The sequence below is a fragment of the Paenibacillus sp. GCM10027630 genome (assembly GCF_042676305.1).
Lineage (GTDB): Bacteria > Bacillota > Bacilli > Paenibacillales > NBRC-103111 > Paenibacillus_S.
The window spans coordinates 1-115343 of the sequence record NZ_JBHTGY010000033.1 but is presented as its reverse complement, the minus strand read 5'-3'; the positions used below and the strand labels follow the sequence as shown (position 1 = coordinate 115343).

The window sequence follows — 115343 nt, the reverse complement described above, 5'->3', positions numbered from 1 at the left end:
ATTTAAATTTATAAGTGTTTTTAATCATAAACCAATAATAGGCTAAAGAGTGGACTAGTTTAAGAACCTATTTTAATAATTTTTACTGTATCAATGCATCAATCTGTCATTGCCCTTCGTATAAATTGCTTTAATATCCTGCTCGTTATATCAGTGTTTTGGTCATTATACCAGACTGGGCATCATTAAAATTCACCTTTAAATACCCAGCAAGATCCCCACATCGTTTGTTTTTCTATAAACTTATTTCCCAGAATTCCGTTATATCTCTATCTCCTTTTTGTTTTGTTCCAACAGATTCTTTACTCCACTATACTGCCCGATACTTCAAATAAACAAAAGAGCAGCTGCTCAAAGCGGCCACTCTATTGTCGTTATCCGTTAGTTTAGTCTTGGAATTTTTTTATATAATTCTTTTGATCCTTTGTAAACATATAGCTTCGTCTCTCATAGAACCTGTGAGCATGTATTCGACTTGGGTGGGACAACAATTTTATTCCAGAATATCCATTGTCCTTTCCCCACTGTTCAAGGTGATCAATCAAAATACCGCCTATACCCTGATTCCTATAGCTTTCTTTAACAACAAATCCCAGAACGTTTACTAAAGAGTCGGAAAAAAGTAATTCATACGGGCTTCCATGAATATATCCGATTACCTCGGTGTTTTGTTCGTAAACAAAGATGATATCTTTAGTTTTCTTTGTAATGATTTCAATCTTCTCTCTTACTCTCTCTTCGGAAAATACATGTAAATTCGGGTTAAAGTCTTGATTTAGCAAATAAATATCATGATAATCCGTCTCTCGAATTTCCCTAACCTTGTTTTCTTTCAAATTTAAACGCCTCAATTCTTTAGATCATTACTATCATCTAAAATAAAATTTACAGGTCATTGCACATCTTGGCAAGGCAATATATCCAAAGAATTATTAGGAAGAGTACGGTTTACGCCAAAAGGCCCTAGAGGTTCAGCAGGAAGGTAATTTCATAGCAATACTGGTCCCTAGTTTTTCTTTAGTATTAATTTTTAAACCATAATTGTTGCCGTAAGCTAATCGGATCCTGTTATGTACATTCATAATTCCATTGCCTGACTTTTTATTTCTTAATGTAGAGTTAATGATGCTTTCTTTCATTTGAGTGAATATATTATTTAAAATTTCTGCAGGTATTCCAAAACCGTTATCTTTAATTTCAATGATTAGATTCGATTGCAGGATGCATGCTTTAATTTCTATGTAGCAATTCTCATCCATTCCATTTTTGAAACCATGATATATGCAATTTTCAACTAGCGGAAAAAGGCTTAACCTTAGGATTTGGATATCTTTCAGTTCTTTTGGTATTTTCAAAATTAAATTAATATTTTGATCACGATAGCTCATTAATTGCCAATATTTTTCAATATAAGTAATTTCCTCATTGATTGTCACGAATTTACGGTCGACATAAAAAATGTAACGCAGAATAAAAGAATAAGACTGTATAATGTTAGATATTTCTTCTATCTCTGCTTGAATCGCGTAGCTATCTATAGTAGTTAGTATGTTAATCATAAAATCCTGATTCATGTGTAGTTTTGGAGCTATAGCATCTGCCAAGTAATACTGTAAGAGCTTTAAGTTGGCAACTGAGAGTTTTTCAAAATCTTCACCCATTCATGCTCCCCCTTGTTTTTTAAAATACTCAATAAGAATGTTTACTACTTCAGTATATCAAGGCTATGGTATCATAGACATGTATGAAACTAATCTTTACCCGTCCATTACTAACTTTTACAGGTGAACATATGATGAATGCACAACAATCTGCTTTCTTGGCCGATCTTCTTCAAAACCTTCAGATACATGTTGCGGAAGCCCATCTTACTCAATGTACCGAATCGTGGAGACTGCATAATTTTACACCGGCGTACAATAAACTATATTGGATTCTGAACGGAGAAGGCTGGATCAAAATAGGCGATCAAGAGCTGCACCCTCGTCCAGGGCAACTTTGCTTGCTTCCTGCTCATTCGCAGCAGTCTTATTCAGTCACCAGCAATCTTCCTTATTTTAAATATTGGTGCCATTTTACAGCGCATATCGGTTCGTTTGATCTATTCCAATGGCTGGACATACCGCTCTATATGAAGGTCAGCAATGCCGAGCAGATGACAACATGGTTTAAAGAGCTTGTTGCGCTATTCCACGATTCAGCGTTAACATCTCGGCTTCGCGAAAAGGCGATTCTGCTGCAAATTATATCCTGCTATTTAGAATCTGTTCCCGTCCATATGCTGCAGCAGCGTACCGAAGAAATGGATAGACTAGACCAACTGCAGACATTCATCGAACACAATCTTCATAAAAGCATTACTGTGGAACAAATGGCAAAATCCGTCCACTTCCACCCCAATTACTTGATCAAATATTTCAAAAAGCACTTCGGCATGCCACCCGCTAAATATATGCAGCGCAAACGGATGGATAAAGCTAAGTTTCTGCTCACAACAACGTCACTGAGCATGAAAGAAGTCGCTGAGCAGACCGGTTTTGAAAATACGAATCATTTTACAAAAATCTTTCGCAAAGAAACAGGGTTTCCACCGACAGAGTATCGGAAAAATGTACGGGGTAGCACTTCAATCTCCAACACCTGAGCCGCTGAGGTAAGTCCTGAGCGGCATAAACGACAACCTAGCAGAATCTGTGCCAAGATAGTCACACCATCCAAGTGTCACTTCTTGAGCTCCAAGTAATTTCTCGTATCCAAAAAATAGATTCTCCCTGCATCTCCCCACATCTTACCTATTTCCTCTTCAGAATCAATTTGTAGGAGAAGTTTCCAGTCACTGGCTCCCTTTTCGAGTTCTCCCCGCCTCGCATCTTGGTAACCGGAAGTAATAGCTGTTGAGAGTTCTCGATTTTGGATGCCCAACCGTGATACAAAAGCACTGTTGCTCTTGGTATATCAGGCGGATTTATAATTAGTGATGGAATACCTGAAATTTTGCAATTTACGTAATTATTCATCGCAATCTCCTTAATTATCTTTACCATAAGTTTCAACAATTCAATTGAATTATCCTCCCCTGTCCCTTAATCAATAGCTGATCATTTTGAGAAGATTCCTCAATTGCGGCAAACGATAAATGGAAAAAGCCGCAGTTATGCGGCTTCTAAAACATTTATGTTCTTGTCTTTTTCCGACATTAATGGTTTTGATTCCGGCAACGGGGAAATACGGATCATCGCAAGTAAACAACAAGGCTGCTTCGAATTTGATTCAAAGCAGCCTTGTCTCTGTGTTTTTTACTTGCTCTTTTGCGCCAGCATTTTCAGCAGTACCGTTACCGCCTCTGCTCTTGTTGTTTTATCGCCTGGAGCAAATTGGTTTGGACCTTTGCCTTCGAGAATGCCCTGCTTGTACATGGCCGCAACTGCGCCTTTTGCCCATGCCGGAATATCCTTATCATCCACGAAACTGGTTGTAACAGTCGCTTGAATGGACTTTCCTAGCGCATTCGCGATCATAGCCGCCATCTCGGAGCGTGTAATTTCTGCATCCGGACGGAAGGAGCCGTCTTCATATCCATTAATAATGCCTGCTTGCACTGCTTGCGCTACTGCTTTCTGAGTCCAGGCGCCGATCTTCTCCTTATCGGTGAATGCAAGTGCTGCTCCATCCCGTTGCGGTTTCAACGCATTTATCAGCATGACAGCAAATTCAGCACGCGTTACGGTAGTATTCGGCTTGAACGAACCATTCGGATAGCCACTGACGATACCAGTGCTTACCGCTTGCTTGATATTCGTCTCCGCCCAGTGTCCGGAGATATCGCTGAAGTTGATCGTCTGCGTAGTGTTTTCCGCAGCGTCTGCCCCTTGGTCTACACCGAAGACCGCATATTTTGTAAAGTGGTTCACCTTTACGGTAATGGTATTACCATTCACCTCGCCTCCAACTTTTACCCATGTCTTCTTAGTTTCGTCATAGAAGAATACAGAAGGTGTTTGATTTCCCTTTAAACTTTTCGGATCGAAGGTAAAGATAAGAGTGATTTCCTTATCGAAGTTTTCCGAGAAGTTTTTCAGAATTTCGTATACCGGGGTGGCGAGAACATCTTTGCTTGTGAGCAGCTTTTGCGTGTCCACCACTTTTTCAATCGTTAATTTCAGATCTTTACCTGAAGCATCGGCAGGAATAACAATCTTAACCATATCGCCCAAGCTAACCTCACCCGACTTACCAACGGGAAGCGTCAGTGTACCGTCCGAAGAGGTAACTTTATCGCTGAAAGTCGTCGCTCCGCTACTGCTGCTTCTACTGGATGATGGATATGCACGCGTCACCGTAACCGTATAGGTTTTCGGAGTGCCATCCTGCGATGTCGCGATGATGGTAATCACGTTAGTGCCAGCGTTCAAAGTAATAGCGCCGCTTGCTTGGCCGATTGCAATTGCTGCTCCGTTCAAAGTCATCGTCGCGTTACTGTCATATACGCTTGCCGTAACGGTCGTGCTGGATATATTATTACCCACACTAGCACTGTACGAAGTTGTCCCAGAAGTGAATGCCGGGGTTAGCGTGATGCCGGATAGTGTCAGTCCGCTCAACTCAGCGTTGTTGCTTAAACGGTTCACTGTTAGATTATACGTATTTGATGTCTGATTCTGTGCAGTTACCTGTATTTTAATAAGGTTTGGCCCGACAATCAGGTTCGAAGCGTTGTAAATATATACATTACCCGTTACCGTGCTGTATGTTGCACCCGTAACCGATAGAGTTTCATTCGGGTCAGCTTTTGTCAAAGTAATGTTGAGACTTGAAACCGCATTAGACACGTTCAATGTATAATTCGAATTCGATGTCGTAAACGCCGGTGTTAATGTTCCTTGATCCGTGGACAAGCTGGACAACAATGTATTCGCTGATATCCACTTCGCATACAGTGTCACATCCGTTGTTCCCATAGTAATCGTAGCGCCGGTGGTATAATTCGTTCCATTTCCATCCGCTTGCGTGTTCCAGCCCGCGAACGTATAGCCTGCCTTCACCAGGTTACCCGTGTTGCCGTAAACCGACACCGTTACGCCCTGCTCATACGAGCCGCTATCGGTAGGCACGCTTCCGGAGGTAGCCCCGTTGCTATTATACCTCAAGGTGTACGTTGAGTTCATCGTCCACTTCGCATAAAGCGTCACATCCGTCGTCAGCTTGAAATAAAGGCCCGAACCCAAATAGTTCCTGACCAGATCTAATTGTGCGGGTGTTGCAACCTGATAAGGATCGCTTGCTGTACCCGTTCCGCTATAAACGTACTCTGCAGGGAACACCGTCCACTCCGCATACAACGTTACGTTTGCCGTTCCCATATTGAATGTAGCGCCTGCAGCATAAGGAGTTCCGGTTCCATCCGCTTTCGTGTTCCAGCCAGCGAAGGTAAAACCCGTTTTCACCAGATTCCCTATATTGCCCAAAACAGAAACAGCAGCTCCCACTTCATATGTATTACTGTCGGTCGACGTGCTTCCGGATGTAGCGCCATTGCTGTCATAAGTCACGTCCCCTTTGGCCACATAACACGCTTTACCTACACCATCGATGGGATCGCCGAATGTATTGTTATTACAACCCACACTTTTGGTAAAAGTACCGGAAGTATAGTATCCATTCGCACCATAATACACAACCTGCGTACCCGGAAAATTGCAACTCTCATTCTCACTGGCACACTTTATCATATTGTTGGTATTTATTGAAGCGGCTGATGCCTCTGAAGTAAACGAAAATGAAGACAACACCATCAATGCCAATAATAATAATATGAGGCCCCTCTTTAGTAGTACCTTTGTAAAGCCAGATAGGATGTGGCCCCTAACCGCTTTGTTGAAAACCTTCTTACTGTTTGTTGCAAGCATAGTTCTGTTTTCACTCCTCTTCTTTGTCAATAAATGAAGGCAGGAATTTCGATTAAAATTTTCTACAATTGTTGAAATTCCCATCCCTACTTGTCGACTTTTGACATACTGACCTACTATAAGACTATATTGGCAAAAAAAAAATCCCCCGTTCGGGGGAGAAGAAAAATATTGGATAAAAACAACCAATCAAACCAGTATCTATTAACATTTGACCAAGTTTAGTGATGTTGTACCGTGAAACCGGCTAAGCTTCATTGGAAACACGGACTATCTATTCATGCTCTTCGTCTGGGGCAGAGGCTAGCAGGGTCTCCATCTGGTGTGTTCCAAGCGACTCTGATTTGGAAGCCCTGCCCATTTAGAGCTAGGGATATTTCCCGGAATCGCTGTACCAATCATAGGACTAGGTTTATAGACCATTTTCACAAATGAAGACCTCCTCTCTGCGAAACCGAAGAAAAAGAATTCCTCAACCCTCTTCCAATAACGTTGGCGGATACTGGTTGAAATCCAATGTCTCTTACCCAGACGGACAACTGACCCATATGATGGATTTCATGAGCAATTACATGAAGCAAAATTTCACCTTTGGTGTAGCTTCCTTTCGTCCATGATACTGTCACAACTTCATGTTCAAAATCGCTATTCCATGTTTCAAAGAAAAACCGTATTTCGGTTCTCCAAGAATCTGAAAGATCTTTTACTTGCCGAATGGACTTATATTTATCATATTGCACTTGAATATCAGGTTTTCCCTGAATTCCACGAATCCAGCTATTTTCAACATCTACAATGTGGAATAGTGTTTTCTGAATACCACCTACTCCACCACTTCGATTACACGTCAAATCATCATTTGGAATTTGCTTACACAATTCAAACCATTCATCTCTGACCATCCAGTTATACAGAAATAAATTTATCAAATGCTGCACCCCCTTTCAATGAACAAAAAGAGGAGCTGCCGCGAGGCAGACCCCTTCACCATCGTACTCCGTTAGTTTCATCTTTATTGATGAAAGGTAGAAAAAAAACAGCTTTAAGAAGCTGGTTCTTCACGTTTCCGCTCATTATGACTTTCTCCCCAAGCACACATCACTTCTGCTACAGGGATCAATGTTTTGCCATATTCACTAAGGGAATATTCTACTTTTGGAGGGACGGTGGGGTATACCGTTCTTTCAATCACGCCTTCTTGTTCCAAGTCTCGAAGATGTTGCGTAAGCATCTTTTGGGAAACATCAGGTATGAGCTTTTCCAGCTCATTGAATCGCTTGGTTGATTCCATCAAATGCCATAAAATAACGGGCTTCCATTTGCCACCTAAAACATGAATAACTGTCTCGATTGGACATTCGTGCTGATGAATCATAGATTAATCATTCCCTTACTTTTAAGTAAGTGCATTACTTTAAAGTGCGTTATTAACAGAATTTTACAATCGATATACAATAAAGTCAATCAAATAGAACAGAAAAAGGAGACAGACAAATGAGTAAATATTATTGGGGACCAAAGTCAGTAACATTTTGGTTAGTGGGTGTTGTTACGTTGTTGATGTTGTATTTAGGAATAAGAGGTTTTATTCAGCCAGAAGCTGCGATTCGAGATTTTGGTATACCGCTGCATGACACAGCTGATAGATATCTTGTACATATAAAAGCAGATCGTGATCTGTTTATTGGTATCTGCCTACTAACCTTGATGGTACTTCGTATGAGAAAAGCATTACTTGTTATTATGTTAACTTCTATTTTAATGCCTATAGTAGATGCAATATTGGTATTAACGAATGCAGTAGATAAAACACCTTCTTGGATTCATATTGTTACTGCGGTATATGGACTTGTTGTAGGTTGGATGTTATATCGAGAAGAACAGCGATCCAAATAACTACTCATCGAAGCTACCCCCCTAACGAACTGAAGGATCCATTCGTTATTCCAGTAGCCGTGAGTTACTTACACTTACTTAAAGTAAGGTTCTGTTCAATCAACTGAAACAAAGAAGTGCCCCATGACGGAGGCGGCTTCTTTGTTTACCATTTCGCTTGCAAGCACTGCTTCACCTTCACCGCGACCTCAAGCTTCACCGACGGTACCATTACAATATTTCGATATACCCTTCAGTTCCATGCACGCGAATTCGTTGCCCATCTTTTATCAGCTTGGTAGCATTTTCAACTCCGACAACTGCTGGCAAACCATATTCACGAGCGATAACGGCTCCATGGGTCATCAGTCCGCCAACTTCGGTGACCAAGCCTTTAATGGATACAAACAATGATGTCCAGCCAGGGTCAGTAAAGGCGGTGACTAATATATCTCCATCTTCCAGATCAGCATCTTCCATGTTTAAGATGACACGTGCTCTTCCTTCTATAACTCCGGAAGAAACAGGCAGTCCTACAATGGCTTCGGCTGGGATATTTTCTCGTTTGTACTCACCCACAATGATTTCACCATCAGACGTGATTACACGTGGAGGAGTTAGTTTTTCGTAAAATTTGTAATCGTCTTTTCGATTACTGATGATCTGATAATCCAGTTTATTTGTGCGCACGACTTCGTGAAGTTCTTCAAAAGTAAGATAGTATATATCTTCTTTTTCATGAATAACGCTAGCTTGTACGAGTTGTTCGGCTTCTTTCAGTAAAGCCTGCTTATAAACGAAGTAGCGATTAATCATGCCGTATTTTGGATATTCACGATAACCGATGAAATTCCGGATTAAGCTGATCACTCGTTTTGTCTCTTCAGCTTTTTGTTCACCATCCGGTATTTGCTTCAATCGACCTAATAACTCTTGTTCTTTTTCTAAAGCTTCCTGTCGCCCTTGCTCGAATTTCCGATTGCCAGCATTAGGCTCAAAGTTTTTGATATTACTGAGAATCATAGGGACAAGTGTAATTGGTTTTTCACTCCAACGAGTTCTCGAAATATCAATTTCACCGGCACATCGCATTCCGTATTTGTTGAGATAAGCATAGATAGCGTCTTGGGTTTCCTGTCCACCATCAAACTTAACCAGTTCATCCAAAAAATTATCATCTTTTACCTGTTGTAAATAATCAATTACTTCCGGATAAGGACGGATTACATCTGCGACATCCAATAGCGCCAGACCCATTTCCGAAGTAATGTTGTTTGGTACAGATTGAGAAAGCGTATCTGCTGCGTTTTTTTCACCTAACCACTCATACATTTTTTCATTGATCCATGACGAAGCATTCATAGCAGTCATAAAAACCTTTGTACTTTGTGGGTCAAATAAAATCTTCTTTAATTCCTGGAGATCCTCCAGAATAAAATCAAATAAATCTGCTCCCGATTTCGTTCGGATGTTTTGTTTTAATTCTTCTATCGAGGTTTGACTGTTCTTAATCAAATCAGAAACGATTGACGGATCGTCTTCGATTTGTGCTTGAAAACCTGCAGACGACCTACCTTTACTGCTATTAACGGGACTCAGTTCTTTTCTATCATCTGATAACGATTTTATAAAATCTTGCTCAATTAGGGTCATGAGTGCGCCTTTTATGAGCGGATCGGATTCCAGGGTATTTAATAAAGCTTCCCGTCCGGCAGGTGTAGCCAGCCTAGGTGCAACATCAACAAACAACCTCCCACCGGCTTTACGCATGGGTGCAGGAGTAATTAACAGGTAAAAAGACAATCCCAATGGTTTTATGGGATCTGTCATCATTTGTTGATGACCAACAGATAGATAGACGTGATTTTCTTGATCATTCGCTTCAGGGATCGGGTATAAAGTCGTGATTGGCCGACTCTGGACAATATAAAATGTATCATCAACCAAACACCATTCGATATCTTGTGGGCAACCGAAATAAGCCTCGATCTGTCTTCCGATGCGTGCCAGTTGCAAAATTTGTTGTTCAGTAAGCGTTTGAGTCTTTTGCTGATCAGGATCGATCCGCTTTGTTTCTATTCCGCCTTCTTTTCGTCCGTAGATAGCTATTTTTTTGGTTGCTATCCTCTTATCGACAATTTCCCCTTCCTGTACTTTATAACAATCGGCAGATACCAAGCCAGAGACCAGCGCTTCTCCAAGACCAAAACTGGCATCGATTGATAGCAGCTTTCGGTTGGAAGTAATCGGATCAGCGGTAAATAAAATCCCCGAAGCCTGTGGGAAAACCATCCTTTGAACGATAACGGATAAGTAAACTTGACTGTGATCAAATCCATTGTGCATACGGTAGATTACCGCGCGATCCGTAAACAGGGAAGCCCAACATTTGCTGATATGCTGCAAGATCGCATCTTTGCCAATGATATTTAAATAGGTGTCTTGTTGACCCGCAAATGAGGCATGCGGCAAATCTTCAGCAGTCGCACTAGAACGCACTGCATAAGCATGTTCATCACCGAACTGGGAGAGATAGTGGGTAACTGCTTTCACAACATCGGAAGGAATTTCTACTTCCATAATGATTTGTCGAATCTTCCTGCTGATTTCACCAATTTGATCTCGATCTTCTACTTTTAGCATTGTTAGTCGATCCAACAAAGCTTGATACGTTTCGATTTGTTCGATGGCTTTTTGATATCCCACTGTTGTGACACAAAATCCTTCTGGTACTTGTATTCCATCAATTTTTGATAATTCCCCTAAATTCAATCCTTTTCCGCCAACGAGCAAAAGCTGCGTTTTTTCCATTTCCTGAAAACCGAGAACCAAAGAACTCATTCAAAATCTCTCCTAACCCTTAAATTTAGAAAAAACATTTGACAAGAGTTTTACCGACATGGTACACTTAAAGTGTAAGATACAATAACTATGTCCATGGAATTTTCGAAAGTCGTAACCTGATTATATCATCGTGTCTGTTTATATGCAATATAAAAGAACCTGATAAAACTACCCAGGTTCTTTTTTGATTTCCCACTATCCTTAGTCCACATTAAAAACCATGGTTCGAACCGAACACCCTCACTGCATAGTTCCCTAGCGACCTTATGCAGCTTAAGGAATTCCTGATTCAAAGCTGAGTCTCCCCGTTTCGAAAGAATATTTCGCCTTTTTCACTTCTCAGAAGTATATCATATTACTAATTCCGCATACTTATTTTTTTAAGCTGGTTGCTTTCAATAATAGGATTAGAATAACCGTTTCTTGCTACCTCAATCATGGCTTTTCCCAATTGTTCAGATGTAATGACACTATTCAATTTCAATAGTGATAAATTCAAAGGCTTCATAATATCATAAAAAAATTGGTATAATTTTGATTTTGATTTCACACCATACAATGGAATGATGACACCTGGACGAAACATATAGGCCGCCTTTAATGGAAGATGCAATAAAGCATTCTCGGTTTTTCCCTTTACTCTTGCCCACATAGAGCGCCCTTCTTCGGTACTGTCTGTCCCACTTCCTGAAACATAAATAAACGTGATTTGAGGATTCAATTTTGCTAAAGTTTTGGCAACTGATAGCGTGATATCATACGTTATTCTTGTATATTCCTCCTCCTTCTTACCCATAGAAGATACTCCAAGGCAGAAAAAGCAAGCATCAAATCCAGTTATTTTATTTTCTATTGAAGATAAATCAGTAAAATTATTAAGCACAATTTCATTTAGTTTTTTATGCTGCTGACCTGTACGATTCCGACCAATCGTAAGAATTTCCTGAACTTTTTCATCCAATAAACATTCCCGCAATGCACTTTGACCAACCATACCAGTTGCCCCAACTATAATAACCTTCATTTCAGCTCTCCCTTCTTGTAAGAACAGCCTTTTTTCCTCTACGCTAAGGTATTTCGGCTTTTCTACTTTAACTCCTAGCAAGCTGACTCGACAGTCAACCGTCACCGCCTAATCAACCACTGCGGATTCGTCAGGAGCGCCGCTCCCACGCGAGTTGGGCATGTATCGGTCTACGTTATTTCGACCTAAGATTGGTGATTGGTCTTGTACACATCCGCCATTCCCTTTCAACTGATGTTTTCATCGTAGTCGGTATTCGTGATCACGTCCAGCCAACCTTGAATTTCTTTCTGAAAAGCGTCGGTTTTTGCCTGGTATGCTGCCAGCGTATCATTCCCTAGTGGCAAATGAAAGGAATCTATTGCAACAGCTGGACTCACGCTTATCCAGGGCATTGATTCATTCGTGTAGCGAAGGGATTACCTCGTACTCCTGTCTTGTATTGAAGCCAGAGACAGGCTAATCGATCAATGGTTGAGTTGTGACATAAGGCCTTCGGAATAGCGGTTACCCGATGCAACCCCGATGGGGGCGACTTCGTCAAGCCTGGCCAAATCTTCCTTCGACAGTACGATATCCGCCGCAGCGACATTCTCTTCCAGATACGCAATCCGTCGGGTACCGGGTATAGGGACACCACCCTGTGCGATGGTCCAAGCCAACGCCAATTGAGAGGGCGTAACTCCCTTCTCTTTAGCGATGAGGCTGATCGCCTCGACGATACGCATGTTGGTCTCTAAGTTCTTTCCGCTTAGCCGAGGGTCATAGTTACGGAAGTCGGTAGGGTCGAGCTGGTCGACCTTATACTGACCGGTCAGGAACCCTCGTCCTAGCGGCGAGTAAGGAACAAAGCCAATGCCTAATTCGCGCACCGTCTCAAACACGCCGTTTGACTCGACACCGCGCTCGAACAGAGAGAATTCGGTCTGGACGGCAGTGATAGGGTGCACAGCGTGAGCACGGCGGATTGTGCTGGCTGATGCCTCGGACAGACCGATGTGGCCAATCTTACCGTCAGTGACCAGTTTGCTCATTGCTGTGATTGTTTTCTCAATCGGTACCTTTGGATCGATGCGATGAAGATATACGAGATCGATGTACTCCGTCTTCAAGCGCCGTAGTGACCCTTCGATTGCCCTGATGATGTTCTCTGGACTACCATCCACGACAACGGTGCCGTCGACGACTTTGGGCTTGCCGTCATCAGTGAAACCAATTCCGACCTTTGTCGCGATGATTACACGATCACGAATGCTTGCGAAGGCGCGTCCAAGCAGTTCCTCGTTGTGTAAAGGCCCATAAATCTCCGCTGTGTCGAAAAACGTGATACCGAGTTCGATTGCACGACGAAGCGTAGCCAAACTCTCCTCGTCATTACTTGGGCCATAAGTCGTACTCATTCCCATGCAGCCCAAACCTTCTACACTCACTTTTAAACCCTGTGTTCCCAATTCGACTTTTTTCATTTCTATTCTCCCTCCATCTCACCAAGATAATCATTATTTTATTCTATTCCCACAAGAGTCAATCCTGACTCCGAGGAATAGTTCCATGAGGAATGTGCAAAAGATCCTCACTGATCGTCCAAAGCTTTTCGGCCGACACCGAATCAATCGCCCACGAACGGACTCCACGGTGCAGTTGGCTGTCTGCCGATACGACCTTCGCGATATCGCCGTCTTCGCAATAGACGCCTCCCATGCCGTTCAGCATCGGACTGACTGCGCACCATACGGATGTAGCGGAGCCTTGCTCGGCGGTTCTGAAACCTCCGGAAGTCGCATAGGTTCCGTCTTCGTTCCGTTTTACACCCCAACCAGCTAAATCATCATCACTCAAGTGTCGGGCCAAGCCCGACATGATGGCGCCGGGATGAACCGCAAAAGCGCGCACTCCGTGCTCTCGTCCTCGTTTATCAAGCTCGATGGCAAACAACGAGCACGCGGTCTTTGACTCGCCGTAGGAGACAACCTTGTCGTAAGGCCTCCGAGTGAAATGCAGATCGTCAAAATCAATCGGTCCAGTCATATGTCCGATCGACGAGAGAGAGATAACCCGAGCATCTCCAGATCGCTTCAGCGCTTCCCATAAACCTACCGTCAGTTGAAAATGCCCCAGGTGATTCGTCGAGAAATGGGTATCGAATCCCCGCTCGTCTTTAATCATCGGAGGGAAGCAGACGCCGGCGTTCAAAAATAAAAGGTCGAGCGCACGATTGGAACTTCGGTAGATGGCGGCAAACTCGTCAATCGAGGAGAGATTCGCAAGATCGAGCCGGATCACCTCGACATTTTTCAGTGATGCGAGCATTTCTTGCGCTTTATCAACATCACGGGCTCCGACAATGACGGTTGCGCCGGCTGCGGCAAGTGCGCGCGTTGTTTCCAGCCCGATCCCTCCATGTCCGCCGGTGACGATTGCCACCTTTCCACTGAGATCTTGTCCAGCCAACACCTCTTGTGCCGTCGTTTCAGGTCCGAATCCCGTCTGTAACGGTTTTTGTTTGGTCATATGTTGTTTGCTCCTTAATATGAATTAGACATTTATCATATTTTGTTTATATGTCTATACTATACGAGTGGACAAAGTTTGTAAAGTGTATAAAATGGAGATATGGACAATAAAAAGAAACTGGATATTGTTGAAACAGCGCTAAAGGTATTCTTCAAGTACGGTTACAAGCGGGTATCGATGAACGAAATTGCGGAGTCCGCGGGCATCTCGCGCGCAGGTCTCTATTTATACTTTAAGAGTAAGGAGGAAATTTTTAACGCCACTATTGTTCACCACGGCGACATCCTCATAGAGGAGATTAAGAAAGGGTTGTTGTCCCATAAAACAACGGAAGATAAAATTTTATATGCCCTTGAAGTATGGACAATCCGTAATTTCGACGATTCGTTACACTCGCCGGAATATAAGGAAATAACGGACAGCTCCTACCAGTTTGCCCGGGAGGCGCTCGACACGAGCTATGGTAAATTGGAATCCTTGCTGGCCGACTTACTGGAAATGCACCCTACTGCCGCAAGCGATGTTCCTCCAGTGAGATTGGCCCATCTGGTAACAGGCGCATTGCGGGGATTTAAAACTGTTGCCAAAACCTCGGACGAGCTTCGCCATATGATTCAGGACTTGCTCCAAATCGTCACTGCTGGCCAATAGGGATCCACATCATTAAAGCCGCGCAGCTACCGAAAGTTTATCTATTTCAATAAATTTGGGAGAAAAAAGAATAACGGCTCTGTCGCTTTTGATGCGAGCAGAGCCGTTTTTATCATTGTTCCACGGAATCGTAATAGGCTGACGCGACTGAAAATGAGAGAGTTTCAGACTTGTCAGTTAAATATATTCGAAGAAAATACTTATCCCCACTTGCTTGCTACATTAGATTTTACTCTAATGACCTATAATCGGGATTTCTTTGTCAAAGAAAACGATAGATGCGATTTCCTTATCATTTATTACATTTCCAAACGTTTTAATTGTAATCAGTTGGTTACTTAATAAATCGCTTAGTGCCAATCCGGTAAAAATGCTGGTCGTTTCTGAGGTACCATCTTTATAGTTTATCGTGATAGGGAAGTTATCCAAATATTCGTTTACGCCAATTTCCTTTAATCCTCCGGCAGCATGGTTAATCTCCTTCAATGATTCACTATCAATCTTCAAAGTAATTGAAATTGGTGAAACGAAGATCGTTTTTAATATTGCTTTGTAACCAAATAGCGTTATGTTTTGATCGATCTGATAAAGGTTGGAGTACTCCTTGAAATCTAGCTTAATAGCAGCTTCCCAAGAACCTGGAATGACAGTTTCAAAATTGCTGGGAAACGGATCTGCAGCTTGTAAATCATAGAGTTTCAAATCAACGGTTTGACCCACTAAGGAACTGTCGGTCATTATATTCATGACCAAGCTAATTTTATTGTCATTAGGATTACCATCGTCGAGCACCTCAAATCCTGTACTATGAAAGCTTTGATTTGTTGTAATCGAGGAATAAAAACGGTATCGAGCCGCATTCAGAACAGTGCCTTCTGGAGCAGTAAAGTCCATTAAAATATAGGTTAGATTGCTGTCGCCGATCACTTGCTTTATGGTAAGCGATCCATACTCATTTTTCACTGTTTTGTTCACTACATAAGCGCCATTGGACAAATATTCCGCCTGCTCATTATTTGCCGGTTTAAGAAATTTTATAAAAGCTGCATCTAATCCCATATATGCCGCTGCAAAAGCCGTTGTCATTAAACAAACCATCAGCACGGCAGCCAGTACGGCATATCTTACAAGTTTCACAGTAACAAGTCTTCTTTGCCCTTTATGTTCAACCTGGCTTTGCATTACAATGTTGTGAAACATTTTTTCTTTTTGTTCGGTTCTTGGAGAAAGAGCTTCAAAAATCTGATTAATATTTTTGTTACTCAATATAATTCCCTCCCAAATCTATCTTGAGGCGTTTGCGGCCTCTGAATAGTTGCGTTTGGATTGTGCTTTCTTTGTGTCCTAACATCTCAGCAATTTCTTTTACCGTATATTCCTCGAAATAGTATAAATATAAAACTGTTTTGTATTTTTCGGGAAGTGAAAGCAGTTTTGCAAGCACCTTGCCGGATGGCTCAATACCATTCCAAGAAACAATTTCCGGCAAAGCGTCTAAAGCCACTCGACGGGTTGTCCACCAATTTTTAAGAATATCTTTACAGTAATTTCGCGTAGTTACCATCAGCCATGCTTTTTCATGCTCGTGGTCATTGAAAACCACTGGGGATTTAATAAGTTTTAGAAATACAGATTGAACAGCGTCTTCAACATCAACGGGATTTTTCAAGTATATAAAGCAAAGTCTGTAAACTAGATCTGCACGCCGTTGATATAGTTCGGCCAATTCTTTATCCGTACGCAATAAAGAATTGTATTCCATTTTTTCGCCTCCTACATTCAACACGATTGATGATTCTAAAATATCTCATTACATGGTTTTTATTTTTTGATTTTCATGCAAAAGAGGAGCCGCTCAAAGCAAGCCCCTCCATTATTGTTCTCCGCTAGAGCTTGATGACTCAAAGATCCTCAAACCGGCTTCCATGTATTGTTTCGAACTCAGACTTAGTCATACCAAAGTGCATCTCATCATAATACGCCCCATTAGTGTAAACCATATTTCTTAGTTGCCCTTCTTTAACAAAACCCAATTTCTCATGTAATGTAAGTGACGCTTTGTTGAAAGAGTAAACATGAGGCGTTACTTTTTGATAATTCAATTCATAAAAATAAAATCTTAGAACTAGGATGATCATTTCTTTTGCATATCCTTTAGAGCGATGTATGGGTGCGACCACTAGTCCGTATTTAAATGTTCCATTTCTTCTGTTACATTCAAAAGTATCAATAGTGCCAATCAATTCGCCTTGTAGATTTTCTGCAATAAAGCGGAAAGAGTCATCATTTCTTGGCTTTAGTTCGTTGTTCAACCATTCAACTCCTCTTTCCTCGGACTGCGGCCAATAAATTGCATCAACATTCCTAGAAACTTCATCGTCAAATGATCGAAATAAAGAAATGTCGGCAGTTTGTATCGCTCTTAAACTAAGAGAGGGACCATTCCAATAATTTAGTGCCATAATCCTAATACCTCATCTCATGGTTTTAGCTGATTCTGTAAATTGTATTGTCAGCACATATTCTCTATTCTTATCCGACTAACCTACGCGTCTAGCTCAACAACTCTTCCCTTTTGTATTCGTGTTTGAGCATAGACATCACTGAAAGTGATTCAAATTTCACTCCATTGAAGTAACTGTCCCGAAGTGTGCCTTCAAAAATAAAACCAACTGATTCATAAACATAGCGTGCCCGATGGTTAAAATCTTTCACATCCAACCATACACGATGAGTGTCGGTATTCTCGAAAGTCCACTTTACAATAAGCCTCATTGCTTCTTTTCCATATCCCTGACCTTTGATCTTGATAGCTATCCGTTTTACGCAAACAGCTTTGTTTGAATCTACGAGGCCAGTTAATATAGCATAGCCCATTGTGTCACCCTGTTTGTTCTCGATGATTAAATGAGCTACATCTGCATTGGTTAAAGTTTCTAGATGTTGTTCGAATGTCCATTGTCCAATGAATGGGGTATTATCTAAATCTGTCTCGGTTGCTAAGACAAAGGACAAATCTTTTACTTCTGTTTTACGTATTTCCAGCAGAGCAGATTGAATAACCAAAACTATTTCCCTCATTTCGTGATTTCCTATAATTAGAAGAGGCTACCGCTGATCTGCTCATTGTTCAATTGATATCTGTTAGCAGTTTTCTACCAATGATTTGCTAAAGCATAGCATAGCTTTTTAAAATGGCTAGTGTCTACCAATGATTCATCGATTTCCGTGTTATAAAATCCAGAAATTCCATGCAGAAGCAACAAAATAAAACAGACCAAGATATTTTGTTGAGTACATTTCAATACTAATCTACAAGGATTGTCGAGCATCGTTTCATAAAGAATTCGTCAAAAAGATTAAACTATCCTGCTCTTTAACTTAATTCTGACAGCCTAACGAGAGATTACCCCTCTGCAGTTTGGATTGGACGATCATGATTATTTACCTCTCACCAAAGAAGAAAGGGATCAGATCCTTTCCAATATATGGTACCCTTTAGAAACCAAGAGTAGTTTCTCATGATTTTTCTATGCGACAGGAAAATGGATAATGAATAGCGAATTTACTTCAGGCAATTTGGTTCTTAATAAATATAAAAACGCGGTCCCGTATTCATGGCCATACTCCCCATTGTTGTATTCCATATGTACCTTCAAAGCTAAAGCGGTGGCGTGTCTTCATCCCCTTTAGCGCTGCGAACTGCCAATCACTCGCTTAGAAGGAAGTGAGGTGCGCTATTTCATTGTTTTAACGTTAGTATTCGAGTGAAACGGAACTAGGATCACTTATTTGTTAAAAAACAGGGTATTTCGGTCTATTAGAGTCGGAATAGCGCTTCGTAGTTCCGCAACTTCATGAAATGGGATGAGTTTTCAAACAATAGAGCATTGACGTTCCGTTAATCAGCGGAATTCATGTTAGATGATCCAAGGACATAGCGTACGATGGATGGAAAATTTTCATCATGAATTGAAATAAGGGGTAAGCTTGTGCTCACCACTAAACATATACATCCATTTATTTTACCCACTTGCCATATAAGCGCAGGTCCTGCGACAAATGAACGAGAATAGGTGTTACTTCAGAAATGCCTGTATTTTCCCCAGCAGCCGATCCAGATCGACGGGCTTCGTATCGAAGTCATCGCATTCCGAACTGCTTCTTCACATTTAGTAATACGTCCTCGTCGTTCCAACGAGTAAGTACGAAGATATATAAAAATCCCTTTCAGCGACCGTTTGCCGTTCTGCTGAAAGGGATTTTTACATTGGCTATTCGATTTTATTTGCCACTAGCTGCAGATCAAGCTCGTTGATGACGTTATCTTTATTTACGTCCGCCGCTTTATGAGCTTCCCAGTTCGGACTGCTGGAAGTAAGGCCGAACAAGTGGGCTACAATACCAAGGTCGCCGATATCAACCTTCTGGTTACCGTCCACATCCTCAGGAATCGTTGTGTCTGGGAGCGTTTGCCCCGAGATTGTGATTGAAGCGCTGCCTTGTACGTTCGAACCGTCCTTCGCTCTGGCGACGACCTTCACCGTCCCGTTCTTGACAGCCTGCAGTAATCCACTGCCGTTGAACATTGCCTTGTCAGTCGCCGTAACTCCGTCAGCTTCAAAAACAAACCAGTCAACTGAAGCGTTCGTCGCATTGTTTGGCAGGACCGTTGCTTGAAGCTGCAAGGTTCCGCCGTCAGCAGAAATCGCTGTTCCACCTGTAACCGTAATCGAGCTGACCGGAGTACTGTTTGGAGTCCCCGAAGGCTCAGCGCTTATTGGAGTGGAATTGCCGCTTTCTCCATATGCATTACGAGATGTAATTACATAGTAATACGTTAAACCGTTGGTTACATTCGTATCTAAATAAGTAGCTGCATAGACACTGGAAGCTATCGTTGTATACGAGCCCCCGGATGACATAGCGCGTTTAACGCTGTAATACGTAGCATCGGTCACTGTGTTCCATGATAACGTTACCTGTCCGACTCCCGGAACCGCTGTCACTCCCGTCGGAGCGCTTGGAGGGGTAGCGATGGTTTGACCGGTGATGGTAACAGTCGTGCTGCCCTGTACATTCGAGTCGTCTTTCGCTCTTGCTACAACTCTTACGGTGCCGTTCTTGGATGCCTGCAGCAAACCGCTGCCTAAGATCGTCGCTTTGTCGGTTGCCGTTGTTCCGTCAAACTCATAAACATGCCAACTGACGGATGTATTCGTCGCATTGCTTGGCAGAACATTCGCCTGCATTTGCAGAGTGCCGCCCAAGGTCGATATGGTGCTGCCTCCCGAAGAGCTTACCGTGATGGAGCTCACGGGGACAACTGCCGCGTGAGGCATGGCACTCTTTTCACTTGAGTTCTCACTTTCCCCATTTGCATTTACAGCACTCACGGCGTAGTAGTAGGTCGTGCCATTACTTGTAGTTGTATCCACATGAGAGGTACCGGTAACGTTGGATACAAGCGTACTGTAAGGCCCCCCATGCCCTGTACTGCGCTTCACCGTATAGGAGGAAGCGTTTTGAACAGCCGACCAGGATAAGCTAACCTGATTATCCCCGGCTGTAGCCTGCAATCCGGTTGGAGCAGCGGGCGCTGTTTCCGGGTCCGGATTCGTGGTTGAAGACGCTGAATCGAAAATTGTCCCACTTGCATTGACAATCTTAACTTTGTCAAATTTAACTGTTGCATGTGTAATGGCTAAACCTACATTTAATGTTGCTGTAGTCATTGTGTTCGTATCTGTTTGTGTAGTATACGGACTATTGTATGTTACTCCATCCGCTGAGTAGGAAGCAGTGAAAGTAGTACCCAACTTTTGCAGCTTCATATATACCGGGGTTGATACACTGCTAACAGAACTACTACTGCTGTTATTAGCAGCAAAACGTCTGTAATATCCTAAACTTCCCGTATTTGGTGTCGAAATCGTAGGGAAATAACTAGCTGTAAACGACGCACTTGTATTGGATACACCGTTTTTAACCATCAAAGCAGCACGTGAATTTGAATTTATAACTGAATTATCTGGAGGTCCAGCTACCGAAACTAATCTTGCTGTTATAGTGAAATCGCCTTCAACCGGCATATACAAGAAATATACTGTATCTCCGTTTGCAGTTCCGCTTACACTTTGCTGTTTTCCGTCTACAGCTTCAATGTCGAATTGTCCGTTACTATAGCTTGACGCCTCTTGTTTCACTATTGTGTTGCCTGTAGACGTCCCATTCATCGTCGTCGCCGTCCAGCCGCTCGGCAGTGCGCCGGCAGCCTTTGCTGCGGGAGGAACCGCCAACTGCCACGATTGCAAAGCCATGATGATCGTGAGCAGCATAGCCATTGCTCTTTTATTGATAAAACCATTCATGATCAGCGTACCCCCTATGAGGTTGTTTAGTTAATAAACCCCGCGTATTGAAGCAGTCGTTTCAGTACAACAGCAGCCTCTGCGCGAGTCGCATTCGACGAAGGCTCGAACGTCTGCGATGTTTTACCATTCATAATGCCTGCTTCGATGGATTGGGAGATTGCTTCTTTCGCCCAACTGCTCATCGAGCTTCCATCTGTAAAGCTCTCAACACGTTTTACATTCGCGGCTTTAGGCTTGCCAGCCATTTTCATTGCGCGGCCAATCATTACAGCCATCTGCTCTCGGGTGATATTTGCGTTCGGAGCAAAGCTGCCGTTATCAAGTCCTTCCACAAGGCCGGCTTTCGCTGCCGCACCCACATATCCCGCATGCCAGTCAGTAGCGGCAACATCCTTAAATACCGTCGATTGATCCTGAGATAAACCTAGACCCTTCACTAGCAGTGTTGCAAATTCGGCTCTTGTAATTTCCCCTTGCGGAACGAACGATTGATCCATTCTGCCGTTGACGACAAGCTTGGAAGCAAGAAGCTCAACATCCGCCTTCGCCCAATGACCGTTCATATCGGCAAACGTTTTGATGTGTTCAATCACGGTATAAATACTATTGCCCGGACGTTTGATCGTCGCTACAGTTACACCGCCCACATTCTCAAATGTTGTCGGAACGAAAGTAAGCTCTCCTGTGGCCGGGTTAAACAGTACCCCTGTCGCTTTGCTGCTGTCGACTGCAGAAGTTAGTTCAATTGTACGGGTTATATAGGTACCGCCAAAATTATCAACTGAAATGGACGAACTGCCGCTCTCTACAAAAACATTGAACTTAACTGCGCCTCCGAGAAGTTTCACGCCGGATTGCTGTGCACCTGTAGATACTTGATCCGCATCCTTGCCTGAGACCTTCTCAATTTGCACAACGACCTTCAAATCTTTAACATCCGCGTTCATAGACTGAGCCAGCTTCGTGAAGTCAATAGCAGAAACAGGCAGATCATACGTTGAATTACCGTATTTGACCGATACAACCGTTTCCTTTGTTTGCTTCGATGCATCAGCCAAAGATGCTGCAGGCAGTTCTACTCGAGCTACAGGCTCATTACCTTTAACCTCGATTCCAATCCGAGTCGTGCCGCTAGCCAATTCAATCGCTTTAGTAAATGTCTCTGTGTTTACCGACACAACTACTGCTTCTTTGCCGTCCGTCGTTGTCGTTTTCACAGCCTCCAAGAATTTAATATCTGCACCGCTATTGTTCTTTTCTACAGTAGGCTGATTCGTTACCGTGCTCCCTCCCGAACGCGAGCTGCCTCCCGTATTCGAAGTGCCACTACCAGCATCGATCGATGTCGAAATCGTTCGAACTGTATCCCACTTGGACTCTTGCTGTTCGGAAGATACTGCTATTAGGTTAATCAGCTTTAATTCAGCAGAACCTGAGCTAAAGGGTATAAACGTAATTGTTGCAAGATCGGCATTCCCGCTTATTCCCGCTATCTTCCCCATCTTGGTATAAGCAAAAGTTATCTTGTTTCCGCTGGCTAAAGGGGTGATTGAAAATCCCGAGCCTGAGATAGACGATTTTGCTTCTTTAAAAGAAAGCTTGCTATTGTCATACTCAATAACCGCTTCATATCCATACAAATCCGCTAAGTTTTCGCCTTTCAAGGTAACCGTCATTTCCTCATTAACTCTTGATACCGATGTTGATACCGCTAACGAGTAAGCTGAATTGACTTCAGCTCGGGACACTTCCGGTCCTATAGACAGTGAAAGAAGCATGAACATAACGAAGCATGTAAACCATATTTTGCAATTCATTAATGTGCCTTCCTTTCTTAGAAAAACAGGGGGGAAGATCGCTTCCCCCACTGTTCTATTAACTGATTACGGGATAAGGTTAGCCAAATGCACAAGATCAACAATGTTAATGACGCCATCATTGTTAAAATCCAAATGCTTTATGTCATTCCATCCCGCTTGACCGGAGGTAAGTCCATAAGCTGCTGCAAGAATGGCAAGGTCTCCTACATTGACTACTTGATCGCCATTCAAATCGCCCGGTATCGTTTTAATTACCTTCTCTTTAAACGACTCCAGCGCCGCATTCAGTGTTGCTGCCGCTCCTTCTACCTGCTGCTGCGTCGAGGTTTCGTTCGCCAAAACAGCCTTCGCAGAATCGATTGCGGCCTGCAATGCAGCCTTTGATCCTTGAGGGTATTGGCCTATGTTCGTTCCTTCCACAGCGGAACTATGATATGTTTCAGCATTTGTAATTGCTGCCTGCAATGCAGTCAAATTCACTCCATTTGCTAGCTGAACATATACAGAGGCTGCTGAAGCCTGTGTAATATCTCCGCTGCTTCCTGCAAGCTTCACGTTTAGAGCCGTGATCGTTGCCGTTGCGCTTTGGGTAAGTAATTTTGCTTTCCAATTCAGTTGGATCAAAAGCTCATCCGTCGAAACAGCAGCTGTTTGGCCCAAACTTGCCACTATAAGACGAACTTGACCCGGCGTATCCTGCTTCACCTGAACAATGGATAATCCAGCCTTTAACGAATCCGCAGTTACAAACTCTAATTTGTCACTATCGTATTGGAACGTGATGTCTTGTGCAAAAATAGCGCTTGAAACGTTGCTCAAGCCGTACTTCGTATTAAAGGTTGTGCCGAATGCAATCGGCTGTACGCTAGGTAGCGATACACTCGGCGTGTTGCCGACAGGTGCCGCTGGCGTTGCACTTACTTGACCCGACGGCAAGCTTTCGCCATTCGCATTAACAGCTGTTACTACATAGAAGTAAGCGCTTCCGTTCGTTAAGCCTGAATCTACGTAAGATGTCAGCGTTACATTAGAAGCAATCGTTGAAAACGTACCGTTTTGGCTAGTGCTTCGCTTCACGGTATAAGACGTTGCACCTGAAGAGGCTGCCCAAGAAAGCGTAACCTTGGCATCGCCCGCTGAAGCAATGACGGAGCCTGGAGCGGATGGTGTCAGCGTTGGCGTTGGTTCAGTTGAATTGCCCCCTACAGATAAAAGTTGAGCTGTGTAAGCTTTTATTTTATTCATGAGTGCTGCATTAATGCTATACGATGCGTCATCGATCGAATTATTAAACTCCCAAGTAAAGTCTCCCTTATTTAGGCGTCCAGCTTTTGCCGTAACCATTTGTTCAACATTGCTTACGGCATCAATATTAGCTGCATTTACTCCCGTATCGATCAAGGTATCAAAGTTATTATAAGCTGTTCCACCTTTTAATGTTAGGTATGAACTTGGAACCGCTTCATTTCTTGTCGATGCCAGATATGCATCAAATGATGTTGCGTTAGCCGGAGCTGTTCCTGCATTGGAATTTGCGTAAATAAGATTTCCAGGATCAACAATAATATTATTGTAGGCTTTAATCATACCTCCAGTTTCACCGGAGAATGTGCCATTAGCAACACCATCTTTAATATCCGTACCTTGTAAAGAAATCATCATTGGATTTTTAGCATTTCTAAAATAATTGGATTCAACAAAGATGGAACTTCCTGTTGTAGCGCCAACGCCATATTTTGCGATTCCATCATAGAAGTTATTATATACATGAATAGTTCCCGTTCTTACACGTGGATGACGAGAGTCTGAATGATCAAACCAATTATGATGGAAGGTTACAAAAAATTCAGATGATTCACTCAAACCGACTAGTGAAGATTTTCCGGAATCCCAGTAGTGATTGTACGAGATTGTGATATACGTCGATGCGCCTTTAAGGTCAGTTGAACCGTCACCTTTTGCTTGGTCAGCATCTCCTCCTGCAGTTCCATAGAAAATATCATTATTATGCAGCCAAACATTAACATTACCTGTATCAAGCGAAATGCCATCGTCAGGGAATAACATCACGCCTAAGTTTCTTATTTCTACATTACCGGCATATCTAACCAGGAATCCCCATCCATACGCATAAGCATCTTCTCCGATGCCTTCAAGCGTAACATTCATTTCGTCATAATTTGATTTACCTTTTACTTCAAGATATCCACTGCTGTTAAGTTGTCCGCTCATGTCAGAAGCTGTAACTTTTCCAATGAATCGGAATGCAAGTGGCGTTTTATCATAGCCTTTTTGTCTTAGTTTTAAAATTTCACCTATACCAACGCCTTTTGTTACAGCACCTTTGCTGCTGGTTATTACATCAAGGGTAACTGTTTTTGCAGTCGCAGATGTTACATAAAGAACTTGAGCGCCATTCTTCAGTGTACCATCGTTATTATAAGCACCTGAACCCGTTTTAAATGGTGAGCTTGCTGAAAAAGCAAATCCAGATCTGTCATGCTTCGCTACGGATAGTATATCGGAAACAGCACTTGCTCTTGAACCATCTGGCAGTACCGCTTCAACTTTCATTACATAATCTCCAGCTGCAAGCCCTGTAGCGTCAGCTCTCCAATATGCAGCGTATCTGCGGATTAATTGAGTATCAATTTGTACATATTGTGAATCCGATGCACTTACAGGTTTAACGTATACATTATAGCCCTGAGCATTACTTACAGGCGCCCAATCCACATAGGCCGTTTCAAACCAGCTTCCATTCTTGGATAATGTAGGACTAAAAGCATCCAGCGGTACAGGAGCAACGGAGACAGCAGCTGAATTTACACTCTCACCGTCGATGTTGACAGCCGTTACAACGTAGTAATAAGTCGTACCATTAGTCAAGCCGGTATTCGTGTAGTTAGTCGCTGTCACGCCTGTAGCCACAGCCGTAAAGTTCTGGCCGTCCGTACTCCGCTTCACATTGTAGCTGGTCGCTCCGTTTACAGCGCTCCACGATACGTTTACCTTAGCGTCAGATGCAGTAGCTTTTACACCTGTAGGCGGCAGCGGCGGTGGCGATTGCACCGGTTTTGCCTGCACTTCTGTTACGTCTCCACTCGGACCTACTTCATTCACAGCGGAAACCGTAAAGTAATAAGTTGTATTGTTGGTTAAGCCTGTTACCGTGTGCGAGTTGGATGCAATGCCCGTTACAGAGGTGTAAGGACCTCCGCTGGTCGTTGCATATTTAACCGTGTAGCTTTGTGCTCCGGCTGCAGCATTCCAGTTCAATATAACCTGGCTGTTTTGCGCTGCGGCAGTCAGCCCCGTAGGCTTGGCTGGCGGTTGCGGCTTCAGCGGTGTAGCCGTAGCCTGCGAGGAGTCCGTACTCTCCAGACCGTTACTACTAGCGGACACCACAAAGTAATAGGTTGTGCCATTGTTTAACCCATTGTCCACATAAGAACCAGTTGTAATGCCGGACTGAACGTTCGTGTATGGGCCGCCATTTGTATTCGAACGCTTAACGGTATAGCTCATCCCATTTATTGCTGTCCAGGACAGATTAACTTTTGCATCACCTGCCACAGCCGTTAAGCCGGTCGGCGCAGCTGGACGGACGATTTTCGTAGATACTTTAATATTATCGTAGTACATGTTCGATGTTTGTTCAGTCGTTGTAAACCCCGACAACTGCGAAACTTCAGCCGCCGAATTTGCTTCCGTCTCAGATAATTCGAACTGGCCTGCTGTCACATACGCTCCAGAAGAGCCTGCCCGTGCGTACGCTTGGGCTTTTTTGGCATTGGTATCGATTTCAAGCTTAACCTGATACCAAACGTCCTTCTGATAGCCTGCAATAACCTTTTTGTTAGATTTGGCGCTGTACAAATATTGGGACAAGTTCGTCCCATTATCGCTGAGCCTCAATTCTATAAGCGCGTTACCGGCCTGATTCTCAACCCTCATTACCTTATAGCCATGGCTGTCCAAAGCGGTCTTCTCGACGCGCCAGTCGAAATCGACAGTTACAAGACCGGTAGCGGACGAAGGCAGCTTGCGGACAAACTTGGTGTCGCCCGTAGTAACAGCATCCTTCACCTGCAAAACTTTACCCGTCTTGTCATTGTTAACCGTCGGGTTTGCTATGCCGCTTGCATTAATAACTGCTATATCATTAGTAGGCGTTCCTGGATTAGGCGTAATTACATAGCCGTTGGCTTCCAGATCAGTACGACCTGTCATACTTTCATAGTCATCGTTAATGATATCGGTTATTACGTATTCATCGGCAGCTTGTACTGCCGGAACGAACAAAGGAATCCCCGACAATAGTAAATTTAAAACAAGCGCGAATGTGACAACCATACTTAATAGGCGTTTCCCGTTCATTGAGTCCTCCTGTAAGCTTTAGTTTAATTGCATGTGTGATTTACTTTTACTACATGCCACTTCCTTTGAAATCATTCTTCTGACGACTGATAATCATTCCCATGTCCCCCCATTCTTAACTTCATCGCCTTTGATTCATTGATTATATAAGCTCGTATTTATTACAACAATACTCTTTTCTTAAGCCATGACATGTCAGAGCAAATATCTGACGTAATGATTATCGTTGTTATAGAAGACGCGAATACATAAAAGCCTCACCCCGGTTAAACCGAGATGAGACTTTTCGTACATATCCAATCGTTTTCGGATCAAAACCGGACTGACCCTTTACTAGCTATGCCGTATGCCGAACTTTTAACCTGTGTATAAGTTCATTCCCTCAATGATACTTTTCACCTTGACGGGACCTAAGAGTCCGCTTGGTTCCTGCTGTGCAAAGGACGACAAGAAGTCACGCTGATCTTTCACCAACGTATTCGTAACTTCAACGGCAAGCTTGTTGCTGCCCTTCTTTATCAGACCATTGATCTCCAAACAGTAAGGAGGACAGATGCATACCCCTGCTTGTTTACCATTTAACCATACTTCTGCCGTTTCATAGACCTCACCCAAATCTAACTGAATTTGGCTCACAGACTCATTCCACTCAAATTCCGTTTCATAACGATAAGTTCCAGTATAACTTGTTAAATAGTCAGGACCACTCATATTAGTTAATGCCGTTAATTTTCCCCATTCCTTGAACTGAGGATAATCTTCAGCGTTCGCTGTGGAAACAGTCCAATCACCTTTGAGCTCTAGATCCGCTCCAATAGTTCGGTGTGGCAGTGCGGTATAATCCCCAAGGGCAGGTCCATGGAGCAGGACGATGGATTCATACGGATGCAGCACAAGCTGTACCGCCATTGCGCCGCACTCTCTATCTACATTTAAACTACTCAACCGATTAAGAAAAGCATCATACGCATATACATCTCCCTGAACAGGCAAAGCAATCTTCGTACAAATAGTTTGATTCGGGTGTTCGTTGAAGAACATAAAAACATCCAAACCATCATGAAGATAGTGATAGTTCCGAAGATACGGTTCGTATGTATCGACTCTCATATCGTAATGTCCGTCTGCAATAAGGTCTTGGGCCAGCTTGTCTAAGTCTGCAAGCTTCACGTTCCGGTGAGCGGCAAGCCAAGACAGCTCAGCAGAAACATCACTGCCTTCGCTCGATCGTAACGGCATCCCGTCAACAAAGCGAATGGCTAGTCCTTGTTCGGCAAACCGGGCCAAGCTCCGAATCATCGCCGTCGGAAGCGCTTCTGCATAGGGCACAATCAGGCACTCATAATCCTCTCGATTTACATGTAGCTTGCTATCCTTCACGCTCGCTGCTTCCAAAAGAACATCGATTGGAAGAACGTCGCAGTCGATCTGATGCTGCATCATTTCTTTAACGGGCTTATGAAAATACATCGATTCCCCTGACCATTCGGCTTCAGCATGATAAACGACGGCCGCGGTAGCCACATGTCTTCCGCCTGAAATCAGGTGACTAATCCGGTTCATATATCGATTTAAATGTTTATAATATCGGTACTGCGGGTTTTTCCCGCCCGCATACATATGCGGCGGACAATCCGCATCTGGAAAAGCTTTTTGAGTAAAGGCATGCGGGACAAAATAGTTTACCCCGCGAACGAGCATATGGTCTGTGAGCCACTTCATCAGCTTTAACCCCTCTGCCCAGCCATATGCTCCATACATTTCGCACATCGTCCGGCCTTGTTTTTTCGGATCAATATGACCTAACGACACACCAAGCTTAGCCAGGCCATAGTGGAAGAATTCACTATCCGTCTCCCCCGCTGGCCAGCGGAAACTTAATTCATCGAATCCAGGGACGATCTGCCACAGCACCACATCGAGGCCCGACATGTCTTGCCCCCATAGCGAACGGAAGAAGTGCCCGGCGCCGGATCCGAGCCTTGCATGAACGTTGTTGTCTTCGAGTACATGTCCAATGTATTCTACCCCATGGCCTCTACACCATGCCCCGATTTGGTTACAGAAGTTTTCTGCATAGAGCTTGCTGACGATATTCATATAAGTGTAGCGTACAATATTCGACTGTTCTCCTACATCCTGCCAGAGGAGATGCAGTAGCTTCCGATAGTCGGGCCCCAAGGCTTCCTCCAGCAGGGCTGGCATTTCCGAGCTCCAAGGAAGTGGCACTCCTTGCTTTCCAGGCCTCGAATTGAAATCAAAAGTTTTCTCATCATTGTAGAATCCGGGTTCATCTGAAAAGAAGCCAACAAATGTCTTTCCGAAATCCGCTTTGTAACGATCGAAAAAAGCCTCATATACCGTATCGAGCAGAATACGAACTGAATCCCGGTCTAGCGGGTTCAAATAATCTTCCTGCTCCTTACTGCCGCCACCCTTATTTTCTGAAATAATAAATACTCGCCAATACCCTTCAGGGATATCCCAGTAAAGGATACCATCTTGTACAAGTTCTGTTATGTCGACTGAGTCACAGGTTAATGTTCCATTAGATAGATTGCGGCGGACAGCAACAACTGAAATCAGTTTGTTTTTACCACTCGCGTTTTGTTGGTGCGAGGTAGTCGGTCGAAGGCCACACATCAGCAAGGTATCCAGCAGCAGAGATGTTCCTTGGGCAGGACCGATGGTATCGATATATCGTTCACCCACGAACATTCGATGAAGCCTTTCTGGAGCCTCCTTCACCTTACCTGCCGCATGACCCGTTGGAAAATGGTCGTCATCGAGCATCCATACTTTCATGCCTCGATTCCGGGCTTCCTCCATAATAATGTCCATGTCCTTCCACCATTTCGGTCCGAGAAAATCCGGATGTGGCCGAGCCTCTACGCAAAAGGCCCCGATTCCAGATTCATGAACACGGGATATCTCTTCCCGAATTACCTCCTCTTCCTCACCATGCTGCCAGAGAAAAGGAAGTATATAATTATGTTCTTGACCCTCAAGCACTTCTTTAAGACGATTACACATAATAACCCCCTGTTTCAACTTAGGTTCATTCATCCAATGCCCCAAACTTGAATTGAAATATCCGCCCGTCTTCGAATCGATGCCGGGCGGATATTTTTGTTCGGAAAAATTATTTCTTCACTTTCGCATACCATTCTCTAGCACGTTTCGTAACCTCTTCACCACCCGATTTGTTCCACTTGTCTACGAATTCATCGAATTTGCTGATCGGATATTGTCCGATGATAATCTTGGTAGCATATTCCACGTACAAAGTACGATTGTTAATGTCCGCGAAGCCTTCGTACACACTGGCTGGCATACCGTCGCCGGCAATGATCTTAGCATACTTTTGGGCTTCCTGCATATTTCGGTTAACTTGATTTATCGCCCACATTCTATCTTCCGAAGCTGTGCTCTTGTTTAGATCGATCATGAAATCCAGGGTGGATATTTTGGAATAAGGATCGAGAATCAGGTTCTCCTGCGTACTTTTATCATCCGGCAGTCTGGCTGCTTTGCCGTCCTTTACCGTATGGTGCATTCCTTCCACGCCAAGATACAGAGGGATCCAATTCTTTTTATCGTACATGTTGTTAAGCAGCTTCAGGGTAGCCATCAATTTCTTCTGATCCTTGGTATTCTTGACTACCCAGGCTGGTGGCTGAAACCTCTTCCAAGTATAGAAGCCCTTATAGCCCGAGACTTCCGGTATGGGGAGTATGGAAAAATCAGCCTTTACGCCAGTGTTCTTAGAAAGATTTTCCAAAGGCAAATAGCCAGTTTCCACCCAATGAAAATAGTTCCCTGCCTTATTCGATTCAATCTTGCCATCCCATTTGGCCTTGTCGTTAAGGAGCGTTTCCTTATCCAGCAATCCGTCCTTATACAGCTTGGCAATGTTCTCCAAGGCTGCTTTCATATTCGGGGTAATCGCGGAATAAGTCAGCTTGCCATCGTACAGGTCCCAATCCGGATAACCTTCGAACATGGCTACACCGTACATTGCGAACAGATGGTCCATCCAACGTGCCTCCTGACGGCCACCCGTCGGAAGCTCATCCTTCTGGCTATTGCCATTGGGATCCTTATCCCGGAATGCCTCCAGAACCTTTACATAATCCTCTTGCGTCTTCGGCATTGACAAGCCCAATTTATCGAGCCAATCCTTACGGATCATTCCGGCGTACCTCCCGTAATCCACCACTCCGGGGATATAAAAGATTTTCCCCTGACCAGTAGGATCGTTGGCTTTAACTACATCCCACATTTCCTTCGGAACGGCTTGCCATAGATTCGGTGCATACTTAGGCAACAGCTCAGTCAAGTCGGCAATCGCGCCGTTCTTAGCCAAACTATCTTCAATGCCCTGCTGGGGTAAGAACAAATCCGGCATTTCGTTAGCGGCGATCTTTAGGTTCAGTTGATTCAGGTAATTGGTGCCTCCGTTCCACTCCACATAGGGATGAATGACACCGACGCCAAGCTTTTCCTTATATAATTCATACAGCTTGCTGCCTTTGGTGATCGGTTTATAGCCGATGTTGGTGCCCCATACTTCAATATCGACAATTTCATCCGCATTGGAGGTCTGGTTTTGAGCAGCTTCGGATGAGTTCTTGTTACCGCTACAGCCGGTTATAGTAGTAATGGCAAGGACACCTGCTACTGATAATAATCCGATCTTTTTGAAATTCATGTGTTGTTCCCCCTCTTAATCGTAGTTATATGTTTAAGGCTGCTTGCCTTTAAAACTGAAAAGATGTCTTACCCTTTTACAGAGCCGATCATGGCTCCTTTAACGAAGTATTTCTGTAAGAAAGGATACACCAAAATGATTGGAATGATAGCAAAGATTACTGTCGCAGCTCTTAAGGTACGCTCATTATAGTTCAGATTAGCCTTTGAAGCAGCACCCGCCATAATAACGTTATCGTCGGTGATGAACTGTCGGATCTTAATCTGCAGCGGGAACAAGTCGGGATTTTGAAGGAAAAGGAGAGGATGCTGGAACTGATTCCATAACACCACCCCATAGAATAGAGCAAGTGTCGCCAGTACCGCTTTGGACAGCGGAAGCACGAATTGGAACAGCATTCGGAAATACCCGCAGCCTTCAAGAAAGGCTGCCTCCTCCAATTCCTTGGAGAACTGCTTGAAGAAGGTTCTCATGATAATTAGATTGAACGGATTCAGGATATGTGGTACTACCAGAACCAGCGGATTATTATAAAGTCCGATACCGCGAACCGTTAGAAAGTATGGCACGATAGGAGCCTTGAAGATCATCGCAATCACGACGCCGACCATAATCACAGCCCCCCAGCGGAACTCCGGCTTCGACAGCGGGTACGCCAGTAAGGCTGTCATTAGCAGAGCCAAAACCGTTCCAATTACCGTCGAGCCCAAGGTCAAGAAGAACGATTTCCACAAGTCGGGACGGTCGATAATATACCCCCAGGAGTCGAAGGTAAACTGCTTCGGCCATATGGTTACCAGATTCATATCCACGACACTTTTGGAGCTGAGTGAAGTGGAGATCACGGACAGGAGCGGTACGAGTGCTATGATAGACAACAGGATAAGGCAAACCGTAATTGCTGTAACGAATACTTTTTCCCCTCTCGATTCAAACATGTCTACCAGAGCCCCCCATCCGAAATTTTCTTCGACAGCCTATTGAATACGTACACTAGGATAAATCCAATAACTGACTGGAATAAACCGACCGCCGTAGCAAAGCTGTACTGTGCTTGCTGAATGCCTGTCCGGAATACGTACGTATCCAGGATATCTCCGACACTGTATGTCATCGGGGTGAGTAGGTTAAATACTTGATCAAAGCCCAAATCCAAGAAATTGCCAATTTCAAGCAGGAACAATACCAGTATGGTCGGTAAAAGAAGCGGAAACGTAATGTGGCGAATTTGCCTAAACTTGGATGCGCCGTCGATCATCGCCGATTCGTACAACTGAGGATCGATTGCGCTGATGGCCGCCATGTACACCACGGTTCCCCAACCGGCATCCCTCCATATGGACGCAATCACGTAAACGGGCCGAAAGTATGCGCTATCCTGCATAGCCAGCAGCGGCTCAAAACCGAACCACCCGATGACAATGTTGAACAATCCGCTTAATGAAAAGAAATCAAAGACAATACCGGCAACAATAACCCAAGACAAAAAGTGCGGAATGTACAAAGCGGTTTGAATTCCCTTCTTCAGCGCAGACTTTCGAATCTCGTTAATCATCAGCGCCAGCAAAACGGGCATCGGAAAGACCAGTACGAGTTTGAGAAATCCCAGCATTAGCGTGTTGCTGAACACCCGGAAGAAGTCAGGATGGTGAATCAGGGTCTTAAAATGCTTGAGACCTACCCAGGGACTATCGATAAACCCTTTGAAAACCGAGTAGTCCTTGAAGGCGATTACAGCACCGGCCAACGGTATGTATTTAAATACAATGAGAAAAACGATACCTGGAATCGCCATCACATACAGCGGCCAATACACCTTCATTCGATGAAATGCAACTGCTTTCAACTTATTCCCCCCAGTTTCTAGATGTTGAATTCGCTTACACAGATAACTATACAATTAAGGGAACCATCGCTCAATTGGGCATTTTTAAGTTTAAACAAGGTCTTTTTTAAGAATAAATGAAAAACCACTCCGATTTGGAGTGGCTAAGTACGTTTAAACGCTCGGCAGATTTTTGCGGTATTCCCTGGGTTTGCTACCTGTCAATTTCTCGAACAAACGCGCAAAATGCTGCGTATCCGAGTATCCTACCATCTGGCATATCTCGTATACCTTCAAATCTGTATTCTCCAGCAGCTCTTTGGCTTTGCCAATTCGGATCTGAGTCAAAAAATTCACATACGTATCCCCAGTCTTTTGTTTAAAATACTGGCTTAAATAATAGGGGTTAATGAAAAAACGAGCAGCTAGATCTGCAAGAGTGATCGGTTCATTGTAATGTGTAGACACGTATTCCTTAACCTCAGTGATAATGTCCTTCTTCTTGGGAATTTTATGAGCTAGCTTGAATGCAATAATTCTTCTGATGACTTGAACCATCCACTCCTCCAGAGACACTAGCGTCCGAAACCGTGAAATGCCCTCTAGTGACAAAATATGACGGCCCAAGAAATCGTTTTGCTGAAGCTGCTGAAAGGACATCTTTCGAACACTTGATAAAAGGATGTTCAAACAATGCAACTGGAGATCTGCCGGGCCTATACTTGGTTCGGCTTCCATCCCTCGAAAGATTTCGCGAATAATGCCTACACATTCCATCTCGTCCATATTGTCGAGACCTGCCTCCAGTTTAGCTATCATGTCTTCAGGAACTGCATGACTCCGTCCAGTCAGATTCCTGATCTCGGGAAACGGGATTACGGTGTCCCCCCCTTTGACCACTTTATAACTTAACGCATAACGGGCTTCCTCAAAAGATTGGCTGATACCTCCGGCCTGCTTCTGAATCGTACCGATGCCAACGTTCATGGACAGCTTCAATTCCCGGTATACTTTATCCTTCAGACGTTGGACCGAGCGAACCAGATCTGCATACCCGATGGAACCGCCATGGGTAACTACCACGGAAACTTGTGCACCCGAATAACGAAACCGATACACTCCACGGTACTGTCCCAAGGCTTGGTCTATTTGGTAAAATACCGGCTGAAGTCCAAATTCCTTCAAAGCATCGACGTTGCCGTCGAATTCAAGCAGGATACACGCGAAGCAGGCCCCCTCTGTTGGAATTCGCGCAATTCGAAGCAGTTCTTCCATAAGTGCATTATCGCTGCCGACATCAAGGATATCCCGTAAGGCGCTCTCCTGTATACGGCTGTGAACCTCCTGCTTCAATTCGTCTACTTCCTGCAGCTTTGCATTGTCCGCACGGATAGCCTCTATGACCTGATAAACGCAGTCGCGTAGTTCCTCTTCCTCAACCGGTTTATTGATATAGAACTGCACTCCCAGCTGCATGCCTCTTCGAGCATATTCGAAGTCGGCATATCCACTTAACAGGATGAATTTGGTCTGACAGCCCTTGTCTTTCAGCATTCTGATCATGTCAAGGCCGTCAGATTGTGGCATCCGAATATCCGTAATGACAATGTCCGGCTGCAATTTTTGAATTAATTTGAACCCTTCCAAACCATTATAGGCTGCGCCGACTACCTCGCATTCCGGGATATAGCGGCTTATCATTATTTTGAGACCATCCACAATACCTTTCTCATCATCCACCAAGATCAACCTCATCCCAAAGCACCTCTCCTTCTCTCTTACCTAAAATCCACCTAAAGCTTAGGGATTAAAATTTCGACCGTCGTTCCACGATCAACTCCAGGACGAATCGTCAGATAATACCGATCACCATAGTGGAGCTTGATGCGTTCGGCGATATTTTTGAGGCCTAACCCGTTACTCTCCGGTACATCGGTTTCTTCGAGTTTGTATTTGTCCGATTCAGCATCCTCCAGTAATGCAAGCAGTTCCTCTTGTTTCTCCGTTGGAATACCGACCCCATCGTCCGTTATCCGGATTAGGATTTCCCCTTCTTCCGTCCAGGCGCCTTCAAACTCGATATGCATGGGTCTGCTGTAATCCTCAAATCCATGGTTGATACTGTTCTCCACAATAGGCTGAAATATAAGGGGGATGATGCTGCAACGCAGCATCTCGTCGGGGATTCTAATATCCAGTCTGAACATATTATCAAACCGAATGTTTTGAAGCTCCAAGTAATTGGTCGTATAATCCAATTCATGTTTCACCGAATGATGCCTGCCTTCTTTACCTAAAGCTAGCCGAAACATGCGAGCCAGAATTTTAATCATGCCGGCTGTTTCCTCGTCATCTTTTACCAACGCCTTCATGCGGATCGATTCCAAGGTATTGTACAGCATATGGGGGTTGATCTGATTCTGAAGCGCGATGAATTTGGCTTGCCGCTGCTTTATCTCCGCGATATACACGTCTTCAATTAAGGATCGGATCGTTATAATCATTTTGTTGTAACTGTGCACCAGGCTTCCGATCTCGTCGCCGGCCTGCTCTTTCTCTATAGGTAAGTATTGGCCTGCTTCTGCCTGCTTCATGCTTCTGCGGAGCGCCTTAATAGGCCTTGTGATCGTATAGCTCAAACCAAGCGAGATGAGGGTAATGATCAGACAACTTATCAGGATAACGATGACAGTCATTCCTTTGATCTGATTGATTTTCTGCAGCAGCTTCGAACGCGGAATCTCGGTTTTGATAAATAAATTCCCTCGCGAGGTGCTTCCCGATAATATAATCAGGTCTTGGCTGCCGTCATCCTTGATGTACTTTGCTCCGGATTCAAGCACCTGCTGCCAAGATAACCGGCCGCTGGCCGCATCGGAATGGTAAACAATTTCTCTTTGACGATTGCTTATGATGACATTTATGCCATATTTATCACGAGCCAAAACGAAGTCATGATCGAGCTGCAGCAGCGTAAACGGATCCAGATCGATGAGAAGTATGCCCGCATAGGCCCCGTCATAACTAAACAGCACCCTTCCTACCGTCACTACGGCTCCAGCTCCTTTATCCTCGTAATAGGAACGGTCATGTAGCCCGGTAATAAAAAACGTATCCTCCGAATTGCGGAGCTGCTTGTACCACTCCTGGGATAACAGTGTGTTCTCATTTACTCTGCTTGTTGTAGTCGTATATTGATATACGCTGTTATCACGACCGATCAGCATTACGGTACCGATCTCCGATTTGAGTAATGCGACCCGCATCAGTAGGCGCTGGATGGCAACTCTTTGTAGAATCAACTCGTCCATAGGCAAACTTCTCTCTTCTCCGATCCTGTAGATCAATTCGTTGTCAACCAGTACCGACTTCGTGACCTTGTCATATTCTTTGATAAACTCGTTTAAAGTAGTTCTGATTTGAGACGTATACAGAGAGGCGAATTCTTGTGAGGAATCCTCGAGCCCCACTGCTGATTGATGGAAGATGACGGCGCTTACACCGAGCAGTGGAATGACACAAGCCAGAAGGTAACCTGCCAATAATTTGTTTTGGAACCTCATGTTTCTTATCATTAAAACAGCCCTTCGTATCCAACTTTTATGCTTCATACCTAGCCCTTCCTTTGTCAAACGTCCTCTAACTATTGTACATGCCATGGTGCATCGACGCTACCGAAGTATCTTAGGTGGAAGATATGAGCTTCAATTGTTCTGAGTTTTGTATTCGGTTACACGAAAATATACTCTAAGAACTATAATTAATCAAAGGGACGTTTTTAAGTTTATACAAGGGCATTTTTAAGATTCTTTGATGGCAAAACTCACACAATTTGAAGAATTAAAAAAAACAGCCCCAATTCGACTGTTTTTCACTATTGTTTATTCAACTTGCAATCAACTTTTATTTTGTGCAGATTATACACCATACCGAATATTGTTTACCGTTTTATTAGTCAATGAAAAGTTTTGAAAGATTCGGTCTCCGCCTGTGCCTATCGGTGATTGCGCTACAAGCCCTACCTTGATTGTCTTATCGACTGGCAAGCTAAAGAATCTCATCATATCAAACTTGACCCCATCTAACGAATAATGGAAAGAAAAATGGTTAGCTACTCTTGCTACTTGTAACCATACCGTATTTCCATTAATATTACATCCATTTGCGTCATCCGAAGTATGATTCGTGACAACACTTACTACAGCATGCGTATCAAAGTCTGTCTTTTCAAAGCATGCTTTAGCCCATATTTGCAAATCTTGCATAACCATAATCGTTGCCGCATCATACATGTCCTTGAATTCATGAGAAACCTGAACACGCATAACAAAATCTCCAGTAACCTCCTTATAAAAAAATGGAGCATTATTTAGATTTTCCGGAGAAATTCCTGTTTCGGAAACAGCACCATTATTACAGAAGAAATCGCTTGCTGCAGTTGCTTTAATAATTAATTTGCCTTCTTCATATTTGGCCTTGCTTTCATTAATCCACTTGAAGTTATCAAATAATGATTTTTCCATTTGAATGGCTCCTTTGATTATTTTTCCACCATCGTTACTTCAGCAATAAAACCGAAACATCCCATTAAGCTTTATTACGGCATCTTCATGGATCTCCATGGTGATCCAGAAATATACTCGGTAATAAACCAACCCTCATCTTTCTTTTTAATAAAAACTTCATCATAATAGATTTGCTCATTTCCATATCCATCTAGAGCTATAACAGCAACTGTTGCACTTCTTTTGTTAAACCCTTTCCAATTTATGCTTTTTATAGAGTGTCCTTTTATGTCTCCATACCAATGTCTATCATTATCTAGCAACCCCTGTGCCAAGTTCGCTTTACCCTCATTTGATAGGTTAGGATTTTGTGTGTATTTACTGAAATCTGTGTATTTGTACATTTTTGAATAGTCTTTATCTATAAAATTACTGTAGAAACTATTTATGACCGGAACGACAAATTTACTATCGATACTTTTAGTCCAAAAAATTAAAACAATAGAGGATACTATTAGTAAAACCAAAAATGAGCTGAGTAATTTTTTTCTCATATTTTCCAACCTCATTGTTGAATAAAATACCACTAAATTAGAGGCTCAAAACCGAAATCAGCGCTTGACGAAGTCATTCGATTTTGACCATGTCCAGCCTAGCCCTAGACAAAACTTAAGAACGATAGTGATAGCGCACACGACTTTATTCCAATTTATTCGATTCGAAACTATTGCCTTCAGCCAAAAACCTGCATCTATACAGTCTTTGGCAGGTATATCCGAATTCTTATTGAATTCATGCAAATGTGCATTTATTTTTTCATTCTCAGCTGAACCGGAGCGTTTCCCATGAAAATGGATGTACTTTTGTAGGTTTGTTCTCTCTACAGCAATTCTGATAGGAAAATAACTGTGTTTTTGCAGGATCTCCAACTTTATGAAGTGCTTCTTCTATGGTTTTCAAAATGTTTTTCGTTTGTTCGTAGGTACTCCCTACTCCAATAACTTCACCATCATTCATAGCAGTTGTACCAGCTACTTCAACACGATTTCCTACACGAATGGCTCTGCAATATCCAACAACCGGCTCCCATGGAGAACCTGTAAAAACTCTTGTTCTTTCGGTCAACTCAGAATCTCCTCTCCATAATGGATAAACTAATATTACCATATCCATGTGTAAATTTATTGCAATTCTGCCTGTTACTCAATAAACAAAAGAAGAACTTTACAGTTGCAGACTCTCAACTACCACTTAGTTTAACTAGCTCCTCTACTATAGTTCTTCTTGCAAAAAATTTTGTACTATATGCTTTTACTGGCAATAATTTGATTTACAGCTCGTAACGCAGAAGAGATCGCACCTTCAATCCAGCCGGGAAAAAGACTTGTATTATCGCCAGCAAAGTAAATTCTTCCTTGTTCGGCAGACAGTATTGGGAGCATTCGAATCATCTGATTCGGCTTATACCAAGCATACGCACCTCGGGAGTAAGGATTATGATCCCAAGAAAAGACCGTCCCACCTTCAAAATTATACGACAATTCAGGAAGCACCTGTTTAATTTCTGATACAGCTGTATTAATATTACCAGTTCTAGATATTTCCCTTGCCGATTCACCGGAGGAGTACGAACAAATTAGCCCCCTCCTTGATGTCGTTTGAGTGAATGTAGCATCAAGCAACCATCCAATTTTCAGATCCGTATTTACTGTAGTAAAGGAACTTAAGTTGTTCCAGAATCTAGTTCGGCTTTGTATGACGGTACGAGTAACGGAAGTAGAAAGTTGATTTTGAATGACATCATTTTTTTCTTTACTAAGTGGTGGAGAAAAATGAATGGTACGCAGCATTGTAGAGGGAATGGCCACAATGACCCTATCGCAGCAGATAGTGAAAGCTTCACCGGAATTATTAAATTGGATCGTTACTCCTTTATTACTTTGTTCAATATGCGTCACAGCACATCCATAACTGATATTAGAGCCTATTGTAAGGGCAAGCTTTTTCGGTAATTGATCCATTCCACCTACTATAGTCTGTGTACTTCTTTCGGAACTGGCCATTTTTAGGTCAAGCAGTCGCTGTAATGCAGATACTTTGCGAATACCATCGCCTAACATCTGCATATACCCAATTTCAAACAGCTTAATGGCACCCGAAGATGCTCCTTGACCTTTAAGATATTCTTCCATTGTCATAGAATCGAGCTGTACCGCTTGTTTTGTTGGCCAGCCAGGCAAAAAAGGATTACCCGTCGCTTTAAGCCCCGGCTTGAGATACTTTTCCAACATCCCCGCGTATCCTAAAATTCTTTCCTCAGCAGTAAGTGAAACAGGCCATAGTGCAGGTTCAGCAGGAGAATCTATTATTAATCTCCCATCGATATATGACAAACTTCTGTTGGGGACTGGTAAATTTATTAATTGAACCCCGGCTTGCTGGGCATAACTCAATGTGAGAAAATGATGCGCTCCAATGAAGGCAGCCCCCATTTCACAAAACATTCCGTCGGCAAATTGATCCCGCATCGTGTATATGCGACCACCCGGTTGACTATTTGCCTCTAATAAACGCACATTGTATCCTTGTTTCATAAGCTCCAAAGTACATACCAAACCCGCCATCCCTGCCCCAATAACTACAATACGCTCAGGAAAACGACCTATTGCCATAAAATCCGATTCCTCCAAATATTACTTTTATATACATCATGCTTGTTTATTATTTTTAGTTCCTAGGCTCTTCTTATTATTCTATGCTGTCCGTTACTTCAATAAAACAATAGAGGAGCTGCCTGAAGCAAGCTCCTCCACTATCGTGTCCCGGGCACCGTCCCGAGTCATATAACCCGGGCTCACGCTCGCCTATCAGTTATATGACAAATTTAGCTAAGAAGGCTCGTTGCAAACCGAGTCGAAATAGCCTGCTCCCACATGTCTTTGACACCCAAAGCTGCTTTCAGGACTAAATCCAAAGAGTCTGCGACCGTAGGATCCCGATCATCCACAGGTTCAGCGAATAAGGGCGTTGGCAGTCGCACCCGTGCGTGATACGATAAAAGGGAACAAAGAAATCAAGAGACGATGGAGGTTAAGCGTCATGCAAACGATTCGCAGTTTGTTCGTACACATGGATTGGGCGAACCGCCGCCTACTGGAGGCGCTGCAAGCCTTGCCGGCGGACGAAGCCGGCAAGGCAACGACTCTGTTTCAACACGTGCTCCAAGCGGAGCGCATCTGGCTGACCCGGCTGCGTGGCGAGAGCAGTGAGGGGCTCGTGTTATGGGCGGATGACGCGGATCCGACAAAATGCGCCGCGTTAATCGAGGACAACGAAAGCGGCTTCCGTGAGTGGCTCGATGCCCTACCCGAAGATCGATTGGACAATCCGATCGCTTATCGTAGCCAGGCCGGAGCACCGTTCGAGACGTCCGCGCGGGACATTTTGATGCATGTCGCCTTGCATGTCCAGTACCATCGTGGTCAGATCAACGCTGCACTCCGCGCGGGCGGGTTCGAGCCAGCAGTCATTGATTACATCCTATATGCGCGACTTGGTGGAACAGCAATTCTCGAAAATAAGTTGTAAACAGATACTTTTTAGCTGCAGTCCCGGACATGAAATAAGTCTTAGACTGCGCTGTTTTTATTGAACTAACGTTCTCCGTTTTGCTGTTCCCCGCTAGCGCAACGATGAAAAACCAATATCTCCATTGTCAATCTTTTCGACGAGCGACATGGAGAACAGCACCCCAGTGGCGGCGAACCGATTTTTCTGGACGACTATTAAGGCGAACTCGGATTTCGTTGAAGAGTTTGTCACGTTTCCATTCCTCCATGAGTATGTGCCCAGAGAAGGTTTCGAGGAGTTTAATGTACTCGTCAACATGATAAATGCGCTCCCAATCAAAATGTCGTATGTGAACAACCTCAAACAGGCCGCTTTTCTCTATCTCATCTTTTTGCTCGTGAAGTTGCCCTGGTCGCGGCCAATCGTTGTTTTCTACCGATTTACCTTCGCCGATTTCATAGTAAACGCTTTGAATTTCTCGGAAGAATGGGTCTCCATCGTCTGGAAAAACGTGATCTGCGTTCCAAAATGCCAGGTGTCCGCCGGGACGAAGGACCTGTCCTGCCTTAATATACCGAACTTCTGGATTAACCCATTTCCAAGCGGTTGCAGCGAATACCAGATCAAACCCATTCTCTGCCTCCGGCTGCCATTCTTCGAAGCTCCCGTTGATTAGTCAATGTCCATTCCGACAAGGTTTTGACGGGCAATTGTAGCGAGCTCAGCGCCAAGTTCTACGCACGTGATTTTAAATCCGCGCTTGGCTAACGGTAGAGTAGCCTTTCCTGTAGCACAACCCACTTCCAACAAATGATCACCTGGATTCAAATTTGCTGTATGGATTAAATCATCGAACATTTGCTCAGGGTAATCCGGACGCGCCTGCTGATAAATATTCGCGGCTTGTTCAAATGACTCGCGCAATTTTTTATTATCATTCTTCGAGTTCATAATACCTCCTTATACTCAACCTCATTTTGGAAAACATTGTTTTTCCAGATGCTCTCTTGATTATTATTTGCAGATCTCCCCTCCAAAATAAATTGTGCTGCAAAAGTCAAAGAATTTTCAAATTGAAAAAAGGAGGAGACAAAATCACTGAGGAAGCCAGAATCACTCTGTTAATGTAAATTTCTCGCCGAAGTAACAGCTAAATTGCTAAACTCTTGTAAAAAATCGTTGTGGTCGCGCTCGTTATCTGCGTAATTTCCTTTTTCCTGATTTGACATACGTACTACTACTAGATCTAAATCTGGAACAACTAAAACCAGAGGACCGTATGAACCCACAATTTCATATGAATTTTGTGGTACATTTTTCCCCATTGAACATTGTGATGATTCACCATCCTTAACAAACCACAGGCAGCCGTTTCGTGGAAGCCCCTCTGATAATTCAATTGGCGATTGTACGGCAATGGCGTTTCTAATAACGATTTCAGGAACAATGGATTTGCCGTTGATGTTACCTAATTTCAAATGCAGATATCCCCAATAAGCTAGTTCCCTTGCTGAAACAAATAAATTCCCTTGACTCCCGTCAGTGTTAGAACGAACACGTAAATAAGCGCTTTCGCCACTAATAACAGGTACGAGCTGTTCTGAAACAGCACTACGATAACCTGTTTCTGTCCATCCTAATGGTTCGAATATCTTTTCATGCAGTAAATTAATATATGGTTTTCCTAAAGCATTACTGATTATTGTTTGCAGTAATCTAATGCCCACACTGTTATAATCCCAATCCGTACCTGGTTTAAAGATTCTCGTTATATGACCCTCTTTTTCTGATAGCCCGTGGGTATAAGTTAATAGGTTTCTAATAGTGACGCCTTCTAAAGCAGCCCTTTCACTGTCACTAACCTGTAAATATTTCAATACATAATCGTCAAAAGAATGGATTTTCCCCTGATAGAATGCCCACGACGCTGCAAGTCCAAGATAACTTTTTCGAACAGAGGCAACGTTAAATTGCGAATCCGCTCCAGTTTTGCGTGCTGCCTCGTCAAAGGAATGAGTACCGCTGTAAATTTCAGCAACGATATGGTCATTTTGAATGGCAAAAAGCGCACATGCCGAGGCAGCATTCAATTTACTAATTTGCTCAACATAAAACATCAGATTGTCAAAGCTAGAATTTATCTTTCTCTTCAGCATCGCATAAACGCCCCTCTAGAATAAAATAAAAATGACCCATTTTCTCTAGAGTATACCACTTATAAAATTAGATTTTGATATATCTCTTCAAAACATGCTAAACATGCTTAATAAGCAGAGATGACTGGGCTGCCTCATTCATGGTGGAACCGCAACCTCTCAGGATTTACTGATCGTTCTAACAATGACTTCAGGAATGACCAATAGAAGCACTATGGAGCCGTAAACGCCAATTGTATAGCTGGTAACATAAATGAGACCGAATCCATGATGAAAAAGGGAGGTGATGAGATGTATCAGCAAGTTCGTAAAACAAAAGGCGTAACTTCGGATCATCCAGTTCCTGTGCCGTATAATCCGTTTCTTTTTAATTTGGACGAGCGCCATAATGGTTATAAGCAGCCATACCATATTTAGCGTATTGAACCCCATACTGCTTATTTTTCCTCCTGTCGCGTAAGGCGCCATGTATCCGGAAGTCAGTACGACAAGAAGTACGGACCCTATATAAACGTAGCCATTTATGCGTTGGAGCTTGCGGCTTTTTTCAAAGATTCGATTTGACAAGTTGAGCATCCCCACCGCCATGGCGATGCAGGCAAACGCAACGTGAACATGCATAACGTTTAACAAGATCGGGCGATTAAGCTCGCGTTTAAGTCCGGTTTTCTCACTCAAAAATTCCTCAGCTCCGGGATCGATAATATAATTGACCACCAAGGCGTAAAGGATAAATAGAATACTGACGCAGGCTAATAGTCCGTATAATGTTTTCCCTTTCTTCATGGGCTCAAAACCGCCGTTTGCCCGTTAATTTAGATGCCGGTAGCACGCCGGCCTTGGCGATTCCGTTCATGTGATCTCCATCGGCGCCAACTTCGAACTTCAGATTTAAGCGCATTGGTTTCGTGATTCGCAGCGACCAGGTAAGCTTGTTGTCCTGAAGTTGGGGATTCATAAACTCGATCGTTTCATCCCCTTGTCTTGCCCTGCCTTGGAGAATCCCATTACTTGTTGATATTGAGAGCTTGACTTGCAGTTTCCCAACCGGCGTAGCGATTGTCGTATCCCAATCCCCGTCGAAGACATGTGCTTGTGTGATTTTGTTATGAAGGGTACCATAAGTCATCGACACTTTGTTCGTTTCGGCGCCCGTCAAAGACTTATAAGTGCAAGGCGCAATTCCTGTTTCTCGCCAAACTGTTCCCCACCTTTCAAATTCAAATAACTGCTCTACCGCGTGTGCGATACGCGGTCCAAGCTCACGTTCCACCAGATAAAGTGCTACATCGAGTCCCGAAGTTACACCGCCGCCGGTAACCAGGTTGCCGTCGTCCACTAAACGTGCTGTGACGGGAATGGTCCCAGTTGCTCCAAGTAAATCCATGCCCAATAGATTAGTTACCGCAGGTCTGCCTTCCAGCAACCCTCCCATGGCCAGCAACAAGGAACCGCCGCAAACCGTCGCGACGACGATGTCTTTTTTCCCAAGTGCCTGCTCAATCATACCTGTCAATTCTGTATTCATTGCGCGGGACAGAATAACTGGAATCGAATCGGGGCCATCTCCTTCGACGTCACCCGACGCGCCAGGCACGAGAATGATATCCGCACGTTCCGGATTCAATCTGCCGCTCGCTTCGATTTTTAATCCGTTGATACCGCTAGTCACAGACCTCGGTCCTTCGGCGGTGACGAATTCTACGCATAACGAGTTTTCAGCTTTCATTGCAGCGGCGCAAAAAACCTCATAAGGTGCAATGGCATCCAGAAGGTCGAAGCCATCAAAAAGCACGATTTGAACCGTTAACATAAATAAATCCTCCTCTAAAGTCAGTTCGTCAGTTTAACTTGGTCGGTCTCTGTAACAATTACGAATGGCATACATCCGCAGCGCCACTAAACAAATGTGAGACAAAATATAGCTCCGAATGGAAAACGAGAAACGGTTGTTTTCCAAGCCCATTTGAAAACCTTCTTTACAATAGAAGCATAACAAATGTATATCTCATACCAAGTTGTAAAAAGGTCACAAAACAATAAACAATTCATCACAAAACATATGATTTCGTTTGCTCTTGCGGAAAAAATGATAAAATAGGATGCAAAGGAGGGGGATTCGTGAGTGTATTAAATACAATCCTTGTTGTAGACGATGACCAAAGTATCGTCGAACTATTGAGGGACTTTTTGGAAAACGAAAATTTTCACGTTTTAACTGCTTGTGACACCTCCCAAGCATTGGCCGTGTTCCAACAGAGCTCCATTCATTGTATTGTCCTTGACATCATGATGCCGGGACAAAATGGATTTGAGTTATGTCGCCGGATTCGGGCTGAGAGCAACGTTCCAATCCTTTTCTTGAGCGCTCGCAGTGATGATGTGGACAAGATTCGAGGGCTGACTCTCGGCGGCGATGATTATATCGTCAAAACCGCTTCACCCGGAGAAATTGTTGCCCGTGTCAAGGCTGTTCTACGTCGCATCGGCACGCAGCAAACAAGCACGGTCAAGATATTGGACTATGACCACATCAAGCTAGATTTGTCTTCAAGAGAAGTGTTCGTAGATAGAAAGACCGTCTCTCTTACGCCGAAGGAATATGAGTTACTGCGATTGTTTGCGGAGCACCCGAGACAAGTATTTACCTATGACCAATTGCTCACGAAGTTCTGGGATGGCGTTGGCGATAAGCATACGATACGTGTCCATCTCAGCCGTCTTCGCGAGAAAATCGAGCACGATCCGGCTCAACCACAATATTTGACCAACGTTTGGGGTGTTGGTTATCGTTTCGAGGGCGTTTAACATGAGGAAGCTTCGTATTCGTACCTATGCTTTGCTCAGCTTGGTACTCCTTCTACTGCTCCCATGGGTTTTCTTTGTGTCGGCACACTTCATCGCGACCCAATCGTTGCATATTGGAGAGGGCGGGCAGAATTCGTACACGGTTCCCACGGTTGCTGCATTCGCAGGACTGCTCCTCGCTTTCTTTATTGTAGGCGTTCGCATTCGCAGCCTCCTTCTCACGCCCCTCGAGATGATGAGCCAGGCAGCTCGGCAAGTCGCTGCAGGCGATTGGGACATTCATTTGCCCCAAGCGACTATAAGAGAGATCGCCGAGGTTTGCGATGGGTTTGAAGTTATGGTGAATGGACTGGAAAACTCGTACCGGAAGCAAGCGGAGTTGGAGGAAGAACGACGATTCGTTATAGCTGCCGTTGCGCATGACTTGCGGACACCTTTATTTGCCTTGCGAGGTTATTTGGACGGGCTCGAGCAAGGCATTGCACGAACACCGGATCAAATCGCAAAGTATGTAGCCGTTTGTAAGGAGAAATCGTCTCAATTGGACCGGCTGGTTGAGGATCTCTTCACCTTTACGAAGATGGAATATTTAGAAACAGAGCTAAGCGAGAATACCGCTGACTTTAACGATATTATTCAGAAATCGATCGACAGCCTGGAGCAGTAAGCGCAGCAGAAGCACATCTCAATTGTCGCCCGTTACGTACCGGATGGTTGTTGGATTAGAGCGGATTTGCACTTATTAGAGCGCGCTTTGAGCAATCTGTTGGATAATGCTGTAAGGCACACACCTGCTCATGGCCGAATTCTCGTTCAATGCCGCCGGGAAGGTGATCGAGCATTGTTCACGATACAGGATTCAGGGCCAGGCTTTATGCCGGAGGAGCTCAAGCGTATCTTTGAACCTCTATTTCGGGGAGAGCAGTCGAGAAATCGTGCCACGGGAGGAGCCGGATTAGGGCTGACCATATCACAGCGAATCATCCGCCAGCATGGAGGCGAGCTTACTGCAGGTAACCACCCAAGCGAAGGCGCAATCCTCTCAGGCTGGATTCCTGCCGCTAACCAATATGAAGACTGAAGCGAAAATAATCTAAAAAAAAGGCTGCCAACATTGGCAGCCTTCAATCTTTGTGTTCAGGCACACAACGGTGATAGTGGTCGCCGTTGCTTCAAGCTGCCCTTCCCTCATTTGGATCATTGAGGAGCTGCCGCGAGGCAGGCTCCTACACTATCGTTTTCCGTTAGCTTAGCAACAGACCACAACGACATCCTTATTGGGTGAAACTCAATCAAGCCAGAACTTCGACCATAAATCCACCCGGGGCTTGAACATAGAATGTCCAACCATGTGACCTTTGTGGTGGATTCACATCAAACCCATCATCTTTCAGACGTTGATTGATCTCGTTCACCCGCTCTTCGCTCTCCTGAATGAAGCCAATATGAAAGGTCTTAGGATAACTGACTTGAGCACCGCTCATCAAGGTAAGCACTAATCCGTGGTTGTCAGATAGTACAGCGAAAGAATTACCTCGCGTGTTCCCGGTTTTTAGTTCGAAATATTTCTCCAAGAACTCTCGAGTCGCTTTAACGTCGTTGACCGTGAGATTAAGATGGTTTAATTTCATAAGTTACAACTCCTTCATATGATACTAGATACTTCAAAAATTAGTTCCAGCATCCATATTTTAACACAATCATCACGTTGTCTATAATATATTCGCTTGCTCGATTTACTCAAAACTATTTTTTGATCCCTATAGGAATAGATATTGTCTTGTCGTAGGTTTTAATATAGTGATATCCGTTCAGCAGCAAGTATTCCGGTGCGTCAAATGTATTAAAAGAATACGTCTGCTCCCACAAAATGTTACCGTTCATAAGATCCCACGGGCGTGAAGAGGAAATGGATGATACGGGCACTGCGATACCACCCGCTTGTACAGATAAATTTCCCGTCTCCAGGATTGTAAATTGTTGTCTGGCGATTATGATATCATAGCCTGTATCGGTTTTTGTGACGCTTCGAATCCATACCTTTTCACTTCCAATTTTTATGGATTGATCCGATGGTGAGGCTAGTGAGATAGGTTCTTCAACTTTCTGATAGCCGGCAAAGTTTTCAAGTACAAGTTCAACAGTCTCAATCTTGTCTGTCGGAAGCACATCATATTCAAGTTCAAATCCCGGGAAGCCTTTTTCGCCGAGACGATCCGAACTCATTCCCCATGATTTCAATTCTGTTCCATTCACATAAAGCTTTGTTTCAGCTGAAAATCTCGGGAACTTCTCATAATCCATTTCATAGTGTCCCTTCACGATGGTTGAAGTTGGTGAAGCCGTAATGGAGTCATAGTGCACAGTTCCCTGATCGACAGGAATGGATTTTGAAATGTCCTTTTTAAGCATACTGTTCATCGCTTTATTCGCTTCAAACTTGAAAGAGATCGGATATGACGCCTGTTCCCCGTTATCTAACCGCTCACTGAATGTGACGGTTAATGTTCTGGAGAATGGACTAACAGGCTTGAATTTATATACTCCCTCGTAGTGTGTCTCGTCTTTGCTATAATTTCCATTTCCTTCTTTCGGATCTGAATCAGTCAAGAAGCCTTGCATTTTACCCACGCCGTAACGAGATGTACCATTATCTCTAAATACGGAGCCTGCGAGTCGATCTATGGTGTAATACATTAACAATGCGTTATCGTCCGCGATAACCCCATTGATGGTAATGACAGTGCCGTCATCAAGTGTTTTGCTTTTGTTGATCGTTTGTCCGTATCCTTGCTCCGCCACTTCAGGAAAGCTCAGAGAGCTCAGCTCGATTTTATTAAACAACTTACCTCCGTAATAAGCAAATGCAGGAAATTGATAGGTACCTACAATCAGAAGGAATGCTGCAACTGATGATGTAACCCATTTCATTGCTCTATTAGTGTTTCTTTTCCTAGTGGGGACATGTTCAAGTGCAATTCGAAGTATGCCTTCAAGTTCTGACGGAGCCTGTACGATATTCATGGTCTGTTTGTGCCCCTGTAATCTCTCCTCCACCGTTTTCATAACGATCACCTCCGATCATGGCTTTCAGTTTTTGTATGCCTTTCGATATCCTTGATTTAATTGTGCCAACCGGTGCACCGGTCATGTCCGCAATCGTCTGATACGGGAGATCATGTACGAAACGAAGTTCGATCGCTTCCCGCTGCCGTGTATTCAGATTAGAGAGCAGCACCTGCATATCCATCTCGGACTCCGTATAGCGATATGGATTATTGGCAGTTAATTCAGCATGTGATGCTTCTCGCTCGTCTCCTAGTGGAAGAAATCGTTCCTTTTTCTTGAGGATGGATTTGCAACGATTGACGAGAATGGTTTTGTTCCAGCTGTAAAAGACTTCACTCTTTTGCAATTGATCCAACTTTTCATAAAGCGTAACAATCATATCAGCCATAGCATCCATCGCGTCATGCTCATTTCTCATGTAGCTGTAGGCAAGACGATAATAAGCGTCCTGATCGGCTATGATTAGTTGTAATAAAGCTTCCTTGTTGCCTTTTTGGGCTTGTTTGACAAGACGGCTTACATCCATATTCTCACCCCTTTTCATAGATAAGAGATCGCAGAGGTTATAAAAGTTCATTTTGCGCAAAAAAATCTCCGCAACCAAGTCATAGGGAAGTTATCCGATCCCTATGACTTGGTTGCGGAGGTATATGAATCAAGAATACTGTACCCATACTCTGAGTCGAAGGAATAACCTCTCCCCACGCTTCTAGTTTGATTAGGGAAATCTGCTCACCTGTCTCGGCGTCATAGGCTCGTATTCCGTCAATTCTACGATGGACTGACTTTGTAGAGTGTGTGCCTTTTGCCCAGATAATCGGTATATTCAACACACTCTATTTCTCTAGATGCTGCATAATGAAACACAAGCTGTTCATTAATCATTTCAGTTATAAAAGTTGTCTTGGGACAGTTAGATACAGCTCGTTATTTTTTAATGATATGTCTAACACTTTATTCGTCCCATTTTCAATCATGTACTTGCCTACTTTGGAATCTTTATTGTTCAATTTGATCGGCTCAGCTGGTAGTGGCAATGAAACGTTACCCTCAAAAATAGTCTTGGCAATTTCTCTGCTTAAATGAGTTACAGGAACAACACTCTTTGACCAAAAACTTCAAGCGATTGTATCAGCAATCTTCCTACTCCCTGACCTTGAACTGAAGATAAAACGATTACATTCTCTATCAACATAAAGGGAATGCAATCCCCAACCAAGTCGTAACAAATAAGCCCGATTGAAGTACCAATAACTTTATTCCTCTCACAGGCTATTGCAACGTAATAGTTAGAAGTTCTAATAACAATATTACCACAATATGGGTCATAGGCTGAACAATCTGTCCGTTTCAGGAGGTTTATAGAGTTCTTGTCGAAGTAATCCGGAAATAAAAGAAGAAGAGCTTCTGTCGTGCAAAGCTCCTCAACTATAGTTTACTCTTTAGTCAACTGATTTAAGACTGCCTACAGTCTTCCCAAAAAGCCGCTCGCATTACTTTGCCGTTTTATTCATGAAGTCGACGTATTCTTTCTCCGCATCAGCGGTTGCCGGATACCATTCCTTCTCCAGGAAATCTTTAAATTGCTGCTGTGTAACCCCGCCCGTAATGTATTTCATCTCCTGCTCATCCTTCTTCTTAACGATATCGGGAATGCTGCTGTTCAAGTTCAAAATCTTAGGAGATCTTACCGCAGGGACGTTCACCGTCTTCATTCCTTTTAAGGCAGCTTCCGTTTGTTCCTTGAATTTATTCACTTTCTCCGCAGTATCGGCTCCCTCAATAATCGCGCCATTGCCATCAATTGCGTTAGCAATGGTCATGTAAGTGCTTGTCAGAGTAGCTAGCTTAGCGGCTTCCTCCGGTGTTCTCGTAATATTTTTCGTAGCCGGATCATAGCTGTCGAACGTGACCCCTTTTACCCCAAGCTGGAATAGGGTGTTGGCTTCCACTGTATTGCCCCAATCCAGGAATTTCAGTACGGCATCCGCGTTTTTGGACGATTTGGAAATCATCCATCCGCCCCACGTAGCAGGAGTCACCCAATCCGAAGCAACACCGGCGCTGTCCTTTAATACGCCGTGGTACGTATATTTTTTATCCGATTCCTTCTCCTTCGACAGGTTGGCCATCACCGCGTATTGATGCGCGTAGATCATACCAACTTTGTTCTGATTCAGCTTATCCTGGTCGACATAAATTTTGTTGATCAAAAATTCTGGATCGATCAGCTTTTCATCGTTCAATTGCTTCAGATAGGTGAGGTACGGGAGGTAGCCGGACATTTTCTCCCGGATTTTGTATGCTCCATCCGTATCCTTCACTCCATTCACCACCGGAAGGCCAAAGGCCGAGGCAAGGAAATTGGATGCGTTCCAGATCGTATTAGCGCCTAAGGACGGATTGGAGAAGCTCAAGCAATAGGTATCCGCCTTCCCATTGCCGTCCGGATCGTTCTTCGCGAACGCTTGACATACTTTCGTAAACTCGTCCAAGGTTGTAGGCGCTTTCAAATTCAGCTTGTCGAGCCACTGCTGATTGATCATATAGCCCCAATGATTGACGATATTCGGCCGTGGAATCAAATAAGTTTTACCGTCGTTGACGGATTTAACGCTGTCCCACATTTCCTTCGTAATGTTCTTGGTCAGATTCGGGTATTTGGAAATTTTATCGTCGAGCGGCATAAGCAGGCCGTTCTTCGCCCACGTTTCCATATTGGCGTCCGCGCCGCCCCAGTTATAGATGAGGTCCGGCAAATCACCCGAAGCCATCAGCACCTGCAGCTTATCAACGTAGTTGTTAATCGGCGGAGCTTCAATGGATAGCTTCACATTGGCCAATTTCTCCGCTTGTGCGATAACAGGGTTGTTCTCGAATACAATCCCTGCGTTCACCCTGTTGAACATTTTAATGGTGACCGGTGCGCTTGTGCTTGTACCCGAGCCGCTTCCGCTTGCCTGTTCATTCTTGGGGCTTTCGCCTCCTTGACTGCAGCCTACCAGAGCAGAGCCCAACAGCGACAGACTGAGGAGCGAACCTGCCATATTTTTACCCGCCTTTTTCATGTACAACACTCCCTGAATTATGAATGTATATTACAACTGCAATGACGCAGCTATAAACGTAAGTCAATCAGCCTTTGATGGAGCCGATAAGCATGCCCTTCATGAAGAACTTCTGCAGGAACGGATATACCAGAATAATCGGCAGCGAGGCAAAGATGATAATCGCCATCTTGATCGTAAAGACTGTCACCCCGGTGCTGTTCATATCCATTGCATCCTTTGCAAGGCCCCCGTCGTCGACCACCAGATCGCGCAGAATGAGCATGAGCGGCCATAGATCTCTTTTGGACGTATAAATGATGGCGGAGAAAAACGTATTCCATTGCGTCACAGCATGAAAAATAACGAAAGTTGCAATCGCCGGCTTGGAGAGCGGAATGATGATCCGGCTGAGTACCGTAATTTCATTGGCGCCATCGATGAAGGCCGACTCCTCCAGACTCGGAGGAATGGCGCTGACAAAGTTTTTCATCAGGATCAGGTTGTAAGCGCTAAGCACCCCCGGCAGGATCATGCTCCACAATGTATTGTAAAGGTGCAGAGATTTAATCAAATAGAAGTTTGGAATTAATCCGCCATTGAAGAACATCGTAAAGGTAATGAGAATCAGAATGACATTACGTCCCTTAAGATCCGTTTTGGATAGCGGGTACGCCGAGATGAGCAGCAGAGAGATGTTAAGCGCCACACCGATCACGGTGATCAGGATCGTATTTCTATACCCGGTCCACATGACTTTCATTTGAAAAATTTGCTTGTACGCTCCAAACTCCAGTTGGCTCGGGATCAGCTTCAGCGGGTTGGCCAAATATTCGGAATAAGGCGTTACCGAGAAGGATGCAACGTAAAAGAACGGGAATAAGCAAACCAGGGCGAATATCGAGATGGTGAAGTAATTAAGCCAATCGAATGATTTATCGGCGAAAGATCTAATTTTCATGCGATTACCAAATCCCTTCTTCTTTCATTAGCTTGGCTATTTGATTGCTTATCAGCAGGAAGATTAAGCCAATCACAGAGGTAAACAGTCCGACCGTCGTACCGAAGGAAAATCGTCCGCCAAGAATACCGACTCTGTACGCATAGGTCTCAAATACTTCGGACACCTCCAGGTTCATTGGGTTTTGCAGGACGAAGATTTGCTCAAAGCCGTTACCCATGATGTGTCCGAGTCTTAGGATGAGCAGAACGACAATCGTCGATTTGATTCCCGGAAGCGTAATGTACCCTATTTTCTGAATCCGATTAGCCCCGTCGATGCTAGCTGCTTCGTACAATTCCGAGTTGATTCCAGCAATGGCGGCGAGGTAGATGATGCTTCCCCAACCGGATTCCTTCCAAATGCTGCTCAGGATAACCACGGGACGGAAATAGTCTATATCAGCCAGAAAAAAGATCGGGTCCGTGCCAAATTTACCGAGAAAAATGTTGACGATTCCCCAGGTCGGCGACAGGAAGTTCACCAGAATGCCTCCGATAACTACCCAGGAGATGAAGTGAGGAAGGTAAATCAAGGTCTGAGCGACCCGCTGGTAAACAGCACTGCGCAGCTCGTTGAGCAGAATCGCCAGGATGATTGGGAAGGGAAAACCGAATACCAATTGCAGTAGGCTAAGATATAGTGAATTCCAAAACACCTTGTAGAAATCGCTCAAGCCAAACATGTACTTGAAGTTGTCCAGGCCAATCCAGGGGCTGCCTAAGATGCCTTTGGCAAAGTTGAAATCCTTGAACGCAATCAGTACACCATACATCGGGATGTAGTTAAATACAAAGAAATATACGACACAGGGAAGAAGCAGGATATATAAGTATTTCTTCTTATTCAAATAATGAAGCGCACTTTTGGTAGACATGAATACTTTCACCTCGGTTTAACCTATATTTGTCGGAGTCGCGGGGATCTCACAGGACCATTGTATAATTTCAGCCCTCGAGCAACATCTATTAACTATGGAAAAATGGATATAATTTTTAGGTTTGCGATGATCGTTTCATCCCTAAAGCAGCATCGGCATATCCAAGCATTATTGGTGCTCGTGCCTCTCGTTATTTCAGTCGACACAAAAAAATCAGCAGCCCGGATACCTAACCGTTCTGCTGATTCCCACTCTATTTCTGCTGCTCTGCGCGCTGCTGTCTAAATATATCGTAAATATCCTTCGTCAAAATAATCTTGTCTCTGTCGTTGGCATAGAAGCTCCTGTACCAGTCATCGACCTTCTTACCTCCAGCCTTCTCCCATACTACTATCGCATCCTGCCGGGCCATCTCAGGCGAGTAGCCCGGGTTAAGAATGGACTTGATCCAGATGTCGCCTTCACCGGAACCGACATGCCTCGAAGCTTCGGTCAGAATCTGCTGCAGCTCCGTAGGCAGCTGCGGCATTTGCTCCGAATGGGTCGGACCCGCCACTTGCAGATTAAAGTCCACATACGACGAGTTGAGCTCAAACATCTGCTTCACCTGCCTTTGCAGCGGATCCTGGCTGCTCAACTTCTCTGTCCCGTAATAGCATTTACCCGAAAGAATCGGTGAAGCAAGTATGGCGAAATCCCCGGAGCCGTAGTTAAATTCCGTCTTCCATTTGTCCAGGTCCAGCATCTGCGGACATTTACCCGACTCCGTCTTGCTGTGGACCCCCTCGAATCCGTAATACATCGTTTTCATAAACGTTTCCGAAGTGGCAAAGTCGACATACTTCATCACGGACTCCAAATCTTTAGCCTGCGCGTTCACTACAGCCGTCATTTGAATCGGATTCACAAAGATCGGATTGAACTGCCCGATCGGCGTCTTCGGATAGGGTATGACCGTCAGCTCAGCAAGAGGAACGTTTCTCTTCAATGGCAAGTAAAAGTCGGTATAAAAAGTAACAGGCACATTAAATTGGTCCATATAGATGCCGATTTTGCCGTTCAGGAAATCCTGCTTCGCCTTCGAACCATTCTTATCATTCAAGTAGTTCTTATCGACCAGCCCTTCGGTATAAATTTTTTTCTTAAAGGCAGTAACCGCTTCCAAATGATCCCAGCCATGAACAAGCTCATTATCATGAACGACATAGTCCGGATACGTGACGCCGAATATTTCATCAAGAACCGCTCCGGGGTTTAAGGACATGGCTATACCGTAGGTATCGTTCTTCCCGTTGCCATCGGGATCGCGCTCTGTGAACGCTTTCGCTACCTGGTAAAGCTCCTCCGTCGTTTTCGGAATGTCGAGGTTCAGCTTTTTCAGCCAATCCGTACGAATAAACAGCCCCCGCTGCGGGATCGTTTCATTGATGCGGCCGAACTGGAACAATTCACCATTCGCCGCCCTTCCCACCTTACCCAGCACCGGATATTTTTTCAGCAGCTCCTTGTAATTCGTACTGTACTTCTCTATCATGTCATGAATCGGCAGCAGCAGCTTCTGATCCATCAGTGTATACTTCAGCGGAGCGGTATACTCCTGAATCAAATCAGGCGCTTCTCCGGCTGCAAATAATGTATTGAGCTTTTGCTCCGACTGTGAGCGGGGAACAGGTACGAACTTGATATCCACCGGTCCGGTTTCATTAATCCATTTGGTTATTTTGTTATTTTCAACTGAGCCTTGACTGGATGGAATCGTACCCCGTTCATAGATGGTAGCCGTAATATGCCCTCGCCTCTCGGACTTCTTGTCTGCATGGGTCGTATTCTCTTCCTCAGATATGCAGCCAGTTGCTGAACACATAAGAAACGTAATAACAGCTATAGGTAGGAAAACCCGCAGCCTTGAAATTACCATGATGGCTCCCCCATATTTAAATTTGACTGAGCTTGCGGAACTCCTTCGGAGAGAGACCCGTTGACTGCTTGAACAGCTTTGCAAAATAATTCGGCAAATCATATCCGATCATGCCTGATACCTCCGTCACATTCATATCGGTGTTGGACAGCAGCTGCTTCGCCCTTTCCATCCGCAGTTCGATCAAGAAATTGACGAAGCTGCAGCCGGTTTCCTTTTTGAATAGATGGCTGAAATAGGTGGTGTTTAAATGTACCTGCGAGGCGACCTGCTGCAAAGAGAGAGGTTCGGAAAAGTGCTCCTTCATGTAGCGGATCGCCTTCGATATCGCGTTAGCGCTGTGCTTACTTTGCCACTGATGATACGTATGGAGGAACCCGTCTGTCTCTGCCTTCATCCAAACATAGGCTTCATCCGTGCTGCGGCATTCGTGGAGCCTGCTGATTCGCTGAGTCAAGACTTGCGGGTCGTGCTCCGACTCGAACTGCTTGCGTGCCGTATCCTGAAGCGCGAAGCTAAGCGATAAGGCATCAATCTTCCAGCTATCCCCCTGCATGGTGCATATTTCCTTCATGAGCTGCTCCAAATACTCCTTCAGATTGTTCGTTTGGCCCCCCAATATAAAAGCCATCATCTGCGCGCTGACCAGCAGCAGCTGAGCCCTATTCAGCGGGAACAAATCTTCCATACTGCCTCCCGAAGCCACATCCGCGTGGGTCATGATCGACTCGTATAGATCAGCTAGCTGCAGTAGACTTTGAATTAAGCCTCCCTGATACGTGGTTACGGTTAGTCCTAAGAGCTGCATTACGGTGGCGCACACCTCAGTACACAGAGACTGCTCCTCCGATCCTTGGGTTATAAAGAGCGCATAACGGCCAGGTTCTACGAGCAGCAGCGTACCTGACATATCATGTACGTCGAGCAATTCGCTAATAATATTCAGGACGGCAAACTGCAGCAGCGGCACATCGCGCTTCGAATACTGCCTGTGAGCTGGGAAATAATCGGTAATCTGAAACAAAATAAGCCTACTGCCGAATAAGCTGTGCTCCAGTTGCGTAACGGATTCTATCGAATAAGGAGACCGCAAAAAGATGGAGCGCAGCGTATTCTCCAGCTGCAGCTGCCTTTCGCTAGCCTGTTTTCTAAGCCTTTTCTGCTTTTCCTGAACGATAACCTCTACCTTCTCGAGCACCGTGTCGATATCCTGCTTGCTGCAAGGCTTTACGAGCAGGTCAAGCGCACCATGCCGGAGGGCGGTCTGGGCATACTGAAAATCCTGAAACCCAGTAATCACGATAAACTCGATGTCCGGAGAAGCCGCCTTTGCGCGCTTCAGCAGCTCCAAACCATCCATCAAGGGCATCCGGATATCCGTAATTACGAGATCCGGATGCAATTCGGCTATAAGCTGCTCTGCTTCTTGCCCGTTCTCCGCTTCCCCACACACATTCCAGCTCGTCCCTGAGCCAGCAATCATTTTGGCCAGCCCTTTGCGGAATAAAGGTTCATCCTCCACCAGAAGAATTCGTGTCACTAGCAGCCGCTCCTTCCTTCGCATAATAGGCTTCATAAGGTAAAGTCAACCGTACTAATGTCCCTTGCCGCAATCTTCGGATATCCAGCCCGTACGGCTCGCCGTGGACCAGAAAAATGCGGCGAACTACATTGCGGACTCCGATGCTTTCCCTCTCTCTTCGCTCGTCATATAGGGTCTGTTCATCCAAAATTTTATGAATCATTCCAGAGTCCATCCCGCACCCGTTATCCTGAATTTCAATGCGCAGGTCGGTTTCGTGACGGTAAGCGCGAATCAACAGCCGTTTGTCAGTGGTCTGGTCCCGGAATGCATGAACAAACACATTTTCTACCAAAGGCTGCATAAGCAGCCTTTGCATCGGGCAGTCCTCAAGCTCTTCTTCCGCCTCGATACTGACATTCAGTTCATCGCCATGCCGCGCTTCCTGAATCGTAATATAGTTGCGGATTTGTGCCAGCTCATCCTTCAGCGTGCTTGGAGTAGTTACGGGAGCTAAAGAATATTTCAATAAATCGGACAAGCTGGTGACGAGGGACGCGGTTTCCACATCATCGTACAGCAGCATAATTTTCCAATAAATCGAATTCAACGCATTGTGCAGGAAGTGCGGATTAAGCTGTGCCTGCAGCGCCTTCAGCTCCGCCTCCTTCTCGCTTAGCTTACTTATGTAAACCTCTTGGATGAGTGATTGGATATTGGCGATCATAGTATTGAAGCTATCGGACAAAAAAGCAAATTCGTCACTGGATGTTTTCGGGATTATGACGCGCAAATTCCCTTCGCGGACCCGCTGCATCGCCTTGACTAGCACTTGCAGCGGCCGCAGCAGCTTAGCGCTGAAGATATAGACGCTGACCGCCATTAAAACAACGCTCACAAGGCCCGAGATTAAAGCCAGATGGTAAATGTTTCGTCCCTTCGCTTTTATATCCGTTAAGGAAATGCCGCTGACGAGCGTGAAAGACCGGGGCTCATGCACACTTTTTACGAAGAGATAATCTTCGCCGTTGTTATGCTGAATGAACGATCCCTCCCGCTTCTCCAGCTTGGGCTCAAAGGCTGCCGTGTCTTGGGGTTCCCGGCTGTAAAGCAAACGATTGTACTGATCGTAAATATAAGCCCCCGTCGTCCGGCCGGCCATAAGCGGATCAAGTGAGTTTCCTAGAAACGCCTCATCAATGACCAAGATGATCATCCCGTATGTGGTTTGCTGCTTGGTTGATTTTAACAGCCTGGCCGCTACGATACTGCTTTTATCTCCTGACGGCTCGGAGGAATCCGGGATCTTCATCCTCTGCCACACAATCTCCGCGGAGGTTGTCGGCATTCCCTTCTTTACCTGTTCGTAGAACTCAGGAAATCTCACTTGAATGGAAGCGTTCGACTGACTGTAATACATATTGTGGCCCTGCCGATCCACAATGTAGATCGCGCGAATTTGCGGCGTTTCATTTTTGAGAGGAAGGAGAATGTCCGCGAGGTTCCGCTCCAGCATAAAATCCCGGTACGCCTCACTGACACCGTCTGCCGGTTGGGCATGTGTACCTTGAACGATTTGCTCCACGAGCGGATGGAAAAAGACAAAGTCGGTAATCCGGTAAATATCTTGAATCTTAAAGCCGATCTGTTCAATCGTTTGTTCGCTGGTTTTGAGATACTGCTTACTGATTTCGCTTTCGAACATATTCAAATTAATTCGGTAAGAGGCGTAGCCGGTAACCAAAGAACAGACGATAATGATGACGGATAAGCACAAGATCAACTTCACTTTAAAGTGCTGATTAATATATTGAAGTACATGGCTGTGCATCATCTGATTATGAATTCCTCCTGAAGGACGGCAACGGGTGAGCTATAAACGTAAACAGAGAAATTGATCCCATCTGACACAGCTCCCCTGGACATAGTTTAGCAGTTTCACTAGGACTCAACAGCCAACAATGATTGAAAAACGGATAAAATCTTTAGGTCTATCTGTTGATCTAATAGGTATTAACCTGCCCGTCTAGCTCAATGAACGTTCGTATACTAGCAACCTATACCTTTTGTACATACCTTCTATGTTCCAAACAATCTAAGTTTTTGATCTAATACTGTCTTATTCTCAGCATCTCTTGTAATTTGGTGTTCAAAGGTCCCCGGCTCAAAAAACAAAGGAAATCTCCTTTTAAACCAAGACTGCATCGGTAAATCTAAAGCTTCCTTAATTGAGACCCAAACTAATTCACCTTCTGGAGGGTTCTGAAGTAGTTCTCCTTCGAAAGAGGTTGCTAAATAGTTAAAGACCATATAACGATAATTTTTTTCTGGGATAACAAATTCATACAGACCTTTATAAACAATATCGATTACACGCAGACCTGTTTCTTCCCATACTTCTCTAATTGCACCCTCACTTGTGGTTTCGGGAAAATCAACCTTTCCCCCCGGAGCAATAAATCCAGGAAAGCCTAATCTATCTGGACGATTTATTAATAATACTTTGTCCCCGTCTTGAACCATACAAATGGTATAGAGGTCAATTTTAGTAAGAGGTTCTTCTCTCATTTAATCGTCTCCCGTATAATTTCATATAATCCTTATTTTAGCATATTTTCAATTGATCAGAGACTATTTCGTGTGCATTTTCAAATGACACAAATCTCCCAACATAAAAAATAAAAAGCTTGATTCCTCAAGCTTTTTCAGCATGTCTGGCTATTTGGTTACCGAGTTAAGCCGTAATAATTCAAAGAAGGCGGAATATCAATTAGAGAGAGGTAATGGTAACATGATTTTCCCGTTTCCTGCTGAAGATTCAGCCTTCTTCGCCGCAGCCGTAAAAGCCTCCGAACAATCCGCTGCACCAAGCCAAGAAGCAAATTCAAGATTTTTCCCCGGCTTCAGACAAGGCTTCATCCGTACAAACGGCGCAGTTATAAACACGCTTGTCGGGGGCAGCGGACCTCCATTGCTATTATTGCCCGGACATCCTGAAACACATGTCGCTTGGCACAAAGTTGCAGGAACGCTTGCAAAGAGTTTTACGGTGGTGATGACGGATCTGCGGGGATACGGCGACTCCAGTAAGCCAGACGGTGGTCCGGACCATATTCATTATTCCAAAAGAGAGATGGGACTCGATCAAATCCAAGTGATGAACATGCTAGGTTTTAGGCGATTTCAAGCGGTAGGCCATGACCGCGGAGGACGGGTTCTTTTTCAGATGATGTTGGATCACCCCTATGCTGTGGAGAGAAGCGTTGTACTGGATATTGCTCCAACCACTCAAATGTACGCTCATACCAACCAGGAATTTGCCACTAAGTACTTCTGGTGGTTCTTTCAAATTCAACCGGCACCTCTGCCTGAACGCATGATTGATGCGATGCCTGAGCTCTATTTGGCGAACCATTTATCTGCTCAAAGCAGAACGCCGGGAGCGGTAACACCTGAAGCCTATGCAGAATATTTGCGTTGCTATAAGAATCCCGCCTGCATTCATTCCGTTTGTGAGGACTACCGTGCTTCGGTCACTATCGACGTCTCCATCGAGAATGAGCAAAAGGGACTCAAGGCTGCACAGCCATTCCTTGTGCTCTGGGGACAAAAGGGAACCGTTGGACAACTCTTCGACGTTCTTGGCTTATGGAGAGAACATGCAACTGATATTAGCGGTTATCCGCTACCCTGCGGTCACCTTATCCCTGAGGAGGATCCTCAGGGTCTGCTACGAGCGTTGCTTCGCTTCTTGCGTGTCTGAAGGCGTACTTATTAATAGGAATATCTGAAGAGGGGTGCTCAGAGGAATTGGCATAATCGCAAGATGGGCATGCACCCATTCTTCCTTATTCTGTGCTCGAAATGGCATTTCGTAGAAAATCATCCCCAAGGCATACAAATCGTTGCGCTTTTCAGCAGTACGGTTGATGCAAACTTGTTTTCTAACTGAATTCGAACCCCTGCCGGCTATAAATTTCCAATAATCGCATCTTGTTTGTAATAGGTATAAACTAAGTCCCTTAGTGTTGTGACTATTTGTAGAAAACATGAAGTATTAATTGAAGCCGCATTCATCAACTTCCTTAGTTCTATCCCCTCCGTTGGCCAAATGTTGTCCAATCCTCCCCCGTAACCTGTGCTGATTACTATTCCAATATTAGTATTCCATCGAATTTTTTAAAGTCTTTAAATACTCTTTCGTGATGCTTTGCAAAAAGTTCACTTGAAGCTTCTGGTAGATTATCTAACGGATAAAACTTAGCATCTACGCTTTCATTTGTCTCTTTTTCAAGTGTTCCCGTCCACTCATCCACTAGAAATAAATATTCTATTATATGATGCTCGTTTCCCCAACGGTCCGTAAATGTTTGCGTTGTTGGAGATGAATAAATAGCAATTAATGTTGCTTTAAGAACATCAAGCCCTGTTTCTTCTTTAACTTCACGCTTCATCGCTTCAAATACTGACTCGTTTAGTTCCATCGCTCCTGCAGGCATGCCCCACTTTTTATCACCACTACGCTTTATAAACAAAGCACGACCTTCATCATCAAGTAAGATTGCCCGTACTGAGTTTACGATTATCTTTTGTGAGCCAAGGACTTTGCGAAGATTACCTATATAAGAATCGTGCCACCCATTACCCATTTTTCTCACCCTCTGGATTATTTTGGATGAAATTATAATAATACTTAAATCCTATTAATTAAATAGTTTAATTTATATGAATTCGTTCTAATGGAAGCAGTTAGATTGATGAATCGAATCTGAAATAACAAAAAACGATCACATTTGTGAACGAAGTTCTAATTTTTGAGAACACCATGTATTGTGATTAAGTGAATGCCTAGGATACTTTTTTTTACCTTGTTCAAAACGAGAGTGAGTTATGGGACTGATTAAAGCGCCAGCACCAAAATGATGCAAATGCTTCAACCTTCTCAAAGTAGCACTTTGGAACAATTCTATTTCAAAAGATACCACAGGAGTCTCGATCTGATACAGTGGTTCCCAAATAATATCGCCTGTAAATGTTTGTTGTACTTGCTTCATATAAATTGTTGTCCTCCATACATGTTGAGTGGTTATAAAAACTTAAGAGCACTAATTACAGCGCACACGACTTTATTCGAATTTATTCGACTCGAAGCCATTGTCTGCTCCCAAAAACCTGCATTTATACAGTCTTTGGCCGGTATATCCGAAGTCTCGTTGAATTCATGCAAATGTACATTTATTTTTTCATTCTTAGCTGAATCGGAGCGTTTTCCATGAAAATGGATGTACTTTTGCAGGTTTGTTCTCTCTACAGCAATTCCGGTAGGAAAATAACTGCGTTTTTGCAGGATTTTGTCAGGACTTATGGTCGGAGGAGGGTCAAGTACTGATTTTGAGGTTGAGCCATATAAATCATATAATAAATTGTTTAAAATTAACTAATCTGCACATCCCCCAGAAAGACAACTATCCCGCTCCAGAATGTAACATCTGGCTTTTTCAATCCTTCAAGATGTAATACAACTACCCTCCTCCTCCTCTGTTTCTCCTATCTCTGAAATAAACTAAGATAAAATCCTGTGAATTCATGAGCTAAAGTAAGTATCACTAATCATTCGAGGGAGCGAAACGAATTCTGCTATATCTCCAACTTATACCAGCCGGCTTCTCCTAAGAAATCGGATCTCGACAACCCGTTCTCACCTAATAAGAGACGGTAGTTCGTTATAGTTCCATCATGAGCAATTATAAAGACTTTCTTTGTGCACAATGTTTTGATCCAATTAATTAATCCCAATCCAAGCGGCTCAAAAGCTGATTCAGTGAGGGTATTAATTCCAGTGTTCCATAATTCCTGGTTATCCTTTTCTAGTACGATAAAGTCACTATGATCGCTTATTATTTTATCAAGGGAATAGTTGATATCACATTTAGACACATAGGCTTCTGGGTTTTGTGGTATTGGAAACATTCGCGGTCCAACTAGTGGACTCACATATTTTTTAGTTACCAGCAGGTCACTCGTAATAATGTTTGTGGTCTCAATTGTTCTTACAGTAGGGCTAGTAATATACACACTATCCTCACTAAAAGAGAATACTGACTTCAGACTAGCCACCTGATCACGACCTCTTTCAGTCAAGCGAGGGTTTTCGGTATTTAGTCTGTTTGGGATATCTGTATTATGTACTCCTTGTCCATGGCGAATAAAAATAATCTCCAATATTGTACACCCCCACTGTTATGAATTATTTAACAGTATCACGAGATTACATTAATATCCATATTTGCCGTGGGTCTTCTCAATATCCTCTGTTCCAAAGATAAACGCCACCTTTGCAGGGAGGCTCGAATCACCGATTTAGTATCCGTTGAGCTTTCGTGTTTCGTTAGTTGAATGTGATTATTTTTTTTCAGTTTCCACAGTAAAACCCTGAATATTTCCGAGATTTACAACTTCCTGTTTCGTCATTCCTTTAGTATCGAGAATTAATTCTCCTTTTACCTGATAGTAAGCATTGGGGTTTAACAACTGGTCTACGGGGAAGACGGTATTACCCGATATTACGTGCGAGTGAAGCGAGTCAGGTAGCTTCATTTTTACAACGTTAACATAGTTTTTTTCTGTACTATCATTCCAAATAGTTGCCGTAAAAGACAGCTTTTGCTTATCAAGATTTGTTGTATTCTCATCCACTGCACCCATTACACTATTCCAACTGCTAATGACAACACCTTATGCTGAATATCAGGTGACCATTTATGGTTTTGAAGCCACAATGCCCCGACAACTACTATCAGAAACACAATAATCTTATGTGGCATAAATTGCCCCTCCTCTGTTGTTATTCAATTTCATCTAACTGAAGAAGGTGGCTGTCATTTTCCGAATCGAGCTTAACCGAAAAACCAATAGAGAGATAAAATACATCGGCAATAGGGTTATCAGTCCTTAATACAAGCATTTTATATTTTTTTCTAGCTTCTGTAATAACTGAATCCATTAATGTTCGCCCAATCCCAAGTCGACGTACTCTTGGTGAGATATAAAGCCAACGAACACGACCAACTTCTTTGCTTTTAACATAGGGGTCTCGATTCAATCCACAAACTCCTACAATTTCGTTGTTCTGATAAGCAATAAAGAGTGCTTCCCCTTCTTTATCGAATTTATTTGCTCCAGTTTCATAGTCGTTTACTAGCCGTTTGATATGACGAAATCCTTCACTTGCACTTTCTTCAACCAAAAGTATTAATTTATGGGTATCTAGATGATTAACTTTTTGGATAATAATTTCATTCACTTAAACCCATCTCCTCAAAATTTTTTCAAATTCACTTCTACAACTGGTTAAATTATCCTGCCCACTTTAATAAACAAAAAGAGAGCTGCTGCGAAGCAAGCCCCTCAACCTCGTAGCAACTCTTTGTGAAGCATAAGTGGATTATCATTTAACAAATAGTTAATTAGCTTTTTTCCGTAGATCGTCATTATTTCTGCCCAGGTAGCCTATAATCTTCTTTAACAACTACAGGCTCGAGGAAATTCCGATGTGAAATTGGTGCCTGCATATTAAATTTTGATGCTAAAAACGAGAGGATATTTCTTGTTTACTCTTTGAGATACCACCTTTATAGAGTAAGTACATTCCTTACTTATAATACAGTACATTTGTTCGCATGTAAATATTTACCTATTTAGTTAAGCTGCCCTTTACTTAAATAATAAAGAAAAGAGGAACTGCACAGCTGCAGATCCTCAACTAAAGCAAAGCCCATTTCTTAGGCTATACAGGAATGTTTAACGTGATGACAAGGGCGTAAAGATGGGGTTGATTACTTCGTCGTACTTACCCAATACTTCCGAAATCAGTTGTCGACCCATCCGTGTTTTCAATGGTTCTAAAACTTTCGTTTATGATACGGAATACCCTCCCCTTCTTCGCAATACTGTTTTAGACTATACAAAAAAATAGCCCAGTTATAATTACATATACGATAAAATGCGGACACTTCCTTCCAATTCATCTGACGAAAAATGATTGAAGTTTTCCCGTTTTTTTCCTCCAAATCAAAAGAAATAGTCGTACCTATCCATTCTGGATCTGAATCCACACACTGCCACAGGATCCTTTTATCGGTAACAAGCTCATCAATTCGCATCTTTGTTAAGCCTTTGCCGCCGAATAAGAATTCATTTATACAACCGATCTGATCATTGACTACTAGTTCATTTGTCCATACTTCTGAAAGTCCTTTTGCAGTGGTTAAAGCTTCATATACCGTTGAAGCCGGAACATTTACAGTCTGCATGTGCTCGATATTTGCCATCGTGCTCGTCTCCCTTTTTTTAAGGATTTATTTTTAATACATTAAGAATTTTCAAATCTTCTTTGATTTTATCATGCTATAGTTGATGTGATTTCTTCTCGATTGCTATGTAGTTCTTGATAAATCTATTGCCTTCGTGTAGCTTAGAGATTATATATGTTTAATAGTCATTTAAAACCGCTACCATATTTTCAGTATTTTGTGAGAAGCCATGTCTTTGATAAAAGTTAACGCTTTTATTACTTGGCCAAACAATAAGTAGCTCTAGATTTTCATCTTTTGCATTCAATTTTGCCATTTCAAGAATCTCTCCACAAATTCCTTTATTTCGATGCTCTGGAAGGGTATACACGTTTGTAACATATCCTAAAGGAGATATTTTTTTACCGGGTCGAGGAACTACATCCACTTGTTGAATAAAAACATGAGACAGTATTTCACCATCTCTTTCAGATAGCCAAATAGTCCACCGGTGGTCATCTAATGCCGATTTTAGAAACTCCCCATATACTTCTAAAAATTCCTTATACACTTGAGGTTGCACATCCTCATGTTCTAAAGTAAATTGCCAACGCATGTTGATTAATTGTGGAATGTCATCAAGACGAGCTGTACGTATATTCACCTTCTCACTCCCTTAATCATTAAAATTGTTATTAATACTTTGTTTCATTTTACCTCCTTTTTGCTGGTCATTAGGCTAACGTTTCCTATTAGTATTTAACAATTTCTATTCTGCAAATTCAATACTTGCAATATTGGTTTTAAGTTCATAGTCTTTTGTTTTCTCTCCTTCACCGATTGAAAATTTAGCTATAGCTGAAACTTCATAATAGCCAGGTTTATCAAGTTTATATTTATACTGTTCGGTGATTTCACCTTGTCCTGGCATAGTTCGACTTATTCCTACCATTGGCATAACAAATGTGTTAATACGCTTACCATTACTGTCTTTAATAGAGAAGTAAAATACACCTGCTGCATGCCGCATGTTTAAATCAACATCAATTATATTCTTTAGAGTAGCCTCAATCGTAAATTCTTCATTTGATTTTAATTGGACAGGGGCGAACATAGTAACTGAAAATGGTACATTTTTATAAAGCGGTGCGTTCATTGTAACAGCTGGGTCAGTGGGAGCAGAACGTTTTACTGTAATTGTGTTTTCAGAAGGAGAGGATTTACTACATGCAATTAATACAATTAAAACGAAAATAGAAATTGTTAATTTATTCATACAGACACCTCCAAAAAATAAACGTGAAAATGTGGAGGTTTGTTACCGAGTGAACTAAATATTGTTAAAATTATGGATAACTGCCCGTCCCTCACAACGCAGCTGCCGATCTTATCCTTACTCGAATCTTGCGAATTTCATCTGCGGAAAGCAGGGTGGATCCATTAAGTCAAGAAGCAATTGCTATGGATTGTAGACTCCGCCACTTTTCATTCTCTCCTTTAATACAAAGGCCAGTTGCAAGCATAATAGTAATGGTGGCAATATTGGTACCATTTCGTTCATATTCTTTTATTACATGTTCAAACCATGACAAAGGTGCACTCATATGCTGAAATTCTCAACCATTATAAAATAGGCTCTCTCGTCCAAAATTTACAAAGTCACCTATGTAGCAAAGATCAATGTCGCTATGATCGCTATCCTTTCCTCCCACTGAAGCTACCTCGCCCTTCCGATCATTAAAGCATGATAGTTCACGACCCTTAGACCTCTTGGAGTGGTATGCTGAAGAAATATTTCCTCAACCTGTTTCAGGCATTCCTGCCAGACAATTTTCTTCAATGCTTCCTTCTGGCCAAAGCATTTCTTGATCAGGACATCCTCAGGTCTCGACAGATATTCAATCTCTTCATATATCTGTAATTCAACTTTTTCTAGATTGCTTTCGGACAGTTGGCGTTCAAACTTGGCTTTAATATCGTCTAGGTAACTGCCCGGAAATGGATAATATAACCCTGGGAAAAGGTTTCGAAGCCCGCCGTCTGTTCCGCAGTGATACAATCCCAGCACTATGCCGCCGGGTTTAATAACCCTATGGCCTTCTTCAATTCCCTTGTGGAATAGCCACGGCCCCTTTTTCGTGTAAACGACGTCAAAAGAGTCGTCAGGAAACGGCAATCGTTTGTCGGCATCAACGACAAAAAATGTTACGGATTCGCCTGTACCCTCTATTGCTGAGGCTATGTATTCCTCATTGATGTCAATCCCCACGACTTCTTTTGCTTTGTGAGCAAACGTCTTCGTGAATTCACCGTGGCCGCAGCCAACGTCCAATACCCGTACGTTCTCCTTGAGGTAGGCCGCAATTTTGTCCGCAAAGATTACTTCGGCTCGCGGTTCATCGAACACCGAGTTCCATGGATACTTATACCTTCCGGTTTCAGACGCCAAATTCGCGTGCCACTCTGCAGTCTGAGGCGGAATCCAATCAGGATGTTTCATTGGGTCGAATAATAATTTCGGCATGCTTACAACCCTTTCCTAAAAAAAATTCTATTTTCTAATTATACTGTATATACTGTAGGTCATGTAAGCAGTTTCATTTTGCATTATTCTACCCGTGACTCCATTAAACAAAAAGAAGAGCTGCCACTAAGGCAGACTCCTCAACTATATTAGAGTAATCCATTATTTTGCTCCATGATAAAAGCTTCGGCTTGATCAACAAGTGATTTTATTTCCTCAACCGTATCCAGAATCAATTCTCCTTCAAGATGCTCCGTCTTTAAATTCTTATAATATTCTTTGAGTTCGGATAAGTTAGTAATCAACTGATTAGGCAGAGGATTTACACTTCGGTCAGCTAGTCTCTCAGACCAAATGGTCTCATTGCTACAGGTACATAGGAATGTTACTAATTCCCCGCCTCTTTCCTCAACCCAGGTCTTTAAACTCCGTACGCCATCGGTATTATTCAACCCAAAATCAAGTATAATCGTGGCATCAGAATCAAGAACCGTTTGTAAGAAACGATACAGAAATTCGAAACATATTTTGTTTCTCAAATCATGTTCGGGAACAATACCAGCAACTGAATCGTAAATATCGTCCTTATGTAATACAGGTAGTTTGAGTCTTTTACCAAGCTCGTTTGACAAGGTTGATTTACCAGTCCCAGACTTACCCCTAAATAAGATGATTTTAGACATATTGTTATTTGACATCGAAATACTCCATCAATTCATCCAACAGCAAGTTGGCTGCTTTGTACCCACCGGCGGAGTTCCAAATACCTTCATCTACCTTAATCACTTTATTGGCTTTCGTTACGTTTAAGTTTTTAAATAAAGGATCATTCAACCATTCTTTTACCACCTTTGCTGCATCCGTCTTCCCTTTCGTTTCCGAAACGAAGTAGAACAGGACATCTCCATCCATTTTAGTGATACTTTCTTTATTCAAAATTTCAATGAAAGAGTCCTTGTCTTGCGACTCGGGACGTGCGATGCCCAATTGGCCCAGCAGCACACCGGCAAATGTCTGTTTCTGGTAGACACGCACTTGCGCCGCCGAGAAACGAACCAGCGAAACTTTCGTTGCCGCCTTGCTGCCAAGCTTAGCTTTTACTTCCGCTACACGCTTGTCGAAAGCAGCCATCACTTTCTCGCCTTCATCTTTCTTATTTACCGCCTCTGAGTACAGCTTGAAATTGACTTTCCAATCCCCAACCAAGTCAGCCGCGAACACCGTAGGAGCAATTTGCTTCAGTTGATCATAAATTTTCTCCTGCCTCGCTTTGTTCCCGATAATCAAATCCGGTTTCAAGGTGGCAATCAGTTCAAGATTAGGTTGCAATTCATCTCCGACGACAGTTACATTCTGCATATCGTTCTTGATATGGTCGTACCATGGTTCGCCAATCCAGGACATAACGGCTCCCAACGGTTTAACACCGACTGCGAGCAGCGCTTCCGTCCCCTCATTGGTCAAGATAACGACTCGGGATGGCGTACCTTTGATCGTCGTTTCACCCATCGCGTGTTTAATGACTCGCGGGGCATCGGCTTCCTTATTCGCAGAGGATGGAGATACATTGATGGTAGGGACCGGCGTCACTCCATTCGTCATTGTCGGCGTTGCCGTTGACCCGGTTGAACAAGCGCTGAGCAATAATGTGAAACAGATGGCGACCATCGCAGTCATCCATGTTCTTGACTTCTTATACATCTGTGAATCTCCCTCTTCCAAGTAGTGATAATGGTTCTCATAACCATTATTACTATAGCGTCTAAGCCCACTCGCCACAATGGGATATTCCGACAGCGGGAATGGATTATTTCGACGCCATTCCCGGGCATTTAACTCTTTGAATCTTTTGGGAGAGACGCCCTCTTGCTTCTTGAAAATCCGGCTGAAATAGTAACTATCCGCGTACCCGACACTCTCAGAGATCTCTTTTAGCGTTTTATCCGTATAGACGAGAAGCGCCTTAGCCTTGTTCACCCGAAGTTGAATCAAATACACGATCGGGCTTGTATCCATTTGATTCTTAAACAAACGGAGCAGCTGTCTGGACGTACATTCCAGCGTGTCCGCCAATGCTTCCAGCGTCAACGTTTCCTGATAATGCTCCTGCATATAATAAACAGCTTGTCTGACGAGATCGGGACGAATGACGTCGACCCCTTGTTCGTGCAGCTGCTCTACCAGTTCATAAAGCAAGTGATAGAATAGTGTTTTTACTTTGAGTTTATCGAGCGGACTTGGTGCCTGCCATATTTGATACATATGCTCCAGCTTCTGCAGCCAAGATATCGGAAACTTAGGAGCTAAACTATAGCACAACTGGAACGGATTCTCGCGCTCCATCAGACTGACCAATTCATATCGGCTCGGAAACGGCAATGTTGCCTTATATAGCACCATAAAATATTCCAGTTGCTCGATAGCCGCAATATCAAGGCTAAGCCCTTTCCCCACGTGTAGAACATGGAATCGTTGCATGAGGCTTTCGATTCCATCTAGGTGCAACTGGGCACTACCTCTAGTGACATACAGGAAAGCGCTTGTCGGCACGCGATATCCGCGCATCACTTCACCAGGCTCCAGCAGCATGAGACGAACGTCCATCACTCTGATGAGAACATGATTCCACAATACGATATGGTCACTAATTCTCATAAATCGGTCATCCCTTTCTTTCCTATCTATTAAACTATCATAATTGAAAATAATTCTCATTATCATTAGGGGCTCGGATCAGGCTGCCGCGGCACTTGCTCTGGTAACTTATTCAACTATAGTTCCTATTAATTGCCTCTTGGGATTTCTGATGAATATCCTCTTTATTATTTACTTGGAGTATTTGCAATGATTTGCTTAACGAATAATACATCCGTTCCCTGTGGTGTGTCCATAGTAATGTCGTAGGTGATACCTCCGGGTTTGCTCATCACCACCTTCATTTCTTTGTCTTTCGTGCTGACCTCGGTAATGACCCTGTCCGAATCTATTACGATGTTCTTCTCGCCGATTGTAGCTTTATTTTGCAGTATATCTACTTCATCTGAACTTATCAAATTGGAACAATTGACTAATGCAACAGTCAGAGGATTGCTTAACCACGGTTAATGTCCCTCGTTATACTGTTTGAAAACGATCTCTGGCAAGGGTTCGGATTTTCCTTGGCGGTAGTAAGGAATTTCCGTAAGCGGTTAGGTCAATTGGTTTTCACCCAGTGCATACAGTATTTTTCTATCCGTCTTTGGTGTAGGCACTGTGGTTGGTTTTGCCGCTTCAAATTCCGCCTTTAAGTCGAAAGGCTGACCTTTTGTGTCCATAAAAGAATCATTATGCTCGTAAAAGAAGTAATTATAGGAAAATCTGGACGCTAGCACAATTTCACTCTTTGAGGGAATAGCGAATTGAGCAAAATTTACTAGGAAAGTGGAACCTTTTTTCAGCTTGTCTTGGAGACTGCCTGCAGTACTCAATGGTTCATCTACAATTAAATGCAGTGTTTGATCAATGTAATCGTAATCGACTGGGTTATTGACTGGATTTACGTTTTATTTCACCTTTAGGTCAATAGATTGAACATTACCATTCGAGATTTGGATATCTGTAATTGTACCAAGTATACGCTGGATTCGACTCACCTGTTCCCAATCACTAGAAAGAGAAGAACGCTTCGGGGCTGCCTCTCCGGTTTTGGGTGGCTCAGGCTGGCCTACAGATTCCTGAAAGCTAGCAGGTTGGGAGCTTACGGGTGGCGATTGAACTTCTACTTTTCGTTGCTCCGTACATGCCGATAACATCAAGGTTATGAAAACTGCAGTAAACAGATTCACGCTTTTCTTTATACTAGACTTTGAGAAAGGGTTCATGGGTTCGCATCCTAAAGATGTATTTATAGATTTAGACGAATGCTGTATTTCAGTAGTTGCTTTAGGGCGAGAGAACCTCAAAAAATATTCTGCTATAAAAACGGACCAACCTCAAAATCAGTACTTGACCCTCCACGACCACTAGTCCTCGCAAATTCCTGCAAACATGCAGTTATTTTCCTACCGGAATTGAGGTAGTGAGAACAAACCTGCAAAAGTACATCCATTTTCATGGAAAACGCTCCGCTTCAGCTAAGAATGGAAAAATAAATGCACATTTGCATGAATTCTATGAGACTTCGGAAATACTGGCTAAAGGCTGTATAAATGCAGTTTTTTGGGGAGCAGGCAGTGGCTTCAAGTCGAATAAATTCGAATAAAGTTGTGTGCGCTGTCATTATCGTTCTTAAGTTTTTCCAGGGCTAGGCTGGACAAGGAGACGGAATCGAATGACTTCGTCAAGCGCTGATTTCGGTTTTGAGCCATAAAAACTATCAATGTTTTTTCGCATAACTGCCCGTCTAGCACAAAAAGCTGCACGCGGCAGCCTCAAAGAGTCTATTCAAGTCGGTTGATTGTCTTGTTTCTATCGGATACTACACTGAACCGAATAACCCATTGCAGTCTTCAAAAACCATCAATAGCTGTTTAAGCACTTCCAAGTGTATAAGGAAGTGCTTAAACAGCTATTGATTCTTCAGCTTTCTCCATCTGCTAACTGGCATATTTATACTTTATTAAGTCTCCCATAGCCTAAAGAACGCCCATTACCATTGCTCTTATCTTCCCTTCTTCTAGCTATGCAAGCCCCCTTCCAGACGAGGGCGCTGACGATAGTGGCCAATCGGAATTTGGATAAGACTGGTTTTTCCTTGTGGAGCCAAATTATAAATTTCATCACAAATACTTGGATTAAATCCGAGCAGAGGCCGCCCTCCCATTCCGACAGCAGATGCCGCTAGCAGTAAGCGATGTACAAGCATCCCCGCTTCCATCTGTTGAATACGGTATCCTCTATACCCTATCAACGATTTGAGATGGTCCTTGTCACCAACCACATGCAAACATAGTGGTACTTGAAATAGATTAACATTATCCATGGACATTCCCTGTTGCAACCATACCCGATGATCTCCGGGAAGTACTCGGCGCAATAAATGAGCTGAGCTGTCATAGCGGTAAGCGCCGTCCGGTATACCTTCAACGTTACTCAAACAACAGTACAGGAATATACGAGACACATTTTCAAGAGGTCCCTTTAAATCATTGTGATATGAGAAGGAAGACGCAGCCTCTTGCAGCAAAGCGGCCACATTCGTTTGCGTCACCCTGTTCAATACGAAATCCGACTCAGGCGAATACCGCTTTCGGCAAATCGAAGCCAGATCATACGATAACCGCTCAACACGGGGCATATATATCGCCTGTATCCCTCTATCAACATGCTTCAATGCCCTGACGTGACGAAAAGCTCCAGTTGAATTTTGCATGGATGCTTCATTCATCTTGGTCAGCATCGGGAACTCCTTGATTTTTTGTGACCGCACATAGTGTTCATGCCGAATGACCGGTAGTTCCCTGCACAAATTATCCGCAGAAATATCCTCTTCTCCATAAATTCCATTATTATTCCAGATTGTGGGCTCCATCGAGAGCGGAATCACCGCATACACACTCTCCTCCCGATCGGATATCCCGAGCAGATGGTTGACCGCACGATCAAGAAACTGGAAATACACATCTGATTCGTAACCGAACCGTTTCGTTACTTCAAGTAACTGCCCGATCAGTACACCCGTATCTAGACCCTGCAGACGAAAAGCAAAGTTATTGTATTTATAAAAATTTTTCCAAAACATAACCGACACAAATACAATACCAAAACTTGCCGACACATCGTATCGGTTGCCGAGAGCCTGGTTCATATAGGAATCGAAATTTCCTTTGCGAAGTAATACCAAACGATGGTGCGCCGCATCATAATGGTAAACTCCGACAGGAACATCCTTTGTCTTCAAATATATATACAGTTCATTCGGGTACAACCCGCCACCTGATGGAATGAAACGCCGGTATATTTGTAACGGGCGCTCTGATTCATTTATGACATTTGCTGCTGGGTATTGGCTTAATTGAGTGAGACCATATACATGCCAGAGGAAATGACCGATTGTTGTCAGATCAGGATTGGCGGGCGACTCATGTCCAATAAGCGTTAGAGGTACTTCCGAGGACAAAGGAATGGCCGGCAAGTTGCGATAGAGCTTATAGCTAAGTGGCGCGTCCTCCCAATCAATTTCCTTAACCGGCTGACTCGACTCAGAGGTATCCGCATGGAGATTTTGCAGAAATTTTTCCAGACTCATCCTACTCCCTCCTCAGGCCGTTTCATGGGAAAGGATGCGGATGCGGATTGAGTTGTTCTAGAAGCAACGGCTGCTTCACATAACCGAGTAGAGCTGGTACTTTCAACACCCTCTCTAGTTCAGTCACACGGGTGAGATGATATCCGAACGTCATCGGCAGCATTCCTGGAATCAGTACTTTCACACAGTACAATTCGTTTCGTTTCAATTCCGGAGTTGTCTGATCTACCACAATCACATCGAGGTTCAACTGGCGGAACATCAGAAGGACGTCCTTCAAGTCATCGGTCAGGTCCGAATGCGTCGGTGTCCGGTCGAATTCCTCCTGAAATGTTCGCAGAGGGCGGTTTTCCTCCAGAAGAAATTTCAGGCGCTCCTCTGCTTGCGGCAAGCTGTACAGCATTGAATGGTCCTCCATCTCGAGCACGAGAGATGGATCGTGGAACATTTGCACATACCGCTCCCGGTTAGCCTCGAACTTTTCGTCAAGAGTTAGCATCATCCCTGATAATTCATGAATTGCACTTTTGGCCGCACGAACTGGATCCGGATGTGCTCCAGCCGCGCAAATCAGGTTTACTCCCTTAGGTTTCGTATTTTTCGCCAATGCCCAAACACTCGGGATTCCGTTCTCCATAGTCGCGTTATACAAATGCAATTCAAATCCCGCCACCGTTTGCAATCGGCTGACCATGAGTTCCAATTCTAGATCGCCTGCCGATAAAGGATCAAGCCGAGGAAGCGGCAGCTGTGCGTACCAAGTCAACAAGAATGAATCTCGCTCTACCACTTCCATAATGCCGTAGAAAATGGCCTCCTCCAAGGTTCCTCCCAAGGCGCATCCGTTGGACGTTTCATAAACAAACCCTTGTCCGCAGCTGGAACTGTAATAAGCGAGCTGTTGTGGAACCATTATTGGACTTTGACGTTCAAATGAATAGCCCCAAACCCAATCGATTGGCTCGTCAGGAGTAAATGGCTTAAAAGAAAAATTGGGTAGCTTATACTGGTCCGTCGCGTATAAGCCAACTGTGACAGGATTCAGAGCATGATCCGCTAAATTGCGGTAACTGTCTCTGATCATCGTCCTTTTGCCGCGTGGCGCCATACCACAATACCGCTCCAATCCCTCCATTATGGCAGTCAACTCGCTATCCGCATAGGAATGAGTTCGACCTGCCGTTGCCTCGTCTTGGTTAAACATCGGAAGATTTACACTCACATCAGCGAAAGGTGATAAAAGATCGATCATTTTCCCATTCAAAAAGCCGGTTTTATAGTCCAGATAATCTTCAATCAGAAATCCCTTCATGTCCTCCAACGAACGGCAGCGGTAGCTTTTCTCGTTGATCTTAGGACTTGGTTGCAGTGAGATTCTGGCTGTAGACGGTGTATCGTCAAGCAAACCACCGCAAACTGGACATAACGGATCCGGCAGAAAGAAGTGGCTTGTGCATTTCAGCGTTTTTAAGTCTATGAAATACATCCGTTCTTCCGAAAGGGGCCGATCGCCCTGAAGGATCCTCTGCGACTCCGCTACGAGCAGGAACGTCATCTGTAATAGTCCAGTGCGGGATACCCACGCATCACTCGGTATTCCTTCAGTCTCAGTCAGACGCTGCTGCAGCATCCACATCTCCTTACGGTCACGTCCCGCCAAGAGACGCCGGGTATCGGCACATTGCGAACACCCGGACAAACCTGGGCGAATCAGCGGTCCTACCACGCCCTCACCAAATGCGACAAAGCCTCGCAGCCATGGAATTCCTGCTGCCCGAAGTAGTTCCTCCGCCTCCTCATGAACGGAAGGATGCCAAGCATCGTGCAGCACCAAGGCTAAATCCGTCCTTTCTGGTATTCCTGCCTTAAAATCGTACAAATGTACAATCCGGCATAAGGCGGACATCTCTCTGCATACCAGGTCCGCCAACTCGCCTACCCCGATAATGGCCACCACTGTGTTCACCGGGACTCCTCCTCTCGCAGCAACACACCGAATACTCCTTCAGGCCCTTCTTTCAAAAAAGGTTCCACGGCCAAATCCACAACAAAAAGCTCTTTACCATTCTTTCTCAAAATTTGTAAAGCATCCTGCAAAACTTTCGGTTGTGATGCTTCTTCACTTGATGGGATCACAAGATCAACCGCTAATTCTTTTCCAAAATTCACCGATGATGATTGAAGCACTTCGGCCGCACAGACTGCGGAATTGTTCTGCACCCTATGTAATGCAGCTTTGAGCGCTTTCTGCAACGCCTTTGTACTATTCAAGCCAGTACTGCCATACAAGAAATCACCTGTACCGACCCACATTGTTGGGAATCCAAACACTTCCTCGCCGATGCCGATCACCGGCGCTCCCCTCATCGCAGTCAAAGCCTGTAAATAAAACCGGCAGCGTTCATCCTCCACCTTACTTAACTGAGTCCGAATAACAGAATGCTTCCGATCTTTCTGTTGCCTCGCTAGCTGCTCGGTCAAATTTGCTTGCAATCCGCGGATAACGCCTTCCGCAGCCGTTTCCCCTACTCCGATACCGACAATTTCTTTCGTATTTACGACCATACTGACCAATCGTGATACATACGCTTCAATTCCGGTCAACCCTGCTTCCCTCCGCGCCTCCTCATGCGTCAGTCCTGCACAGACTAGCTCCGGCTGCAGCTTGGCAGGTCCCTCTGACAACGGTTCAACCGCCTGAACACGACATTGAGAGAGCGGTAGCTGCCTTAGCGCCCCTTCTTCCCAAACATGGAGAATCCCCGTTTGTGTCGAAGTCAATTGGTTAAAGTATGTCAGCAAACGGTTCGTTGCACTTTTGTCCGGGCCTCTATCAATCGAAATATTCGATATTTGAACCCTTTGGGCTGCCGCAAAACCATGTATCATAGGGTGCGGCATAAATGGATGCCAGCTTCCTTCTAATGTTTCCAGATCAAGCAGAAAGAACGAATTTCTTAACTCCGATTCTCCGGTCACTGTTTTAAATAACTCGAACACAATCACATTTGCAAGCATCGCTCCAGCTGTAGATGAGAAGACATGCAGCGCCGGATCCTTATAAACAGCTGTCTCGTGTAAGCGACGCCATGCGGATTCCCAGCATCCCTCTGACGCTGGATGTACGACCGGGCCCGCCATTCCTGTCTGATGAAGGAACATAGCCGGCACAAAAATCTTCTTCTCCGTTTTGCAAATCGAATGGAGACGCCGTAGCTCCTCAACATCTCCCTCCTGAGAGACATACAGAATCGATTGGAACGGCTGCACGACGTCTCGCCAGCCGTCAGCTCCTTCTTTACCCAGAGTGATTTCCTCAAGAAGCACCTCAGGATCCGTTCGGCGTGCGTGCTCCGCCAATTCCATCAGCCGCTGCCGATTCGTGGGCACAGAATCCGTTATCAGCATATGGAACCTGGGCAGTCCAGACTCAATTAAGGCTGAAACCAACGCAACGAAAAACGGGCCTGACCCGATCGCTAAAACGCTAGCCTGTCGATAACATTGAAACCGGTATGCGCCAGAATCGCCGAAGCTGTCTAAAAAGGCTATTTGAGCAGCGTGCTTTTGGATAATCCCATTCGTCAATTGATGAGATCGATCTTGACTCACATCTCGAATAAATCCCTTTTGGTGTAGTACGTCCGCGATTTCATACACCCGGTCCCGGTGTGAGCTCGACAATCCGTCCGTCAAATCCTCCAATGTGTATTCCCCATTAAACATCGGAATCAGTTTTTCAATCCATCGATCGATCATCTCGCCTTCCATACGGAATGTGCCTAAGTTATTCCGGAAATATACACCTTCATTTGGAACTGGGAGAAAGAAGGTGTCTGCCTTTACTTTCAGACGTGCAGCAGGGGTCAAATTTGGCATTTTACTCCTCCTAACTGTTGCAGATAGCCAATTTGTAACATCAATCCTTCATTATCATATGTAAGCCTATTCGTCCCACATGCCTTTGTCTGTAATTATTAAATGCCCCTAACAGCCTATCGCTGTACAGGGGCATTCGCTTCTTCACGCCTATGCGGTTCTCTTAAGAAACTGGTAATGATGGGAATTAAGGGTTAACGACAGCGATGGTGACAAAATCCGCCGCAGCGCTGGTTGCAAAAACCACCACAGAATCCGCTACAGAATCCACCACAGAATCCAGCACAGAATCCGCCACAGAATCCAGCACAAAATCCTCCGCAACCGCCGAAGCCACCGCAGCGGCCACCAAACCCGCCGAAGCCAACACATAGCCTTGAAGGATCTGCCGGGTTCACGCCAATCGGAAACTGACCCGTCGGGTACTGGTTTTGTTGATTCCAAGGTGTCATCTCACCTGCTTGAAATTGGGAAACGTTCAACTGTTGAAGCTCATTTTGGAAATTATTCATTGTAAATACCTCCATTTTTTTTGTAATTGGTATCAAGTAAAGATTGATCTTTATTGAACATGATAACAGTCTATGGAGCAGCATCCGCACTTGTTACTGATTCAAATGCCTATTTTTTGGGCTTTTGTACCAAAACAACTATGACGGTTTGATATGACCGAATGAACTAGCATATTAGCCCACTTGAATTCCAGCAGTTCAATCTTACTTTGAGGATGTTGGGACCATATCTCGTATAGCAAGCGTTATTATGAAATTACAGAGGTTAGTAGGCCCTTCAAAAGCCTGATTTCTCAAGTTTTTCAAAATAACATATGTAGGCATATTTATGTCACCGGTAAATTTTTTCTATTTAATTACACATTAACTGCCGAGAAATACAAAATTTTTAATAAGGTGGGTCAATAAGTTATTATGGGAAAAAGCCCTCAATCCCGCAGGAAAGAGGGCAGTGCGTCTGTATCTGTTAGATAAATGAACGAGAAACAATAACCAACAAAATAAATAGTACGAGAATTACACCCGTAGAAGTAAAAAAACCTGCACAGCTACAACTGCCTCCTCCAACTCCCAATCCCATAGTGTCTTCCTCCTTCCTTTACAACTTCTGTATTTTATGAACGAATGAGGAATAGAGATTGGACTGTTTAACTAAATAGGCGCTTGCAACGGGGAATGTGTCGTTCCAAATTTGATAGATTTACATAAGATATTATATGGGTCATCCTCCAACTGATCCATTATTTCCCCATAGGTCCTTCTGGATAGACGGTTGCATTCATTGCGCCGTCTATTGCACTGGATTCAAGAAAGCCTCCTTAGATACTCAACCATTCTCTTTGTACCATGGGTTTAAATGGACTAATACTTCTTCAACATCGGGATGCTGATTCATGATCGTTTCTTTAATGTGTCGGGAAATATCATGTCCGTTCTGAATGGTTAAATCTGCCGGAATACCGACTCTCACATCGATGATAATGTAATGTCCGTGATCTCTTGCCCGAATTCGGTCAATTCGTTTAACTTCTGGAACCGATCGAACCAAGTTGACAAATGCATTCAATTTCTCTGAATCGACATTCTTTTCCATCAAAACGCCAACCGATGTCTTTCCCATATGAACAGCCAGCTTTAGCACAAAAAAAGCGACTACGATTCCTGCAATCGGATCTCCGTAAGACAAAAAAGTAATATTATAGTAATCTCCAACCATAGCTAAACCGATCCCGATTACTGCTGCAATCGAAGCATATACATCTGCAAGATGATCATAGGCCGTTGCGATCAAACCATTACTTTTCATTTTTTTCCCGATAGACATCGTATATACATAAAGCACTTGCTTCAAAATCAAAGAAAACGCTGCAGCCACTAAAGCTATAACGCTTGCATTATGGGGAGGTTCAAAAAGTACCTTTACGGAATGGTACCCCATATAGATTCCAGCCATCCCCAAAATAATGGCCACAATACCTGCACCCACAACTTCTGCTTTTCCGTGTCCGTAAGGATGATCTTCATCCGGAGGCTGCTTGGATACACGCATGGAGCTAAGTGCCGCACCGGTAGCAACCACATCCCCCGCATTGTGAACGCCGTCAGCAATCAATACTGGACTATTATATAATAAACCAACAGAAAATTTGATGCAGGTTAAAACGATGTTACTGATTAAACTGATCCAAATTGCAAAAGCTGACTGTTTATCTTCTCTGCTCATAATTTATTCCCCCTACCAGAATTATACCTAACATCCCATCTCAAGTTCACCGTTCACAAATTTCCCCTTACAAACGGCTGTCGATCATTACACATATCCTTTTAACCTATCGCATTCTTATGGTAGCCATGTTCATCATTATTGGATCAAATGCTCCAATCTTATACAATCGTCGAATTTTGTTGATTCATACCTTGGATCATTTACTATCTGACCCAAACTTGACTATCCTCTTCATGGTTACAAAAATAACAAGCCCACTAGAAGAATTCTCCTAGCGGGCTTGGTACTAGCAAAGTTAAAATGTCAGCCTCTAAAATAAGCAGTTTCTGAATTAATGATTTTATTTTTGTGCTTTTACAATTAGAAAATGTGGATTGGTCGAAAGACGATCAAACCATTGGTTATACCAGTCAATGGACTCGGGTTTGTCTCTCAAATCTAAATCTGGTTGCGGTTCAACGATTTGGTCAATTACGAATTGTGCTGATGTAACGTTAATGATTTCTTGAAGCGGTCTCCTATAAAACGTGACCTCCACTGGACCCGACTCCTTTTTGTTCCATATTTCCATCAGTAATTCATGGGCGAAGTAATCAGGTTTTTCAAAGTGTTTAAAGACCATAAAAGGGTGATGTACGGAGAAAATCAGATGTCCACCTGGTTTCATGACACGATGGAATTCACGAAAGGTTGGCACCCAATCATCAATGTAGTGTAGAGTTAATGAGCTTACAATAAGGTTGAAGGTCTCGTCTTTAAATGGAAGCGTGTCAGTTAAATCACAAGTGAATACTCCTGCTTCATTGTCGACTCGCCTTTTACATGCTTCTACCATTGCAGGACTTAAATCAACAGCTGTAACCTGCGCACCAAGTTTTATAAATTGTTCAGTATACCACCCAGCGGCACAACCAGCATCTAGGACTGCAAGTTGATTCATATGAGTTGGCATGAGTTTCATCATGGCTGGCCGTTCGTAATAAGCGTTATGCCCACTCTGAGTATCAACATGTATTTCGTAGTCTTTGGCAAGTTTATCGTAAACTTCGAGAACCTTCTCTTTCATATTCTTCACACCCTCCGCTAAACTCAAGTTCTTTATTTCCAAAAAAAATGATTTAACCAGTAGGACTCCCGCTTTCTTATTGATCAAAATACTTATTCGACGCCACCTATATTTTCCCTTTTATAAATTTATTGGACTTTCTCACACCCTCAACTGCTAACATATACATCGTCAAAGACACGGCTTCTTGTACCATCCATTCCCGATATTCGTTTTCTGCTGTCATATATTCATTTTCAGAAATATACCCGTCTCTTTCCATTTGAACTCCTCTGCTTGAAGCTGTATCTGCCCATAATCCAATTCGAGTTTGGAACTCTTGATCTGTTCGCTTAGTTACCTCATGTTGGGGGGTTATAGTAATTTCTTCAATACCGCTTTTTTGAAACATTTCAGGAAGGTGATCGGCAATCTCGTTATCCATGCCTGCATCGGAACGCCATTTTAAATATGATGTATAGAAAGAGAGCATGCTTGGAGGGGGCAGTGGTTCCCATGATATCTTCTCATGATTGTAATCAGAAATCATAACACGCCCCCCAATTTTAGTGGCCGATATCATCATTTTCAATGCTTTCAATGGATCCGAAAGCCATATTAAAACACGAGCGGAGGTTACAATATCAAATTCTTTGTTATAGGTAAGATTATAGATGTCACCTGTTTCAAATGATAATCCTGGCAATCCTCCATGTGCTCGGCGGGCTTTTTCGATTAAGCTTGGATTACTATCAATTCCTATAACACGCCCGTTTGGACCTACTGCTTCCGCTATTCCGCGTGTTATTGCTCCTGTACCGCAACCAACATCAAGAACCGTCATGCCTTTAGTGAGTATATCTGCAAGCCTTTTATGAGAGTTTGTTAACGATCGAGAATCTAATACGTTTGTTAGCTTTCCTGATAATTCAGCCCGATTTTGAGCAGTATTTTTGTCCATAAGGTACCCCTTAATAATATTGTTTAATTATTCCGTTTACTTAATGGTACCTATCTTATCATTCAACTTTCAATTGGTATAATATATATTTAACATTAACTTTATAGGTATTAACTATTAAAATTCAAGATTCATTGATCCGCCTTTTGCTAGAAAATATATTTCTCTGCTCTTATCTTAAGTAATTTATTTCGGTATTTCAAAAATCTCTTCATATATACTTTTAATATTACTCTTTCGACGATCCAACCACTAATTCCAAGCGGAGCTTAAAAGCGCCACTTATCATCTCATCAACAAATTTATAAAGCCTTCTATATTCAGATATTCTTGAAGTAAGAGTCTGTCTTATTAAAAAATGTGTAGCTTGAAATGTAACAGTATCTCCCTCTCCAATCATTCCTGTAGTTATTCCAGCAATAGCTCTTTCATTTGTATGTTTCCATACAGTTTCAGTATGGATATCTATATTTCTTGCTAGGTCAAAACAAACTTCGATTGGAGCTTTTATTTCGATTTCGGTGTAGACTTTAATCAAAGTGTGAACCTCTTTGGGTTATATATTGTTTTAATATCTAGCACTAATTTCTTGAACATAGGTTTATGAATGCATTTTATAAATCCTATAAGCCTAAAGAATATAGGGATTGCATGGAGAATAGCATTGACTTTCTTAATCGAATCGAAGAAGGTGCAGGCATTCGATAACACCACGTTCATGCTAGAGATGCGTTTGGGTAAGCTCATAAATTCATGTAAAGCTTAATGTTTCTTTTTCAACAACGGGCCAAATAACGAAAAGAGAATGATGACGAGGCTGACTGTGGCAGTAATATAAGCGGTACCACCATGAAGAACGAGCTGGGGATCAGCGGGAAATAGACGATTGGAAACAAGAAAGAATCCAACATAGGTGAGCAAAAAGACCATACCTACTCCGTACATCAACCAGAAGGATTTACCCTTAGAGGAGAAAGCGCCCGCACGAAGAATGGTGAGTAATCCAAAGCACAAAGCAACGGAGATCATTATATAGGTGATATTCTCATATAGCGGTATCGTCAGGTCTCCACTGAAACCGTTCAGAAAACGCCATAGAAGTAGCAAGGGGATTATGGGTGCGAATGTTTTTAATTGCTCCCATTTCGAGGATTTAGGGAGTTCCCGAATGATCTCATCAGAATAGGACTTAAGATCTTGGCCGAATACTTGCTCGAACGACTTCCCCTCCCGCTGAGCAGTTAATAAATGGTCTTCAAGCTCCATTAGGATCTCACTAGCTTTGGTATCCGATACGGAACTGCTCCGAACGTAGAATTTCATTTCATTTAACAAGGTTTTATTCTTTGCATTCAACATTATACATCATCCTTTGCTATTATACGGTTTACCGCAATACTTAGTTCGTACCATTTGCTACGGAATAATTGCAGCTGCTGTTCTCCTTCAGGAGTCATTCGATAGTATTTGCGGTTAGGCCCGGAACCAGAGGGTCGCTGTGTACTTACTATAAGATTTTCTTTCTCCAGACGAAGCAAAAGCGGATAGATACTTCCTTCCTTGGCGAACACAAAGCCACTACGAGCGAGCTTCTCCATAATTTCGTATCCGTACGTTTCCTCTTCATCAATAACCGCAAGAAGGCACCCCTCCAGCACTCCTCTAACCATTTGACTGAACATAAGCATTCCTCCAATAGTGCCCTCCAAGCTATATTGCACAACAAGGTACCGAGCTATAAAATAACTAACTTGCAGTGCAAGCTAGTTATTTTATTCTATCCGATTGTTACTTGTAATGTAAGTTGAGATATTATCAATTGATGAAATTGCATTCCATATAGCTTGCTGTACGATCCTGCCTTTCAAAAAAACCAAAAAAATTTTCTAACCCCGTATCAAATCCCTTAATTTGTTCGCATGTGCTATAGGAATTTCATAACCTTGATTGGTATTTTTAAGGTCTACCAATAACCCCTTCATATCTCTATTTGTACCTAAAGCAAGATGAAAATCTTTTGTTGTTTGATCCTGGAATGTTATGCTCAAATTGTATTCTGCTGCATAATCAATCTTTTCAGACATTTTTACTGCACTTTCTAAAGCAGTTTTGAATATTTGAAAAGATTGGAAATCCTTAAATTTCTGATTGGTACATTCATTTGTATTAGCTTCCTGCTTACATATCAGATTAACTGAAACCTCGTCGATACTCAAAATAGCATCCTGGTTCTTCTCTTTGCATCCAAGGATAAATAACAGAGATAACAAGATGAAAATAAGGATATATTTTTTCACAGTAAACCCCTCCTTAAGCCTCTAGCTTATAGACGGAAAGGGTATAAAAAGGTTACATCCAGTGTTTAAAAAGTATAGTTCAGCGCAACACGAATACGACAAAACGGGTTCAGCCCCTGGTAACTTAATAGGCTGACCCCGTTTATTGCTGATTATTTTATTTTCTGCTGCTCTTCGTCGGTAATACTTTCCTCGATTACTTCTTCATTTTGGCGTAAGCTTGCTCGTATTCTTTAATTAATTGATCTCCGCCCGCTTTGCGCCACTTTTCCACCTCATCCTTCCAGCCTGCGTCGTCAAGTCTGCCCATAATGTACTTGGTCTGAGCGTCCCAGATCATTTGGTCCAGCTCCTTACCGCGTTCACTGTAAATCGCAGAGTTTAGGGTCAATGCCGGGTTTGGCACAGAATATTGGGTGCCTTCACCTTCCATTTGATTCCCTTTCACCCCGATCGGTGAATCAATCTGTGGCAACACGTTCAAGGTCTCTAAGCTGATCAGGTTGTCGCGATATGGCTTGATTTCTTTGTTGAATAAGTTCAAGTCGGTGATTTCCGTATTTTTGCCGTCAGCCGATACTTTGTAGTGCTTGCCATCAATACCACGACGCTGCAAGGTAGCCATCTTCGAATCGAGCAGTTGATCCAGGAACGTTAGGACGCGCTTCAATTCAGCCTCGGTCTTAACTGACGATTTCGGAATAACCATTACTCCGAAGTTACCCGGTTCTCCAGTCTGCCTGATGCCGTTCGGTCCTTCAAAGAAGGCCATATCGAACACGCCTTTGGGATTCACTTTGGCCATGCGGTCTTGGAAGCTTCGTCCATTGGTGGCTACTCCACCGAGCTTTATACCTACCCGCTCGCTATCAATAGCTTTATCGTGCTCGGTTAAGTCGTATACGGCGAAATCTTGGTTGATCAGGTTCTCTTCATATAGCTTTCTGAACAGCTTCATGGTATCTACATACGGCTTGGTCATAAATTCCGGCGTAAATTTACCGTTCTCTGCTGCCCAACGGTTCGGCGCGCCTTGAGTAACAGCGATCCGAGTTAAAGGAGGTTGAGTTCCTTCATTATATCTTTTGTATAGCTGGGTTCCGTAAGTATCCGCCTTGTTATTGCCATCCGGATCCTCGGTCGCGATGGCCTTCATCACTTTGTACCAATCATCCAATGTTTTCGGTATTTTCAGCCCTAGCTTGTCGAACCAATCCTTTCGATAGACGATGGCTGCCCGGCCAATGGGACGAAGAACGGGAACGCCGTAAATTTTACCTTCCACAGAGACGTTCTCGAAATATTGCTTATCTAGAGCAGCCAAATTCTTATAATCCTTAAGCATCGGTCCAATTTCCCAAAATAAACCAGATTGCATCGCGTTAATTGTCGTAGGAACGTAATTAAGTCTTACCAGCTTGGGAAGCTCGTTGGAGGCGATCATAACGTTAATCTTCTCGTCATAAGCCGCATTCGGAATCCATTGGATATCCAACTTCGTATTGGTGTATTTCTCCAGTTCTTGCTCAAATTCGTTGCCTTTCGATGGAATTTCTCCCACCTGTTGAAGCGCCATCGATAATTGCAATGGAGTATCATCCACTTTTGAAGCTCCTTTTGTTTCGCCTGTGCTTGCCGGTTTATCCAGTCCACATCCTGTCACTACACCCGCCGCCATAATGATGGCACTACATAATGCAACCCATTTTTTCATGTTCTTATCCCCCTTATTTTTTCGCTTTGCAAGTCTTGATTGATTAACTGTTCCGTATACGCTTTTTTTGAGCCCTCCCTAATTTAGATTAAAGTGATTTATTAAATGATAACGGATCTGTTGTAAAGTCCAGTCATCCCTTAACCGAACCTAACAGTACGCCTTTTGCAAAATGCTTCTGCAAGAATGGATAAACGAGCATAATCGGGATGGTCGCGAAGACGATGACCGCCATCCGGATCGTGAGCGGCTGAATGAGCTGTTCATCCGTGCTTGTGTCGCCGATCCGGGTTTGCGCCAGGATGACGATCTCCCGCAATAGCACCTGTACAGGCCAACTTTTATTGTCGTTAATGTACATGATTGCGTTGAAGAATGTGTTCCAATGGCCGACAGCGTAGAACAAACCGAAGGTCGCCAACGCCGGTGCAGACAGTGGAATTACGATTTGAAGCAGCACGCCCAGATCGTTGCAGCCGTCGATTTTAGCCGAGTCCTCCAGCCCGTCAGGAATTTGCTGAAAAAAGTTTTTTAAGACGATTAAGTTGAACCCGTTGATGGCTACTGGAAGCATCAATGACCATAACGTATTGGTCAATCCCAAACCTTTAACTACGAAGTAGGTCGGGATCAGCCCGCCATTGAACAACAACGTAAACAATACGCCCAATATGATGACATTCCGGCCGCGAAATGTTGGGCGAGAAAGCGGATACGCCAGCAATGAGGTAAATACCAAATTGATTAGAGTCCCAAGGACCGTGATATATACCGATATTCCTAAGCTGCGTAAGAGCGTATTGGTGGAAAAGATGTATTCATACGACGCCAGAGAAAATTTAGTGGGGAACAGGATAATGCCCCCCTTGGCCACCTCATGCGGATCGGTGAACGAAACCGCCAAAATGTAGATAAACGGAAGTACAGTAACTAACCCGATCAGCAACAATATCGTATAGTTGATTCCGTCGAAAAGCTTGTTTCCGAGTGTCCTGTCTTGAACCACGGGATGTTCCCCCCTCACCTATAGTAATGAATGGTAACATTAGTAAACGCCTTCCTCCCCAAACCTTTTAGCCATCCAGTTAGCCGTTAACACTAATACTAAGCCGACAACCGATTTAAACATCCCGACGGTGGCGCTGTAGCTATACTGGCCTTGCGAAAGTCCTTTTAAGAACACATAAGTGTCGAAAACTTCCCCGACTTCCCGGTTGGTCGGAGACAGCATCAGGAAGATATGCTCGAAGCCGCTGTCCAGGAACGATCCAAGTCGCAGGATGAGAAGGATAACAATGGTGCTTCGGATCGCCGGAAGTGTAATATGCCAAAGCTGTCTCCAACGATTGGCTCCGTCCATGCGGGATGCTTCATATAATTGAAGATCCACTCCCGATAAAGCGGCAAGGAAGATAATCGTCCCCCAACCGACTTCCTTCCATATGGATTGCGTGACGATCAACGTTCGGAACCAATCCGCTTCCAATAAAAAGGCAATTTTCTTGCCGGTCATCGCGTAAATCAGCTCATTCAATACGCCTCCTTCCGTGGTTAACAGTAAATAGAAAATCCCGACGACGACAACCCATGATACGAAGTGGGGAATGTACATCAGTGTCTGAACAAATCGTTTGAATCTTTCTCTTCGCACCTCATTCATCATCAGAGCCAAAACAATTGGCATTGGAAAGAAGAATATCATGTTGTAAACGGCAAGTAACACCGTGTTTCGGAACAGCTCCCAGAAAATCGGCTCACCGAAAAATCGCTCAAAATGCTTCAACCCGACAAAAGGGCTATTTAAGATGCCGATATGCGGTTTAAAGTCTTGAAATGCGATGACCAAGCCGTACATGGGCACATACCTGATAATCAGGAAGTACAATATTCCCGGTAGAGCCATAATGTACAACCATTTGTCCCGAATTATTTCGCGCATAAACTTATTTTTGACTTGTAACTTTCTTGCAGGCATTACGGTTGATAGATCTGCTTTTGCTGACATGCAACATCCCCTTCCAATCGACTATGAATGACCAATATTGGCTCATGCTTCGATTGTGCATCAGACTCCTGGAACAATAAATAGTCTGTTTTTGACAACTCGTCAAACCTGGATCTACCGCCTTGCACGAAGGGAAAATAGACTGGTTTTGACTTGCATAGTCCGTTTTTGATTATGGTGCGAAGCCTTTGAGCAGCAAGGAAAAACCCGACGGGATTAACCGTCGGGCCTGGTTCTTTGTGTACTATGTTCAATTCTTAATATGGGTATGCAACTCCCGATATTGACCGGGGGTCATGCTCGTGACTTTACGGAACGTTCGGATAAAGGCTGTGCTGTTCGTATAATTGAACTTCTCCGCAACCTCGGAGATTTTCAAAGTGGAGTGCTGCAGCCAATGCTTGGCGACATTCATCCGATACTCCGCTAAATAATCGATAAAGTTGATGCCCAGTTCTTTTTTGAATACTCGACTTAAGTAAGCCGGATGGAAGTTTAAGCTTTCCGCGCAGGATTCCAGAGAGATATTTTGATTGTACAGCTCATGGACGAGCCTCATCATTTGATTCGCGATATTGACATATTGGGTCTCTGCTTGCTTGGTCAAATAGGATGTAACCGGATCAAACAGACATTCACAGAACCATTGCATAATTTCGTCTAACGCGTTCAGCTTTTGAAAATAATCGATGGTGGCTTGTTCGCCAAGAACCTTACGTATGGGAATGTCTAGCTCTTGAATCAGTTGATAGACTCGGGAAATCAATTGCAGCATCAACGGCGAAAACTCGTGAGAGTATGCCTCCTTCTGGATCACAGCTTCCATGTATTCCCGGAAGACTAGATGGACGCGCTCTTGGTCGGCCAGCTTGAGAGCCCCTACCAATTGGTCCTCTAAAATCTTCAGCTGAGAATATACGGCCGACTTATTGCCTTGCGTCGAATCGATATCCTCGAAGTGTACAATCAGCTCCTGCCCGAGACTGATTCTTCGACGCAGCGCTTCCAAGCATTCATTGTATGCTCGCACGGCCTCCCTGAGCCGATCGAAAGGGCGGCTGATACCGATACTGATTTTAACCTGCAGGTACTGCTGAATATTCTCTTTCAGCATTTGTGCCGTATCATGCAACCGCTGCTTCAGCAGTAAAGAGTCGCTTTCTTCACAGGCCAACAGAGACACTTGCGACTGATCGATCAGGATCGGACTAAACCGGTTCGCCTGAGGCAACAGTTCGCAGACAATGTTATTGATGGCGAAGAGAAGCAGCTCTCTATCATGTTCCCGGTATTTGGTGAATTGCATCGTATCGATTTGTATAGTGAGGACTACGAGCTTATTCCACTCCGTCGGAAAATCGAAAATTTTCGTTCGATACAAGAAATCACTTTCCGAGATCAATCCGCTAAACAGCTTCAACACGAAAAACTCTTTCAGATGGTCATATTGACCGGTGATTTGCTGCTGTAGTTGCTTCCCGGTGCTGGATAATGTGCGGAACCGTTCTTCGATAATCCACAATTCATCCGAGCCCGATTCCGGCTGCTCCGATGCCCCAACTTCCTTGGAATATTCGAACAACCGGCGGATCGGCGTATACATGCGTCGGCTCCCTAACCAAGCAAACAGGAATACGATGACGAAGATGACTACGCAAAGGGCCAGCGTAATCCCCCCGATCTTACGCGATTTTGTCGTGATTTCCTCAAGTGAAACGACCGATACGTAAATCCAGCCGTTATAATTCGACACCCTGTAATTAACCAACACCGGAGTGCCGTTCAAAATCTCATTGACAAATCCGACTTCTTCGTTCGCTTCTTTTGCTTTATTAACGATATCCGTATTGATCTCGGAGTAATTGCCTTTTGTTACAGATAGAAAGTCGTTGCCATCGCGGTCTAAAATATATTTTTCACCCAAACGATTATTCTGAGTAAGCAGCTCCTTGAATTCTTTCATAGCAATATCAATAATTAGCAATTCGCGGGGAGTGTTCGGGCTGGGGATTGCCGGAATTTTGCATACCAGACTGATGGAATTCACCACATTCGTATCCGACACGGTATCCCCCTCGCCTTCTGAGGTCAGATTCACATATTTGCGGTATACCCAGAACATGTTATTTCGATGCTTTGTATATTCCATAATTTGTTGCCGATACGGATGGGTGCTAAAGCTGCGGAATAAACTGAAATTGACAATCCAATCGTCGTACAGGTTGATCAGTGATGCGTCGGTTACGTGGGCAAATGTCTGAAGGCTGTATAAACCTTTGGATAAGTCCCGGATCCTGGTGAAATCGTAAGGATCAAGCGGCTGAATGGCCGAATTGATCACGATCGTTGAATTCATGTATTGTATGGCCGAAAGCTCAAGAGTTTTCAGCACCTGCTCTACGCGAATTTGAGTTTGCTGCAGGATCTGGGCATTGCTTTCATTAGCATTATCTTTTATATCACCGGAAGCCATATAGTAAGAGGTTGCCCCGATGAACAACACCGGAATAGCTCCCAATACAATGCCGAATACGATTAACCACAACAGAAACTTAGGCACAGTCCCGCACCCTTTCTTTAACTTGAAATGGCTTGCCATAGTCCGAAAATCACATACAAGGTATTGTAAACGGTTTCTTTTTGAATCGTATTTATATTGTAGAGGTACATATCATTACAAGCGATAGCTCTTATTTAACTCCTTTAGTAAAAATAGTCCCCACAACGTGTATAGTCTCTTTTTAACCTGCAAGTCTTGGTGGAAGCATCCACAAAAAACAGACCAAAACTGAAAAATACAGTCTTGGTCTGCTTTTCTGTTAATGCTCAACTGACAAAGATCGAAACCTTTTAAAAATTCTATCTAATAATGCTCACTATAATTAGCACCTACCTAGTTACCGAGAGCGTAAAAATTTATATATAGCAGGAATACATAAATTTATAGAGAAATAGTGAAAATCAACTCAGAAAGTTGGATGATTATGCAGCGTAATCATGATAGCCTTCGTTCGATATTAATTTCTTCAATCCCGAAAATTCTGGATACGCATTTCGATGCCATCCGTAACCAAAGCCATGAAGCAGATATGTTTGTTCAGACACAGCAAGATTTTTTAATCGCGAGTATCACAGAGATTCAGACAGATATGATCCATGCTTTATTTATGACATCTGCTAAATATAGTGACTATTTGATTTCATCACAAGCACAAGGATATGTGCAAGGAAAGTTTACAGCTAACACTTTAGGTGAGCACGATCAGATCGTTCTGGAAATAAGCAAAAACTTAAATTTAACTTCTCAAGGTATCATGATTGACATTATCGAAGAGTATGTGGATGATTCTAGTGACCGTGTGTTTTTTGTCAACCGCTTAATGGAATGTAATTGGAATCGTTTTACCGGCTTTGCTCAAGGCTATCTGGCAAGTAAAGAACAACAGATTGATCATTTACATACGCAAAAGGTATCAGTAATGGGACAAATGGCAGCAGGTATGGCTCATGAAATACGGAATCCACTAGCATCAATCAAAGGTTTCGCACAACTAGCTAAGCACAAACTTCTGCAGCCGGTAATTAAGGCGGACGAACTGACTCATTATCTTGATTTATGTATTAATGAAATAGATTCCCTAAATAGGTTAGTTACGGACTTCCTGCTGTTGGCACGAAAAAGCGATAACATAAATCATGACGAGACAGTTGTTGATGTTAAAAGGGTTTTACAAAGAGTTATCGGCATTGTAGATCAGATCGTATTAAGCGATGAGATTGATCTTTCAACAAATATTTCCGAGCAAGAACTTTTCACCTATGGCGACGCTTCTCAGCTTGAGCAAGTGTTCTTGAATATATTGAAAAACGCTATCGATTCCATTTCGAAAACGAATGGTGTGATACAAATTTTGGCTGCAACAGTTTCTAATAACATTTTCATTAAAATCACTGATAATGGGACCGGCATGTCTCAGGAAACTCTGGATCGAATCTACGATCCATTCTTTACGACTAAGGAAACCGGGACGGGCATAGGCTTATCTATTTGCAAACAGTTAATTGAACGCCATAATGGCAGGATAGAGCACAAATCTGAAATTGGAAATGGAACCATCGCAACGATCGTTTTGCCAATATATAAACAATGACATTCTGGACAGATGGTGATGCTGCACCGATAAAAAAACGCGCCGCTCTAAATGGAGGAGAACAAGCAATTTGCTCCCCTCCTCTTCTCCAGCTGCCGCTATACTGCTTCGATACTTGTTTTGCTCTGACTTACTTAATATTCAATTGAATCGGATAATCTTTATTGACAACGATACGATCGTTAGTACGGGACATCGTAATCGTATACTTCTCCAGTTTGGGCGCTAGGATGTAGGCGCTGAGATACGGCATTTCCCTGTAGTCTTCCGCACTCCCGAAACCGCTGGCATTAAGTGATTCCCTGAGCTCACTCTGCTTTCGGCTGAACGCTTCATATGCAGCCATATCTTCTTTATCGAGGTTGGCCGTCAAATCTTCTTTTTCTGCAATGTCGAACCAGACGCCGTCCATATATCTTTGATCAGGAGCCTCTTTTCTTATTTTCAAACGAATATATCCTTCTGGATGATGTTCGGCTCCTTCAATGACGATATCCCTGTTTTTAAAGCGAACCGTTTTGGGAAACACATCACTCATCGACAATTTGAAGCTCCCGCTTGGTTCGCGTTCGGTAACATGAAGCTCCCCAATATGTAAATACAACTTATCGATGTTAGGATCAAAGAAGACAGATGATGAGAATGGCAACTGCTGCTTACCTTCTTCTAGAATTAGACCCGGACCTGATGGATCGTAACGATACACATTCCCTTTACCGTCTTTTAAGTACGGAGCTACGTCTTCTTCCCTTGGGAAATATAAATCCCATCCCTTTTCGCCTTTGATTATGACATTCATCGTCGTCGGCTGTATCGTCAGCTTCTCCAACTTTAGCTCCTTCCAGTCCAAATCGCTGAAGGATAGCGTTTGTTTCGGTTCGTAAATTTTATTACGCAGCAGTGTGCTTTGATCAATAGGAACAGTAATCGTACCTAGTTCCTTTATTTCCGATCGTTTCAACTCACGGTCAACCGTACTTTTATTTACTGTTAATAATAGTGGGTCTCCCTTGGTCAGAAACTGTTCAGCTGCACCATTCTCTAGTTGATATTTATATGTGTCTTGCAGGATAGGTATATTGTTGCCATCCGTCGTTCTTACGATAGAAGAAGCCGTAGTCGATCCGCCTCCACGCAAATTTTTTGGACCAATGTAGAGATGAACCGGGGTATTATTATCCGACACATCAAATTCATCGGTGCGAATGAAAGCTTTAAATAGCAGCTCCTCGTCCGTCAAATACATATCATTGATTGTGATCGTGGTTCCGTCTAACTGGACAGTCACCGGCTGAATTGGAGTATACCCATGATTGACTGCCGTTTGAACCCCGTCACGCTCCCTGATTTTCGTCAACCAATCCACGGCTATTTCGAATCCAGGCACCCCTTTTACGAATGAAGCAAACGCAGGCGACATTGTCACAACGGCTGAAACAATTATAACCAGAATTACAGCAGCCGCAGCGTATTTGAACGAAAAAGCCATCAACCGCGGCGAACGGGACTTGGTTGCGACGAGCTCTACTGTGTGCCCAAACTCGCCTTTTTCAAAGCGATCCGGCAATTCATCGACAAAACGATACAGCGATTCCGGAACACGATCAAAGGCTTGTTCTAAATTGGATTTTAGATCTCTTTCGTTTTTCATATCCGAACCTCCTTTACTTGCGTATGGGACACATGAAGAATTTGGCTCAGCTTCGATCTGGCATGGTAAAGTCTCGATTTGACCGTTCCTTCCTTAATCTGCAGCAGGGCAGCGATCTCCTCAATTTTGAGCTCCTGAAAATAATATAGACCTACCACAACCCGGTGCTGCAGCTCCAATGACATAACGGAATCAACAACCCGCTGAGACTGCTCTTTCTTCAAGATATCGTCTAATGGAGATACCGAACTGTCTTGAATGTCCAACATGTGGATGTCCAGACTATTCTTGTGGTTGTGTTCTTTCCTTGCGATATCTAACGATCGGTTTACTATAACGCGGCTGAACCAGCCTCGTATATGCTGAATGTCCTTCCCCTGCATAATCGATGAATACAAGTCGATCAGCGAATTTTGCACAGCTTCCTCCGCCAGCTGCGTTGATCTTAGAATAGCTAATGCGGACCGGAAGGACCCGGATATCAAAGGATTCACCAAAGTACGGAATGCTTCTTTATTCCCTTGTCTTATTTCATCCAATAACTTTCGCTCGGATTCCAAATCCATACTGTCACTCCTTTCCCTCTATACTCTTATTGGCGTAATAAATGGATATTCGGTTCAAAAAAATTTTCATCTGACTCCAAATATCATTTATTGTAAAATAAAAAAAGCCGCAAAATAAGCAGCGTCATAAGCATGTATGTTCTTGTCACCCGACTGTAAAATATAGAATAATTCATCATTCAAAAAAGAGGAGCTGCCTCACTGCCTGCTCCCCCACTATTGTTTCTCGTTAGAGCTTAATATTGTTACGGTAGTATATAGGTTAGCTTAAAAAATTGTAGGCACCATGCCTCCGTCCATACGGATTGGAGAACCTTTAAATGCCGATGCATAAGGACTGCATACGAATGCAGCCAGCCTACCTATTTCAAATGGCTTGATAAACCGCTGTATTTCGGATTGGGGCAGGTTTGCAGCCATAAATTTTTTCTCTTTTTCCGAAAATGCCATATCATCCGGAAACAAATTGTCAATGATTTGATATACGTTTTCGGAAAGCGTTGGTCCTGGCATGATCGTGTTGGATGTGACTTCCGTTCCTATCGTTAGTTTAGATAAGCTTTTTGACAGTGATAATAACATAGATTTGGTCATGCAATACTGAGGCATTTGCCCTGAAGGCATAATCGCTTCTTCACTTGCAATGAAAAGTATTCGTCCATAATTGTTTTTCAACATTTGAGGCAAATAAAATTTAGATAAACCATTAGCGGCAAGGACATTCGTTCGAAAGTATTTTTCCCATATTTCATCATCAACGTCCTCATATGACATGATTTCATAAATACCCATATTGTTAACCAGAATATCAACATCGGGATATTTCTCAAATAAAGCTTCTCTTTGCTGCCTATCCACAATATCGGCTGTAGCATTACGAGGGGAGGTAGACGGGAACTCCGACTTCAATTCATTTACCGTTCGTTCTACCACTTCATTATTCCGTCCATTAACGAGGACATTGACACCTTCTCTGGCAAGTTCAATGGCAATTGCTTTTCCTATACCCCTCGTCGATCCAGTTACTAAAGCAGTTTTGTTCCTTAATCCCATATCCATAATATATGTCTCCTTTGTTGTCATCCGTAGTAAGCTGACTAGAAGTTATTATTGAAACTTCCTTGTGCTCCGGATAGAGATTATATTACCTTGTCTGGATCGTTCGGTAACTAGCGTACAACGCCAAATTTCTTGTTTAACCCGCCAATTAATGAAAACCGGAAAATGCCACCCCTGAGTAGAACCGTTAGGTTGGTAATTCTATTACGACGGATTTGCCCCTAAATATTCAGAACGCCATTTTGCAGGAGTATCCCCTTCCCAAAGGCGAAAGGCGCGGTAAAATGAGTTCTGATCTTCATACCCAATTAAGAATGCCACTTCTTTTATGTCAAGCTTAGGGTCTGCCAAGTATTCTCGTGCCTGTTCATGCCTTGCCTGTGTCAACAGCTGATTGAAAGTTGTCCCTTCGTCAGCAAGACGGCGCTGCAGGGTACGATCGCTCATGCCCAACTCACTCGCCACAGCCCGAATGTCAAAGCGCCCTCCGGTTAGGCTGCGCTTCAAGATCCACTTGACCATCTCGGGGATTGAACGGCTGCGTTGTTCATCCAATGATTGGTCCAAGACGGGAGTCAGGATCTCCAGCAACTCTTTGTTATACGAAATAAAGAGGCGGTCCAGATCTCTTCGATGCAGCGTCAATCGGTTCTCGGTTGCACCAATCCGGATAGGGCATCCGAAGTAACCTTCAAGGGCCTTTACATCGCCCATCGCGTTGGAAAATTCTACGGACCGTGCAGTTAAATGCTGGCCGGTGCCGCGTCGCCCAAGCTCTAGAAGAAAGGCTAGTGTGGTGCCAACCAACATTGGCGGTCCGGGTTGCTCGCTGCGCATCCAGTCCAATTCGATTGTACAGCTTTCACCCTCTTCGGTTATACGCAAGCTTTCCGGAGGGCATAGTTGTTTGTACCGGGCCATTCGGTTAAGGGCATCGCGATAATCACGAGCATGGTAGGTCGCTAAGACGGTCGGTGGGTATTGTGTCGTTTCAAAGACGCTTACAAGCTTGATGATTCCGATGGCTATGTCACCAACGAGATCGGAGTATGCTTGCCAGATTCTGAAATATTGGTCGGCGGTGACTGCGGCGGGTTCAGTAATAATGGTGAGCGGCAGCCGCGCTTTGCGAGCTACGTCGTGTGGAGCAATGCCTAATTGCTGTAATCCCGTCCAAAATCCCATTGGTAATTTTATACGGTCAGATTTCATTGCGTATGGATCTCCTTTAGTTGCTTACCTACTCGTTCCGGCTATGATTGCATAACTTCATTTTAGCGTTTTAATATACCAGGTATCACAGGCAAAATGTTCCGTTGCATTTAATGGCTTTTCTAATTGAATGAACTCATTCTTTTTGTAAAACTTATTGGCTGCAACCATATTGCTAAGAGTTTCAAGATAACATTTTTCATAGTACTGTTTTGCAAAATCTAGGGCAACCTGCAGTAACTCGCTTGAAATTCCCGTGCCTCGTGTTTCTTTAAATGCATACATCTTTTGCAATTCACATATATCTGGCCAGCCCATCACGGGTCCTATACCACAACCAGCTACTATTTTTTTGTTATCCTCAACAACCCAATATTTAGAACCCTCATTTTTATACAGATTATAAAAATCTCCTAAACTCGGATCAGACCAAGCAGTCCCTGGCTTATTCGCCCCAAATTCCACCAAACAAGTTCTAATAAGGTACTCTACTTGTTTATTATCTTGTTCCTCTATCTCTCTTATCAACATGGGTAAACCTCTCTATCTTTTTTTTGGTTACCTTCTATTTTAGCATCGTTTTTCGTTGGTGTAACCAAATGACACTAGAAACCAAATATGGCTTTGAAAATGTTACCAAATAAAGGGAATTAAATGATAACGTGTTTTCTTACAATATTCCTCATATCCTTTTAACTCTTTTAACAATACTTTTTCTTCATTTAACAGCCTTAGAACGATAAAAATGATTATAGTAATCGAGGGAATCACTGCCCAAATTGAACCTAATGCCAGAGGAGTGAAAAGTATAATAAACATAGCCCCGGTGTACATTGGATGCCGAACCAACGCGTATGGACCTGTAGATATAACTTTCTGGTTCTCGTTCACTTCAATTATGGCAGACGTATAAGAATTTTCTTTAAAGACTAAGAAAACAATCGAAAAGCCAAGTAAGACGATGACATCTGCAACGAATACAATAAATAAAGGAACATTTGACCAATCAAACCGATAGTCTAAACCAGGAAGGACTAACAATCCTACAAAAGAAATACCCGATATGGTTTGGAAAATTTTTTGTTCCTTTTCTTTTTCTTTAGCATTACTTCTTCTCTCTATCAGTTCAGGATCTCTCTTCAAAAAATAACCATTGATAACGAACGTTGAACCTAAAAAGATCACAAAATAAATCCATGCCTCCCAAAAGTTAAAAGATCCTGCGGGCAAGAAGAGAAAAATAAAGAAAACAATTGAAAACAGGAGCGTCCTAAAGTAGATTTTTTTCTTTAACAAAAATTACACCTCCTATAAAATTAGTTTCTTCAAAATGGCTCAAATTTACACTTGGATAACCACCCTCGTTTCCCTTCTTTGGTATTATCCTGCTGTCTCAAGACAGGATTGCAAAAAAAGCTCCTTCACAAGGAGAGAGCTTTTTTCTTTAATTTCCCGGACTCTTCTATGCAGTTAATTGGGATCCAGCGGGTGTAAGAAATCAACTTGGATCACTTTCGTCAGTTTCTCGGTTAATTAGATAAAGTTGTTGTCTGACAACCATTCCTCACACAACTTCGGCCACATAGCGACAGGCCCCTTGGCAGAACGAATACCAAAACCGTGACCGCCCTTTCTAAAAATATGCAGATCGGCCTCCACGTTCGCTTTCTTTAATGCCGAGTAGTACTTGACGCTATGATCACTAGAAACAGCAGTATCATCATTGGCGTGAAAGATGAAGGCCGGCGGATGATTTGCGTCAACTAGCTGATCATTGGGGAACATTCGCAACGGCTCGAAGTTCGGTTTGGGCTCTCGATCCCCAAGATTGATCACCGGATATCCAAGAATTAGGAAGCTTGGGCGAGCATCTAACTCATCCGCCTCATCTAGGGGGTGATATACACGAGTACTATATTGGGTTCCTAAAGTTGCTGCCAAATGACCACCCGCGGAGAAACCAATAATCCCTACTTTGTTCGGATCCAAATTCCACTGGTCTGCATTATGTTTAATGAGCCTCATTGCTCTTTGCGCGTCCTGCAAGGGAACCGAATATCCTTTCTCGTGCCCTTCACCAGGTAGCCTGTACTTCAGCACAAAAGCTGTAACTCCCAAAGCGTTGAACCATTTGGCACTATCGTAACCTTCTTTGTCGTAAACCACCCGTTCATAGGCCCCGCCGGGAGCAATCACAACCGCTGTTTTATTTCCTTTCCCCTCTTCCGGAAAAAAAGGAATAATGCTTGGGGTGGTGATTCCCATAAAAGCTCTGTCTTTTATCTCCGGGTTTATGCTTCTTTCGATAAAACTTTGGTTTAATTGAATATGTTCAGAACCTGGTGCTGCTCCTGGCCATAGTAAAATCTCATTTTCAAACAAGCAGTCTTTCAACAAGATCACCTTCTTCGTTAGAGTAATTGCCATCATTTAAATTAATTTTTTAGTCAAAATAATTTCCATGGGCTCATTCTCGAGCAATAAACATCCGGCATCCCGATATCCTAAATTTCTGTAGAAGTGTTGTGACTCTTCATTAGCGAGAGTGGACGTCATAACAAGTTTAAAGCCATTTTGTTTCATTTCATCTTCCCATATGAGGACACTTTGCTTTCCTAAACCCTTGCCTCGATATTGTTCATCGATCCATATCATATTCATGAACGGTGTGTTATCCCAGAAGTATCCGTATCTCAGCCATCCAATTCTATTCTCATCTTGGTTCTTTAGTATGTATATTTCTTTTCCCCTTATTTTGGGCAATATCAAGTTTTCTAAAATATGATGGTCATGTTCTCGTATGTATCCATAGTCTGAATCAGTTGCAGGAACCATCTTCATCTTTATTTCGCCCCCTTGATGCAAGCGTAACAACTAATCCAGCTTTTGTAAACTGCCCGTTTACTTAAAAACGAACAAAAAAGGAGCTGCCGCGAGGAAGCTCCCTACATGAAATCACTATTCTGTTTTTCTCTAAGAGATATCGGTTGTGCAACAACTTTCGGTGCTCTTCGAAGGTGAAGGTGAATTATTTAAACTACATACACCTGTTTCTGGTAAATCCAGTTCAACCTTCAGAGCGGATTCATAGTCACCTGCCAAATAGGCTACAATGGATCTAACTTGTTCATAACCAGTTGCCATTAGGAAGGTTGGTGCGCGACCGTAGCTTTTCATTCCAACTATATAAAATCCCTTTTCTGCATGACGCAGCTCTTTTTCACCATGTGGACGCACAGTACCGCAGCTATGAACATTGGGATCGATAAGTGGCGCTAACGTATCTACACTTTCCGTAGCTTGATCAATGTTTAAGCGCAGCTCCCTCAGGAAGGAGAAATCCGGTCGACTTCCAGCATTTACAATAATTTCGTCCACTTCGATTATATCCATAGCTGTCTGATTAAGCATTCCACTTATTGTAATTTTTGTTTCTTTGGATTTTACTTGTTGGATTTTGAACGGTGTCATGACTTTGATTTGTTTCGAATCTACCAGATGATGAATGCGCGTGCCAAGCTCTCCTCTTGCTGTAAGCTGATCGTTCTCTTCCCCGCCGTATGCATCCTGCACTTTATTTTTTCGCATAAGCCATACAATTTCCGTTTCTGGATAGGATTCCTTTAATTCTGCAAGCTCTAGGAGCGTATTTAAAGCCGAATGGCCTCCACCGACAACTGCAATCCGCTTGCCAATGTACTTACTCCCTGCCTCCCCTTTTATGTCAGGAATACCATAGAAAATATTGTTACTAAGTAATTGTTCTTCTTGCGTCCATACGCCACTCGCATAAAGTGGATTTGAATGTCCCCAGGTTCCCGAAGCATCAATTACTGCTTTAGCCTCATAAAGCTGAAGTGTTCCATTAACTTTTGCATAGATCTCAAATGGCATACTCTCGCGATTCGCAGATTTCATTTTATCCGTATCTTTTCTACTTACTGCTACTACTTTCGAGTTTAGCATAAGTCGAGATTGGATATATGGAAGTTGTGAAAATGGCAATAAATATCGCTCCAATAATTCATATCCTGTAGGCAGTTCATCAGGTTCGGGAGCTACCCAACCGTTAGAAGATAATAATCTTTCGGCCGCTTTATCAACATTGAATTGCCACGGAGAGAATAAGCGAACATGGCCCCACTCTGAAATATTATGACCAACATATTCTCCAGCCTCTAGTAGAATGAAATTCTCCCCTCGCTCCATTAAATGAGCTGCTGCCGCTAAACCGATTGGACCAGCCCCGACAATGGCGACGGGCAAATGATTCAAGTTTCGTTGATCGGTTCCTGATTCTTCTATTCCTATTGGTGATGCACAGCAAGATCCTGTTTGAGTGATTTCGATATTTTTCATCATGGTACAACCTCCTATTTTATCCGAAACTTTTTAATAACAAACTGTGCGTCTGGCCTCACCAAACCGCCTGCCTCGTTAGTTGCCTTACTATTTTACTTGCATTTTGCAAGTATTAAAAGAAAAGAAATTACCCCGGAGGGGTCGTGCAACATTGGCTGGATTTTGCCATAGCCTCATTCAGAAGTTTAATAGAGCGAATAACTGTTTCTTTCTCGAAGTCGTTCATGTGAGAAAAGACTTCATTTAAATAAACATTCATTTGCTGGTCAATCGTTGCGGCCACATAGTTACCTTCTGTCGTCAATGAAAGAATATACACCCTACGATCGTCAGGATCAGGAACTTTTTTCACTAAATTCATTTTGATTAACGATTGTACTTGCCGACTAAAGGTCGTAATATCTGTACCTAGTGCGTCCGCTACCTGTTGGATAGAAGGTTTATGTTGATGCTCTATCTCATATAGAATATGGCTTTGAACTAAAGAAATATCGAAGCCTCCAGCAGAACAACAATTTTTGTTCAGAAAACCAAAACGGCGTGTCATGATTTGAAATAGTTCGCGAACATTTTCCATTGTGATTTCACCCCATACCTTATTTATACAATAGTTAATTGCATTTTGCAAGTATTTTGAAAATAAAAAAGAAAAACCACTCCTATGAGTGGTTACTTGAGGTAATGTGAAAAAATAGTTAGTCTCAACCCAGTATCCCTAATTCTCTGGCACGCTGCAGAACTCGAACGCGATTGTTTACATTTAGCTTTTTGTAAATGTTTTTAATATGAGACTTTACGGTTTCACCCGCGATAATCAGGCGATGGGCGATATCTTTGTTCGACAATCCATCCGCGATCAAATGTAGAACATTCGTTTCTTGCTCGGTCAGTATTTCAATGAGCGGCATAGACTCTTCCGGGGTGACCTGCAAAGCTTGAATCAGCTGCCTCAAATAGGCCAAAGAAACCTTGGGGGGAAGATTGCTTGACTCTGTCTTCAAATAAGCTGACAGCAGCTCGAACATCTCCGCTCCTTCGTCCACGAAGCTTCGGACATATCCCTCGGGCTCAGCCAACTCCAAAGCGGTCTCCAACTGCGCGAGAGCAGTCTCCGTGCGACCCAATCGCTTAAGAGTTACACTTTGCAAAATGAGTACCTTAATTCGATCCCGAAGACGGTCTTCCTTATGCAATAGCTGATTCAGGCGGCCCAATAAGTCCAGCGCTTCTTCCAATTGTCCTCCTGCTACAAGTACTCTGGCCAAAGCCAAATACTCAAGAACATGAAAGAGTGAAACTTCATCCTTATGCGCCAGACCGCATCCTTGCATCCAATCAAGTGCTTCTTCGACTGCACCTTGGCGCAAGGCAAGACATGCTTGCTCGGCTTCGATTTTCGACATAAATAATTGAGAATCAGGGGAGGCGATCTGCGACTTCAACTCTGCGAGCAGCTCTGATGCCCGGCTGGCATTTCCTAGGGTTTGCTGAATCTGCGAAGCACCAATGGCGACTTGAATGAAAACCCGCGCAAAGGGTTTAATATCCCTTCGTTCAAGTGCCTGGCTGGCATACAACTCAGCCTCCTCCAACCGATTCCACTCGTACAACAATTTGCTGTAAGAAGCAAGCAGGACGCCTGCAAAAGGATAATTTGTCTTCCTCCCCAGCACAACAGCCCATTTGGATAAAAAAGCATCCGCCGCATGAAGATCGTTGATATAAGACAAATGATCGCAAAACGAATCATAGCCATGATAACGGTTGCGTCTCATCGTTTGAAAGAAGCTGCCTTCCGGCATATATTGTTCTACCAGCTCGTAGTATTCAGAGGTTTTTACCAAGTCTCTTTGCAGATAGGCGGAGACCGCACAGAAAAAATAAATATTGCCCATGACCTTATTCCATTCTACATCTGACAGTCTGCCTTTCAGCGTTTGAAAGCGGGCTTCAGCCCGTTCTATTCTTGTAAATGCCGCTTCCCACTCCTCCACTCCGAGCAATACCGATATATAAAACAGTTCGACCATGGGCTTTTCGGCAAAAGAATTTTCCGGTAACGCAGATACCCATCTCATCAATACGACACTATGCGATTGCACTAGCGTATGAAGATTTTTTTCGATTAACCGAACGGCATCTGCATAGTGTTTGCCTGCTAAATAATGCTCCATCGCATCGTCGTCCAGCCCATGACTTTCCAACCAGGTCGCCGCTTCCCTATGTACCTGCACCCATTTGTCTGGATGTGTTCTCGACCCCATACGCTGTAAAAATTCTGAAAACAAATGATGATAGCGATACCAGTTCCTCTGATCGTCTAAAGGAATGACAAACAAATTTAGCTGCTCTAATCTTTCCAAATATTGTTGACTGTTCGATTGACCTGTTACGGCTTGGCACAGGGACTGATTCATTCGGCTTAAAATAGACGTAGCCATTAAAAATGAGCGCATACCCTCTGATTGATGGCGAAAAACTTCTTCAAGCAAATACTCGGATATATGATGATGTTGGCCGTTAAATTGATGAATGGACTCGGCTATATTAACACTGTGCTTAAGAGAGATTGCTGCCAGCTCCAGCCCGCTGATCCAGCCCTCTGTCTGATGGTGCAGCTCTGCCACTTGCTCTGATGTTAACCTTAAATCCGTCGTATCCCGAAAAAAGATAAGCCCCTCATCCAACTGGAAGCGCAAATCCTGCATCGTGATTTGATTGTATTCGCCCTCTACCAGAAGTTTGGCAGTAGGTATAGCCAATTCGCTGCGGCTCGCCAAATATAGATGAATGTGAGAAGGCAGCCGCTCAAGAAAGTAGATCAAAGAATCATGTATAGAAGGATGCTCGATGAACTGATAATCATCAAGAACGATCGCCAGCTCGCTTGTTAACCGATTCAGGTCATTCAGCAGCGCAGGAAGCGCATGTTCCAAAGCAACCCAGAGCCCTTTCTCAAGAAAAGAACTGACTTCCGCGCCAAAGCTTGGGATTCTCTCCTGAATAGAAGCTGTTACACCACTCCAAAATTGAATATAATCATTATCCCGTATATCCAGCGAAAGCCAAGCAACAAGCGCACCGCATTGTTTCGCCCATTCGCTTAGCGCTGTTGTTTTTCCGTAACCAGCCTGCGCTGAAACATGCGTCAGCTTGACTTTCATTCCCTCATTGAGCTTATGAATCAGCCTTGGTCGAGCTACCAAATCGCGACGCACATGGGGGATATGAAGCTTCGTACGTACAATCATAGAAACTCCTTCGCATGTAAATTCTTGTTAATACATATTATAATTCGACAAATTTCTGGGTTTTCCTGTTTATTTCAGGACCCTGGACCCGACCGTAATACAGATTTTACACTACACTTGGCAGCATCCGAACATTCGTTACTTAAAAGGGATTATAACTACCTAATGTGTATCACAAAAGATGTTTCATAATAGTATTCCATTGAACATTCCAGACTGGATTAATATTGGTTGCCAAATTATAAGTTGAATCATACTTTAGAATATCCGGGAGGTGGTTGCGGCATGGAAATTAAAAAGTACCTGTTGGCTGAGGCCACCAAGTTCGAAACCCCTTATTACGTCATAAATGGAAGCTCAAAAGGAAAAACCGTTATGATAACTGCAGGAGTGCACGGGAAAGAAGTTGCCAGTATTCTCTCGGCCAAAAGACTTGTAGCAATGCTTATGAAAAACAAGCTCTGGATTGAAGTCGGGACATTGATCATTGTTCCGGTTGTCAATCGTAAAGCTTTCAAGCGCCGCATCAGGGGAATACCGGATTTGAACCGGACGTTTCCGCGAAAATGGAAGGATAAGGCTCGCCACCCGCTGTCAGCTGCATTATTTCGATTAGCGAAGAAATACAGGCCATCGTGGTACATTGATCTACATGAAGCCAATGGATTATCTAAAATAAACCCTAGAGTGCTGGGGCAAACGCTGATCGCCAATCCCAAAAGTAAAGCAATACCTGCAATAAAACGAATTGCTGCCCATTTGAATCGCTCTATTGTTCAAAAATCAAGACATTTTACAGTGCGCTTGCGGAATTTGCCTGCGGGTTCAGGACGCCATGCCGCATTTCACTTATTGAAAGCAAAAGCAGTTACGGTAGAGACATGCTGGAGCATGCCTATGTCTACCCGGATAAACTTTCAAATGAAAATACTGGAGAAATTATTAGCTGAAGCTAACCTAATTTAGCGTGGAAATTAAAGGAGTTCCCTTAGCCTTCGCATAAGACGCTTAGGTATCGTGTCCCCTCCCCGTCCCTCAAGGCCCGGCAGGACATTTGTATAAAAACCTATGTGCAGATGTAGTGATAACATACTGTGCCTTAGCTTCGCACTGCTTTACATCAAGCTCTCTAAGCTCCCCTACTCCTTTTAACACTTCTACCTTAAGTGTTTTCGATTTTGCTGAAGCTTAGAGATTTTAGCAATTCAATATATGTTTTCAATTCTGAATCCGTTAAACGTGAAATACGTTCGTAGAAAATAGCTTCTTTTTCTTTTAGTGCTTTTATTGTCTTTTCATGACCAAGTTCAGTTAAAGACAACAGTACTCCTCGACGATCTTTAGGGTGGGGCTCACTTTTTACATACCCCAGACCTTTCAATTGCCCAATAAGTCTACTAATAGAGCTACGGTCCATTGCGATTGACTCTGCTAAAGTTGTAGCGTTTGTAGAACCGTGCGAAAAGAGCCAGCGAACAATCAAAAAGGCTGCAGGCTGCAAGGTTGCATCAAATGTACCAGCAGTTCTTACATTAAGTGCATGTGCTTCACTAATCAACGCATTGAGCTGTTCACCAAGAGTAAATTCCAACTGTTCCCTCATATCAGATTTTTTAATATCCATAGTTCACCATCCTAACTTATCGAAATATTTGACATATATCAAGCAAGTATATATATTAGACATATGTCAAATATATATACTTAATAAAATAGTGTCAAGTTTAGAGAAGGAGGATGTAAAATGTCTGAGTATCCAATAATCGTAATCACAGGTGCAACCAGTGGAATTGGTCAACTAGCTGCAATTGAAATCGCAAAACGTGGTGCACATCTGGTGCTGACTGCTCGTAGCAAAAAACGGGCTGAAGCAACTGAAAAACTAATTAAAAAAGCTTCACCAGAAACGGAGGTTGATTTTTATTTTGGAGATCTGTCACTAATGAAGGATGTACGCCGTATAGGGCTAGAAATAAAAGAAAACTATTCAAAGATCGATGTAATCATCCACAATGCTGGGCTTCATGGGTTCGAGCAACGCATTACTACCGAGGGGTTTGCTGAGATGATTGCGGTAAACTATCTAACGCCATGGTTGCTAACTAATTTGTTAAAAGATTCTTTGCTAGCAGCAGAATGCGCAAAAATTGTTAATGTTGCATCAGAAGCCTCCCGAAATCATGGAGAGCTAAAGATACCAGAAGATTTGACCGACACATCTTCATTCACGGCAAGAGGTTCATCTGAAATTTATGGAAAAACCAAGCTTTTAAATATCATGTTTACTTTTGAGTTGGCGCGTCAATTTTCAGGAACAGGAGTCACTGCCAATGCTCTAAATCCCGGTTTTAATAATACTGGACTTGGAAGAGAACTTCGTATATCTACTGTAATCGGAAGTATCTTGAAATTACTTCATATCGGAGATCCGAGAAGAGGAGCAAACATTATTGTTCGATTAGCACTTAATTCTGAATACGATAGAGTAACAGGTGGATACTTTAATGTTGGCACTGGTGCTAAAATTGATCCAATCTATCCCGGGAAAGATGTTTCTATGCAGCAACGACTATGGAACGATACTAAAGAAATATTGTTTGAATATATTAAATAAAACAAAAGAAGGAACTGCCGCGAATCAAGCCCCCTCAGCTATAGATTTCCGTCTGAATTGGGTTTAAAATGCTTCACCTCAGCAAATCTAGATAATTGGGCGGAAATCCTTTTTATTGGGTCCCTTTAAGTGCTGATAATTTTTGAGTTTCACTTGTACACCCGAGGATATTTCAAATGTAAAGAGATCCCTTCCCACTGGAATGTGTGGCCCAACGGTTGGAGTTGCATCAAGCATGATCAGAAAATCAAACCCTCTAAAACCATTTACTCGTTCTACATGTATTACATCTACAAAATATGGATAAAGATCTGGTGCATCTATTAATTCTTTGGAATATACCTCTGCAAGCTTATCGTTCATATAGGGTAACAAAAACAGTAAAAGCATATCTTGAAATTGCAGTTCCCTAGAATCTTTTTCAGGTTTTATTATTGCAGCAGTAACATAAGAACCCTGCCATGAAGCAAGTAAAGCAATGATCAACAAAATAATAATACATTTTTTTCTCATACGATGATCCCTCCTTTGATAAGTTTTCCAAAAGGAAGGGATTTCATCACATCTACCGCTTAGCTAATGCCAATATTTCATCCGAAACGAGATCAGGGAGATATTGATGAATATAATGCTCGGTATCCTTGACCACATATTGCTTCGCTTGCAAGGACCATGAAGTAAATTTACCCTTTACCTCGCCCGGATACTTTTGTGCAAACCGGAGCGTTTCGAGGGATCCTAGCGAGCTGCCCAATAGATAAATAAAACAAGGAGCAGCTGCGACGGCAGAAACTGCTCCTTGTTTTGTTCAACTACTATTGCTCCCTCTAGGCAGGTAAGATAGATTTCCTCAATTTATATTAGACAAATATTCAAATGCTGTTGTTCCATATACGCTTTTAAAGTGTTTATTTAAATGGGTTAAATCAAAAAAACCACATTCAGCTACTGCTGAATAAATATCTCTATTTTTTTCGATTAACTGCTTTGCACGTTCGATCTTGCAGTTAAGAAAGTATTGGTAGGGTGAAATCCCGGTATGAGCCTTGAATAATCGGATAAATTGAAATTTCGATAAATGAAGCTCTTTACATATCTCCTCAAGCTTAAGTACATGTTCTAAGTTGGCATGAAGCATATCCTTCGCTTTTCTAATTAGAGCGTTATCTTTCTTGTCGTCTATTGAAAGATTGGTTTGAATTAAGTTATCCGTGAGCGATAAGAGCAATTCACTGCACAAAACTTCATTTTTTTCGCTTAATATTGCATGAGAAAGACTTAGTATTCGTTGTTCAAGTCTATGATCATACACAATTGGAGTTGAAAAACGTACGATATCCTTTTTCTCAATAACCTCTAAAAGCAATTCTGGTTTAATATAAAGCATGACATAATCAAGGCCAGTCTTATCATGGGCCATACCGTCATGTGCCTGTTCTGGATTAAAAAGCATAATCCCATTTTGATAGGATAATTGTAAACTGCCCTCCAGATTATACTCTTGAATCCCACGCAATGTTACGCCTATTGCATACTCCTGGTGAGCGTGCTTTTTATATGTAAAATCAGTCATACTTGCTGACAACGCAGTAATACCTGCCGATTTTTTATAAATAAATTTGTTCATTCCATTCACCTCTAAATAAGCTTACCTACATCCAGATCATAATTGCAACATAAGCAAGCGATAAGGCCATTAATACATTAACAGTCTTATTACGCTTCTGTAAAAACTCCTTGAAGATCGAACCGAAAAGCACCCACGTCATAAATGCTAAAAATCCAATTAGCGTTATAGATAAAATACTTATCGTCACCGCAGAGATCGCGTTATAGTGGGGCATAACAAAAGTGGGGATAACGGTCATTGTAAACAGCACAACCTTTGGATTTAAAAACTGCATTATAAAGCCTGACATAAAGATAGCCGTTTGGTTTACAGTTGGGCTTGATGTATCCATTTTGTAGATTTGATAAGCGAGATAGAACATATAACAGCTTCCGACTATCTGCATTATAATTAATAGTTTCGGTATTATCGGTATGAGCATCGTATTCAATATAGCAGAAACAGCAAGTAATAAACCAAAACCTGTAGTTGATCCATAGGTAAATTTCATTGCCTTTTTGGTCCCAGAATTATGCACGGTGGATAATATGACGATGTTAGTAGGTCCTGGGGTAAAAGTAGCAATCATACAGTAAACTAAAAATGATGTAGTATCCATGAGAAAACTCCTTTCAAGTTATTCTCAAATACTACACCCTAAAATAAATGCTCTATAGTACATTATTGCAGATATGAAGCTTCTTCCGCCATGGATTTGAGTGGTACCTTTCATTGTCAAAACATACTTGCCAGATGCTCCTCAAGACGATCCATGGTTTGTTCGGCACCTGGGACGGCGTAAGTTTTCACCTTATCGAATACAGCGGCATTTTCTTCAAAAACTGTGCTATAAGTGAGTTTGGTCTTACCTTCCAGATCCTCAAAGATTGCTGTCGCCAGAAAATGGGGAAATACGGCGTGTTTGATGACGATTCGCTCGGGTTTAACGACCTCGACAAAGATGTTGGTGTTGGGATAATCAACCCCATCAGGACTGTGCATGATAAACTCCCATGTACCGCCCGGTTGCATATAAAACTGCTGAAATGTAGTCGTAAAACCCAGAGGTCCCCACCACTTCGACAAGTGCTCCTCTTTCGTCCAAGCATCAAACACAAGATCACGTGGAGCATCCAATATGCGGGTGATCACAATCTCGCGGTCACCTACTTGCGTTGCGATTTTGTTTGTTGCGTTGTTTGGGTTCATGTCCATCCCTCCAAAATGAATTTGACTTGTTGAAACCAATATCACTAAGCTGCTTCACTTGCGTTTCTTTCCATTTTATCTAATCATACCCCAAATAGATCCTCATTTAAACGTTGCGGTCCTTGTATTTCCGTCCCACTTAACTTGAATACCCAGTATTTCCGCAAGCTGTCTCACAGGTAAAAATGTCACATTGTTTTTAATCATGGGTACCACTTCCTCCAATTGCACCTTTTCACCGTCAACTAATATGTCGGATTTTCCGATATGCATGATGAAACTCTTACCGTCCTTGGTCAACGTAATCTTCTCTTGGCTTTGTTCCCAACTCACTTCAAACCCGAATCCGTCCGCAATGGCTCGCAATGGAACCATGGTTCGTCCGTTCTCGATAAATGGCACTGCTCCACTGTCTATGAGATGCAGATATCTCCCGTTCACAAGGACCATAACTTGATTCTTCTTTACTTCCTCACACGAAGGCAGTTCCACTTCTATCCTCTTGCCATTTGTTTCGATACCCATTTTCTGAGGGATTCCATCCCTGTTTTGGTAACATGATTGTAGAGGTACTGCATCGGACCAAAAGAATTCCCTTTCGGCATTCGCCGTATTTCCAATCGCTAGTGCACATAGCAGCCCGAGTGTACTGTACTTCCATTTAGATTTGAACAATTCAATCAGCTCCAGTTTCCCTTATATTGTATTGTGAGTTTGCATCCTGTTAGTCATGAGCAATGACTTCTGAAACAGCCTATTTGACGATTTAAGAGGACCCTTTTAATAATTCTAATTGGGGTTTTCTATCGGGAATCCATTGTGGCCATTTAGTTTCTTCTTCGCCGCTTTTATAAGTGAAAATTTCTACTTTTACCTTATCTTCCTCTTCTCCGCTTGCCACAATCTTGAATGTGCGGTTAACGTTACTATCCCCGGGTATAAAGATAGATCGAATACCACTTCGAACTGCAGGATTCCAGTACACCGCTGTACCTGTTGCCTCATCAATGACAGCCAAGCTAATAGATGGCGAAATGTCCGTCGTTTCTTTGACATCGATGGCTAAGGTTTCTCCGCTTTTCATGACAAAGGATTTTCCGAGCTGAGCACCCTGAGTACCATCGGCACTTTCGTCACTTATCGTTCTAGGCAGCTTCAAGCTACTATTGAAAATATCTGTTATTTTAGCTTTGTTGTCATAGGCTGTTAGCTGCTTGTACCCAGTAATATCGTCGTTATTCGTTTTGGATAGTTCAAATGTAAATTCTTTAGGAGCCAAGATTTCATAAATCACATACACTCCGCGCTGGAGAACCTGATCGATAAACGCGGTATGATCATATTGATATTTCTTGTTAGAATACTTCAATTCAAAAGCAATTTGATTCGTAATCATTTTTTTAATGACGTTATCCTCTTTATAGGCTGCTGCCTTGTCCGCAAAAGCGACAGTTACGGTTCGATCCTGTACGGAAAAAATTTTTTTGATCATGTCGGCAACGGTGGAGTCGTCTTTGTCTTTCCATAGAATGCCCACCTTATAGTAAGGCTCTGTGCGGTTGAAGGAATCGAGTTTCAACCCATTTTCATCGATATACAGATTTGTTGCAAAAACGCGCATTTTGGATTTTCCCAGCGTGGATTGTACATTTCCTTCTAACGTATCGTTTATATTGTAATAGGTCTTAATTCCTCCGCTATACTCCGTAATCGGTTGGGACGTTTTCGCAAACACCACAGATGATGAGAAAAGGGAAACAGCCGCGATCATGACGGCGAATACGACCCCAAAGAATGCCTGACCTCTTCCTTTACTCCGGTTCATAATCAGCTTAAATCTTCTGTATAGCTGCTTTTTAGGCTGTGCCAGGCCACTATTTAATGCAGGAGACGCTTGAGAAGCAAAATGCAAAATCATTTCGCTATAGCGCTTCTTGTCCATGGGCTTCATCGTTTTGGATAGAGCTTCATCCACAGAGTATTCGCATGCTTCGGTTATATTGGCCAGAGCCAGATAAGAAACCGGATTAAACCAGTGCAGGCAGTTCACAATCACTGCAAAAAGTTTAAGCCAAGCGTCTTTTTGCTTATAATGAATCAATTCATGATTTAACGCTAGCTGGTAATCTTCCGTACTCATGTTTGTATTGGGGAATACAATTTGAGGATTAACGAAACCGATTAACATAGGCGAATACACGTTTGGACTGACTAGCACATTAAGGTTTCCCACTTTGTCGATCCTGACACCTCGAAGCGCCTTGCGCTTGAATCGAAAGTAATTCAAGAAGTAGAGGCACAGCATGATGACAAAACCGCTGACCCAGATCCCAAGGATCCATGCTTCCGTGGATAGAACAGGAGAATTATTAGTAGTATCGGACGGGATCCCTTCGCTAAAGGGTATAAGTGGTTCCAAGGCTTTTGTCTCTGTGGCCGTGGGCGTATTTCCGGTAAATGAAGCAGTACTTGTGTCTGGAATCAGGAACTGAGGAAAAACGGCAGGCACTTTGATATTGAGCGGCACTAAAAACAGTAACAAAGCCGACAAGCAGACGTAATAATACCAACGGCCACCGCATTTTGCAGCAAGCTTCATTTTAAAAAGAATGAGACACAGACTTGCGATACTGCCAGCGAGGGAAGTCATAAGCAGCCATTTAATCATGAGAATCGGCCTCTCTGTTAATAAATTCACGGAGTTCGTCGATATCCTTTTTGGTGAGATTCTCATCCTTGAATAAAGCACTGATCAGGCTTTTGGCAGAGCCGTTATGAATGGCGCGTACGAAGCTCTGCGTCTGCATTTTTTGATATTCCTTTTCGCTTATAGCCGCCCAATATTCATAAGCGTGGGAGCGCCCGAGCTTGATGGAATGCAGAGCGCCTTTGTCAATCAGTCTGCCGGCTAGAGTGAGTAGCGTCGTAATTTTTTTGTCGGGCAATTTTTCGGCTATCTCCTTGGTTGTCATCCTTTCTCCGCACTCCCATACGACTTGCATAATCTCCATTTCTGCCTTGGTAATTTGCATAGCAACAACATCTCTCCTTTTTCGTTTCTACAACTCGTTTTTTATTATACAAGATGTAGAAACGAAAAGCAATACATTGCTATTGATCAATTGGGAAGGCGGAAATTGGTAAGAAAAACTTCTGATCGAAGCCCTTTCGAGGAAGAAACATTCGTGTCTAAGTTGTAGCTTTTCTTGTAATATCAGACTTCTTCAACTCCGCTGAAAACTTATAAAGGCTGATATTATAATAAAAATCTATTATTTTATCGTGTGGGGGTGCGTTTCGAGGGAAGGTTATATCCATTTTAACCACGAGGGCAGCTGCCGTGGCAATCTACCCCAATTATTCATATACCATAACCCAATATCTTTCTTCTGGTTTACCTTCCTCAACCACTTTCTTCCAACCATTATTCTCATAAAACTTCATCGCTTTTTGATTTTCGGATACACATTTCAATTTTACTGGTTTATTCATTTTTTCTATCGAGGTTTTAACCAATTGCCCACCAACACCCTTACCTGAGAAATCAGGGTGAACAAATAAATTATGTATAAAATCATCTGGCAAGTACAAAGAAGCAAATCCAAGGATACGAGTATCTTCCTCTGCTAAAATAATATGCTCTCCTGCAGTATGCTTATCAAAGTCTTCTAAAGTCATTTCGTTGGTATCTGCCCAATGAAAACTTTTACGGCGAGATTCTAGATATATAAGTCTTAATTCAGGGTAGTCTAATTCATTGGCTACTCTAATAATCATATTTTCACTCTCCCTTTCTTCTATATAAATGGGCTCACCCTTAAAATCAGTATTTGACCCTCATCCGCCCACTAGTCCTCACAAACAAAATCCTGCAAAAACGCAGTTATTTTCTTACCGGAATGGCTATAGTGAGAACAAGCCTGCAAAAGTACAGCAATTTTCATGGAAAACGCTCCGATACAGCTAAGAATGGATAAATAAATGCACATTAAGTCAATTTCATAATTCAATTCTTTGAAAGTCAGACTGATCCCAAATCCATGGGCTCTTTTTTAAAAAATTATGCGACCTGCTTAGCTT

The 115343-nt window shown here is 43.2% G+C and carries 102 protein-coding genes and 1 pseudogene; 10 read left to right on the top strand and 93 right to left on the bottom strand.

The window, feature by feature from the left end:
• Positions 1-386: 386 nt before the first annotated feature.
• A complete protein-coding gene (locus ACFQ0C_RS16235) occupies positions 387-836 on the bottom strand; it encodes a GNAT family N-acetyltransferase (protein WP_379368119.1) in 450 nt (149 codons plus the stop codon).
• Positions 837-971: 135 nt separating this feature from the next.
• Entirely contained in the window at positions 972-1661 is a 690-nt protein-coding gene (locus ACFQ0C_RS16230) for a sensor histidine kinase (protein WP_379368118.1), read from the bottom strand.
• A gap of 134 nt (positions 1662-1795) precedes the next feature.
• On the opposite strand from ACFQ0C_RS16230, the gene ACFQ0C_RS16225 reads away from it, so the two are divergent.
• Positions 1796-2644, top strand: a complete 849-nt coding sequence (locus ACFQ0C_RS16225; protein ID WP_379368117.1) for a helix-turn-helix domain-containing protein — start codon at positions 1796-1798, stop codon at positions 2642-2644.
• Positions 2645-2721: 77 nt separating this feature from the next.
• On the opposite strand, the gene ACFQ0C_RS16220 is transcribed toward ACFQ0C_RS16225, so the two are convergent.
• The 4 genes from ACFQ0C_RS16220 to ACFQ0C_RS16205 all read right to left on the bottom strand — a co-directional run bounded on the left by ACFQ0C_RS16220 (position 2722) and on the right by ACFQ0C_RS16205 (position 7281).
• A complete protein-coding gene (locus ACFQ0C_RS16220; protein ID WP_379368116.1) occupies positions 2722-2922 on the bottom strand; it encodes a DUF1963 domain-containing protein in 201 nt (66 codons plus the stop codon).
• Between the two features lie 374 nt (positions 2923-3296).
• Entirely contained in the window at positions 3297-5906 is a 2610-nt protein-coding gene (locus ACFQ0C_RS16215; RefSeq protein WP_379368115.1) for an S-layer homology domain-containing protein, read from the bottom strand.
• 425 nt (positions 5907-6331) lie between these two features.
• Complete coding sequence (locus ACFQ0C_RS16210) at positions 6332-6835, bottom strand: DinB family protein (protein WP_379368114.1); 504 nt, start codon at positions 6833-6835, stop codon at positions 6332-6334.
• A gap of 113 nt (positions 6836-6948) precedes the next feature.
• Positions 6949-7281: a winged helix-turn-helix transcriptional regulator gene (locus tag ACFQ0C_RS16205; protein ID WP_379368113.1), complete on the bottom strand. Its 333-nt coding sequence runs from the start codon at positions 7279-7281 to the stop codon at positions 6949-6951.
• Positions 7282-7400: 119 nt separating this feature from the next.
• Between ACFQ0C_RS16205 and ACFQ0C_RS16200 the strand changes: the two genes are divergently transcribed.
• Complete coding sequence (locus ACFQ0C_RS16200; protein ID WP_379368112.1) at positions 7401-7802, top strand: DUF4267 domain-containing protein; 402 nt, start codon at positions 7401-7403, stop codon at positions 7800-7802.
• Between the two features lie 210 nt (positions 7803-8012).
• On the opposite strand, the gene ppsA is transcribed toward ACFQ0C_RS16200, so the two are convergent.
• From ppsA to ACFQ0C_RS16180, 4 genes are all read right to left on the bottom strand, one after another.
• Positions 8013-10622: a phosphoenolpyruvate synthase gene (ppsA, locus tag ACFQ0C_RS16195; RefSeq protein ID WP_379368111.1), complete on the bottom strand. Its 2610-nt coding sequence runs from the start codon at positions 10620-10622 to the stop codon at positions 8013-8015.
• 361 nt (positions 10623-10983) lie between these two features.
• Positions 10984-11649, bottom strand: a complete 666-nt coding sequence (locus ACFQ0C_RS16190) for an NAD-dependent epimerase/dehydratase family protein (protein ID WP_379368110.1) — start codon at positions 11647-11649, stop codon at positions 10984-10986.
• Between the two features lie 467 nt (positions 11650-12116).
• Entirely contained in the window at positions 12117-13115 is a 999-nt protein-coding gene (locus ACFQ0C_RS16185; RefSeq protein WP_379368109.1) for an aldo/keto reductase, read from the bottom strand.
• Between the two features lie 58 nt (positions 13116-13173).
• Positions 13174-14160: an SDR family NAD(P)-dependent oxidoreductase gene (locus ACFQ0C_RS16180; protein WP_379368108.1), complete on the bottom strand. Its 987-nt coding sequence runs from the start codon at positions 14158-14160 to the stop codon at positions 13174-13176.
• A 102-nt stretch (positions 14161-14262) separates the two neighbouring features.
• Between ACFQ0C_RS16180 and ACFQ0C_RS16175 the strand changes: the two genes are divergently transcribed.
• Positions 14263-14814 carry a TetR/AcrR family transcriptional regulator gene (locus tag ACFQ0C_RS16175; RefSeq protein ID WP_379368107.1) on the top strand — a complete coding sequence of 184 codons (552 nt, stop codon included), beginning with the start codon at positions 14263-14265 and terminating at the stop codon, positions 14812-14814.
• A gap of 234 nt (positions 14815-15048) precedes the next feature.
• Here the strand turns inward: ACFQ0C_RS16175 and ACFQ0C_RS16170 are convergent, their stop codons facing one another.
• The 17 genes from ACFQ0C_RS16170 to ACFQ0C_RS16090 form a co-directional block, all read right to left on the bottom strand.
• The gene (locus ACFQ0C_RS16170) at positions 15049-16080 is read right to left on the bottom strand and encodes a hypothetical protein (RefSeq protein WP_379368106.1); all 1032 of its coding nucleotides are present in this window, start codon (positions 16078-16080) and stop codon (positions 15049-15051) included.
• Positions 16073-16576, bottom strand: a complete 504-nt coding sequence (locus ACFQ0C_RS16165) for an RNA polymerase sigma factor (RefSeq protein WP_379368105.1) — start codon at positions 16574-16576, stop codon at positions 16073-16075. The genes ACFQ0C_RS16170 and ACFQ0C_RS16165 overlap by 8 nt, the downstream gene beginning before the upstream one ends.
• 139 nt (positions 16577-16715) lie before the next feature.
• Entirely contained in the window at positions 16716-17276 is a 561-nt protein-coding gene (locus tag ACFQ0C_RS16160) for a GNAT family N-acetyltransferase (protein WP_379368104.1), read from the bottom strand.
• Positions 17277-17367: 91 nt separating this feature from the next.
• Positions 17368-17880 carry a GNAT family N-acetyltransferase gene (locus tag ACFQ0C_RS16155; RefSeq protein WP_379368103.1) on the bottom strand — a complete coding sequence of 171 codons (513 nt, stop codon included), beginning with the start codon at positions 17878-17880 and terminating at the stop codon, positions 17368-17370.
• 1208 nt (positions 17881-19088) lie between these two features.
• A complete protein-coding gene (locus tag ACFQ0C_RS16150) occupies positions 19089-21185 on the bottom strand; it encodes a dockerin type I domain-containing protein (protein WP_379368102.1) in 2097 nt (698 codons plus the stop codon).
• Positions 21186-21211: 26 nt separating this feature from the next.
• Positions 21212-23005: an S-layer homology domain-containing protein gene (locus tag ACFQ0C_RS16145; RefSeq protein ID WP_379368101.1), complete on the bottom strand. Its 1794-nt coding sequence runs from the start codon at positions 23003-23005 to the stop codon at positions 21212-21214.
• 66 nt (positions 23006-23071) lie between these two features.
• Entirely contained in the window at positions 23072-27388 is a 4317-nt protein-coding gene (locus ACFQ0C_RS16140) for a fibronectin type III domain-containing protein (protein WP_379368100.1), read from the bottom strand.
• A gap of 357 nt (positions 27389-27745) precedes the next feature.
• Complete coding sequence (locus ACFQ0C_RS16135) at positions 27746-30421, bottom strand: glycosylhydrolase-like jelly roll fold domain-containing protein (RefSeq protein ID WP_379368099.1); 2676 nt, start codon at positions 30419-30421, stop codon at positions 27746-27748.
• A gap of 109 nt (positions 30422-30530) precedes the next feature.
• A complete protein-coding gene (locus ACFQ0C_RS16130) occupies positions 30531-32099 on the bottom strand; it encodes a type 2 periplasmic-binding domain-containing protein (RefSeq protein ID WP_379368098.1) in 1569 nt (522 codons plus the stop codon).
• A gap of 68 nt (positions 32100-32167) precedes the next feature.
• The gene (locus ACFQ0C_RS16125) at positions 32168-33037 is read right to left on the bottom strand and encodes a carbohydrate ABC transporter permease (protein WP_379368097.1); all 870 of its coding nucleotides are present in this window, start codon (positions 33035-33037) and stop codon (positions 32168-32170) included.
• Positions 33038-33039: 2 nt separating this feature from the next.
• Positions 33040-33945: an ABC transporter permease gene (locus tag ACFQ0C_RS16120; protein WP_379368096.1), complete on the bottom strand. Its 906-nt coding sequence runs from the start codon at positions 33943-33945 to the stop codon at positions 33040-33042.
• Between the two features lie 153 nt (positions 33946-34098).
• The gene (locus ACFQ0C_RS16115; RefSeq protein WP_379368095.1) at positions 34099-35679 is read right to left on the bottom strand and encodes a response regulator; all 1581 of its coding nucleotides are present in this window, start codon (positions 35677-35679) and stop codon (positions 34099-34101) included.
• 38 nt (positions 35680-35717) lie between these two features.
• Positions 35718-37535 carry a sensor histidine kinase gene (locus ACFQ0C_RS16110; protein WP_379368094.1) on the bottom strand — a complete coding sequence of 606 codons (1818 nt, stop codon included), beginning with the start codon at positions 37533-37535 and terminating at the stop codon, positions 35718-35720.
• 306 nt (positions 37536-37841) lie between these two features.
• Positions 37842-38447 (bottom strand): DUF1349 domain-containing protein, encoded by a 606-nt coding sequence (locus tag ACFQ0C_RS16105; RefSeq protein ID WP_379368093.1) that lies wholly within the window; start codon positions 38445-38447, stop codon positions 37842-37844.
• Positions 38448-38521: 74 nt separating this feature from the next.
• Positions 38522-38983: a hypothetical protein gene (locus ACFQ0C_RS16100; RefSeq protein ID WP_379368092.1), complete on the bottom strand. Its 462-nt coding sequence runs from the start codon at positions 38981-38983 to the stop codon at positions 38522-38524.
• 268 nt (positions 38984-39251) lie between these two features.
• Positions 39252-39554: a Rid family hydrolase gene (locus tag ACFQ0C_RS16095; RefSeq protein ID WP_379368091.1), complete on the bottom strand. Its 303-nt coding sequence runs from the start codon at positions 39552-39554 to the stop codon at positions 39252-39254.
• A 176-nt stretch (positions 39555-39730) separates the two neighbouring features.
• Positions 39731-41101: a flavin monoamine oxidase family protein gene (locus ACFQ0C_RS16090; RefSeq protein WP_379368090.1), complete on the bottom strand. Its 1371-nt coding sequence runs from the start codon at positions 41099-41101 to the stop codon at positions 39731-39733.
• A 427-nt stretch (positions 41102-41528) separates the two neighbouring features.
• Between ACFQ0C_RS16090 and ACFQ0C_RS16085 the strand changes: the two genes are divergently transcribed.
• Entirely contained in the window at positions 41529-42017 is a 489-nt protein-coding gene (locus ACFQ0C_RS16085; protein WP_379368089.1) for a DinB family protein, read from the top strand.
• A 93-nt stretch (positions 42018-42110) separates the two neighbouring features.
• Here the strand turns inward: ACFQ0C_RS16085 and ACFQ0C_RS16080 are convergent, their stop codons facing one another.
• The 6 genes from ACFQ0C_RS16080 to ACFQ0C_RS16055 form a co-directional block, all read right to left on the bottom strand.
• A complete protein-coding gene (locus ACFQ0C_RS16080; RefSeq protein ID WP_379368088.1) occupies positions 42111-42251 on the bottom strand; it encodes a hypothetical protein in 141 nt (46 codons plus the stop codon).
• A gap of 180 nt (positions 42252-42431) precedes the next feature.
• Positions 42432-42632 (bottom strand): hypothetical protein, encoded by a 201-nt coding sequence (locus ACFQ0C_RS16075; protein WP_379368087.1) that lies wholly within the window; start codon positions 42630-42632, stop codon positions 42432-42434.
• 39 nt (positions 42633-42671) lie between these two features.
• Positions 42672-42950, bottom strand: coding sequence for a class I SAM-dependent methyltransferase (locus ACFQ0C_RS16070; protein WP_379368086.1), 279 nt, complete (start codon positions 42948-42950; stop codon positions 42672-42674).
• 170 nt (positions 42951-43120) lie between these two features.
• Positions 43121-44155 carry a serine hydrolase domain-containing protein gene (locus tag ACFQ0C_RS16065; RefSeq protein ID WP_379368085.1) on the bottom strand — a complete coding sequence of 345 codons (1035 nt, stop codon included), beginning with the start codon at positions 44153-44155 and terminating at the stop codon, positions 43121-43123.
• A gap of 159 nt (positions 44156-44314) precedes the next feature.
• A complete protein-coding gene (locus ACFQ0C_RS16060) occupies positions 44315-44941 on the bottom strand; it encodes a DUF2306 domain-containing protein (RefSeq protein ID WP_379368084.1) in 627 nt (208 codons plus the stop codon).
• A gap of 4 nt (positions 44942-44945) precedes the next feature.
• Complete coding sequence (locus tag ACFQ0C_RS16055) at positions 44946-45968, bottom strand: DJ-1/PfpI family protein (protein WP_379368083.1); 1023 nt, start codon at positions 45966-45968, stop codon at positions 44946-44948.
• A gap of 308 nt (positions 45969-46276) precedes the next feature.
• On the opposite strand from ACFQ0C_RS16055, the gene ACFQ0C_RS16050 reads away from it, so the two are divergent.
• Positions 46277-46963 carry a response regulator transcription factor gene (locus ACFQ0C_RS16050; RefSeq protein ID WP_379368082.1) on the top strand — a complete coding sequence of 229 codons (687 nt, stop codon included), beginning with the start codon at positions 46277-46279 and terminating at the stop codon, positions 46961-46963.
• A 1-nt stretch (position 46964) separates the two neighbouring features.
• Positions 46965-48044: pseudogene (locus tag ACFQ0C_RS16045) on the top strand (sensor histidine kinase).
• Between the two features lie 211 nt (positions 48045-48255).
• Here ACFQ0C_RS16045 and ACFQ0C_RS16040 read toward each other — a convergent pair.
• From ACFQ0C_RS16040 to ACFQ0C_RS15990, 11 genes are all read right to left on the bottom strand, one after another.
• On the bottom strand, positions 48256-48594 hold the full coding sequence (locus ACFQ0C_RS16040; protein ID WP_379368081.1) for a VOC family protein: 339 nt from the start codon (positions 48592-48594) through the stop codon (positions 48256-48258).
• 115 nt (positions 48595-48709) lie between these two features.
• Positions 48710-50029 (bottom strand): DUF4179 domain-containing protein, encoded by a 1320-nt coding sequence (locus ACFQ0C_RS16035; RefSeq protein WP_379368080.1) that lies wholly within the window; start codon positions 50027-50029, stop codon positions 48710-48712.
• Complete coding sequence (locus ACFQ0C_RS16030; RefSeq protein WP_379368079.1) at positions 49956-50558, bottom strand: RNA polymerase sigma factor; 603 nt, start codon at positions 50556-50558, stop codon at positions 49956-49958. The genes ACFQ0C_RS16035 and ACFQ0C_RS16030 overlap by 74 nt, the downstream gene beginning before the upstream one ends.
• A 561-nt stretch (positions 50559-51119) precedes the next feature.
• Complete coding sequence (locus tag ACFQ0C_RS16025) at positions 51120-51341, bottom strand: GNAT family N-acetyltransferase (protein WP_379368198.1); 222 nt, start codon at positions 51339-51341, stop codon at positions 51120-51122.
• A 184-nt stretch (positions 51342-51525) separates the two neighbouring features.
• Positions 51526-53100, bottom strand: coding sequence for an extracellular solute-binding protein (locus ACFQ0C_RS16020; RefSeq protein WP_379368078.1), 1575 nt, complete (start codon positions 53098-53100; stop codon positions 51526-51528).
• A 67-nt stretch (positions 53101-53167) separates the two neighbouring features.
• Positions 53168-54040: a carbohydrate ABC transporter permease gene (locus ACFQ0C_RS16015; RefSeq protein ID WP_379368077.1), complete on the bottom strand. Its 873-nt coding sequence runs from the start codon at positions 54038-54040 to the stop codon at positions 53168-53170.
• Positions 54041-54044: 4 nt separating this feature from the next.
• The gene (locus tag ACFQ0C_RS16010; RefSeq protein WP_379368076.1) at positions 54045-54956 is read right to left on the bottom strand and encodes an ABC transporter permease; all 912 of its coding nucleotides are present in this window, start codon (positions 54954-54956) and stop codon (positions 54045-54047) included.
• A 256-nt stretch (positions 54957-55212) separates the two neighbouring features.
• Positions 55213-56877: an extracellular solute-binding protein gene (locus ACFQ0C_RS16005; RefSeq protein WP_379368075.1), complete on the bottom strand. Its 1665-nt coding sequence runs from the start codon at positions 56875-56877 to the stop codon at positions 55213-55215.
• Positions 56878-56893: 16 nt separating this feature from the next.
• Positions 56894-58417: a response regulator transcription factor gene (locus tag ACFQ0C_RS16000; protein ID WP_379368074.1), complete on the bottom strand. Its 1524-nt coding sequence runs from the start codon at positions 58415-58417 to the stop codon at positions 56894-56896.
• Complete coding sequence (locus tag ACFQ0C_RS15995) at positions 58389-60233, bottom strand: cache domain-containing sensor histidine kinase (protein WP_379368073.1); 1845 nt, start codon at positions 60231-60233, stop codon at positions 58389-58391. The genes ACFQ0C_RS16000 and ACFQ0C_RS15995 overlap by 29 nt, the downstream gene beginning before the upstream one ends.
• A gap of 245 nt (positions 60234-60478) precedes the next feature.
• A complete protein-coding gene (locus ACFQ0C_RS15990; protein WP_379368072.1) occupies positions 60479-60967 on the bottom strand; it encodes an 8-oxo-dGTP diphosphatase in 489 nt (162 codons plus the stop codon).
• A 223-nt stretch (positions 60968-61190) separates the two neighbouring features.
• Between ACFQ0C_RS15990 and ACFQ0C_RS15985 the strand changes: the two genes are divergently transcribed.
• Entirely contained in the window at positions 61191-62162 is a 972-nt protein-coding gene (locus tag ACFQ0C_RS15985; RefSeq protein WP_379368071.1) for an alpha/beta hydrolase, read from the top strand.
• A gap of 385 nt (positions 62163-62547) precedes the next feature.
• Here ACFQ0C_RS15985 and ACFQ0C_RS15980 read toward each other — a convergent pair whose 3' ends face one another.
• The 29 genes from ACFQ0C_RS15980 to ACFQ0C_RS15840 all read right to left on the bottom strand — a co-directional run bounded on the left by ACFQ0C_RS15980 (position 62548) and on the right by ACFQ0C_RS15840 (position 92139).
• Positions 62548-63048 carry an NUDIX domain-containing protein gene (locus tag ACFQ0C_RS15980; RefSeq protein ID WP_379368070.1) on the bottom strand — a complete coding sequence of 167 codons (501 nt, stop codon included), beginning with the start codon at positions 63046-63048 and terminating at the stop codon, positions 62548-62550.
• A 138-nt stretch (positions 63049-63186) separates the two neighbouring features.
• Complete coding sequence (locus ACFQ0C_RS15975; RefSeq protein WP_379368069.1) at positions 63187-63453, bottom strand: hypothetical protein; 267 nt, start codon at positions 63451-63453, stop codon at positions 63187-63189.
• Positions 63454-64036: 583 nt separating this feature from the next.
• Complete coding sequence (locus ACFQ0C_RS15970) at positions 64037-64621, bottom strand: phosphoglycerate mutase family protein (protein ID WP_379368068.1); 585 nt, start codon at positions 64619-64621, stop codon at positions 64037-64039.
• Between the two features lie 180 nt (positions 64622-64801).
• Positions 64802-65104, bottom strand: coding sequence for a hypothetical protein (locus tag ACFQ0C_RS15965; RefSeq protein WP_379368067.1), 303 nt, complete (start codon positions 65102-65104; stop codon positions 64802-64804).
• Positions 65105-65243: 139 nt separating this feature from the next.
• Entirely contained in the window at positions 65244-65702 is a 459-nt protein-coding gene (locus ACFQ0C_RS15960; RefSeq protein WP_379368066.1) for a GNAT family N-acetyltransferase, read from the bottom strand.
• Between the two features lie 598 nt (positions 65703-66300).
• Entirely contained in the window at positions 66301-66729 is a 429-nt protein-coding gene (locus tag ACFQ0C_RS15955; protein WP_379368065.1) for an SRPBCC family protein, read from the bottom strand.
• A gap of 160 nt (positions 66730-66889) precedes the next feature.
• A complete protein-coding gene (locus tag ACFQ0C_RS15950; protein WP_379368064.1) occupies positions 66890-67354 on the bottom strand; it encodes a GNAT family N-acetyltransferase in 465 nt (154 codons plus the stop codon).
• Positions 67355-67459: 105 nt separating this feature from the next.
• On the bottom strand, positions 67460-67966 hold the full coding sequence (locus tag ACFQ0C_RS15945; protein WP_379368063.1) for a hypothetical protein: 507 nt from the start codon (positions 67964-67966) through the stop codon (positions 67460-67462).
• Between the two features lie 441 nt (positions 67967-68407).
• Positions 68408-69214 (bottom strand): methyltransferase domain-containing protein, encoded by an 807-nt coding sequence (locus ACFQ0C_RS15940; RefSeq protein WP_379368062.1) that lies wholly within the window; start codon positions 69212-69214, stop codon positions 68408-68410.
• Positions 69215-69363: 149 nt separating this feature from the next.
• Positions 69364-69912: a P-loop nucleotide/nucleoside kinase family protein gene (locus tag ACFQ0C_RS15935; RefSeq protein ID WP_379368061.1), complete on the bottom strand. Its 549-nt coding sequence runs from the start codon at positions 69910-69912 to the stop codon at positions 69364-69366.
• On the bottom strand, positions 69902-71869 hold the full coding sequence (locus ACFQ0C_RS15930) for an ABC transporter substrate-binding protein (RefSeq protein WP_379368060.1): 1968 nt from the start codon (positions 71867-71869) through the stop codon (positions 69902-69904). The genes ACFQ0C_RS15935 and ACFQ0C_RS15930 overlap by 11 nt, the downstream gene beginning before the upstream one ends.
• 167 nt (positions 71870-72036) lie before the next feature.
• A complete protein-coding gene (locus tag ACFQ0C_RS15925; protein ID WP_379368059.1) occupies positions 72037-72267 on the bottom strand; it encodes a hypothetical protein in 231 nt (76 codons plus the stop codon).
• 135 nt (positions 72268-72402) lie between these two features.
• Positions 72403-72585 (bottom strand): hypothetical protein, encoded by a 183-nt coding sequence (locus ACFQ0C_RS15920; RefSeq protein WP_379368058.1) that lies wholly within the window; start codon positions 72583-72585, stop codon positions 72403-72405.
• Between the two features lie 1283 nt (positions 72586-73868).
• On the bottom strand, positions 73869-75440 hold the full coding sequence (locus tag ACFQ0C_RS15915; RefSeq protein ID WP_379368057.1) for a SagB family peptide dehydrogenase: 1572 nt from the start codon (positions 75438-75440) through the stop codon (positions 73869-73871).
• Between the two features lie 22 nt (positions 75441-75462).
• The gene (locus ACFQ0C_RS15910) at positions 75463-77406 is read right to left on the bottom strand and encodes a TOMM precursor leader peptide-binding protein (RefSeq protein WP_379368056.1); all 1944 of its coding nucleotides are present in this window, start codon (positions 77404-77406) and stop codon (positions 75463-75465) included.
• Positions 77403-79319: a putative thiazole-containing bacteriocin maturation protein gene (locus ACFQ0C_RS15905; protein ID WP_379368055.1), complete on the bottom strand. Its 1917-nt coding sequence runs from the start codon at positions 79317-79319 to the stop codon at positions 77403-77405. The genes ACFQ0C_RS15910 and ACFQ0C_RS15905 overlap by 4 nt, the downstream gene beginning before the upstream one ends.
• 187 nt (positions 79320-79506) lie before the next feature.
• Positions 79507-79656, bottom strand: coding sequence for a hypothetical protein (locus ACFQ0C_RS15900; RefSeq protein WP_379368054.1), 150 nt, complete (start codon positions 79654-79656; stop codon positions 79507-79509).
• 641 nt (positions 79657-80297) lie between these two features.
• On the bottom strand, positions 80298-80411 hold the full coding sequence (locus ACFQ0C_RS15895; RefSeq protein ID WP_379368053.1) for a YjcZ family sporulation protein: 114 nt from the start codon (positions 80409-80411) through the stop codon (positions 80298-80300).
• 246 nt (positions 80412-80657) lie between these two features.
• Entirely contained in the window at positions 80658-81554 is an 897-nt protein-coding gene (locus ACFQ0C_RS15890; RefSeq protein ID WP_379368052.1) for a cation diffusion facilitator family transporter, read from the bottom strand.
• A gap of 343 nt (positions 81555-81897) precedes the next feature.
• A complete protein-coding gene (locus ACFQ0C_RS15885) occupies positions 81898-82623 on the bottom strand; it encodes a class I SAM-dependent methyltransferase (protein WP_379368051.1) in 726 nt (241 codons plus the stop codon).
• Positions 82624-82729: 106 nt separating this feature from the next.
• The gene (locus tag ACFQ0C_RS15880) at positions 82730-83563 is read right to left on the bottom strand and encodes a class I SAM-dependent methyltransferase (protein ID WP_379368050.1); all 834 of its coding nucleotides are present in this window, start codon (positions 83561-83563) and stop codon (positions 82730-82732) included.
• A gap of 229 nt (positions 83564-83792) precedes the next feature.
• Entirely contained in the window at positions 83793-84101 is a 309-nt protein-coding gene (locus tag ACFQ0C_RS15875) for an SRPBCC family protein (RefSeq protein ID WP_379368049.1), read from the bottom strand.
• Positions 84102-84325: 224 nt separating this feature from the next.
• Entirely contained in the window at positions 84326-84922 is a 597-nt protein-coding gene (locus ACFQ0C_RS15870; protein WP_379368048.1) for a hypothetical protein, read from the bottom strand.
• Complete coding sequence (locus ACFQ0C_RS15865) at positions 84922-85245, bottom strand: PadR family transcriptional regulator (protein ID WP_258211757.1); 324 nt, start codon at positions 85243-85245, stop codon at positions 84922-84924. Before ACFQ0C_RS15865 ends, ACFQ0C_RS15870 begins: the two co-directional genes overlap by 1 nt.
• A gap of 204 nt (positions 85246-85449) precedes the next feature.
• The gene (locus ACFQ0C_RS15860; protein ID WP_379368047.1) at positions 85450-85860 is read right to left on the bottom strand and encodes a YhfM domain-containing protein; all 411 of its coding nucleotides are present in this window, start codon (positions 85858-85860) and stop codon (positions 85450-85452) included.
• 196 nt (positions 85861-86056) lie between these two features.
• A complete protein-coding gene (locus ACFQ0C_RS15855) occupies positions 86057-87574 on the bottom strand; it encodes an extracellular solute-binding protein (RefSeq protein WP_379368046.1) in 1518 nt (505 codons plus the stop codon).
• Positions 87575-87707: 133 nt separating this feature from the next.
• Complete coding sequence (locus tag ACFQ0C_RS15850; RefSeq protein WP_379368045.1) at positions 87708-88580, bottom strand: carbohydrate ABC transporter permease; 873 nt, start codon at positions 88578-88580, stop codon at positions 87708-87710.
• A 39-nt stretch (positions 88581-88619) separates the two neighbouring features.
• Positions 88620-89549, bottom strand: coding sequence for an ABC transporter permease (locus ACFQ0C_RS15845; protein ID WP_379368197.1), 930 nt, complete (start codon positions 89547-89549; stop codon positions 88620-88622).
• A gap of 280 nt (positions 89550-89829) precedes the next feature.
• On the bottom strand, positions 89830-92139 hold the full coding sequence (locus ACFQ0C_RS15840; RefSeq protein WP_379368044.1) for a helix-turn-helix domain-containing protein: 2310 nt from the start codon (positions 92137-92139) through the stop codon (positions 89830-89832).
• A gap of 424 nt (positions 92140-92563) precedes the next feature.
• On the opposite strand from ACFQ0C_RS15840, the gene ACFQ0C_RS15835 reads away from it, so the two are divergent.
• Positions 92564-93730, top strand: a complete 1167-nt coding sequence (locus tag ACFQ0C_RS15835; protein ID WP_379368043.1) for a sensor histidine kinase — start codon at positions 92564-92566, stop codon at positions 93728-93730.
• A gap of 130 nt (positions 93731-93860) precedes the next feature.
• Here ACFQ0C_RS15835 and ACFQ0C_RS15830 read toward each other — a convergent pair whose 3' ends face one another.
• The 11 genes from ACFQ0C_RS15830 to ACFQ0C_RS15780 all read right to left on the bottom strand — a co-directional run bounded on the left by ACFQ0C_RS15830 (position 93861) and on the right by ACFQ0C_RS15780 (position 105831).
• Positions 93861-95381, bottom strand: a complete 1521-nt coding sequence (locus ACFQ0C_RS15830; protein WP_379368042.1) for a DUF4179 domain-containing protein — start codon at positions 95379-95381, stop codon at positions 93861-93863.
• On the bottom strand, positions 95378-95947 hold the full coding sequence (locus ACFQ0C_RS15825) for an RNA polymerase sigma factor (RefSeq protein ID WP_379368041.1): 570 nt from the start codon (positions 95945-95947) through the stop codon (positions 95378-95380). The genes ACFQ0C_RS15830 and ACFQ0C_RS15825 overlap by 4 nt, the downstream gene beginning before the upstream one ends.
• Positions 95948-96214: 267 nt before the next feature.
• A complete protein-coding gene (locus tag ACFQ0C_RS15820) occupies positions 96215-97006 on the bottom strand; it encodes an SDR family NAD(P)-dependent oxidoreductase (protein WP_379368040.1) in 792 nt (263 codons plus the stop codon).
• A 204-nt stretch (positions 97007-97210) separates the two neighbouring features.
• Positions 97211-98218, bottom strand: coding sequence for an AraC family transcriptional regulator (locus ACFQ0C_RS15815; RefSeq protein WP_379368039.1), 1008 nt, complete (start codon positions 98216-98218; stop codon positions 97211-97213).
• A gap of 57 nt (positions 98219-98275) precedes the next feature.
• Positions 98276-98749, bottom strand: coding sequence for a GNAT family N-acetyltransferase (locus ACFQ0C_RS15810; protein ID WP_379368038.1), 474 nt, complete (start codon positions 98747-98749; stop codon positions 98276-98278).
• Positions 98750-98851: 102 nt separating this feature from the next.
• Positions 98852-99514 carry a methyltransferase family protein gene (locus tag ACFQ0C_RS15805; protein WP_379368037.1) on the bottom strand — a complete coding sequence of 221 codons (663 nt, stop codon included), beginning with the start codon at positions 99512-99514 and terminating at the stop codon, positions 98852-98854.
• 237 nt (positions 99515-99751) lie between these two features.
• Positions 99752-100612 carry an alpha/beta hydrolase gene (locus ACFQ0C_RS15800; protein ID WP_379368036.1) on the bottom strand — a complete coding sequence of 287 codons (861 nt, stop codon included), beginning with the start codon at positions 100610-100612 and terminating at the stop codon, positions 99752-99754.
• A 36-nt stretch (positions 100613-100648) separates the two neighbouring features.
• Complete coding sequence (locus ACFQ0C_RS15795) at positions 100649-101059, bottom strand: GNAT family N-acetyltransferase (protein ID WP_379368035.1); 411 nt, start codon at positions 101057-101059, stop codon at positions 100649-100651.
• Between the two features lie 132 nt (positions 101060-101191).
• Positions 101192-102577 carry an NAD(P)-binding domain-containing protein gene (locus tag ACFQ0C_RS15790; protein ID WP_379368196.1) on the bottom strand — a complete coding sequence of 462 codons (1386 nt, stop codon included), beginning with the start codon at positions 102575-102577 and terminating at the stop codon, positions 101192-101194.
• A 130-nt stretch (positions 102578-102707) separates the two neighbouring features.
• On the bottom strand, positions 102708-103157 hold the full coding sequence (locus ACFQ0C_RS15785) for a MarR family winged helix-turn-helix transcriptional regulator (protein WP_379368034.1): 450 nt from the start codon (positions 103155-103157) through the stop codon (positions 102708-102710).
• Between the two features lie 124 nt (positions 103158-103281).
• Positions 103282-105831 carry a winged helix-turn-helix domain-containing protein gene (locus ACFQ0C_RS15780; RefSeq protein WP_379368033.1) on the bottom strand — a complete coding sequence of 850 codons (2550 nt, stop codon included), beginning with the start codon at positions 105829-105831 and terminating at the stop codon, positions 103282-103284.
• A 285-nt stretch (positions 105832-106116) separates the two neighbouring features.
• Between ACFQ0C_RS15780 and ACFQ0C_RS15775 the strand changes: the two genes are divergently transcribed.
• A complete protein-coding gene (locus ACFQ0C_RS15775) occupies positions 106117-106797 on the top strand; it encodes a succinylglutamate desuccinylase/aspartoacylase family protein (RefSeq protein WP_379368032.1) in 681 nt (226 codons plus the stop codon).
• A 196-nt stretch (positions 106798-106993) separates the two neighbouring features.
• On the opposite strand, the gene ACFQ0C_RS15770 is transcribed toward ACFQ0C_RS15775, so the two are convergent.
• Positions 106994-107455 (bottom strand): MarR family winged helix-turn-helix transcriptional regulator, encoded by a 462-nt coding sequence (locus tag ACFQ0C_RS15770; RefSeq protein WP_379368031.1) that lies wholly within the window; start codon positions 107453-107455, stop codon positions 106994-106996.
• A 120-nt stretch (positions 107456-107575) separates the two neighbouring features.
• On the opposite strand from ACFQ0C_RS15770, the gene ACFQ0C_RS15765 reads away from it, so the two are divergent.
• Positions 107576-108445 (top strand): SDR family NAD(P)-dependent oxidoreductase, encoded by an 870-nt coding sequence (locus tag ACFQ0C_RS15765; RefSeq protein WP_379368030.1) that lies wholly within the window; start codon positions 107576-107578, stop codon positions 108443-108445.
• Positions 108446-108532: 87 nt separating this feature from the next.
• Here ACFQ0C_RS15765 and ACFQ0C_RS15760 read toward each other — a convergent pair whose 3' ends face one another.
• The 8 genes from ACFQ0C_RS15760 to ACFQ0C_RS15725 form a co-directional block, all read right to left on the bottom strand.
• Complete coding sequence (locus tag ACFQ0C_RS15760; RefSeq protein ID WP_379368029.1) at positions 108533-108958, bottom strand: DUF3888 domain-containing protein; 426 nt, start codon at positions 108956-108958, stop codon at positions 108533-108535.
• 337 nt (positions 108959-109295) lie between these two features.
• Positions 109296-110072 carry an AraC family transcriptional regulator gene (locus ACFQ0C_RS15755; RefSeq protein ID WP_379368028.1) on the bottom strand — a complete coding sequence of 259 codons (777 nt, stop codon included), beginning with the start codon at positions 110070-110072 and terminating at the stop codon, positions 109296-109298.
• A 25-nt stretch (positions 110073-110097) separates the two neighbouring features.
• Entirely contained in the window at positions 110098-110673 is a 576-nt protein-coding gene (locus tag ACFQ0C_RS15750) for a LysE family translocator (protein ID WP_379368027.1), read from the bottom strand.
• A gap of 116 nt (positions 110674-110789) precedes the next feature.
• Positions 110790-111263: an SRPBCC family protein gene (locus ACFQ0C_RS15745; protein ID WP_379368026.1), complete on the bottom strand. Its 474-nt coding sequence runs from the start codon at positions 111261-111263 to the stop codon at positions 110790-110792.
• Positions 111264-111365: 102 nt separating this feature from the next.
• A complete protein-coding gene (locus tag ACFQ0C_RS15740) occupies positions 111366-111938 on the bottom strand; it encodes a stalk domain-containing protein (protein ID WP_379368025.1) in 573 nt (190 codons plus the stop codon).
• A gap of 91 nt (positions 111939-112029) precedes the next feature.
• On the bottom strand, positions 112030-113931 hold the full coding sequence (locus ACFQ0C_RS15735) for a M56 family metallopeptidase (protein ID WP_379368024.1): 1902 nt from the start codon (positions 113929-113931) through the stop codon (positions 112030-112032).
• Entirely contained in the window at positions 113924-114295 is a 372-nt protein-coding gene (locus ACFQ0C_RS15730; RefSeq protein ID WP_258211781.1) for a BlaI/MecI/CopY family transcriptional regulator, read from the bottom strand. The genes ACFQ0C_RS15735 and ACFQ0C_RS15730 overlap by 8 nt, the downstream gene beginning before the upstream one ends.
• A gap of 325 nt (positions 114296-114620) precedes the next feature.
• Complete coding sequence (locus ACFQ0C_RS15725) at positions 114621-115040, bottom strand: GNAT family N-acetyltransferase (RefSeq protein WP_379368023.1); 420 nt, start codon at positions 115038-115040, stop codon at positions 114621-114623.
• Positions 115041-115343 lie beyond the last annotated feature (303 nt).

What these genes read in the sequence shown, in the direction of transcription:
- ACFQ0C_RS16230 (WP_379368118.1), bottom strand. Translation starts at nt 1,661, where the DNA reads ATGGGTGAAGATTTTGAAAAACTCTCAGTTGCCAACTTAAAGCTCTTA.
- ACFQ0C_RS16225 (WP_379368117.1), top strand. Translation starts at nt 1,796, where the DNA reads ATGAATGCACAACAATCTGCTTTCTTGGCCGATCTTCTTCAAAACCTT.
- ACFQ0C_RS16215 (WP_379368115.1), bottom strand. Translation starts at nt 5,906, where the DNA reads ATGCTTGCAACAAACAGTAAGAAGGTTTTCAACAAAGCGGTTAGGGGC.
- ACFQ0C_RS16205 (WP_379368113.1), bottom strand. Translation starts at nt 7,281, where the DNA reads ATGATTCATCAGCACGAATGTCCAATCGAGACAGTTATTCATGTTTTA.
- ACFQ0C_RS16200 (WP_379368112.1), top strand. Translation starts at nt 7,401, where the DNA reads ATGAGTAAATATTATTGGGGACCAAAGTCAGTAACATTTTGGTTAGTG.
- ppsA (WP_379368111.1), bottom strand. Translation starts at nt 10,622, where the DNA reads ATGAGTTCTTTGGTTCTCGGTTTTCAGGAAATGGAAAAAACGCAGCTT.
- ACFQ0C_RS16190 (WP_379368110.1), bottom strand. Translation starts at nt 11,649, where the DNA reads ATGAAGGTTATTATAGTTGGGGCAACTGGTATGGTTGGTCAAAGTGCA.
- ACFQ0C_RS16185 (WP_379368109.1), bottom strand. Translation starts at nt 13,115, where the DNA reads ATGAAAAAAGTCGAATTGGGAACACAGGGTTTAAAAGTGAGTGTAGAA.
- ACFQ0C_RS16180 (WP_379368108.1), bottom strand. Translation starts at nt 14,160, where the DNA reads ATGACCAAACAAAAACCGTTACAGACGGGATTCGGACCTGAAACGACG.
- ACFQ0C_RS16175 (WP_379368107.1), top strand. Translation starts at nt 14,263, where the DNA reads ATGGACAATAAAAAGAAACTGGATATTGTTGAAACAGCGCTAAAGGTA.
- ACFQ0C_RS16165 (WP_379368105.1), bottom strand. Translation starts at nt 16,576, where the DNA reads ATGGAATACAATTCTTTATTGCGTACGGATAAAGAATTGGCCGAACTA.
- ACFQ0C_RS16160 (WP_379368104.1), bottom strand. Translation starts at nt 17,276, where the DNA reads ATGGCACTAAATTATTGGAATGGTCCCTCTCTTAGTTTAAGAGCGATA.
- ACFQ0C_RS16150 (WP_379368102.1), bottom strand. Translation starts at nt 21,185, where the DNA reads ATGAATGGTTTTATCAATAAAAGAGCAATGGCTATGCTGCTCACGATC.
- ACFQ0C_RS16145 (WP_379368101.1), bottom strand. Translation starts at nt 23,005, where the DNA reads ATGAATTGCAAAATATGGTTTACATGCTTCGTTATGTTCATGCTTCTT.
- ACFQ0C_RS16140 (WP_379368100.1), bottom strand. Translation starts at nt 27,388, where the DNA reads ATGAACGGGAAACGCCTATTAAGTATGGTTGTCACATTCGCGCTTGTT.
- ACFQ0C_RS16135 (WP_379368099.1), bottom strand. Translation starts at nt 30,421, where the DNA reads ATGTGTAATCGTCTTAAAGAAGTGCTTGAGGGTCAAGAACATAATTAT.
- ACFQ0C_RS16130 (WP_379368098.1), bottom strand. Translation starts at nt 32,099, where the DNA reads ATGAATTTCAAAAAGATCGGATTATTATCAGTAGCAGGTGTCCTTGCC.
- ACFQ0C_RS16125 (WP_379368097.1), bottom strand. Translation starts at nt 33,037, where the DNA reads ATGTTTGAATCGAGAGGGGAAAAAGTATTCGTTACAGCAATTACGGTT.
- ACFQ0C_RS16115 (WP_379368095.1), bottom strand. Translation starts at nt 35,679, where the DNA reads ATGAGGTTGATCTTGGTGGATGATGAGAAAGGTATTGTGGATGGTCTC.
- ACFQ0C_RS16110 (WP_379368094.1), bottom strand. Translation starts at nt 37,535, where the DNA reads ATGAAGCATAAAAGTTGGATACGAAGGGCTGTTTTAATGATAAGAAAC.
- ACFQ0C_RS16105 (WP_379368093.1), bottom strand. Translation starts at nt 38,447, where the DNA reads ATGGAAAAATCATTATTTGATAACTTCAAGTGGATTAATGAAAGCAAG.
- ACFQ0C_RS16100 (WP_379368092.1), bottom strand. Translation starts at nt 38,983, where the DNA reads ATGAGAAAAAAATTACTCAGCTCATTTTTGGTTTTACTAATAGTATCC.
- ACFQ0C_RS16090 (WP_379368090.1), bottom strand. Translation starts at nt 41,101, where the DNA reads ATGGCAATAGGTCGTTTTCCTGAGCGTATTGTAGTTATTGGGGCAGGG.
- ACFQ0C_RS16085 (WP_379368089.1), top strand. Translation starts at nt 41,529, where the DNA reads ATGCAAACGATTCGCAGTTTGTTCGTACACATGGATTGGGCGAACCGC.
- ACFQ0C_RS16075 (WP_379368087.1), bottom strand. Translation starts at nt 42,632, where the DNA reads ATGGGTTTGATCTGGTATTCGCTGCAACCGCTTGGAAATGGGTTAATC.
- ACFQ0C_RS16070 (WP_379368086.1), bottom strand. Translation starts at nt 42,950, where the DNA reads ATGAACTCGAAGAATGATAATAAAAAATTGCGCGAGTCATTTGAACAA.
- ACFQ0C_RS16065 (WP_379368085.1), bottom strand. Translation starts at nt 44,155, where the DNA reads ATGCTGAAGAGAAAGATAAATTCTAGCTTTGACAATCTGATGTTTTAT.
- ACFQ0C_RS16060 (WP_379368084.1), bottom strand. Translation starts at nt 44,941, where the DNA reads ATGAAGAAAGGGAAAACATTATACGGACTATTAGCCTGCGTCAGTATT.
- ACFQ0C_RS16055 (WP_379368083.1), bottom strand. Translation starts at nt 45,968, where the DNA reads ATGTTAACGGTTCAAATCGTGCTTTTTGATGGCTTCGACCTTCTGGAT.
- ACFQ0C_RS16040 (WP_379368081.1), bottom strand. Translation starts at nt 48,594, where the DNA reads ATGAAATTAAACCATCTTAATCTCACGGTCAACGACGTTAAAGCGACT.
- ACFQ0C_RS16035 (WP_379368080.1), bottom strand. Translation starts at nt 50,029, where the DNA reads ATGAAAACGGTGGAGGAGAGATTACAGGGGCACAAACAGACCATGAAT.
- ACFQ0C_RS16030 (WP_379368079.1), bottom strand. Translation starts at nt 50,558, where the DNA reads ATGGATGTAAGCCGTCTTGTCAAACAAGCCCAAAAAGGCAACAAGGAA.
- ACFQ0C_RS16020 (WP_379368078.1), bottom strand. Translation starts at nt 53,100, where the DNA reads ATGAAAAAGGCGGGTAAAAATATGGCAGGTTCGCTCCTCAGTCTGTCG.
- ACFQ0C_RS16015 (WP_379368077.1), bottom strand. Translation starts at nt 54,040, where the DNA reads ATGAAAATTAGATCTTTCGCCGATAAATCATTCGATTGGCTTAATTAC.
- ACFQ0C_RS16010 (WP_379368076.1), bottom strand. Translation starts at nt 54,956, where the DNA reads ATGTCTACCAAAAGTGCGCTTCATTATTTGAATAAGAAGAAATACTTA.
- ACFQ0C_RS16005 (WP_379368075.1), bottom strand. Translation starts at nt 56,877, where the DNA reads ATGGTAATTTCAAGGCTGCGGGTTTTCCTACCTATAGCTGTTATTACG.
- ACFQ0C_RS15995 (WP_379368073.1), bottom strand. Translation starts at nt 60,233, where the DNA reads ATGATGCACAGCCATGTACTTCAATATATTAATCAGCACTTTAAAGTG.
- ACFQ0C_RS15990 (WP_379368072.1), bottom strand. Translation starts at nt 60,967, where the DNA reads ATGAGAGAAGAACCTCTTACTAAAATTGACCTCTATACCATTTGTATG.
- ACFQ0C_RS15985 (WP_379368071.1), top strand. Translation starts at nt 61,191, where the DNA reads ATGATTTTCCCGTTTCCTGCTGAAGATTCAGCCTTCTTCGCCGCAGCC.
- ACFQ0C_RS15980 (WP_379368070.1), bottom strand. Translation starts at nt 63,048, where the DNA reads ATGGGTAATGGGTGGCACGATTCTTATATAGGTAATCTTCGCAAAGTC.
- ACFQ0C_RS15975 (WP_379368069.1), bottom strand. Translation starts at nt 63,453, where the DNA reads ATGAAGCAAGTACAACAAACATTTACAGGCGATATTATTTGGGAACCA.
- ACFQ0C_RS15965 (WP_379368067.1), bottom strand. Translation starts at nt 65,104, where the DNA reads ATGGGTGCAGTGGATGAGAATACAACAAATCTTGATAAGCAAAAGCTG.
- ACFQ0C_RS15955 (WP_379368065.1), bottom strand. Translation starts at nt 66,729, where the DNA reads ATGGCAAATATCGAGCACATGCAGACTGTAAATGTTCCGGCTTCAACG.
- ACFQ0C_RS15945 (WP_379368063.1), bottom strand. Translation starts at nt 67,966, where the DNA reads ATGAATAAATTAACAATTTCTATTTTCGTTTTAATTGTATTAATTGCA.
- ACFQ0C_RS15940 (WP_379368062.1), bottom strand. Translation starts at nt 69,214, where the DNA reads ATGCCGAAATTATTATTCGACCCAATGAAACATCCTGATTGGATTCCG.
- ACFQ0C_RS15935 (WP_379368061.1), bottom strand. Translation starts at nt 69,912, where the DNA reads ATGTCAAATAACAATATGTCTAAAATCATCTTATTTAGGGGTAAGTCT.
- ACFQ0C_RS15930 (WP_379368060.1), bottom strand. Translation starts at nt 71,869, where the DNA reads ATGAGAATTAGTGACCATATCGTATTGTGGAATCATGTTCTCATCAGA.
- ACFQ0C_RS15915 (WP_379368057.1), bottom strand. Translation starts at nt 75,440, where the DNA reads ATGAGTCTGGAAAAATTTCTGCAAAATCTCCATGCGGATACCTCTGAG.
- ACFQ0C_RS15905 (WP_379368055.1), bottom strand. Translation starts at nt 79,319, where the DNA reads ATGCCAAATTTGACCCCTGCTGCACGTCTGAAAGTAAAGGCAGACACC.
- ACFQ0C_RS15895 (WP_379368053.1), bottom strand. Translation starts at nt 80,411, where the DNA reads ATGGGATTGGGAGTTGGAGGAGGCAGTTGTAGCTGTGCAGGTTTTTTT.
- ACFQ0C_RS15890 (WP_379368052.1), bottom strand. Translation starts at nt 81,554, where the DNA reads ATGAGCAGAGAAGATAAACAGTCAGCTTTTGCAATTTGGATCAGTTTA.
- ACFQ0C_RS15885 (WP_379368051.1), bottom strand. Translation starts at nt 82,623, where the DNA reads ATGAAAGAGAAGGTTCTCGAAGTTTACGATAAACTTGCCAAAGACTAC.
- ACFQ0C_RS15880 (WP_379368050.1), bottom strand. Translation starts at nt 83,563, where the DNA reads ATGGACAAAAATACTGCTCAAAATCGGGCTGAATTATCAGGAAAGCTA.
- ACFQ0C_RS15870 (WP_379368048.1), bottom strand. Translation starts at nt 84,922, where the DNA reads ATGTTGAATGCAAAGAATAAAACCTTGTTAAATGAAATGAAATTCTAC.
- ACFQ0C_RS15865 (WP_258211757.1), bottom strand. Translation starts at nt 85,245, where the DNA reads ATGTTCAGTCAAATGGTTAGAGGAGTGCTGGAGGGGTGCCTTCTTGCG.
- ACFQ0C_RS15855 (WP_379368046.1), bottom strand. Translation starts at nt 87,574, where the DNA reads ATGAAAAAATGGGTTGCATTATGTAGTGCCATCATTATGGCGGCGGGT.
- ACFQ0C_RS15845 (WP_379368197.1), bottom strand. Translation starts at nt 89,549, where the DNA reads ATGCCTGCAAGAAAGTTACAAGTCAAAAATAAGTTTATGCGCGAAATA.
- ACFQ0C_RS15835 (WP_379368043.1), top strand. Translation starts at nt 92,564, where the DNA reads ATGCAGCGTAATCATGATAGCCTTCGTTCGATATTAATTTCTTCAATC.
- ACFQ0C_RS15830 (WP_379368042.1), bottom strand. Translation starts at nt 95,381, where the DNA reads ATGAAAAACGAAAGAGATCTAAAATCCAATTTAGAACAAGCCTTTGAT.
- ACFQ0C_RS15825 (WP_379368041.1), bottom strand. Translation starts at nt 95,947, where the DNA reads ATGGATTTGGAATCCGAGCGAAAGTTATTGGATGAAATAAGACAAGGG.
- ACFQ0C_RS15820 (WP_379368040.1), bottom strand. Translation starts at nt 97,006, where the DNA reads ATGGATATGGGATTAAGGAACAAAACTGCTTTAGTAACTGGATCGACG.
- ACFQ0C_RS15815 (WP_379368039.1), bottom strand. Translation starts at nt 98,218, where the DNA reads ATGAAATCTGACCGTATAAAATTACCAATGGGATTTTGGACGGGATTA.
- ACFQ0C_RS15810 (WP_379368038.1), bottom strand. Translation starts at nt 98,749, where the DNA reads ATGTTGATAAGAGAGATAGAGGAACAAGATAATAAACAAGTAGAGTAC.
- ACFQ0C_RS15795 (WP_379368035.1), bottom strand. Translation starts at nt 101,059, where the DNA reads ATGAAGATGGTTCCTGCAACTGATTCAGACTATGGATACATACGAGAA.
- ACFQ0C_RS15790 (WP_379368196.1), bottom strand. Translation starts at nt 102,577, where the DNA reads ATGAAAAATATCGAAATCACTCAAACAGGATCTTGCTGTGCATCACCA.
- ACFQ0C_RS15785 (WP_379368034.1), bottom strand. Translation starts at nt 103,157, where the DNA reads ATGGAAAATGTTCGCGAACTATTTCAAATCATGACACGCCGTTTTGGT.
- ACFQ0C_RS15780 (WP_379368033.1), bottom strand. Translation starts at nt 105,831, where the DNA reads ATGATTGTACGTACGAAGCTTCATATCCCCCATGTGCGTCGCGATTTG.
- ACFQ0C_RS15775 (WP_379368032.1), top strand. Translation starts at nt 106,117, where the DNA reads ATGGAAATTAAAAAGTACCTGTTGGCTGAGGCCACCAAGTTCGAAACC.
- ACFQ0C_RS15770 (WP_379368031.1), bottom strand. Translation starts at nt 107,455, where the DNA reads ATGGATATTAAAAAATCTGATATGAGGGAACAGTTGGAATTTACTCTT.
- ACFQ0C_RS15765 (WP_379368030.1), top strand. Translation starts at nt 107,576, where the DNA reads ATGTCTGAGTATCCAATAATCGTAATCACAGGTGCAACCAGTGGAATT.
- ACFQ0C_RS15760 (WP_379368029.1), bottom strand. Translation starts at nt 108,958, where the DNA reads ATGAGAAAAAAATGTATTATTATTTTGTTGATCATTGCTTTACTTGCT.
- ACFQ0C_RS15755 (WP_379368028.1), bottom strand. Translation starts at nt 110,072, where the DNA reads ATGAACAAATTTATTTATAAAAAATCGGCAGGTATTACTGCGTTGTCA.
- ACFQ0C_RS15750 (WP_379368027.1), bottom strand. Translation starts at nt 110,673, where the DNA reads ATGGATACTACATCATTTTTAGTTTACTGTATGATTGCTACTTTTACC.
- ACFQ0C_RS15745 (WP_379368026.1), bottom strand. Translation starts at nt 111,263, where the DNA reads ATGAACCCAAACAACGCAACAAACAAAATCGCAACGCAAGTAGGTGAC.
- ACFQ0C_RS15735 (WP_379368024.1), bottom strand. Translation starts at nt 113,931, where the DNA reads ATGATTAAATGGCTGCTTATGACTTCCCTCGCTGGCAGTATCGCAAGT.
- ACFQ0C_RS15730 (WP_258211781.1), bottom strand. Translation starts at nt 114,295, where the DNA reads ATGCAAATTACCAAGGCAGAAATGGAGATTATGCAAGTCGTATGGGAG.
- ACFQ0C_RS15725 (WP_379368023.1), bottom strand. Translation starts at nt 115,040, where the DNA reads ATGATTATTAGAGTAGCCAATGAATTAGACTACCCTGAATTAAGACTT.